The organism is Streptomyces lasalocidi, assembly GCF_005280215.1.
Taxonomy (GTDB): Bacteria; Actinomycetota; Actinomycetes; order Streptomycetales; family Streptomycetaceae; genus Streptomyces; species Streptomyces longwoodensis.
In genome coordinates this window covers 1-115343 of the sequence record NZ_SZNQ01000003.1, presented here as the reverse complement: position 1 = coordinate 115343, position 115343 = coordinate 1, and the positions used below count along the sequence as shown (strand labels likewise).

Sequence of the window (115343 nt, the reverse complement as noted above, 5' to 3'; positions counted from 1 at the left end):
TCGACGGTGACGCCGCGCGTGAACAGCGCCTCGTACCAAGGGCGGAGCAGAGCCGGCCAGCGCATCCGGCGGGAGGGGTGGTCCTCCCCCTCCAGGGACCACCAGCTCTCCCAGTCCAGGACCACCGCGGCCGGGCCGGCGAGTCTGGTCCCGCCCACCTCGGCCAGCCGGCGCAGTTCGGCTCCCATCCGCACGGTGTGTGCCCATCCCCGGGCCCTGGTCCCACGATGCGGCAGCATGGCGCTGTGGAACTTTTCCGGTCCTGCCGCCGAGGCCCGCCACTGGAAGTGCAGGATGCCGTCGGCTCCCCGGGCGAGCGCCTGCAGGGACCACAGCCGCCGCAGCCGCTCCGGCTTGGGCAGGTTCACCTCGCGCCAGCTGACTGCCGAGGGCGCTTGTTCCATGAGCAGCCACGGACGCCCACCGCCCAGTGAGCGCATCAGGTCGTAGTTCATGGCGGCGCCGATGTGGGCCTTAGGGTCCGCGGGGTCCGGGTAGGAGTCGTCGGACACGATGTCCTCGTGGGCGGCCCAGGCCCAGTAGTCCAACTCCTTGAGCATGGACATGAAGTTCGTGGTGACGGGCACGTGGGGGCTCAGCTCGTCGAGGACCTCCTTCTCCGCCCGGTAGCACGCCAGGAGGACATCGGAGGAGTATCGCCGCCAGTCCAACCGGTGTGTGGGGTTGACCGGTCCTGGGGCGGTGCGCGGCGGCTCGATCTGGGAGAACGAGCTGTATGCCTGCGACCAGACGGCGGTCCCCCATGCCGTGTTGAGCGTTTCCACTGTGCGGTAGCGTCTCTCGAGCCATCTGCGGAAGCCTGCAGCCGACTCGGGGCAGAAACACTCGGTGACGTGGTCGCCGTACTCGTTGTTGACGTGCCACAGGGCGAGCGCCGGATGGCCGCGGTACCGCTCGGCCAGCGCTCGGACCAGATCGGTCGCGGCCGCACGGTAGATAGGCGAGGACGGGCAGTAATGCTGCCTTGAGCCGAACTCCAGCCGCACGCCGTCGGCGGTGACGGGCAGCATCTCGGGATGAGCCCTGACCAGCCACGCCGGCGGCGCCGCGGTCGCGGTCGCGAGATCAACGGCGACGCCCTGTCCGTGGAGCAGATCCATCACACGGTCCAGCCACGCGAAGTCCCATCGGTCCGGGGCCGGTTGCAGGCGGGCCCAGGCAAATACGCCGACGGTGACCATGGTCACGCCGGCGTCTCCCATCAGCCGGGCGTCCTCGGCCCAGACCTCCTCGGGCCACTGTTCGGGGTTGTAGTCCCCGCCGTACAGCAGGCCCGGCGGTCCGGGCAGCCGGGAGGCGGGTGGATGGGTGTGCGGCACGGCGGTCATCCCTTCAGAGCTCCGCCGAGCAGGCCGGCGACGAACTGGCGCTGAAACACCAGGAAGAGGGCCAGCAGCGGCAGTGTGGCGAGCAGCGAGCCGAGCATCAGGCCTGCGTAGTCGACGTGGGTGAGGCCGGTGAGGGTGTTCAGCGCCACCGGCACGGTGTACTTGTCCTGTGTGTTGAGCATCAGCAGCGGCCAGATGAAGCTGTTCCACTGCGCCATGAACGTGTAGACCATGAGTGCCGCCAGCTGAGGGCGTGCGGTGGGGATGACGACCATGTAGAAGGTGCGCAGTTCGCCGGCGCCGTCGATGCGCGCCGACTCCAGGATTTCGTCGGGGAAGTCGAGGAAGCTCTGCCGCATGAGCAGGATGCCGAAGGAGTTGGCGAGGAACGGCAGGACGACTGCCTGGTAGGTGTCGATCCATCCGAGGCTGGACATCATCTGGAACAGCGGGACGAGCAGGACCTGCAGGGGGATCATCATGGTGGCCAGGACGACGCCGAGCAGGAGTCCGCGGCCCCGGAAGCGGTATTTGGCCAGGCCGTAGCCGCACATCGCCGACAGCAGCGAGCTGAGGACGGTGTAGATGAGGGCGATGCCCAGACTGTTGAGCAGCACCCGCCCGAAGCCGATGGACCGCTGCAGACCCGTCAGGTTGTGCAGTAGGGCTCCGCCGGGCAGGAACGGCGGCGGTGAGTGGAAGAGTTCGTCGCTGGTATGGGTGCCGGCCACAGCCATCCAGTAGAAGGGGATCAGGCTGAGGAGTGCTCCGGCGGCGAGCACGGCGTACACGGCGGTGCGGCGGAGCGCGGTCACCGGGCTGGTCCTGTGGTTCACCTGTCACGCTCCCGGCCGTAGAGGGCGAACTGGACCAGGGAGACGGCTGCGATCACGGCCACGACGACCCAGGCGATGGCGGCGGCGTAGCCGAAGTCCAGCTGCTGGAACCCGATTTTGTAGAGGTAGACGACGGGGGTCAGGGTGGCGTCGCCGGGGCCGCCTCTGGTGAGAACGTAGTTCTCGTCGAAGAGTTGCAGCGTGCCGATGGTGGACGTGATGACGCAGAAGAGCACGACCGGGCGCAGCTGCGGGAGAACCACGCTGGTGTACACCCGGAGCACGCCGGCGCCGTCCAGCGCCGCTGCCTCGTACTGCTCTCTGCCGATGGCCTGGAGCCCTGCGAGCAGGATGACCGCGTTGTATCCGGTCCAGCGCCATGTGATCGAGCCGATGACGGATACGCGTGCCCAGCCCGGGGAGTTCAACCAGTCCGCCTGGCCGAGACCGAGGGCGTGCAGAGCCTGGTTGGCCAGGCCTCCGTCGGTCTTGAGCAGTACCTGGAAGACGACAGAGTAGGCGACGAGGGTGGTCACTGCGGGCAGGAAGTACACGGCCCGCCATGTGCCCCGCACGCGGAGCCAGGACTGGTTGAGGAGAACGGCCAGGACGAGGGCGAGGACGATCATCACCGGTACCTGGACGGTCAGGATGAGGCCCGCGTTCAGCATCGAGTGGGCGAATGCGGGATCGTGCGTCAGGCGGCGGTACTGGGCGAGGCCGACCCACACGTCGACGCCGCCGCGCCGTTCGGTGAAGCTTTGGAAGAGGCTTGCACCGAGCGGATAGGCGAAGAAGATCGCGAACAGGAGTGCGGCGGGGCCGGCGAAGAGCCAGGCGACGAGTCCCGTGCGCCGTCGGCGTGGGCGGGATCCGCGAGCCGGTCGTGACGTGGGCGCGGCCCGCCGCCGGGTGGGCGTGATTGTCATGTCGGGTCCTAGCTCGCCAGCTTGCGGCCGGTGGCTGCCGCTATCTGGCGTGCTGCGGAGTGCAGGACACCAGCCGGGTCCGCGCCGTTGTGCAGGACCTTGTTGACTGCGGTGTTCATGATGTCGCTCGCCTTGGCGTCGTCACCCGTGTACCGGACGGGCGGGATGTCGCGCACCAGGCCGGCGAACAGCGCCATCGTCTTCTGGCTACCGGCGTAGTAGGGGTCGGGGTCGTTGAGCGACGGGTCTTTAAGCGCCGGCAGGTACGCGGGGAAGAGGCCCTCGTGGTGCAGCATCGACGCCTGGTTCGCAGGGTCGGCCAGCAGGAACTCCATGAAGGTCCAGGCCAGTTCGGGGTTCTTGCTCTGGCTGGTGACTGCCAGGGTGGAACCACCGGAGTTGGAGGTCCGCACGCCGCCGTCGGTGAAGGCGGGCAGCGGCACGACACCGAAGCGTCCCTTGAGGTCCGGCATCTCGGTGGTCAGGGTGCCGTCCCACCACGCCGCGGTGGGCGTGGTCGCCGTCTTGCCGTCGTGGGTGGCCGACACCAGGCCGTCCCAGCCGTTCTCGAAGTCGACCAGGCCGCGGTCGACGAGCTGCTTCATCACGGTCAGGGCACGCACGGCGGCCGGGGTGTCCACCGCGACCCTGCCGTCCTTGAACCACCCCTGCCCCTGTTGCTGGAGCAGCATGGACAGCGTGGTGTCCTCACGGCTGTCCATGACCAGCAGCTTGTGGCCGGTCCGGGCCTTAATGGTGACGCCGGCCTGGATGAACCGGTCCCAGGTGGCCAGCTCCCCCGGGTCGACACCCGCCCGGCGGAAATAGTCGGTGCGGTAGAACAGGCCGCAGGGGCCACTGTCCCATGGCAGGGCGAAGGCGTGACCCCTAGCGTCGGTGACCGTTGCCCATGCGGCCTGGCTGAACGAGGTCCGGTACCGGGCCGCTCTGTCGGTGATGTCGACCAGGCCGTCGGGGTAGGCCGCGATGTACGAGGGCAGTTTGTAGCCCTCGACGGTGATCACGTCCGGCAGCCCGCTGCCGGCGCCGAGTCCTACGGTGATCTTGTCGTAGGCGTTGTCGTAGCCGATGTCCACCACCTTGACCGTGGTGCCGGGGTGGGACTGTTCGAAGGACTTCCCGAGGCGGGTCATCGCCTTAGCCGCCACGTCCCAGGACCAGATCGTGATCTTCCCCTTGGGTGCGGCGCCGGACGCCGCCGTCGTGAGGGGCTTCGCTTTCGGGTGCACCCCGCCGCCCGTGGCGCATCCGGTGGCCCCGGCCGCCAGGAGCGCGCCCCCTGAGAGGGCTGCGGCCAGCACTTGCCGACGTGACGTGCTTCCCACATCTCGGTCTCTCATACTTGCCTCCTGCACTCTGAATGAATAATGCTGTATACAGAACTCAGAGTGCACAGTGTTCGTCAAGGCATCGGACCGAAATCCCGGAAGGCGCCGCATGGACGTGCCCCCTCGTGCCACCCACCCCTACATTCCCAACGCGTCACCTCCGGCGCGGGCGGCGATGCTCGCCGAGATAGGCGCCGGCTCTGTGGAAGACTTCCTCGTCTCCATCCCTCAGCACCTGCGCATGAACGGCTCTCTGGCGCTGCCGGCCCCACTCCGTTCAGAGGCCGAACTCAGTGCGCACATGGAGGAGTTGCTGGCCCGCAATACTGCTGTCCGGCCGGGCCGCAGCTTCTTGGGCCATGGCTGCTACCGCCATCACGTGCCGGCCGTGGTCGACGAGGTCGTCAACCGCAGCGAGTTCCTCACCGCGTACGCCGGCGAGCCGTACGAGGACCACGGCCGCTTCCAGGCGCTGTGGGAGTACCAGTCGCTGATGGCCGAGCTGCTGGACACCGAAGTGGTCAACGTCCCCACATATGACGGATTCCAGGCCGCTGCGACCGCGTTGCGTATGGCAGGCCGGTACACGGGGCGCCGCCGGCTGGTGCTGGCCGGCGACATCCCGGCCGACCGGCTGTCGCGGATCCACGACTATGTCCAGGACGCGTACGAACTGGTGCGCGTGCCGGCCTCGCCGGACGCCGTCCGCGCCGAACTCGCCGCGGGTGACGTGGCGGCGGTGTACACGGCGGTGCCCGACGGCTCCGGCCGCATCGAGCCGTGCGCACCCGAACTCGTCGCGCTCGCCCACGAGTGCGGAGCGCTCGCGGTGGTCGACGTCAACCCGCTGAGCCTCGGTGTGCTTGCGCCGCCCGCCTCCTACGGCGCCGACCTGACGTGCGGCGACCTGCAACCGCTGGGCCTGCACCCGAGTTTCGGCGGCAACAACGCCGGATTCATCGGTAGCCTCGACGACGAACGTCTCGTGGCGGAGTACCCGAGCAGGCTGTTCGGCATGGTCCCGACCTGCGTGGACGGCGAGTACGGCTTCGGCGACGTCGCCTACGAACGGACGTCCTTCGCGCGGCGGGAAGAAGGCAATGAGTGGGTCGGGACGGCCGCGGCACTGCACGGCATAGCCGCCGGGGTGTACCTGGCGCTCATGGGCCCGCACGGCATGCGGGAGATCGGCCAGACCATCCTGGCCAACACCGCCTACGCCCAGCAGCGGATCGCCGAGGTACCCGGCATCGCCCTGCCCGACCCGGAGGCCGTGCACTTCGCCGACTTCACGGTGGTGTACCAGGGTGAGCGCACCGCTGCGCAGATCGCCGCGTCCCTGCTGGAGCGCGGAATCCACGGCGGAACGCCCGTGAACGAACGAGCAGCGCGCTACTGCGTCACCGAAGTCCACACCAAGGCCGACATCGACGACCTGGCCACCGCCCTCGAGGAGCTCGTGAAGTGACGCGCACAGTGAACGGGGACGCCACCGGCGTCGGCACACCGGACGTGGAGCAGGCGCGTGTCGCCCCCAAGCCGGCGACACGCCGCTTCCACCAGGCCCGCTGGGACGAGAAACTCATTTTCGAACTCGACGCGCCCGGCGAGCGCGGCGTGCTGGTGCCGGCCCCGGATCCCGACGTCGCCGCTGCGGCGGGCGATCTTGCCGAACGCCTGCCCGCGGTTCTGCTGCGCCGCACTCCGCCGGGACTCCCGGAGATCGGCCAGCAGCGGGTGCTGCGCCATTACCTGCGTCTGTCCCAGGAAAACCTCGGCGCCGACCTCAACGTCGATGTCGGGCAGGGCACGTGCACGATGAAGTACAGCCCGAAGGTCAACGACACCTTTGTCCGCGACCCCCGGATCGCGCAGTTGCACCCCGCCCAGGACGAGAGCACGACCCAGGGCGTCCTCGAGATCATCTACCGGCTGGAACGCCTACTGGCGGAGATCTCCGGGATGGACCGGGTCAGCCTGCAGCCGGCCGCGGGCTCGGCGGCCATCTGGGCCAACGTGTCGATGATCCGCGCGTGTCTGGCGGCACGCGGCGAGTCGGGAACGCGCGACGAGGTCATCACCACGTCCTTCTCGCACCCGTCCAACGCGGCGTGCGCCAAGACGGCGGGCTTCCGGGTGATCACACTGCCACCGGATGCCGACGGCTACCCCGACATCGAGGCACTGCGGGCGGCGGTCGGCCCGCGGACGGCGGCTCTGCTGATCACCAATCCGGAGGACACCGGGATCTACAACCCGCGGATCGACGAGTTCGTCCGCCTGGTGCACGACGCCGGCGGACTCTGCTCCTACGACCAGGCGAACGCCAACGGTCTGCTCGGCATCACCAGAGCCCGCGACGCCGGTTTCGACCTGTGCCACTTCAACCTGCACAAGACGTTCTCCACACCGCACATGTGCGGCGGACCCGCCGCCGGCGCGTCCGCCGTGACGGCGGAGCTGGCTCCGTACCTGCCCCGGCCCACCGTGGAGTTCGACGGCACTCGCTACCGGCTCGACGACGACCGGCCCGAGTCCATCGGCAAGACACGGCCCTTCTACGGCGTCGCGCCGAACCTCGTCCGGGCGTACGCGTGGATCATGGCGCTCGGGGCCGACGGGCTGCGCGAGGTCGCCGAGACGGCGGTGCTGAACAACAACTACCTGGTGCACAAGGTGCTCGGCATCCACGGGGTGTCCCTGCCGTACGCCGAGGGACAGCCGCGGCTGGAGCAGGCGCGCTACAGCTGGCGGCAGCTCAACGAGGAGACCGGTGTGCACACCGGGGACCTCGGGCTGCGCATGGCCGACTTCGGCACGCACTACTGGACCAGCCACCATCCCTACGTCGTCCCCGAACCGATGACACTCGAACCCACCGAGTCCTACTCCCGCGCCGATCTCGACGAGTACGCCGCGATCCTGGCGGAGGTCGCGCGCGAGGCGTACGACGATCCGGACACCGTCCGCACTTCCCCGCACCGCGCCCCGGTCCACCGCAACCGTGAGGGCTCGCTCGACGACCCGCACGCCTGGGCGGTCACCTGGCGCGGCTACCGGCGCAAGGTGCTGGGCGAGACGTCCCAGGACGGCACATGATGATCTCCCTTCCGGGGACCGGGGGCCATGCCTCGGAGGGGGTGGCCGCTGAGGGGGCGGCCACCGGGCCGGCGATCGGGTTGGTTGTCAACCCGATCGCCGGACTCGGCGCGCGGGTCGCACTGAAGGGGAGCGACGGCACAGATGTCCAGGCGCGTGCGCGGGAGCTGGGCGCTGCGCCGGCCGCGACCGGGCGGGCGGCGCTGGCCCTCATGGAACTAATGGCCCGGCTGCCGCCGGGCACCGCCGCGCCGCGGTTGCTGACCGCGGCCGGGGCGATGGGCGAGGACGCAGTGCACGCGGCCGGACTGTCCCCGCAGTGCGTCTACGATCCCGGGCCTGGTCCGACCAGCGCCGCCGACACCGCACGCGCCGTGGCCGCCCTGCTCTGCGCCGGTGTGGGTCTTCTCCTCTTCGCCGGCGGCGACGGTACAGCCCGCGACATCCTGGACGCGATGCCCGGCGGGCTGCGTGCCGCGGCCCGGGCGTCCGCCACTATGACCGGCTCACCACGAACCGGAGCACCGGACGGCATCCTGCACCGGCCCCGTGACAGCTGTGGTCCCCGCGGGGTTCCCGTCGTCGGGATTCCCGCGGGCGTCAAGATGCACTCCGCGGTCTTCGGTGTGCATCCGCGGGCCGCGGGTCAGGCGGCCGCCGCCTGGACCGGCGGACGGAGCGGGGTGAAGGCCGCGGAGGTTATGGACCGGAACGAGGAGGCACTGCGGGCGGGCCGCGTGGTGACCCGGCTCTACGGATGGCTGACCGTACCGGACGAGCCGGTGCGCATCCAGCAGCGCAAGATGGGAAGTTCCGCGCCCGACGCCGACGCCGTGGCGGGCATCGCCGCCGGACTCGCCGAGCGCGTCGGGGCCGGCGCACTGGTCGTCCTCGGCCCCGGGACGACCACCCGTGCCGTCGCCGCCGCGCTCGGCGCACACGATGCCACGCTGGCCGGCGTGGACGTCCTGCGCGTGGAGTCCGCGGGCCCGTGCCCCGCCGCCCGCGTCATACTGGCCGACGCCCGGGCCGACCAGCTGCTCGCCCAGCCCGACCCGTGGATCGCCCTGTCCCCCATCGGCGGCCAGGGCTTCCTGCTCGGCCGCGGCAACCAGCAGGTTAGTCCGGACCTGCTGCGCACAGCCGGCCGAGAACGCCTCGCCGTCCTCGCCACCGAGGCCAAGCTGGCCGCACTCGGCGGACGCCCGCTGCTGGTCGACACTGGCGACCCCGTACTCGATGAGGAGCTGTCCGGGTACGTTCGCGTGATCACCGGCCGCCGCAGCAGCGCCATGCACCTTTTGTCACCCTGATCTGCCGGAGACCGCCGAGATCCCCGGTCCTCGGCGGTCCGGCCCGCGCACCTCTCACCCCGAGAACCCGACGACACCCCAGGGAGCCCACTGTGATCGATCTCCAAGGCAAGCGCGCCCTCGTCACGGGAGCCGCCTCCGGCATCGGCCGCGCCACCGCGGCCCTGTTCGCCGAACTGGGCGCACAGGTACTGCTCGCCGACGTCGACTCCGAGCGCGGCGAGCAGGCCGCCAAGGACGTCGGCGGCGTGTTCGTACGCTGCGACGTCTCCCGCCGCGCCGACTGCGAGGAGGCGGTGCATACGGCAGTGTCCCAGTTCGGCGGCGTCGACGTGCTGTTCAACAACGCCGGGATCATCCGCCGCTCGACGGTGTGCGAGATCACCGACGACGACTGGGACCTGGTGATGGCCGTCAACGTCCGGGCCATCATGGTGCTCAGCGGTCTGGTGGTCCCGCTGATGGCAGCGAACGGCGGCGGCGTCATCGTCAACACCGGCTCCGGGTGGGGCGTCAAGGGCGGCGCCCGCGCTATCTCCTACTGCGCCTCGAAGGGCGCGGTGGTCAACATGACCCGGGCGATGGCGATCGACCACGGGCCGGACAACATCCGTGTGGTGTGCGTGTGCCCCGGGGACACCAATACGGGCATGCTGGCGGAGGAGGCCCGGCAGCTCGGCGAGAGCGCCGACGCCTTCTATGCGGACGCGGCGGACCGGCCGCTGGGACGAATCGGTACACCGCAGGACATTGCGCGGACGGTTGCCTTCCTCGCGAGTGACGCCGCGGCCTTCGTCAGCGGCGCGGTCGTCACCGTCGACGGAGCCGGCACGGCGTAGTCCCCTACTCTTTTGCCGGTACCGGTGGCCGCCCCACCAGGGGCAGGACCGCATGAGGAGAGGAGAGTGGCACGTGGCGATCGAGCGCCGTCCCATGCGAGAGCAGGTGATCGACGAACTCCTGGAACGGCTGGGCACGGGTCGCTTCACGCCCGGAGAGACGATCAACGAGGTACAGCTCGCCGAAGATCTGGGGGTCAGCCGCACACCACTGCGGGAGGCGCTGATCAGCCTGGAACGCGAGGGGATCATCGTCAGTGAGCGCGGCCGGGGATTTCGCTTCGTGCCCACCAGCGCGGCTCAGTTGCGGGATTTGACCGAGGTGATCATCGCGCTGGAGTGTCTGGCCCTGCGTTCTTCGGATGCCGAACACCTCACTCGCATCGCACCGGAGCTCCTGGAGCGCGCCCGGGAATTCTCCGCCCCAGAGGCCCAGCACGGTGCGATCGAACGCTACGACGTCCAGTGGCACGCGTTCCTGCTCTCTGGCTGCCGCAACACCCGGCTGATGGAGTTGATCGACTCCCTCAAACTGAGCTTGCACCGCTACGAGCGTGCCGTCGTCGGCGACCAGGACATCATGGCGCGCTCGGCCGAGGAGCACGAACGCATCGCTCAGTGCCTCCTCGATGGCGACGTGGAGGGCGCCGCCACCGCTTTGGAGACCAACTGGACCAGCGGCATGGAACGCATCATCGAGCGCCTGGTGTCCTGAACGTCGCCTCACGCATCCTGGGTTGCGGTGTGTCCGGTCCCGATCGGTCGCTTCCCCTCTGGAACCGTATGCGGTCTGATCCAGCGGGCGCCCCGACGCTCATCGCCGGAACGAGCACGAGCCGTCCGCACCTGCGCAGGTGCGGACGGCTGCGCGATGATCGCAGGGATGCCTCAGCGCTGCAGGAGGCTGCGGAGGGCGTGTGAGGAGTACGCACGGTCGGCCAGAACAGCCAGGATCCGGGTCAGGGGCCTGCCTGGACCGGTGGCGGAGCATGCGAGATACGGGGTAGCGCCGTCTCGAAGGCGGGCGCGTCACCTGCCTGGCCTGCGGGTGACGGTGAAGGCGAGGGGGTGGGGTGTGCGCGGCCGTCCGCAGGCAGGTGAACAGGGGGCGGAGTGTCAGCCGTGCAGCATCTGGGCGTTGTTACCACCAGCGGCTGCAGAAGGACACACCGCTTGCCCCGGGGCGGTGCAGACACACCCGGAGCAGCACTCGCTTGGTGTACTTGTAGGGCCTGCTGAATGTCCGTGTCCCGGATGCCTCACCGAGCCTGAAGATCCTGCCGTCGGTGCTCACCTCGACGAGTACGTTGCGGTTGCCCGGAGCGTGGTAGTGGTGGACGGTTCCCGAGACGGTGCCGCGGTATCGGCCCGGCCAGCCCGGCTGTGCTGTCCAGGTCTTCTTCACGTCGGCGAAGCCGTACCCTCGCTCGGTCCACAGCCGGGTGTGGGCGGAGGCGGCGGGCTGGGCGGCTGATGCTGTGCGGTGGCCGACCGCATCAGCGGGTGCGGCTGCGGTGACTGCCAGCCCGCCGACCAGAGCAGCGGCCGATGCCATTCCGATGCGCGAACGCATGTTCATCCTGTTCCCCTTTTCCGTTACAGCCGGTACGGCCGGCTGTGGCTGTCCGATCATCACAGGGGGATATCCGTAGCGCCTTAGCCAGGTGTGCCAGGTACTTGGCTTGGTGTGCCAGCCTGAGTGCCGTGGTGGAGTACTTGGTTCCGGTAGCCGCTGGGGGTGATGCCATGCACAGCCCGGAAGGCGCGGGTGAAGTCTGCGGGGCGGGGAAATCCCCAGCGTGCACCGATGGCCTGGATCGGAGTGTGGCGCTTCAAAGGGTCAGCCAGGTCTCTGCGGCAGCGTTCCAGGCGCTGGCTGCGCATCCAGGAACGGACAGTCACGCCGTGCTGCTGGAAAAGCCGGTGCAGTGAGCGAACCGACATGTGGTGGGCTGCCGCTACCTCACCCGCAGTAAGGGAACTGTCGCACAGGTGACGCTCGATAAACGAGAGGATCTGCGTGTACAGAACACGCTGGCGGGATTCGGGGGGAATGTCACTCTCGCGCTCCAGGAAGTGCGCCATTGCAGCGGTGACCAGGTCCAGACTCACGTTGCCGAGTCGTGCGGCGTCCTGCGGCGTTTGGCTCGGGCCGTCCTCTGTCAGATGGGTGAGGAAGGCTGTCAGCAGGCGCCCCATGCCCTGATCGCCGGGAAGAGCTCGGCAGATGAGCTGACTGATGTGGCGGGCCGGCAGGGGAAGCAGCGCGCGGGGGAAGTGGATGAGGATGTTCCCGCCGTCAGCGTAAGACTCGAAGGGGTGGGAGCTTTCGAGGAACACGAGTTCACCCGGCCGGGGCGTCGCGCGTTTGCGATTCTGCTCGACCATATGTGAGCCGCAGTTCGTAACGCAGCAGACAATGATCTCCGGGTCTGAAACGCGGATCAGCTTCGGGGTCCTGCTTGTGAGGTAGGACGAATACGCCATCGCTGAAACCTGAGCCGCCCCCAGCGACATCGTGCTGACCCACCCACGAAAAACATTGTCACCGACCAACTTGAAGGACGTCGGCATCACCGCATCCGCGGTCGCTTTTCCCCACGCTGAAAGAGCATCCCGTGCAGGGAAGTCGTTGCTGTCGAAAACCTTTTCCACGGTTTTCTCCCACCGACCTCACGGACTGGCGCCGCACTCAGCTCTGCGTATCAGACTCCGGCGGGCCGTCCTTTCGTTCGTATCCATCTCAGATGGTCCTCCCGAACCATGGCAGACTGCTGGACATCCCGGTCACGTGACTCGAATAAGTGCGTCCGGTGGCGTTTCCTGGCGTACTGCTGTGGAGATCCTTCCGGTGCCGTCCACGGCGGTGCGTCTCCAGCCGCCTCTCCTGCACCAGGGCGCCACTGGCTTCATCAGTGCCCCTGCCGGCGCTCCTTTCGGCCCACCACCTCAGCGATCCAGACGGGGACGAACGGGGAGGTGCATTTCGGCGGCGTCGGGTAGTCCTTGAGGACCCCGAGCCGTTCACCGATGCCGATCGCCCGGCTGCGGTGCGCTGGGTGCTTGATCCCGATGTTCCCCAGGCACTCGTTCATCGCCCATTGCAGCGGCTCGGGCGCGCTCTTCATCTCTGCCTCTATGACATCGAGCAGGCCGTCGAGATCGACGCCCTCCGGGTTCTTCACAACGCGCGTCGTGGTCAGCATCCATCCGGCGCTCGCGACCACGGGATCGGGGTCCAAGAGCCATGCCGCGCGCAGCGCCTCGCAGTGCGGGTTCTTCTTCACGACGTAGTTCACGAGCCAGTCCCGGACCTTCGGCGCCTGCGCCGAGCGCAGCATGGCGTCCAGGTCGCCGAACGTGAGGGCCCTCGGGCAGCAGGTCAGGGTGGAGAGCAGTTTCGCCGCACTGTCACCCGTGGCCCAGAGGTCGAGCGCGAGCTCGTGCTGGGTCCCCAGCTGCTTGGCGAACGCCCTCAAACTGCTCAGATTCACCGCGTGGCCGTCGCCACGCTTCTCGTTGCCCGCGCGGATGCGGGGATCCTCGAGCTCTCGCAGCTCCCCCAGCACCTCACTCAGGCTCAAGCCGGTCATCATTCCTCCCACGCTCCGCGCGATCCTCGACATCGCCGCACCTGCAGCATATAGGTGTTGACTTATATAAGCAGGCTCCTATATTTGGGATGTGCACGCATTCGACGTCCTCGGTGACCCGGTCCGCCGTCGCATCCTGGAGCTGCTGGCCGACGGTGAGCAGACCTCCGGCTCTGTGACCGCGACGGTCCGCGCGGAGTTCGGCATCTCCCAGCCGGCGGTCTCCCAGCATCTGCGGGTACTGCGCGAGAGCGGCTTCGCGACGGTGCGGCCCGAGGGCACCCGAAGGCTGTACGCAGTCAATCCCGGCGCCCTGCAGGAACTCGATGCGTGGCTTAACCGCTTCCGCGGGATGTGGGACCAGCGCCTCGACGCACTGGCCACCGAGCTCGCCCGCGGCAAACGTGAGCGCCGCATCGCCCAAGCCAGGGCATCAGAGACCGGCAGCGCCGCGAACACCGATCGAGAGGAAACGGATACCCCGTGAACATCGATATCGCGAAGCAGATCGCGGCCATCGCACGCGCAGTTGAACGTCTCCCGGGAGGAGCGGAGGACGCCGGCGAATGCGTCGGCGTATCGCTGCGTCGCACCTACGACTCAGCAGTTGAGGACGTCTGGGACGCCGTGACCGACCCCGATCGGATCAAGCGCTGGTTCATGCCCATCAACGGCGACCTGCGCGTCGGCGGGACCTTCCAACTCGAGGGCAACGCCGGTGGAGAGATCCTCGCCTGCGAACCGCCACGGCTGGTGCGGCTGACCTGGGGAGGACCGAGGAGTATCGTCGAATTGCGCCTCGCAGAGGACGGCGACGGCACAGCGCTCGAACTCGACCACATCGTGCCCATCGAGATGGCGCAGAGCGGAGCGGGCGCGCTGTGGGTCGGCCCCGGATGGGACGGGGCGTTGATGGGGCTCAGCCTGTTCCTCAGCGGCGAATCCATCGGGGACCCGACCGTAATGGCGGCCTCCGGTGAGGTGCAGGCTTTCTCCAAGGAGTCGGTCGGTGCGTGGGCTGCGGCCGTGGACCGCTCGGGCACTGCGACCGCGGATCAGCTGGCACAGGCCACCACGATCTCCCTCGCGCAGTTCGCACCAGACCTCCCGGCCCCGGACACTGACAGAAGGTCAGACCCTGCCGGTTCCTGATGTTGGGCATGAGATTGAAGCCCTCACATCGGTCCGGTAATCCGCCTTTCCACGCCACTGCCCACACGCGTGGAGTCTGTTGTTCGAACAGGCCCGCCCCGGCAGGATGCCCACGCATGCGAACGAGATCGCTCGGTGTTCATCAGCCACGACAGATCGGGGCACGGGCAGACCGTCCAGGCTCGCCGCGGGGGCCGACGGGCCCCTGGCAAGCCGTAGACACGGTGTATCGATCGTCGGCTGCTGCCGGCAGGCAATCGCCGCCCTTTTCTCCGCAACGGCCCCGGCACGGAACCTGAGCCAGCAGCGCCAGGTGCCACTACCCGCTACCGCGAAAGGGCACCGCCGTGGTCTCCGCAGTCCTCGGCCGTGATCAGTGATCCCCGGAGCGCTTCAGCACCAGATCGCTTCGGGTTCGAGTGATCTTGTCGATGAGACGGCGGGCTTCCTCGGTCGGCGCGTCAATGCCTGTCTCACCATGTGCGGCGGCTTCCCTGCCAGAGGAGAACAGTGGCACTGGCGATGTGTAGTCGGTTACGGCCTCAAACGTGGCCTCATCAATACGCCCCTCAAGAAGAGCCAGCCGCAGGGCAAGCAGTCCACGGCCTTCGTGGCATCCAGCCCAGCCGGCACAGACACGACGGACAGTGCTGTCAGCATCGGCCTGATGGCACTGGAAGAGCCCTGTGGGTTGATCGGGAGTGTCAGCGTCATAGCGGCGGAGCTTGGCATACTCCTCACTGGCCCAGATTCCCGCAGGTACATCGCGTCGGTAAGGACAGCTCTCGCAGGGCCGCTGTGCAGGAGGGCGAAGTGATGAGGACATGCAGCCAGTATGGTCCGAAGACCGTGATCGGAGTCGCCCCTTCGTCGTCATGATGGGCGCTGTATCGGAGACAACTCCCCCGCTGTGATTGGCCGAGCTGTCAGGCTGGGCGGCAGCGACATGTGCTGCCGTAAGCCGCGCTGCACTCCGCACTGGTCCTCAATGGTCAGGCGTGACCGACAGCGCTCTCGCTGCGGGGCAAGTCGCGGACAGACCTTGCCGTGGAACGAGTGGCGGAACCGGGGAAGTTACTGGCTGGCTTCGTCGGAACGGGCCGGGGCGCGGCGCACCAGCATGACCTCATGCGGCCGGGGCTGATTTCTGTCGAGGACTCCCAGGATGACGGGCTCGAGCCCGAGTCTCAGTGTGGCGTTCTGCAGGGTTTCGCGGAGGTAGGGGTGTGCCGTGAAGTAGGTGTTGTGCTCCACGTACGCGCTGACGACGTCCTCGGGCAGGTCAGGTCCTTCATCGAGGGCATAGTCGATGATCAGGACTATTTCGACTTCGGCGAGTGTCTGCTCGTCGAGGTCGCGCAGTGTCACGGTCTGGTTGACCCGGGCAGCGAAACGGGGCGGCTCAAGCAGGACTTCGCACGGACCGCTGTGGATCTGGATGCTGTTGACGTCGAACGGCGGGTCTCCCAGGCTTTCCGCTCGTAGCCGTTGTACACGGACGTCCGTGAGGTGAAGCCGGCCGTGGAGGTGGGCGACTTGCTCCCGCAGATCGTCCTGCGGCGTCTCCACGGCCTGATCGGTGTTGACGGAGTTCACCGCTTGCCGCCGGTGCATGTGAAGCGCCGGGCTGTCGGAGTGGGTGAGGCGTCCTCTTCCAGCACAGTGCTCATCACTGCCAAGGTGCGGGCGACTCCGGCTGTAGCGGGCTGCCATCGGGGCTGAGGACGGCTTTGCAGCGCGGCGTTCAGGCGCGTTACCTGCTCGGGGGTGAGGTAGGCGGTGTCTGGTTCGAGATCCAGGCAGTAGTGGGTCTTGAGCCATGTGAGGACCTCGGGCCATGTCCAGATCTTGGTGGCTGTGCGGCCCTGGCCTACTTCTGCCCGAGGGGCTGGGAACGGCTCGCTTGCGGCGCGTCGTTTTCTTGCCGCCCACAGGCGGACAGCTTCGTGGGTCAGGCCGGCCCGGGCCGCGATGTCGGCGAGCGAGACGAACTGTTCGTCGACGCGTTCCACACGGGCTTGCGGCAGAGCTCGCTTGATGCTGAGCGCTGCTGCTGCCGCTGCAGCGACTGGGTCTGCACCGGACGTGTAGAACGTCGCGATGACCTGTCCGCCGGTCTCGTGCCATCCGAAGTCGGACAGGCTGAGCGCAAGCTGCTCGATGGTCGCGTCGTCGTTCAAGCTGATGTTGCGGACGATCAGCGGAATGTGCGTCTCCACGGAGTACCCCCTCCTCCTAGAATCACCATACCCGCTCGTTGGACTTCTCCAACAGATTAAGCAGCAGGTGACCGGTTCGCATTCCAGCGCGGCTAGAAGTGACCGGAGAGGTCCGTCACACGTGTCCTGACCTGTGTGATCCTCTCCTGGAGAGGGACGCTGTGATCACCGGCAGGAAGACGCCCGGCGAGCTGCTCAGCCTCGTCAGCGTGTGTTGACGCATCAGAGATCAAAGCGCCTACCTCCTCTGATGCGGGCGGGTATCCCAGTTGCCGGTCTTCCGGCAGCATCTCGTAGGCCTCGACCGTGAGCCTGTCGCCGTCCGCCTCCCGCTGCAGGGCCTGGGTCAGCTTTTCAGCTTCATCGGCCGCCGTAGCGGCTCCTTGCAGAAGCTCTTCGGCTTCAGCTTGCTTGTCCGCGGCTTGCAGCAGACGGCTTGCAGCATCCAGGAGCGCCTCGGCCCGGTCGAGCAGTACACCGGCCCTGACCAGGATCTGCCCGGCTTCCGCGGCCGCAAGGTGGTCACACCGTTCAACGGTTCTGCGTGCAGTGCGGGCTGCGGATTCCCCGCTCGTTCCCGTGCTGAAGATCGGGACTGTGCAGGGGTTGTCTTCGCTTGGATCGCACACGATGCGGCCCCAGGCGTGTCCATCGAGGTACTGCAGGTGCCACCCGGCGGACCGCGCCAGGTCGATGGTTTCCCTCCACCATGGTTTTTGGTGTCTGGGCCATTGCTCCTGCGGCTGATACCAACGGCTCACCGCATTCCTCCGTCCCCCCGCCGCTCCCCCTCGCGCGACTGCGTCCCACGGCAGCCGGTAACCAGTGTCTCACTGTGAGCGCAGACAGATGTACAGCAGTCGACTGTCCGTCTGAGAGGAGATCATCCGGCCTGTCAGGCGCAGCATCTCGGCAAGCAGTTCGTACAACGTGGCCGCCGTGACGCTGGCCGCCCGTGAGGGCCGGTGGTGGTGTGGTACGACCTTCTGGGGGCGACCGGCCTCAGTCGATGCGCTGCAGATCGTGAGAGGTGAGCGAAATCGCTGCTCCAGACTATGACTTCGCGAGCTTGTCGCCCGATGACTTCGAAGTGTTCGTCCGTGACTTGCTCTCCGCTCAGGACCGGTTGGTGTACTCCACTTTTCGGGTGGGGGCGGACGGGGGCATTGACCTGAAGTCGGTCTCGGACGAGGGCTGGGTGGTGGCGCAGTGCAAGCACACGCCCTCTGCGGACAGGGGCTCAGTGCTCCGGGCAGCCAGGAAGGAGGCGGGCAGAGCAGCAGGCATGGGCTTCGTGCCGGTCCGATACGTCTTCGTCACGTCTGCCGACCTGACCCCTGCCAGCGAGAGGGAAACGCAGGAAGCACTGTCGGGAGTTGCCGGAACAGTGGAGGTGCACGGGCGGGGGTGGCTCAACGCTGCGCTCGCTTTGCATCCCGAGGTCGAGCGGCGTCATTTCAAGCTGTGGATCTCCTCGACGCAGGCCGTGCGCGCCATGATGCAGGACGGGGTCTTCCTTCGCGGCGAGTCCAGGATCCAGCGTATTGAGCGCAACTACCTGCGTTTCGTGCATCACGAGGCCTGCGAGGTCGCTAGGTTCACGCTCGAGCAGCACGGCTGTGTGCTGCTGAGCGGGGCGCCCGGAGCAGGCAAGACAACGATCGCCGAGTATCTGTTGCTGCTGTGGTGGCACCGCGGCTTTCGGGTGATCGTTGACCCGCGGACCGTCGATCAATGGTGGACGTGGCTCGAGGACGACACTCCCACGGTGTTCTTCTTCGACGATGCCTGGGGCCAGACACACCGTCAGGACTAAGGTTCACGTCACCATGACGCAGACATGTCCGAATTTATCGAGTCGATAGCGCAGCGGCAGACCGGTGGCACGACGGCCAAGGTCCTGATCATGACGAGTCGGGTGCAGGTCCTGCAGGAAACGGTGCGGGTCAGTGACGCGTCCCGACGGGCGATGGACCGGCTTGCACACTGCCATGTCACGGTCGAACGCCTCCCCTACGACATACGCGGCCGGATGCTCTTCAACCATGTCCACCTCGCCATAACTGATCCGCAGACTCGCCGTGATCTTGCCGCTTGGTCCTGGTGGCAGCAGGTGGTCGGCCACCGGAACTATTCCCCTCGTCTCGTGGAACTCGTCGTACAGCGCAACAGAGCACGAAGTGCTCAGGAGCTGATCGATGACCTGGACGAGGCTCTGGAAAACCCTTATGAGATCTGGGGTGCGAGCTTTCGGGCGCTTCCGCTGGTCGACCAGCAGTTGCTGCTGACGCTGTCAGTGATGGACTCGCAACTGGTGCCATGGCAGGAGGTTATCCAGCGGCTGGGAGGCATCCCCTCGTCAGGGTCTCACGTCGATGCCACGCTCGAGCGGCTCGACGGTTCGTGGATCACCAAGGGTCTCCACGCGGGCAGCCGGGTACTGGCTCTGGCTGATCCCAGTCAACGGGACTTCCTCATCCGGTACCTGTCCGTGAGTCCCGGCGCGATGACCACCATCATCAAGAACACTGTGTCGGTCGCTGCACCGCAACTGGGCCAACTATGACGCTGCCGCAGCTGAAACGGCGCGCAAGAACCTCAACGCCAAGAACACAGCCTGCAGGGGCTTGACCCGCCCCAGCGACAGCTACCAGTGCGACGAATACCCCTTCGCCTCTACCCAGGAGGGCGCCGGCAAGGGTGACGGCAACTTCTCCGTCCGCTACGTTCCCGGCACGGAGAACGAACAGGCGGGCCGCGAGCTGGGCAGCTGGTACGGCGCCGACCGGATCCTCCATAACGACCTGTACGGCATGTACGTGGAGTAGCCGTCAGATCCGTCCCTCCCGGGGGCCCTCAACAAGCTGCCCCGCCGGGTGCTTCTCGCACGGTCACCGCATGTTGAGCGGCAGCTTGCCACGGGTGCGAGCCAGGCGCTCTCGCCGGCTCTCGTGAGCGGCAGGAGCCGGTGCTTCCTGCGTTCCGGACGGAGAGAACACGACCACATACGCCGTAGGGTCAGAGGCCTCGGCTTCTGGCCCGACGGCATTGAACCGCTCCGGGGCGTACCACCCGCCACGCGCCCACACCTGGACGTCGTAGACATGAGATGGTTCAAGGCTGATGGCGGCTTCACCCGGGGGCACTAGGCATCCGAAGGCTTCGAGGACCTTATCAGCGCTTCCCGCCGGGCCGTTGGTCGTGTCGAACGCAGCCATGCGGCCTTTGTAGACAGGCCGGTACGTTACCGAGGCGATGAGTGCCCACTCGGGCCCGGGAGCCTGATCACGACGGTCACTGAGGGCCAGGGCGACGGACGCGAAGTCCTCCTGCAAGCGTGATCTCACGATGATGCGGCCAGGTACCACGATGACTGCCTCATCCGTCTGGAAGTTCGGCCTGTCATCCTTGCGTTCAAATCCCGGCTCCCACAGCTCCCCTACGGGGAAGTGGTTGTACTCGACGTGGACGGCTCCGGCGTGACTGATAGACGGCATATCCAGAGGTTGGCAGGAAGAGGGGGGCTGCGCACGGCATTCTGCGGCCCGGACGCAGGTTGGACCGATACACGGCCTTCGACCCCGACGCTGGTGGCGTCCCCGGGGCCTGTGATGATGCTCGAGGGGCTGTGACGCCCTGCAGTCAAGGCTTTGGCCCGGATCGTGCTGGCGGTTCAAGCATCCGGCCCGCCCGCGTGGCATGCTCACAGTTGCCGGCACCGGCCGCAGCCGTTGACCGATATGCGTCAGCGGTGCGGGCCGACTGCTTTTGTGCTTTCGTCACGTCACTACCGCAAGAGCCGGGTCAGGCGGTCAGCGGTAAGGGGGAGAACTGAGCACGCCAGCCCGGCGGATCCCACAACGATGGCTGCGATGAATGCCGGTAGGTAGGTGGGCTCATGCAGTGGCCACGCCCAGCGTGCAGGTACTCCGTGGTCCACTCCGAACGCTGCGCACGCAATCGGGAAGATGGTGACGATTACGGCCGCGACACGAGGGCTGGTGAGGAGGCGCAGCAGTAGGGCGAGTCCGAGGTAGCCCAGGAAATTTCGGGCCATGCCTGCGGCGAGGATATGGCCGGACATCGAGGAGATGAGCCAGCCTCCGGCGAGCATCACGAGTGTGCAGGCCGTCATGAGTCCTGCGTCCCACAGTCCGACAGGGCGCACTGCGGTCGCTTCAATGGAGCTTCCTCCACGGGATTGTCCGTGCAGGATGAGGCATACCGGGGCCAGGGGCAGCAGGAAGGGCAGGGGGAATGAGAAGGAGACTCCGCCTGCGATGACCGGCACGGGCACTTGGATGGAGTCGGCGACGGCACCGAGTACCAGGCAGGCCACGAGGCCGGCACAGACGGCGGGTACTCGACGGACCTGGAACCACCAGTCCATAGGTGTTTCTTTCTGTCGGTTGGCTCGTTGTGGCGGACTTGAAGGTTCCCTGTGTCAGAGGACGGGTTGCAGGTCACAGCGGGTGAGCGTCTTGGCGTTCTGCTGGAACCAGGCTCGCTGGTCCTGCTGGGATTGTTCGAGGACACGTTTGGCGGCCTCGACTTCGGGGGGCGCATAGCGGGACGCCACAACTTGCGCGTCCGCGCCTGCGGTGATGGTGAGCCAGACACTCAGGGGTCCGTATGCCGTGCTTCCTGGCCACTCACCGGTATGAGCGCAGGCCGGGATGTCCTTGGGCAGGACGCTCAGCGCGAGAAGGGCTCGGACGTCGTCGGAGGTCGGTGTCGACGATCGGGACACCAGCTGAGCAGTTGGCGTGACGCCGGCGGCAGTCAGACGCTTGTAGGCGTCCGTTGCCCATGCGGTGACGTCCTTTGCCGCGTCGCGCTGTTCGGGCCAGAGGCAGACCTGCGGGTGGGTACCTGAGCACGTTCGCGAGGCGGTGGGGCGGGATTCGGCGGCTCTGTACCCGAGGGGGTGGACGATCCAAGCCGAGACGGCTACGACAGTGGTCAGGACAACGGGAGCAAGGAGTCGCGGTCCCCATCTCCGCGCCGTCACCAGCCAGACCGCTACAAGCAGTCCGATGGAGACGAGAGCCGGGGCGAAGATGCTGCGGGGAGCGGCCACTTGGTCCAGCTCGCAGCACTCGGCCAGGTTCGTACCGTTCAGTTGACGCACCCAGAAGACGTTCATCGCCGCCGGGTAGGCCATCCACACGAAGCTCCCCACCAGGGCCACCGGTACGGCCAGCAACCGGGGCAGACTCAGCCCGAGGACGTATCCGACGACGGTGTGCGTCGCCACGACCAGCAGCTCCAGGACAAGGATCGCCGCTGTGATGCGATCAGGGGTGCCCTCGGCCTGCGGAAGGAGCAGGCCCAGGGACAGCATGACCGCGAGCACTCCCAGAACGAGAGTAGGCGAAAGCACCGCGAGCGACACCGTCGTGCAGCTCCGCGCCGGTGCTCCTTGCAGAGTCCGTGCCTGCCGGACGCGCATTCCCTCCCAGGCGCCGCAGGCAGCCACGGCTGGTGCTGTCCAGACCAGCAGGGATGAGCTTTGGCCGGCGACTGAATCCCAGTACCCGCTGGTCACCAGTTCCGTGACGCTGTCGCGATAGGCCAGCAGCCAGACGATCAGCAGAAGGCCGATACGAGGGGCGACGGACACACGCAGTACGGTGCTCCAGGGCATGTCTACGCCTCCCCCTTGACCAGGCCGGCATAGGCGGCTTCAGCCCGGCGTCCTGATGCCACCTGGTGAGGGGCGAGGTCAAGGAAGGACACGGTCGGTCCCTGGAAGAGGACGTTTCCTCGGTCAAGGAGAATGACCGAGTCGTAGCTGTCTTCCAGGTCGTCGGTCTGGTGTGTGGAAACGACGAAGCTCGCCTGATTCTTGAGGTCTTCCAGAAGGCCGCGAAAGACCCTGCGCTGCGTGGGATCGAGGCCAGCGGTTGGTTCATCCATCAGGACCACTCGGGCGGAGTGCACCATTGTCTGAGCAATGCCCAGGCGGCGCAGCTGGCCACCCGACAACTGCGCGGCAGAGCGTTCGGCCAGCTCATGCAGTCCGACTTGTTTGATCGCGTCCAGCGATCTGTCCCATGCTTCACGCCGTGACAGGCCCTTCAGCCATCCGGCATACGCCGCCTGCTCTCTGACACGCAATCCGGGTACCGGAGCCACCTGTTGAGGCAGCCAGCCGACTTGCTGCCGATACGGTCTCAAGTCGCCGCGCCTGCGCGTGTCCAGGTCACCGAGCGTCACGCTGCCTGCGCTTGGAATGAGGCCGGATGCGAGGAGTCCCAGCAACGTCGACTTACCGGCGCCGTTGGGCCCCAGGAGCACAAGGCACCCTGACGGCAGGTCAAGGGTCAGGTCTTGCAGGATGGGTTCCCGGCGCCGGTAGGCGAAGTAACAGCGCGAGACGTGGATGGTCATTCTGGCCTTCTGTCAACTTTTTCTGAGAGGCGTGGCCCCTCGCAGATCCGAGGGGCCACATAGGTCCGAACGCTGTCAGTAGCGGGTGATGACGCTGTTGACGTCGAGCCTAGTGGAGCCGATGTAGATGAAGTAGAACTGCGCCTTCCCCACCTCGCCCCAGGACGAGGTGTTGCAGGAGTTGCTCCGCTGGCCGTAGCTCACGTCCGGAAGGATGTCTCGGACGTGGTCGAGTTCGAGAGTCACGCTGCTAGTCTCCTGAGTCAGGAATCCTGCGTAAATAGCTGGCGAGGCGTTCGAGGATCTCGTCCGCGGTTCTGGTCCAGATGTAGGGCTTGGGGTCGGTGTTCCATGTGGCGATCCAGGTGCGGATGTCCTTCTCGAGAGCGTGGACGCTCTTGTGGACGCCGCGTCGTATCTGCTTGTTGGTCAGCTCAGCGAACCACCGCTCCACAAGGTTGAGCCAGGACGAACCGGTGGGCGTGAAGTGCATCTGGAAGCGGGGGTGGGCGATCAGCCAGCTTTTGATGGCCGGCGTCTTGTGGGTGGCGTAGTTGTCGAGGATCAGGTGCACCTGCAGATCTGCCGGGATCTCCTGGTCAAGCTTGATCAGGAACTTCTTGAACTCCTCGGCCCGGTGCCGGCGGTGCAGGGATCCGATCACTTTGCCGGTGGCGACCTCGAGTGCCGCGAACAAGGTGGTGGTGCCGGCGCGGACGTAGTCGTGGGTGACCCGCTGAGGAACGCCGGGCATCATCGGCAGTACCGGCTGGGAGCGGACCAGGGCCTGGATCTGCGTCTTCTCGTCCACGCAGAACACCAGCGCCCGCTCGGGCGGGTCCATATACAGGCCCACGACATCGTGCACCTTGTCGACGAAGTACGGGTCCGTCGACAGCTTGAAGGTCTGCGAGCGGTGCGGCTGCAGACCGAAGGCACGCCAGATCCGAGAAACGGTCGACTGGGACAGGCCGAGTTCTTTGGCCATCGCTCTCGTCGACCAGTGCGTGGCATTCCTCGGGGTCGACTCCAACGTCCGCTTCACCAGTGCGGCGACCTGCTCGTCGCTCACCGAACGAGGGCCGCCGGATCTGGGCAGGTCACCCAGACCGGCGATCCGATGCTCGACGAACCTCGAGCGCCAGCGGCCCACCGACTGCCCCGTCATGCCCACCAGGGCACCGACATCCTTGTTCGACATGCCGTCCGCGCAGGCCAGGATGATCCGGCACCGCACCGCCCACGACTGAGGAGTCGAACGACGCCGCACCCACCCCTCAAGCGCAGCCCGCTCCTCCACCGACAACACCAACTCGGCCTTAGTACTGCAACGGTGTTTGCCGTGACTGCTGGCCAGCTCGGTCGTTGGTGTGGTCATGGGTGGGGACCTTGCTGATGTCAGGCTGTGGGCCGGTGAACTGGGCGCTCTGCATGACCGGTTCGTGCACCGGTTCAACCGGGAAGAGCCACGCCAGTCGGCGCTCGCTTACATGCGGGGGGCTGATTGCTCCGCTGGAGCGCAAGAACGGCTGGACGCTGGCGGAGGAGGCCGGGCATGCAGGCCCGGACCGTCTCCACCGGTTGCTGAACCGGATCGAGTGGGACGCGGATGAGGTCCTGGACGATGTACGCGACTACGTGGTGGAACACCTCGGCGACCGGGACGCCGTGCTGATCGTGGATGACACCGGCTTCCTGAAGAAGGGCCTGCGCTCGGCCGGCGTTCAGCGGCAGTACTCCGGAACCGCCGGCCGCACCGAGAACTGCCAGATCGGAGTGTTCCTCGCCTACGCCACCGGCCGCGGCCGCACCCTGATCGACCGGCGGCTCTATCTGCCCACCTCCTGGACGGAGGACCGAGAACGCTGTCGCCGGGCCGGCATCGGCGATGAGGTCGCCTTCGCCACGAAGATGGCCATAGCCAAGGCGATGGTCCGCAAAGCCATTGCGGATCGGATCCCGTTCGCCTGGGTGACGGCGGATGCCGCCTACGGCTACAGCAAGGGCTGGCGCTACGAGCTCGAGCAGGCCGATGTCTTCCACGTCATGGCCACCACCCGGCACGACACCGTCGTCACCCGCTTTGCCCTCGACCACCCCGTGCACGACCTGTTTCCCGGCCTGCCGCGGCAGAAGTGGAAACGCCGTTCCTGCGGCGAAGGGGCACACGGCCGGCGGATCTACGACTGGGCCCGCGTCGAAGTGCGGCCGTGGCACCGTGAAGACCGCCGGCACTGGGTCCTCGCCCGCCGCAGCGTCAGCCGACCCGAGGAGATCTCCTACTACATCGCCTACTGCCCCACCGACACCACACTGGACGAACTCATACGCATAGCGGGCAGCCGCTGGGCCGTCGAGGAATGCTTCCAGAGCGCCAAGCAGGAATGCGGCCTGGACGACTACCAGGTCCGCCGCTATCCCGGCTGGCACCGCCACATGACCCTTGCCATGGCAGTCCACGCCTGCCTCACCGTCCTGCGATCCCGCCAGCTGGATGCAGAGAAAGCAGAAACGGATCCTCCCAGCTCATCCACCTCAGCCTCGCCGAGATCCGACGACTGATCACCCGCCTCACCGACCGCCGACCGGTGCCGGTCGACCACATCCTGCACTGGTCGACATGGCGCCGACGACGCCAACACCAGGCACGCATCAGTCACTACAGACGACGCGGCCACAGCCCCTGAGAACTGCCCAGCACTCAGGACAAGCACCGTTGCAGTACTAAGGCAGGGCACCGACATGACCGCCTCGTTCCCCGAAATCCGCGCCGCTGCTCTCGCGCAGCTGCCGGCGGACACCGGCCTGGACGGCGAGCTGGTGGTGTGGGAGCACGGCCGGCTCGCGTTCGAGCGGCTCCGGCAGCGCCTGGCCCAGCGCGGACGCGGCGCCGCCGAAGGGGCTGCGCAGTGGCCGGCGCACTACGTGGTCTTCGACCTGGTCCACAGGGACGGAAGGGACCTGGCCGGCTGGTCGTACGAGCGGCGGCGCGCGGCTTTGGTGGCCCTGTTCGCCGACCACCGTTTGGGGGCGCCGTTCACGTTGTGCTCGTCGACCACCGATCCGGCCGTGGCGCAGGGATGGCTGGAGTGGACGGCGGCCGGGCTGGAAGGCCTGTGCTTCAAGCGGCTGGAGGATCCCTACACCGCGGGCGCCTGGGCGTGGCGCAAGTACAAGGTGCGCACCACCACCGAGGCCGTCATCGGCGCCGTCACCGGCCGTCTCGCCTTGCCCAGGAGCGTGCTGCTGGGACGCTACGACCCTGCGGGCCGCTTGCAGTACGTCGGGCGGAGCACCGCGCTGCCCGAGCGTCTCGGGCGGCTCCTGGGCGATATTCTGATCCGGCCGGCAGGCGCGCACCCGTGGCAGGGATGGACGTTCTCGGCCGGCTGGGGAACCCAGCACACGCTCAACACTGTCCTGGTGGAGCCCGCAGTGGTCCTGGAAGTGGCCGTCGACGTCGCCCGCGACGCTGGAAGGTTCCGCCATCCGGCCCGGCCCCACGCCTCCGCACCGACATGGACGTCGGGCAGGTACCGCTGTTCGGCGCCGGCCCGCATGACTAGCCGCATGACCGGGCGATTCACCTGCGCCGGGTGATGCCCGCAGCCGCGAACACCCGAATTCTGAGTCTGAAAGGACCCAGTCGTCGACGGTCAGCCGGAGCAGCCATGCGCTATGAGATCCGTGTCGAGGGCCGGGCGTCGCAGACCTTGACCGAGGCCTTCCCTGAACTCGATCACGTGATCATCTCCGGCCAGACGCTGCTGTACGGCCCGGTGATAGACGACGCGCACCTGTACGGCCTTCTCGCCCGTTTCCAGTCCTTGGGCCTGCGCGTGGTGGAGATGCGGCAGATTGCCGACTGAACACGCCCGCACTGGCCCTCATCCCGTGCCCGGCGACGTCTCCCGCAGGCCTCGGCGGCGGGCCGCAGCCAACTCGGGGGTGGCAGCATCGAGGTGGGGGCGGCGGAGCCGGGCGATCGAGCGGAACTCCGGTTCCTGGCCGGCGGCCAGGAACCGGAACGCGACGTCGTCGGACAGGCGGCGCTCGATCGCCTAGGAGGAACGGACGCCGGTGGTGTAACCGTAGATCAGCAGCCGCACCATGAGCCGCGGATCATAGGGCGGGTAGCCGCGCCTTTCGGTGTAGTCCGCCAGGACCGGCCCGAAATCGAGCACCTCGTCGACCAGGTCGGCGACGAACCGGGCCAGGTGGCCTCGGGCAGCCAGTCGTCCACCGACGGCGGCAGCAGCAGGACCTGATGCGGGTCGAACGCCCGAAACGTCTTGCCGACCGCCGCCGCACGGCCCTGCGGCCGCTTCCTGCCGACCGGCTCGACCTCGAACAGCCCATCCCCATCACGCATACCGAGATCATCCCGCATGAATGATCACGAGCCACAAGCTGTCGGCGTTCGCGTAAAGGTGCCCAGCTCGGTACAGGCGAACGTGCACAGCACGCCGCCTTACATATCAGGCCAGCAGTGCAGCGGCGTGGTGACGTGCCTGCTGCAACCAGGAGGCACGGGTTTCATCGGAAGAGTCGGTGACCGTTCGGAAGACGACCCGGCGAACGTCGGCAACTCCTACGTACGGCAGGACGCATGCCGCCCAGATCCTTTGCAGCGGATCCCCGAACTCGGCCTCTTCGCGGTCGGCGGGGGTATCAGAGGTGTTCAGGACGAGGGCCCGGCCGGCTCTGAGCAGCCCTTCTGGCTCCCCCTCCGGGGTTCCCAGTTTGTAGGCAACGCCGGGCGCGAGTACACGCTGCACCCAACCCGCAAGGACAGCGGGTGGCATGCCCCACCAGTTCGGGTGCACGAAGACCATGGCATCAAGTGTGGCCACCTCCGCCTGATGGAGCGCCACCTGCGCATCGTGAGTGCCCGTGGCAGACCGGACTGTCTCCGTCTCGTCAGCGGACAGCCCGGGTGCGAATTCCTCAACACAGAGGTCATGCGCGAGAACCTCGCATCCAAGGTCGCGCAGGTGTTGCACAACGGTGTCGAACACGGCGTGGTTGAAGCTGCCAGGCCGTGGGTGCGCGAGGTAGACCCCTATACGCGGCATTTCTCCCCAAAGAGCATCAGTAGTATTCACCCGTGGTGGCCTGCAGCCGGCCCCAGGGATGCTCATCATCATGGCCGGTGAGGACTGCCCAAGGTACCGGTTAACAAAGTCCGCCGTCTCTCCGCCTGGCGGCAGATCATCTGAGCACTTTCGTCCGTACCTACCTGTGCACATTCAGGTGTACGCCGGCACAAGCAGGTTGCCGGCCACTGAAACACGCTCTGTCTTGTCGATCACGTCTGGAGTCAGATCAGTGTGATGGCCAAGGTGATGGCGGCGAGGTAACGGTCGGGCTGTTTGTCGCAGCGGGTGGCGCTGCCGCGCCATTGCTTGAGGCGGTGGAAGCAGCGTTCGACGACATTGCGGCGGCGGTAGACGGCCCTGTCGCAGGCGCGGGGCCGCTCGCGGCGCCGGCGTCGGCCCGCGAGCTGGTCGACACGCTCGGGAATGGTGGCCTTGATTCCGCGTCTGCGCAGGTAGGTTCAGAAGGTCAGGGCCGAGTAGCCCTTGTCGGCCACCACCCACTCGGGCCGGGTGGGCCGGTCTATTGCGCTACTCCACTCGGCGCGGATCGCCCAGCGCGGTCTAGGGTCGGCCACGCTGGCGCTCTCGAGGAACACGACCAGGTCGTGGTCGCTGTAGGCAGTCCCGAGGATCACATCCCGGCCGTACGGCGCTAGGTCACTCGCGGACCGCCCGAGGACGAGGGCCGGTGCACGGTGATCGGCTCGCTGCTCACGGCTCCAGGATGCTCGGCAGCCGGTCGGCGGGCGACTCCTTTGGATCACGGCTCTGCGTGATCCTGACAACGTCGTCAAGAGCGATGCGGGCCGTGATGCGTTTGCCGGCCGGCTCCTGCTCGACGAACAGCTTCTCGGCCACGGCCTGGACGATCTCCAGGCCGTGCTGGCCGATCCTGCCGGGATCGGCTATCCGGGCTTTGGGGACCGTGGGCTCGCTGTCCCACACCACGATGTCTACCGCGCGCACACTCACCCGTAGCTCCACCAGCACCGGGCCGGGAGCGTACTTGCGGGCATTGGTGACCAGCTCGCTCACCACCAGCTGGGTGAGGTCCCGTGCACGGGCGGAGAGCGGCACCAGGTGGTCGGTGTGTGCCTGGTCGAGGAAGGCAGCGGCGTGGTGGCGGGCCTCAGCGATGCTCCCGCCGTCCTCGCCCAGGGTGAACCCCGTCCGCATCAGGCAGACGTCCGGGACCGTACAGCTATCCTCACCGGCACTGTTCACTGGGCCCCGTCCTCACTTTGCATCCCCGCCCCCGCGCGAAAGTACCGGCTGCTGCACCGTGTATGCCGCACGGATCTCGCTTTGAATCTGCTTGAGTGCATCCCGCCCAGGCAGTCGGGCAGAATCATCCGCACAGGCCCCCACCTGGGGCAAGTCCGAGCTGAGTCGAGGAGACAGTGACCCACACCGACAACGCCGATCAGACCGTCCGGCTGTGCGCCGAGCCGCGCACCGTGGACGGCACGTGCGTCGTGTCTCTGCGCGGTCAGATCGACTACGACGCCAAAGAACAGCTCCGCCAAGCCCTGCGCACCGAAGACGCAGCCGGGCAGCCCCGGATCGTGGCGGACCTCAGCGAGGTCACCTTCATGGACTCCAGCGGCATCAACGTCTTCGTCGCCACCCACCAGCAGGTCAGCCAGGCAGGCGGCTGGGTGCGCATCGCCGCCGCCCAGGAACCCGTCCTGCGCGTCCTGCAACTGGTCGGCATCGACACCCTCATCCCCTGTCACCCCACCCTCGAACAAGCCCTGGCCGACTGACCGGCGCCGCGACTCGGGCGTTGGTTCACGACGTGTCCGTGTCTGTCTCCTGCGGCTCTCGTCACCGGGACGCTGGTGACGGAGGGAAAAGGAATCGTTCCAGCGGTCGGTCACGACTGACGGCACCTAGTTAGAGCTCTGCTATGGACGCGGATCGCGACCCTAGTTAGAGTTAAGTCATGGCTATGCGGATGACACTGCAGACCCAGCTGGTTCTGCAAGCGCTGCTACGTGATCCATCCCGCGAACTCTACGGGCGAGAGTTGTCGGAGCTGACCGGGCTCATGCCAGGCACCACCCATCCGATCCTGCTGCGGCTGGAGACCGAGGGGTGGGTTACCTCCCGCATGGAGGACATCGACCCTCATGTGGAAAAGCGCCCGGCCCGCCGCTACTACCGGTTCACCGCCACAGGGGCCGGGCTGGCCAGCGACGCCCTGCGAGCCGCCCGCCGCCCCAGCAGCACTGCCCTGCGAGGCCTCGCCGAGGGGACCGGCCGATGAAGGTTCGTACCGGACTGCGACTGTCCCGAACAACTACCTTACGCTCCCTCGCTGTTGTGGTCGCGATCACCGTATTCGGCATTGTCGTCGGCGCTTTGATCGGCGTCGGATCAGGAGTACTCCACGGCAACATCAGCACCACCGGAGTCAGGTTCTACGGCATCGGCGGCAGCGGCATGGCCGGCGGTGCGGCAGGCGGTGCCGCCGGCAGCTGTCTTTTGGCCCTCGGCTCGTACGCACGAGGCTTCGGCCGGACACTGACCAAGGCCACCCATCACGCAGGCCGATTCGTCTACCTGCTCGCGGCCCTGGGCGGCGGATGCTGCGCCCTCACCGTCATGTGCCTGCAGATGTCACGCTTCAATTCCTGGTACGACCATCACGAGAGTTTGATCGTCAACATCACGCTGATGGTCGTCTTCGGAGTTGCCGCTGGTGTCGCTGCGGGAACACTGCTCGGTTCCCTTATCGGTTCGGTCACAGCGCTCAGCCTGCTTGCCGTGGTTCTACTCCGGATCACCGCCGGATTGCTGTCCCCGTCGGTCCGCAAGAAGCCGGAAGCGGCCAAGATGGACCCGACCGGCGATGCGGATGATCCCCTTCTCGTGCGGGCGGCCGCAGCACTCATGCCGTCCCATGCCAGACGGCGGTGGCAAGACGACTTCCGCGAGGCCAGCTACGACTACGAAGAAAGCCGCCACGCCGACATACTGCGCAACTTCCTCCTGCACGCCCCGGCAGTCGTCTTTTGGGCCTGGGTCGCGCTCCTGCAGCACCGCGTACTCGGTGTCGGCGCCTCGCCGGGCAACCGGCAGTAACGCTCGTAGGCCCGCCGGTAAGACCCACTCACGCCAACAAGGGTCCATGCATGAACGCGCCCAAGGCCACCGGTCCTTCAGCAACCAACCATCACGCAGGAGCGCACGGAGCATCCCACAGGAGGTATGCGGGCATGAGCACACACCCCTCCCCCTCGCTCGGCACGGCGGTCAAAATCATGACCATTGTCATCGCCGTGTTGCTCGGGATCATCGCAGGCCTCACCGCCGGCATCCTGGCGGTCACCGTCGGACAGGGCATCGCAGGGGCACTGAGCTGGGGGGCCGCAGCCTTCATGGCCGTCACGACTCTCGCACTCTTCATCGCCCAGTCCATGGGCACACTGCGTCCCTGACGCCGAAGACAATGCTCGCCCTGCTCCGTTCTCTTCGCGCCGCCGGCTGCGTCGCAGGTCGGACAAGCCGCCTCCGACCCAGTCCCCGCCATGGACCACTCCCGCATCGGCGGGGAGAACGGGCCAGAGGGCGAGCAGCAGCACTGCTGCGGAATGCCTCCGCACCGGCGGAGCACCTCATCACCACAGGCGTCTATCCGACTGAGGGGCACCGCATCACTCCCGCTGAGGCCCCACATCTCGGGTGCGAGGTGCTCCGGCGCCCGGCACATACGTCGACTGGCTGGGAAAGTTGGAGGCCGGGGCCGCGACGCGACTCTCGGAACGCCCAACCTGCACCGGATCGCCCACTACCTGCTGCACGGCACTTCCGAGCATCCGCCTGGGCTGCATCGCACACCCGCGCAGACCTTCTTCCTGGTGCCCTGACTGACGGCGCCGCTGCTCGTCCTCTTGCTCAGGCGGCGCGGACCCGGCGCGGGGCGGGGACCCGCGCTCGGCCTCAGGGCTGTTACTCACTTTCGGGTGATGGCCAGGCAGGTCTCCCGGGTGGCGTGGCCTGGCGATCGCAGAGGGCGCGCCTTGGCCGGACTGAACGGACGGACCTGCCGGACCGTCAACATCGCGCATACAGGACATAAATGGTGGATGCATCTGAGAGTTGCTGAAAAGTGAGCAGCAAGTAACAGGGCTCATGTTTTGCCCTCCGTGCCTGCCTGACGTGGACAAAGTGTGTGCGCGGCCAGCTGGCCGCCACCCGCACCGCACCAGCTCCGGGCGGCCGTTAGAGCCGTTGGCCGGGGGGTGCCCGCGCCCTTACTGGCTCTAACAAAAGCGCGTGATCATGTGACTGTCGGCTTGATCGTTCGTTGATGCGGGCATGGGGAAGCGTCAGTCGCGGCCGTGGATCGTGTCGGACGAACTGTGGTCGCTGATCGAGCCGTTGCTGCCCGAGCCGCCGCCGAAGCAGGTTGAGGGACGGCCGCGGGTGCCTGACCGGCAGGCCCTGTGCGGCATCCTGTTCGTCCTGCACACCGGCATTCAGTGGGAGTACTTGCCCCAGGAGCTGGGCTTCGGCTCGGGCATGACGTGCTGGCGGCGTCTGGCGGCCTGGAACGAGGCCGGCGTCTGGGACCAGCTGCACCAGCTGCTGCTGAACAAGCTGCGGTCGAAGAACCAGCTGGACTGGTCGCGGGCGGTGATCGACTCCTCGCATGTCAGAGCGGCTCGGCGAGGCCCAAAAGCGGACCCAGCCCGGTCGACCGCGCACGGCCGGGCAGCAAGCACCACATCCTCACCGACGGCCAGGGCATCCCGCTCGCGGTGTCGCTGACCGGCGGCAACCGCAACGACGTCACCCAGCTCCTTCCGCTGCTTGACAAGATCCCAGCGGTCGCGGGAGTCGTCGGCCGGCCCCGACGCCGCCCGGACATGCTCTTCGCCGACCGCGGCTACGACCACGACAAGTACCGCTGGCTCCTTCGCAAGCGGGGCATCCGGCCAGTGATCGCCGAACGAGGCCAGCCTCACGGCACCGGCCTTGGGACCTTCCGGTGGGTCGTCGAGCGGACCATCTCCTGGCTGCACGGCTTCCGCCGCCTGCGCATCCGCTGGGAACGACGCGACGACATCCACGAGGCCTTCCTCGGCCTTGCCGTCTGCCTGATCACCCACCGACACGTCCAAAGGCTTTGTTAGGGCCACTTAGGGGGACTTCTTGTCCGCTTCCGCTTTCATGGGTCGTCGTCTCGCCGCTGCCGTGCTCGCAGCAGGCGCTCTCGTCTCGGTGGCCGCGCTGCCGGCGTCCGCCGACGACCACTCCCGCGCCCCGCGCCACCTGGTGGAGATCTCGGCCGTCCAGTACAACTCCCCCGGCCCGGACGACCGCTCCAACCGCTCGCTGAACAGGGAGTGGGTGGAGGTCACCAACACTGCCCGTCACGCGGTCAACCTCGAGGGCTGGACCCTTGAGGACGAGGACGGCCACACCTACACCTTCGACGACTACCGCCTCGCCGGCCGCGCCACGGTCCGCATCCACACCGGCGTCGGCCGCGACAGCCGCACCGACCTCTACCAGGACCGCCGCAACTACGTGTGGGACAACCGCTCCGACACCGCCACCCTGCGCAACGACCGCGGACGCTCCATCGACGAAGTCTCCTGGGGCTACGACCGCCACCACGGCGACCGCGGCGACAACCGCCGCTGAAACCACAACCGGGTGCGGGCGGGACGGTACGCCCCGCCCGCACCCGGCCCGACACGGCGCGCCCGCCCCTAGAGCCCGGCGCGCTCCAGGACTGTCTTATTCCGGGCTGTTCCGGGCGTCTGGGTGTGGAGAGGCTGGCCCGGCGCGCAGCAGCGCATCCCCGACCGACCGGAGGAAAGCGATGAGGCAGCCCTTACGCCGCGTGGTGGCGGCGTGCGCGACAGCTCTGACCGCGGCCGCCGTTGCCGTCGGCGCCCCTGCGCCGGCCGCGCAGGCCACGACCACCACCCACTGCCCGACATCGACGTCCATCGCCCTGCTGCCCTCCGGCAGCGGCTACCTCTTCCCCAACCTCTTTGTCTCGAAGTCCGCTTGCGGCTTCGTCGACGGCGGCCCTCTGTACTACTTCACCATCGACAAGGCCACGAGCAACGTGCACGGGCTCTCCGGACCGCCGACCCAGTACGTCTTCTACAATGTCTCCGTGGTCTGCTCCACCGTGACCGTCAACGGCGACAGCGTCTGGGCCAACGGATGCGGGCCGGCATAGACGCGCACCTCCCGAGAGCGGTCGGCGACCTCGGGCATCCGTAGCCGACCTTCGGCGCCACCGTCAGGGCGAAAGCCCGCGCGATCAGCCAGGTCCGGGGCTGCGCAGACCCGGGCGCCGCCAGCGCTTCAGTCTGGGCAGCAACGCGGTGTTCTCCTCCTGATCTATGCCGGAGCATCGCCGACAGCGCTTCACGGGCCCGGCCGCCGGCGCCTGCGGCCGCAAGTCGCCCGGGGTGGGTAGGCCCTCGCCCCGCAGCAGCGGATTCCAGCGCGACGAGCGCCGCGGCACCCCTGGGCAGTCCGGGCATACCCGCGTCCGCCGTCCGGGCGAGTCCATCCAGATAGCGGCGACGGGTTGCCGTCCACCGTCCATCTAGCGCACCCGGAGGGCCCGGAATTAGGCGGTGAGCACAACCGTCAGCGGGCGTTCGTTGCGCCGGGTGAGGCGGTCGATCTCCTCGGGAGCGTCGCCATCTCGACGCCCAGCGCGTCGCGGCAGGCCGCCACTTCGCACCTGGCGAAAAACTGCCCCGTGGAGTTCACCGTGATGCTCGCCGCGCGGCGAGTGCCGGCCTTCTGGCACCGGACGCCTGTCGTTGGCCTGACAAAGGCTGTTGATCAAGTGGCCATCATTCCTGCTCCGGTACAGGTTCGTTCGAAGAAGAGCTCTGGACCTAAATCCGACGGAGGCTTACGGCACTCGAGGATGACGGCAAGTCACTGTGCGTTCTCGCGGCCCGACGAGGCATCGGGAAGCTGGCCTCCGGACCACGCATCCACTTCGCATTGTCTGTCGGCATTGTTACCTGCGCTCACGACTGTGCCGTCACCACACAGGCCAATGGTGTGGGTTGAACCGGCCGCCACGGCGATAATGTCGCGCCAATCGCTGACTCCGCATTGTCCGTAGCTGTTGTCTCCCGTTGCGAGGACCCGTCCGGACGCAGTGACCCCGACGGTGTGGTAGCTGCCCGCGTCGAGTGTCACCACGTCTTCCCACTCATCGACCTCGCACGCCCCGTTTGTTCGGTCTCCGGTCGCTACTACCCGCCCGTCGGTCCTGAGGCCGACCGTATGGAGATACCCAGCCGAAATGGCGACCAGGTCACGCCACCCTTCAACGGCGCACTGACGTCGCTGGTTGTTCCCCGTGGCCAGCGCAAAACCGTCCGACCGGACACCGACCGAGTGCCAGTCACCACAGGAGAGGACAACCATCTCTCGCCAGGACTGCACGTCGCACTGCCCTTCTGAACTTCGGCCAGCTGCCAGCACGCGGCCATTCGCGCGTAGCCCAAGCGTGCGGCGCCAGCCTGCGGCCACAGCCGTGACGCCTTGCCATCCGGTGACATCACATTGCCCATAGCCGTTCCAGCCCGTTGCCAGCACCGTGCCGTCCGACCGGAGCCCCACCGTATGAGACCTGCCCGTGTTCGTCGCGGTATGGACGTTGCCGGCTGCCACCGCGACGATGTCTTCCCATCGCTCAACACAGCATTCAGCAGCGGCCGTGTTGCCGACGGCGACAACGGTTCCGTCCCAGCGCCGTCCGACCGAATGACGCCTTCCGGCTGCCAGCGCCGACAGGCTAGCGAGCACTCCGCCTCCTTGTACGACTTCGCGACATGGATATCCACCCTAGCTGGGGCCCCTCGTCGTTGTGGACATCCCAACGGATGCGTAGGTGACGGAACGAATGCTGCGATCCGATGGTCCACAACCCAGCGGGCACGACGGGCCCGCATCCGCCTTCGGTGCCGTGTCGAGCGATGCGCGAGGTGCCTCGAACCGTTGGACCTGGTCGCAGTAGCTCTCGTGCCCAACCATCGCAGGGCGCAGAGAACGCCCTTCTCCTTCGCCGGCACGAGCCTGCGTGCAACACACTTGCCCGCGGTCGAAGACCTGAAAGATCTTGCGAGACTGCAAGCTCAGGCACGACGGAGAACTTATCGGGCCATGCTCGGCACCGCCCGGCTGCACAACCTGGCCCCCACCGGAGGAGACCCATCCCATAAGGGACAACCTCCAGGATCGGCAGCCGGCTCGGATCAGTGGGATCAGCTGAGTCACGACGTTGCGATTACCGCCGGTCGAGCGCTCAAGTGTCAGCTCTTGACTGGCCGATCGTTCGACGCATAGCGTCCAGACGTGGACGCCACTGCTTCGCCCCGTGTTCTCGTCATCGGGCTTGACCCGTATCGGGTACCCGGGCCATGGGATCCTGAGCCGGTAGCCAAGGCGATCGAAGCAGGACTGGCCGAACTCACTGAACATGGCGTCGGCGTCGAGACCTGCCTAATCGGCCTTGACGGAAGTGACGACGTGGCAGCCGTCGTCGCAAATGCACTGCGAACCCAGACTTGGGAGTGCGTCATCGTCGGCGGTGGCCTGCGACACTCAGACGATCAAGTTGAACTCCTCGAACAAGTAATCAATCTGATCCGGCGGCACGCCCCCTATGCTGCCATCGCATTCAACGACACCCCAGCCACTACCTACAAGGCCGCTGCCCGATGGATCGAGTGAACAGCGAACCGCAACGGCATGCTGTTACGCAAGGGCACCTCTCGTCGTTGGGCCTATCGGCCGCACGCCGCGCAGTCCCGCGCCCTACCGGGACGTCAGGGTCATCGACGTCGCCCGGAAGGCCGGCGCTTCGCCCGCGACCTCGTGCAGCCATCGCATGCCAGTCCGTCGGTTGATCCCGACGATCCGGCAGGCTTCTGCATTGTTGAAGCCCTGGTCCATGAGCCGAAAGTATGCAGCTCGCTCACGGACCAGGGCTCTACGGCCCACGGCCTTCCGCCGGTTCTCCCGGATCTCGAAGTCCATCACACCCCTTGAGCTGGGGTGTTGCAACGACCACTAGAACGGAAAATCACCGGGTGTGACCGTGGCGGGACCAGGTGCGGATGGTCGGCGGCGTCATTGAGAATCCGGCTTCGTCTTCGAAGACGAGCCAGGCGTCGAGCGCCGCCACGGTCCTTCCAACGCTCGGCCAGGTCTCCTTCACCCAGCCGGCCACCGCGGTCTCGTCCCGCTCGATCGCCCGCCGGGCGGGAACCCGGCAGCTCCAGCCGTGCCGCTTGAGCAGGGCGGCCACCACTTGCACGGTGTAGTTCTTGTGGAAGCGGCCTCCGATCAGCGTCTTGATCCGCGAGTCAAGGGCTGGTCCGGCCAGCCGTGTGCCACCGGGCCCTTAGTCAACTCCCCCTCGAGCATGGCGAACTGCTCGTCACTGGGCAGCGGCAGCGATGCCGGAGCCCTTCGGTGCCAGGGCACCTGGCCGTACTGTGACCAGGCCCTGCGCCACCGCTGAACCGACCGGATGCTGACCCGCAGGTCGTGCGCGACGACCGTGTTCCCGTCGCCCCTGCTGAACCGCTCGACCGTCTCTATCCTCAACTGTTCGTGGAAGGCCCGCGGTTCGTCGGTCAGTCCGCCCCCTTGCGCATACCTCATGCCTCGGCAAACCGCAGGGACCATGAGGCGTCAGCCCCTACTACACCACGCTGCGAAGTATCTGTCGGCGCAATCTCGTCGAGCGGTGCTTCAACCGGCTCACGGGCTTCCGCGGCATCGCCATTAGATACAACAAGACCGCTACCTCACACGAGGCAGCGGTCAGTCTTGCGCCGTTCCTGCTCTGGGCAAGATTTGTTTACAGACGGACCTCGGTCCGCGCTCGAAATGTTCCTTTTGGGTAGCGCCTCAGTTGTCGTCTTCCCAGCAGAAAAGAAATTGTGATATTCCAGCATTTTCTATACAGACCGCCTAGATGGATCGAGTAACTCGTGGGCAATATGAGCAGAAGTAGCGGCCACGCGCCGGCACTGTCACAGTGATGCAGGCGCCCAGGGGCACGGGAAAGTCTCACCGCACCACCACCGGCGAGGCGTCCTTAACCCCCTAGGCCCAGTTAGGAGCTCCCGTCCACCCGGGAGCTCTGGGTTCCGCAGTTCCCCTGCTTGCGGACCCATAGCTGCTTATGCGGCCGTAGCGGGCGGCCCTAGGTGGCATAGGCCTCGTCGGCCTCCCCAGCCGGCGGGGCCTACCTCTTTCCCCAGACCCGTCGGCACCTCTATGAACAGTGCGCGAATCGACCTAGCCACTCAGGGCGCTAGTAGCGCCCGTCACTTAAAAGAGCAACGGAGTATCCAACCCAAGGAAATCCATGACATTTCACCTAGTGCAATTGAGCACCTAAAATACCCCGCGAACGGGAAATCAGGGTCAGGGATGGATGTGAACCTGCATCTAATACTAGGAAATAATGAGGAGGCGGCAGCCTGCGGGAATCATTTGATGCCCAAAGCGCCAGCCGTTTACCTACCGGGCGAACTCTTACGGCCGGAAGCATGCAAGTGTACAATGTGACATAGGGAGGCGATCTACGCGATAGCGTCGGATGCGATCGTGAACCTATGCATTTCCGCATCCCCCTGTGCAATGTGACATGATATGAGGTGCCGGCGAGGAAGAGACGAGGCGCTGAGCCGGAAGAAGTGCATTTGCGGGGCCGAAGCCTGTGAAGCGTCAGCTTCCGCAGGCTTCGGAAAATATGCCAACTTACGGAGAACCTGATGGTTGACGATACAGGCGTTCAGCCCCTGAAAACTTTACATGAGGCCACGGAAGCAATTCATCGGAGAATTAGTTTTGAGGTTATGTCGGCATCTAGAGCGCGGATCCCCATGCCAGCGGAGAAGGATCTAATAAATGCTGCCGCGTCACTGCAGTCCATGTTGGAGGGACTGAACAGCGGAATGCCGCATAATTGGCAAACGGAGCGCCTTCTGTATAGGGATATGATCCGTGTGGCAGCCGCAGGGGTACCTCTAGCCTGGGTTCCTCCGGCTGATGTTATCCGATGGTTACTCGCCGCTGGCAACGAATCCTCTCGCTTGAAGGTAATCGAAGACTGCAGTTCAGACATTCTTGCCTCGTGTCATGCAGCTCTGAAGGCCGCTTCAGGTGATCAGATTTCCACAAAGAGGGAGCTACTTGAAGAATGTGTATTTATGGCCGAGCAGGGTATGTGGCCTGGCGTCCAGGCACTGGCGGTCAATGCGTCTTACTCATTAGTTCACCAAATTTTTATAAGGGATCCTGAGTGGCTCACCGCTGGAAATGCATATGACTTCACGAATGTGGTCTCCGATGGATGCCATACAGAATTCGACGCCAGTATCTCTGACTGCTTCCGCAAGGCGGCTCTATTTCTTCCATTTGCCAGGGTGTTAGATAATTCTGGGGCTCATCGGACGGCCTCCATGGGATTGAACTGGCATTCTACTGTCATCGAGGTAAATCCTACCCAGTATTCGAAGTGCAATGCATTGATTGCGCTAATGCTTGCAGTTAGCGTACTGCGTGAAATACACAACTGCGGTTATTGAGGTTGAACTTGTGGAGTTGTAGGGGATGACGGCTCGTCGATGGTGCGGTATCACCGGGGTATGCGGTATCCATAAGAGGGCGGACTGACCGCCGAGTGGCAGCAGTTCCGCGGTAGGCGGTGAGGCGTCGAGAATTGCGGAACCCCTGCCTGCTCTACTTAGGCCGGCTGACCGCGGAGAAGGCCGTCGAGGACCTGATCCCGAGCGTGGCCCGCTCCAGGGCGTTGAGTTGTCGATCGCCGCACCCAGCGCCCGTCCCGCACGCTGGCCCCAGGGCTGCCGCGCGCCGGGGTGAGGGCCCGCTATCTCGGCTGGCTCCGCCGTCCCCATCTCTGCAGGACAGTCGCCGAGCATTACGTACTCGTCATGCCCTCCGTCACCACGTCTTCCCACTCATTGAGCTTATTCAGCGTTGCCGCTCCAGGGTGAGTACAGCTTTGGCGATTGACGTCATGCGGTTCGGGCTGCATCGGGCTCTGCGGAAGATCCGCCAAAACTTCAGGCTGGCGACACCGCGTTCGACCGGTGCCCGCGCTGCGGCCAGGGCCCGGTTGACGGTCTTCTCGGTGGGGGTGACTTCCTGCAGGGGCCTGCGTTTGATGCCCGTGGTAAGCCAGGGGCCACCGCCCTGGTAGGCGAGATTGGCCAGGATGGGGACGCCCCGGCGCTCGCAGATACGGATGATGCGGTGGGTGCGGGCAGCGGTCAGGTCGTAAGCTCGGCCCGGCAGCGCGGGTGAGAGCCACAGCAGCCGGCCCACCGGATCGGTGGCCACCTGCACGTTCACTCCGTGTCGGCGGTGCTTATAGGAGTAGTCCGCGCGCGAGTCACCGACCCGGCCGCACTCGGCGAGGGTGCCGTCCAGCAGGACGAAGTCGGGGCCGGCCTCGCGCAGCACCTTCAGCAGTCCCGGCGCGCTGGGCGAGCAGGTGGACGACCGCGCTGGTGTAGGCATGGGCGGCGCACTCGCTGATCCCAAACCCTGCAGCGATCTTCGCCAGGGTGGTGTGCTCGCGCAGGTACACCAGTGCCACCATCGCGCGCTGAGACGGGCGGAGCTTGCAGCGCCGGTCGCCCTCACGGGTGACGATGAGCATGGTGACCCACTCCACGAGTGCATGCGGCAGGTCGAGTGCGGCAGGATAGATGGCCAACGAGGCCCCTGAGTAACGTGGTTGAGACGTCAGACACCTCGATCGACTGCCCGGGGGCCTCGCTCATTGCGTTTGGTGGGCGTCACCTGATTGGGGCCCAACTCGTAGAAGCTCACTGCCGCAGCGGTATATTTGAGCCATATCGCGCTACATGACATATGGAGCGAGAACGCACCCAGCGCCCCAGATCCGCGCTCGTCACCACGGCGAGTCTCGGTGAGAGACCGTGCGCCGGGCGGGGTGACTCGCGCCGGCAACGGCGCGATAGCGCCCGGCTGTCTGGTCAGTTCCCAGCGCCTGCACAACCATTGCCGCGCAACGCAACGAGTCTCACGGATGACGGAGCAGTGATGACCATCAAGACTCTACGCAAAGCCGGCGTCTAGGGCGCCTGCGCCTTCCTGGCCACGTCCGCTGTCATCGCCGCGGCCCCCACGGCCAACGCAGCGACCACCACGCACTGCACAGCCGGAAACAGCAGCGCCCTCGCGAACGGCTACCCCCTCAACTACGTCCGCACCAGCCGAACATACTGTCCCGACTTCACGGACAGCGGGGCCCCCTACACCCTCGTCATGGACGCACTGGGCGTTCTGATCACGGGCCCCGGCCCCCTGGGGGGGTCCTCCAGCGTCTGGTACAACGTCACAGCCACCTGCGGCTCCGTCAGGGAGGACCCCGGCGGCATCCTGTACTTCAACTCCTGCACGTACCGCAACACCTGACCGCCAACGCCCCAGCGCCGACCCGAACGGCTCGGCCTGCGCCTGTGGCACGTCTGGGTCGGCGGACAAGTGCACCTCATCGCTGCCGACCATCCGGCCGTTACTGCGGCGGCATCCTGTCGTCGCCGGGGCGCTCTCGCTGCATGGGCTGGGCATGGTCGCGGCTTCGACTTCGGCGATCAGCATGCCCACCCTGATCACCACAGTTCCATGCCGTAGGCGACGCCTACGGCCTGGTCGTGGCCGTCACGGCGATGGAGGCTCTCGTGGGCAACCCCGCTACGGGCAACCTGCGCCTGAGCACGCGGATGATGAACGCGTACTGCGTTTCCTGGGGCGCTCAGGGCCTGGTGATGGTCGTGATGAGCGCGGCGCAGTCGTTGTGGATGCTACTGGCTGCGTGCTCGGGCCTGGCTGCGCCCTTGGCGGGGGTGTCGCTGAGTACGTTCCTTGCCGATCGTTCGATGAAGCCGAACGCCCGGCGGTTCTCGTGACCGACCAGATACTCATCCGTGGCGCGGGAACGTTGAGCATGCTGCTGGTTCCCCTGTATGTGCAGATCGCTCCCCGTACGCGCTCCAGGCGGAGGCGCCGGACTCCCAGGTTGCGGCGAGCGGGAGCAGGTGGTCGATGTCCACACCGCGCGGGCCTTCGATGTTGCAGTCGTCGTACGGCACCCACTGGCCCCGGACAGAACGCAACGCGGTCCCTGCTCGGGTGCGATAACGGCCTCGCCGGCAAGGAGCCGGCTCACTCGTCTGGATGAACCTCGGCGGGGAATGGAATGGCGAACCGTTCCGCCAGGACATGTGGATGCCATGAACCTTCCGCGTACACGCCGGCCCCGCGCTGGCAGGACTGCGTTGCTCGCCGCCGCCCTTCCGACGGTCCTTGCCGCATCGCTTACTGGCCTCGCGCCCGCCCACGCCACCACCACAGCGGGATCCCCCGCCACGGCCCGGGACCAGATCGCGTGCCCGCGCGGGTTCGTCTGCATCTATCCCGACATCAACTTCAACGGCCAGCCCTACGTCAAGCGAGCCGTCGACGGGTCGGTACGGCATCTGCCGGACTACATCCGCGGCGCGGGCAGCTCCGTCATCAACAACAGCAGCCGCACCGCACGCATCTACCAGAAGGACAACTACTTCGGCCGGCACGTCTGTGTCGGACGCGAGGGCGGCACCATCGGCGACCTGCGCTCCTACCAGCTCAACGACACCACCCATAGCCTCCGCAACAACGACACTCCCTGCGGCGGCTGACGCACCCTCACGCCGCCGCGACACCGCCATGCCGAAAGCCGCCGTCATCGTCGGTATCCTCGCCATTCCCGCCGAGGTGTTGGTCACGGGGGCGTCCCTCAGGGCGCCTTGACCAGGCGGTGGCTGGAGTGGACGACGGCCGGGCTGGAGGGTGTTTCGCTTGCGCAGTGGTCAGCGGCTGAGCTGGTACCCCGGGCTGCGATCGTGCTGGGATGGCCCATACCGTCCTGTTCTTCCTCGCTGACGACGACGAGACCGCGGCTGCGACGCGGCTGCGGGTGCCCGGTGCTGGATTCGAGTCCGTGAGCTGCCGGTTCATCGATCCGGACACGGCCATCGCCGAGTGGGACATGCACTTCGAGGAGCCGTCGGCCCAGGCCCCGTCATCCGAGCGGCTGTATGCGTGGCGTCCGTGGCTCAAGTGGGTCGCTCCTCCCATGAACGATGGCATTGAGGTACTCGCTCTGCCGAAGCGGCTGACCCGTGCGCTGGCCAACGCGAGCCGCGCCGGACTGGAAGAGCTCGCCGGGCGCTGGACCGCGCGGCTCCGGTCGGAAGATGGGGACGAGATGACGGACGGCGATCTCCCGGCAGTCTTTCAGCACGTCGCCCGGCTCGCGCAGACTGCGGTGCACAGCCGCGGCGGCCTCTACAGCTGGAGCTTCTGAGGCGGGCAACAGCAGTGACGGCTTCAGGAGCTCAGAGGGCACTGCTGCCTCGGGCGATGTCAGTGGTGGCGGGCAGGATGACGCGCATGACAACACCTGCAGCTGTGATCATGGATGCCGCCGCGTACGCGCAGGCGGTTGAGGACGCGGTGAAGGCGTCGGCCGCCTACTATGGGGCGTGGATACGGCGTTGGCTGCGGTGCGGTACGTGTTGCCGTCTGCTGGCTACTGGTGGCTACGGCGTGTGCACGGACTGCTTGCGCCGGGATGCCGCAGATGTTCGCCCGCTACGGACCTAAGATCCGGCCCATGAGTACCGAGACCGGCAATATCCAGGTTGACCCGCGAGAGTTGCCAGCTGGCAGCTTCACCGCGTCCGATATCGCAAGGATTGAGCTCGGGTCGGCGGCCGAGTCAGCCGCGATGTCCCTCGGGCGATACGCGCAGATGCTGGGCGAGGACTTGCTGTGGCCGGCGACTACGTGCGCCAAGCCGCACACCGCCGCCGCGACGTGGACTCCCTGGTATCAGCCGCGGTGCTTGCTGAGCGAGTCCGGGGCGCCAGCTGGGAGGTGATCGCCGACGCCCTCCGCATGAGCGCCGAAGAGGCAGAGAAGAAGTGGGGACGGGACGAAGTGTCCTGGCATGACCGCAGCGTGGTGGCCAGCCCGGTGCTGAAGGATCCCGGCAAGCGCGCCGCGAAGGTCGACCGCTACATCACGACCGACAAGCCCTATCAGTTCAGCACTGCTGTCCGTCGGCCGCTGTCCGCCTCGCTGGACGCTGCTGCTCATCTGACCGGCCGCGATGTTGCCGCCGCAGATCACGCGTTCGCCGGCACCGTCTGCACGGCCTGCGTCCACTAACCCAACTCGTGCCACCCGTGACAACGCCGTGTCCCCGGCATCGCAACTGCCGGGGACACGGCGTGTCACAGGTGGCTGTCCGAGCCAGGTGATGGTGAGGACGGACAGGCGGCGCAGGGGCCGGTTCGCCCAGTAGGTGAGGGAGCGCTGGCCGACGAAGGCGTGGCGGACGTCTTCGCCCTCGAGGTCGTCGGCGTTCCACTGCCCAAAGCCCCACGGGTCGCCGGCGGCGTCCAGGACGTCCCACACCACGTTTTCGATGTGTTCGGGCAGGGTGGTGAGGATTTTTGCGGCCGGGGCGGAGAAGCGGACCGCGTACGGCTGCTGTGCGGTCACCGGCGCTGCCCGCGGAGTTCCGCAATGTCGATGAAGTCGCTGTCGTCGTAGCCGGAGGCGATGAACGCATCGACGGCCGGGGCGTGCGCGATGCGGCCCTGCCAGTCCTGGATGACCTCGTAGAGCCCGGCAAGGGGGAACGTGCGCCGGGATTCCTCGAGGGCGGCGGCCCATTCTCGCTCGAACGCCGGCACCCACCTGTCCGCGCGCCGGTCGGCGCGCAGCTGGGCGAGGAGTTCGGCCGGCGCCCCGGGCGCGGGGGCGTAGGTGGTGACGGGTGCGTGGTCGGGCTGCGCGCTCATCCAAGTGCTCTTGGGCGAGGCCGGCGGCGGTGACCTGCTCGTGCCACGTCGGTTCCGCGCCGCGCCGCAGCGCGCGGGTGACGACCAGCCGGCCGCCGGAGGTCAGGATGCGGCCGAGCTGACGCAAAGCGGCTCCTCGGTCGGCGGCGCCGCCGAGGGCGTCCGCACACGATGCCATAGGCGCAGCCGTCGGGCAGGCCGGTGTTCTCCTCTCCGACTCGGAGACGTGGAAGACGGCGTGGTCGGCGGCAGGGCCGAGGGTGTCGGCCTGGGCGACGCCGTGCTGTTCAGTGCTCTGCATTCCAGGTGGTGAGCGGCAGGTGTCGTAGGGGTGGGGCAGCCAGTCATTGACCCGTCCCCTAAGGTCCGGGTCTAGTGTTTTGAATGACGAGGAGGTGCACATGCATGCAGGTGGGGCGGCTGCGGCTGCTGGCGTGACGATTAAGGCCTTGCGTTACTACGAGGACATAGGTCTGCTCAGTCCCGGCCGGGCGGCAAACGGCTACCGCGACTACACCGCGGAGGACATCCGACTGGCAGAGGAGATCCGCAGCCTCGGGGCGTTCGGCCTCACCCCCAAGGAAACCAGACCCTTCCTCGCATGCCTTCGAGCGGGACACGAGGAAGGCGATCACTGCGTGGAGTCGCTGGCCGCCTACCAGCGAAAGATCGATGCGCTCGACCTGCTCGTCTCCCGGTTGACGCAAAGCCGTAACCAGCTGATTCGCCGCAGGGACGGGGCGATCCGGCGCGGATTCCCCATCCCCACCACTGCCGCCGAGCCAACGAAGGAACCCGACGAGATGCTGCCCAAAGCCGACCCACTGCCCGCCGATCTGCCTGCCCCGGCGGACGACAATGCCGCCGCCCACCTTCCGGGCCGCCCGCTCCCCGCTCTGACGTTCACCGGTACGGATGGCAGCAATATCTGCCTGGATGCGGTGTCCGACGCCCGCTGGGTGCTATTTTTCTATCCTCTGACCGGAGACCCGGCCGCCGACATCCCGGATGGCTGGAACGAGATCCCCGGCGCCCGCGGATGCAGCCAGGAAGCCTGCAGTTTTCGTGACAACCTCGACGCCTTGAGGTCGGAAGGCGTGGACCGTGTCCTTGCCCTGTCCTCGGATCGAGCCGACTATCAGCAGGCACTCGTCGACCGGCTGCACCTGCCTTACCCGATGCTCTCCGACCCCAGGCTCACGCTCGCGGACAAGTTGAAGCTCCCGACGTTCGAGGCCAATGGCCAGAGACTTTACCGTCGTCTCACTCTCGTCCTGCGCGGCGCCACGATCGAGCACGTCTTCTACCCGGTCTTCCCGCCGGACACCCACGCCGACCAGGTAATACAGTGGTTCCGCGAACATCGCGACGTATGACCGACATCTGCCCGCTGCCTTATTTCTGCGTCCGTTCATAGAGCAGAACGAGCACCGGCCTCCGGCAGTGCGTGTCTTCGGCCTCGATGGCTGCCGACGGTACTCGGCCTGCGGCACGAACGTCCTCCGACGGTGACTGACACGATAGATTAAGCAACTCCCCTTGACCCATCAGCCTCGGTACGCGCCATGAAGAGCCGTATCGGCTGGCACGTTGCGATATTCTGAGAACGGCCCCGAGAACGGCCCTGTCGACGGACCGGCCGTGATGTTCGTCCACGGACTGCTCGTGAACGCAGACCTCTGGCGCCTGGCAGGCATGACCTGCTACAAGCCGGGCCAGTGGTCCCGGCTGATCTACGCGGTCCGCGAGTATCGCGGCCGCAAGGACAAACCGAAGGGCTTCGGCTGGCGCGACTTCCGCGACCTGATCGTCCGCGCCCGCATCCACTCGGCGGCCCGATTGCCCTGGTCTGGGACAACCTCCGCCTGCACCTGACCGCCGGCATGCGTGCGTTGATCGAGACGAACGCCGAGTGGCTCACCGTGTTCCACCTGCCCACCTACGCCCCGGACCTCAACCCGCAGGAGGGCATCTGGTCACTGGTCGAACGCGAGATCGGCAACCTCGCCGCCGGGGACCTCACTCAGATCACCCGAGCCGTGAGACGTCGGCTTAAGAGGATCCAGTACCGTCCAGAACTCGTCGACGGCTGCCTCGCAACCACTGGCATGCCCCTGCCTCGCAACCACTGGCATGCCCCTGGAGGACTGACGTGACTCATTTCTCCTCCCAGTTCGCGTAGTCGCCCATCGCCACGTCATCGCACAAGGTCTCCCACAACCCGTTGTCTGCGAGTGCGGTGGCATCGAGAGCAGCGAGGAGCCGACGAAGCTCGTCCGCCACCTCCTGGAATCTGTCCTTCTCGTCTTCCTCGTGGAACGGGAAGCGGGCGATGGTGCCCGCGGCGCACCGGTGGAACGCCTTGAGGTCCCTGTTCACATGCCAGGCGGTCGCGGATCCGATCTTGGGAATCTGCACGACACGTCGCGAAGCCACGCCGAGCCGACTGAACAGGCCGCTGGACCCAAAGACGACCACCCCGCTCTCACCGATTCCGTCCAGGAGCGTCGCCTCAGTCAGCGGTTGGTGCTCATAACCGATCAGCCCTGCTGGGACGCCGACTTCCCGCAGATTGGCGGCGATCTCGGCAGGCACCCCTGGTGAGCAGTCGATACGGACCACGGCGTACTGGGGCAACGCCAATGGCGGGAAGTCTCGGATCACGCAACTATCATCCTCGTGCTCCGGCCACACCGGAAAGGCGTGAGCTGGCCCCTGCCGTCCTGCGGCGGCCCTCGACATCACTCAATCACGTTCGGTAGCCACCCCGAGTGATCCATTGTCGGATCTCGTGGTGGTGCGGTGCCCATGCTTGCCAGACTTGGCGACCCCATTCCCATAGGAGACGCTCATGCTCACGCGGATCGGTGGCGGTAACGATGTCGGCGACTGTCATCAGACCGTGCAGCCGCGGGGGCTTCAACCAGGTGAAAACCGGATTCTGAGTCATGGCCTTGTGTAGACGCGGCCCTTCTCGTGGGTCGACCCCGTTCTCCAGGAAAAGGCACAACGTCATAAGGCATACACCCACGCCTTGGATCGTACGGTTGTCGGTGCCCTCTGGATGCTGGGTGTTGTAGGCATCGACGATCAGCTGGTGAACGTGCTGGTAGGCAGGGTCCTGGTAGGAACGCGCTAGCAGGTGAGTGTAGAGCGCAAAGCACTCGGCGGACGCCTTCGGATGGACCGGCAACGGAGCGTTTATGCTAGCTGCGGACAATCCGCAGCCGACACATTCTGTGCTTGAATTAACTTCGTTCACGCTGTTCCTTCCAGTACGGCCTCTGCCCAACGGCGGACCGTGGAGTGGTGAGGGGCCCACGCCTGCCAGCAGTCCCTGGGCCATGCCACACCGAGCCGTGTTTCGCCCGTTCGCCGGTCGTGGTACAGATCGGAGACGGTGATGGTGCCTGAAAAGTCTGGCTCTCGGAGATGAGGCCAATCGGGCAAACCAAGACGGGGCAGTACAGCCTGGCTGGTGCGTTTGCGGTAGTAGGGGATCCGGTCCGCCGCGATGCCATACTCATGAAAGAGGCAGAGAGCGGTCAGGTGGACAGCGACTGACTGGTTCTGGCGACGGTCATTTTCCGCGCCCGCAGGATGTTGTGCGGCGAAGCAGTCAACGTGCAGCATGCGCAGCTCGAGTGGCGCGGCCGGGGTCAGCCACTCCGACAGAAGCTCGCCATACCACTGCCAGCAGCCGGGAGAGGCGCGCATGTATGGGTGTACTGGCCCTTCGACGTCGGGTACCTGCCCTTGGCAGCCGAGGCACTGGCGCGTCGAGTGGGGATCGACGTTGGGGTTGTTCATTGATGGATACTCGCACTTCGGTGAGGCGCCAGACGCGGTTGTGACTTACCCAACGCCGCCAAGGGGGCGGGCGGCATGGAATCGGCAGTTCAGGCGAGTGGCGCCGTTGGTCCAGTCTAGAAATACATGGCCGCACTCGGCGCGCTGGCAACCTTTCAACCGGGCACCGCCATGCTTGACCAGGGCCATGATTGCGAGAACTGCGGCACTCTCCCGATAGGGCAGGGTGCCGCAAGCGACCAACGCCCACTGGGTGTCCTGTCGGTCCAAAGCCATGACGGCGGCGTCAGCAGCTAGAAGGGCGTTCAGCGCAGCCAGTACCGCGCTCTCATCGCCTGCGGAATCCCGCAGGCGATGCCATGCCCCGACCTTGTCTGTGTTTTTGTAACCGTTGAGATAAGCCTCGGCATCGAGTAGCGCGGAGCGCATCTGTTGGAATGGGCGCCGCGCGTTCAGCCAGGCGCCCAGCGGTACCGTGTTCTGCGCGGCTTCTTCCATTCCACGTCACCGATCGGGCGAAGCGCCAGCTTCGAAGTCCATCGTAAAGCCAGGCAGATCGTCGGCTTGCGGCCTGGACGCCGGTGGGGCAGTGAAGATCACGGTATGACCATCGGGGTCCGTGGTTCGCAGATCGGTAGTGCCCCATGCGGTCTGTTCGGGCCCCAGGACCTGCCCCAGCCCAATACGCCTGGCCTGCGCGGCCAACTCATCAAGCTCTCGGAGGTTGGCAGCCATGGACAGGGTAAGTCCGCTGCCGTATTCCACCAGGTCGGCAGCAGGGACGAGCAGTAGGTCCTGGTAGCGCCACCGGCGTAGGTGGACCAGGGCTGTTGTGCCATCCTCGCGGTTGCCCATGGTCGCCAGCAGGTGCATTCCCAGGCCCTCGGTGTACCAGCGGACTGCAATATCCAAGTCGCGAACCTGCAGCGTGCTGAAGGACGGCATTCCGTAGATCGACGTGTCGACGCCCTCGGCCGGTTCGGCTGGTGCCGCACTGGGCCGTGCAGCACCGCTGCCATTCATGTCAGTGTCTGTTTCATGCATGCCCACTACTGTTCTCGATGACGTTACGGCAGGTACAAGCCCCCTTGCAGGAATGATCAGTGCAAGGGCTGTCCCGTATGGGACTCGGCTCTGGCAAGATGCCGGGTGGTGAGTACACAGGACTGGGAGTCGACACGTCGCCGACTGCACTTCGGGCAATGTTTCCTTGGAACGGTGGTCCGCGTGCCGAGTCCCGGCGCGATCGGCATCTTCGTAACATCGGGCTGCCCATAAACGGCTTCGTTGACGTGCTGCTGCTACCAAGCGAGGCCGAGCGCTGGCCCATGCAGGGCACCGAGTCGGAGTTCGAGGTGTGGTGGGCTGATGAGCGACCCCAGATTCGGCTGAAGCCGGTGGACCCTCGGTTCGTGCGAGAGGACTTCGCCGAGTGGCTCACCAGGTGGCGGCCGGGATGGCCGCAGGAGCACGGCCTGCCGGTCACGGTCGCCGGCGTTCCACCTTCGACATCCGAGGCCGCCAGTAGAGATGCTCACGGATAGCCCAAGGGAAGGTTGTGCAGACGGGCGATGCCGCGCATGGCGTGGTGCACGCTGTCCCCCCTCAGCCGGCAGTCGCGCAGGATCTTCCGGGTCTTCATGCGGGCTAAGCAGTGCTCCACGCGGGCTCGGACCTGTTTGTGGGTCTTGTTGTGGGCCTTCTTCCAGTCGGGTAGTTCCTCGCCAGGGCTGCGGCGGTGCGGCATCACCAGCCCTGTGCCCGCGTAGCCGCCATCGGCGATCACCACCGTCTTGCCTATAGCGGCCTTCGCGCCGGACTCGGCCCAGGCCCGGCAGTCGTTGCGGTTGCCCGGCAGCGGCTTGCCGATCACCACGACACGGCGGGTGTCGGCGTCGATGACCACCTGGTGGTTGGTGGAGTAGGTGGAGTAGCGATAGTTCTTCGACTGCTCGGCGACGTTGTGGTCGCGAGTGGGCACCAGGGTGCCGTCCGCGATCAGCACAGCGTCCCTGGCGAACCGCTGGCTGAGCTGCAGGGCGAGCTTCGGCCCGGGGTAGTCGATGACCCGGTCGGCCGTGGACTTCGACACCCCGAACAGCGGGGCCAGTTGCCGCATTGTCAGGTTTGTCCGCCAGTACACGGCAACCAGCAGCAGCCGGTCCTCCAGGGGCAGCTTCCACGGCCGGCCCCGACCCGGTACGTCCATGTCCACGGCGCAGTTGCGTTACCAACTTGCCGATAGCACGCGGGCTCAGCCCGGTGAACGGGGCTATTCAGGACGGCTCCGAGGCCGCGATCACGCCAGGCACGAGCAAGATCATCCATCAGCAAGATCGCTTACGGGATAGCTCTTAGCGAGCTCGTGCACGGTAGGCGGTGAGGCGGTGAGGCGGCGAGTTCCTGATCGTTGATCATGGTGGTGTGGTGGGGAATGCGTCTCGTGCAGTGATCGTCAGCGACCGGAGGATCACGGGTCTGTCGGCCGATGTGATCGCTGACTCCTGTCCGAGCTGGGCCCGTTGTGGCATGAACCACCAGGCCAGGCTGGCGTCCAGGCAGCGGAAGCGGGCGGTGGGCGCCGGCGCGAAGCACCGGCTCGTCTTCGTCGACCGGCTCCTGGCCACTCTCGACCGTCTGATGGGGTCCGCTGTCGCAGCCGGGGCTGCAGGGCCCGGGGTCAGCGCGGGTGGAGCTGTCCGGTGGTGGGGACGTCGAGGACGAAGATGTGGCCGATGTCCGCGTCCGGGTAGCCGTAGTCGATGTTCTTCACCCGAAGCTGCTGCGGGGTGGCCTCGACGATCTGAACGGCGATGAGATCCGGGCGGCCGGGCAGAGACAGCAGCCAGTCCTGGGCCAGGTAGTCCAGTCCTGCGCGGTCCAGGCACTGGCGGGCGTGGTCCTCGCCGACCGGTCCGCTCAGCGGGAGGCCGAAGAGGGTGACCGGGATGAACTGGCCCGAGACGTGTTCAACAGGGGAGAGGTAGCCGAGGAGTGACGGCGGCCATGACAAGCTCCCCATAGGCGGCCACTTACCGCCCCACTGATGGCCACGGGATTCCCCACGTACGGCCAGATATCTCCCCGCTCGCATTGGACGCATCCCGCTCGGCGAGGCTCGGGCGGGTGAAGAACAGCAGGGAGATCATGGAGATCCTTGAGGCGTACGACCTCACGGGCAGTTACCGCGCCGCGGCCGAACTGACCGGCGTCGACCACCACACGGTGGCCCGCTATGTGAAGATGCGGGCCGCCGGCCAGCACCCGGACCAGCGTCGTCACCGGGCCCGCGCGATCGACGACTATCTGCCGAAGATCGAGGAACTGGTGGTCCGTTCACACGGCAAGATCCGAGCGGACGTGGTGCACAAGAGGATCGTCGCGATGGGCTTCACCGGCGGGGAACGCACCACCCGCCGCACCGTTGCCGAGGCGAAAGCCCAGTTCAGGGCCGGTCGGCGGCGGGTCTATAGGCCGTGGGTGACCGAGCCGGGGCTGTGGATCCAGTACGACTTCGGCGACGGACCGACCATCGCCGGACGCAAGACCATCCTGTGGTGCGCCTGGCTGGCCTGGTCCCGGTTCCGGATCGTGATCCCGATCTGGGACAAGACGCTGCCGACGGTCACCTCGTGTCTGGACGCGACGTTCCGCCGCATCGGCGGAGTGCCGGCCTACGTCCTGACGGACAACGAGAAGACGGTCACCACCGATCACGTCGCCGGGATCGCCGTCCGCAACCCGGAAATCGTCGAGGTCGCCCGGCACTACGCACGACCATACGCACCTGCCTGCCCGCGGACCCCGAGACGAAGGGCGGTTCCGAGGCGACGGTCCGCATCGCGAAGGCCGACCTGGTGCCCAAGGACGTCAACCTGCGCGAGCACTACAAGACCTTCGGTGAACTGGAGGCGGCCTGCCGGGCGTTCTGCGACGAGGTCAACTCCCGCACCCACCGGGCGACTCGGCGCAAGCCGGTCGAGCGGCTCGCTGAGGAACGACAGCGGCTGCACCCGCTGCCCAGGAGGCCGTTCACTGCCGCGTTCGGCACGACCCGGCGGGTGAACTGGGAGTCCACGATTTCGGTCGAAGGGGTCCGTTACTCCGTTCCGCACGAGCTGATCGACAACCGGGTCTGGGCCCGGTTCCACGGCGACGAGCTGATCGTCACCGCGGTCGGTGAGGACGGCTCGGCCCGCGAGGCCGCCCGCCACCGCCGCGGCCAGCCGGGCACCCCGGTCCTGGACGACGCCCACTACCCGCTGCGGGAGAACAAGGACAACGACCGCACCCCGAAGGCCACTTCGGCAGAGGAGGCTGCCTTCCTCCAGCTCGGTCCTGGGGCAGCGTCATGGCTGGTCGAAGCGGGGGCGGCCGGGGTTCGCCGCATCAAGGCGAAGATGGCCGAGGCCGTCGCCCTGTCCAAGCTCTACTCGGTGGCCGAGGTCGACCGGGCCCTGGGCACCGCCGCGGTCACCGCACGCTTCGCGGACAAGGACCTGCTGTCCATCGTCGACTACCAGGCCACCCGCGAACACACCGAACCCGTCCGCCGCAGCGAGGAACACTCCCTGCAGCCCGGCACCTCCGCCTGGTCCTCCTTCGGCCTGCCCACCCAGCCCGCCTCCGACGTCTCCGAGCACGACGAAAGCGATCCCGCCTGATGGCCACCCCACTTCGCACCGTTCCCGGCACCAACGGCGACCCGCTCGCCGAGGCCATCGAGCTGACCCGGCGGCTCAAACTCCCGCACCTGCGACGGGTGTTGGCCGACCTGATCCCCACCGCCAAGGCCCAACGCTGGGACCCGGCCGAGGTCGTCCGCGTCCTGCTGGCCGAGGAAGCCGCCGGCCGCGACCGGGCCAACCTCCACACCCGCCGCAAACGGGCCGGCTTCCCCACCGGCAAGACCTTCGGCGACTGGGACGAGACCAAGTCCGCCATCCCCCGACCCACCCAGGACGCCCTCAAGTCCCTGGAATGGATCGGCCGTCGGGAGAACTTCTGCATCTGCGGGCCCTCCGGCACGGGCAAAAGCCACTTCACCGAGGCCCTCGGCCAGACCGCCATCGAGGCCGGTCTGACCGTCTCCTGGTTCACCATCGAGGACCTCGGAGCCCTGGTCCGCCGGCACCGCGCGGACGACTCAATCGCCCGAGCCCTCGCGAAGATCATCCGCTCGGATCTGATCATCGTCGACGACATCGGCCTGCTGCCCGTCTCACCGGACGCCGCCGAGGGCTTCTACCGCCTGGTCGATGCCGCCTACGAACGACGCTCGGTCGCCGTCTCCAGCAACCTCCACCCCTCCGGTTTCGACGAGATCATGCCCAAGACCCTGGCCACCGCCACGGTCGACCGGCTCATGCACCACGCTCACATCGTCGTCACCCAGGGTGACAGCTACCGGCTCACCCAGGCCACCAGCGGACAAGGAGTGAAGCCCTTCAGCTGACCCGACCGACCCGAAGGCGGGGAATTATCTGGCCGCCACCGGGGACAACTCGATGGCCGCCAGCGGGGCGAACTCCTGGCCGCCTACGGGGAGAACGAAATGGCCGTTGACATTCCCGCGCCTGCAGGAATGGTCCCCTGTACATGCTGAGGGTCGAGTTCACGACGGCGTGCTCCCCGCGCCCGCGGGGATGGTCTCCACGAGGCCCTGTGCTCCGCGCTCGGCATTGAGTGCTCCCCGCGCCCGCGGGGATGGTCCCGTCAACCTCGGCAAGGCCAGCTCCGGCGACAAGTGCTCCCCGCGCCTGCGGGGATGGTCCCAAGCCCATCAACCGAGCACGCCAACATGGCAGGTGTTCCCCGCGTCCGCGGGGATGGTCCCCCCACGGTGCCGCCGGAGGCCGCCGGCTGGTAGTGCTCCCCGCGCCCGCGGGGATGGTCCCAATGTGGTCTAGTGGTGTCCGGAAGGCACCCCGTGCTCCCCGCGCCCGCGGGGATGGTCCCTCCGAATCGTCCGGACGAAACTCCGCCGCAGGGTGCTCCCCGCGCCCGCGGGGATGGTCCCGAGAAGTGGAACCTCAACACCACCGGGGACCTGTGCTCCCCGCGCCCGCGGGGATGGTCCCCTCCGCCCCTGGTGGACCGGCGGCCGCGAGATGTGCTCCCCGCGCCCGCGGTGATGGTCCCTTGACGAAGGCCTCGGCGTCGCCCAGGACGAAGTGCTCCCCGCGCCCGCGGGGATGGTCCCCCACACCGGAGGAACCCATGAGCGAGCAGATCGTGCTCCCCGAGCCCGCGGGGATTGTCCCCAGCGGTCCAGGACCGCTGGCGACAATGCTGCCCAGCAGATGCGCCGTCGTCTGCTGAGGCTGGCTGCGCTCCATTGATCCTGGACCCGGCTGATGGGCGCTGCTTCCGTCATGCGGTGAGGCGATGGCGGGCGTATTCGCGTAGTTCGACCAGGGGTTGTTCGGCGCGGTCGCCGGTCTGGCGGAGAAGTGCGCGGACCAGGTCGACGCAGCTGTGGCGTCTGTGTCCAGTGCCGTGTCGAGCGCGGCGCGGGCGTCAATGGCGGCGGCCGAGACGTCTTGGTGGCGCAGTGAGCTTTCAGCCCGGTACGTCAGGAACACCGATTTTGTGCGGGCGCGGTGCGGTTGCAGCTCGTCGAGGCCCGCGTCGATGGCGGCTGTGGCGCGTTGTGGGTCGCCGAGGCCGAGCCAGCACCGTCCGGCGTCGGCGTTGACATCGGCTATCGACATCCACGCAATCATGGGCGGAGTCTGTTGCGGCTGCATCCGCTCCAGTTCGGACTCGGCAGAGGCCAGGGCGCGCTGGGTTGCCTGTCGGTCTTGCAGGACGGCGCAGGCCCGGGCGCGGCGTACGTCCAGCAGGGAGCGGGTGGCCGGCGTGCGGGTCCGGGAGCGTGCGTGATCGAGGATCCGGACGGCATCGTCGGGCCTGGAGAGCCAGGTGGCCTGGTAGGCGAGGTCGGACAGGGCGACGGCGTGGAGATCGCGGTCTCCGGCCTCGTGGGTGGCGTGGACGGCGGCCTGCCAGTGCCGCTGGGCGTCGGCGTGGCGGCCGGCGTCGAAGCGCAGCCACGCGGCGCGGTGCGCGAGTTCGGCGGCTACCGCGTGAAGTCGGCGGCCCACAGTCGCCGTGTAGCGGTCCTGTGCGATGAGATCGATGACCGTGCTCAGGTGCGCGTCGATCAGGCCGGACACCTTCCGGTGCGGTCCGGACGTGAGCGCGCGCAGTTCACCGGATCGCTGCTCCAGCCACTCCAGCAGTTCCTCGTCGACCGCCTGGCCGTCGAGGGCCTGGCCGAGGTGGCGCGGCTCGATGCGCGCCCAGTCGGCGGCGATGTCGACCAGGGCGCTGCTGCTGAGTACCAGGAAGGATCGTCGGTCCATGCGGGTGACCTGCACCTCTCTCAGGGCGGCTCGGCTGCCCAACGGGGTGAACGGGGCGGGTTCTTCGAAGGCGGGCAACCAGGTGGGCCAGCCAAGAGAGCCGACCATGGCGGCGGGGACGTCGAGTACGGCGGCCAGCAGCAGCTGGCTTTCCTCGCTCGGAGTGGTGCCGCCCTGCTCCCACAGCCAGATCCGGTTGCGGTCGACGCCGCTGCGCAGGCTCCGCCGCTGGGCCTCCGCGCGTATCAGGCGGGCCAAATCGTTCATGGACCACCGGTGCTGGCGGCGCACGTGCGCGAGTGGATGCTGGTCGAGGTCCATACCGCCCCCGCGATATCGCCTTCCGTCATGTCACCACCACCATGCCCCAGGAGACGGGGAGTTGAGCTTGTTTCGGGACGGCGGGCACACACCGGCCACACAGCCATCCCCTGGAGCGCGGCGGGCGGCTGGTGGTGTCCTCGACATCCTCCGCCAGGCAACCCCGCGTGGCGGTGTCGAGAAGGGAGGCCCTCGCCGTGAACGCAACTGATCGCCTTGCGGTCCTGTCCGGCGCGACCGTGGTGGTGACCGGCGGCTTCGGACTGGTCGGCAGCCGGATCGTGCACAAGCTCCGCGCGCTGGGCGCCACGCCGCTGGCCGTGGGGCGCCTGGACGCCTACGGCTCACCGCTGTGCCCGTCCGTGTTCGACGTCTCGCCGGCCGACCCGGACGTCCTCGCCGGCGACATCACCGACGCGGCGCTGATGAACTACGTCGTGGGCCGTGCGGACTACGTGATCCATGCCGCGGCCCTGGCCGACGTCGCCGAGTGCACCCGCAACCCGGCGGCGGCGCTGCAGGCCAACGTCCAGGGCACCCAGACCGTGCTGGACGCCGCCGCCCGGCACAGCGGCACGCTGAAACGCCTGGTGTTCGTGTCCTCGGCGAGCGTCTACGGCGTCGGCGCCGGCTCGACCACCGAAGGTGCGCGCTTCAGCGAGGACGACCCTCTGCGGCCCGCGTCGGTGTACGCCAACACCAAACTGTGGGGTGAACACCAGACCGCCCTGACGCTGGGCGGCACCGACAACTCGCACACCGTCGTGCGCTACCTCTCCGTCTACGGCGAACTGCAGGTGGTTAAGGAAAACTCCCACAGCTGGGTCGTGGCGAGGTTCGCGATGCGGGCCCCGCTCGGGCTGCCGCTGCACCTCAACGGCGGCGGCCGGGAGGTTCGCGACTTCGTGCACGTCGACGACATCGCCGACGCCACACTGCTGGCCGCCGTCACCGACCGCGCCGACCGGGCCACCGTCAACGTCGGCATGGCTCGCCGCACGGGGAGCCGAGACGGTGCGTTGGGACCATCCCCGCAGAAGCGGGGAGCAGTGGGTGGCCGGGTCCACCTTGGGCGCGAAGTCGGGACCATCCCCGCGGGCGCGGGGAGCAGGCGGCTTGGATCTGGCGGTCGAACGGGCGGGTGGGACCATCCCCGTGGACGCGGGGAACAGCGCTGGCCGTGCCGAGGGCGGAAACCGCGTTCGGGACCATCCCCGCTGGCGCGAGGAGCAGCCGACCGACAACAGGTTCCAGGACGTGCCGTCGGGACCATCCCCGCGGGCGCGGGGAGCAGCTAACCCACACCGCCGGGCTCGCCACCGACACGGGACCATCCCCGCGGGCGCGAGGAAAAGTTTGTGACCCCGGCCTTCCAAGTCCCGCCCGTCGGACCATACTCGCGGGCGCGGGGCTACAGACCTCGATCGGCGGTGACCCGCTCAAGACCCGGGGACCATTCCCAGGCGCTGGAGCAGTTGGCTCGGGCCATGAACGCCACGAACGACGCGGGACCGTCCCCGCAGCGGCGGGGAGCAGCGGGCCTCGGTCCCCCCGGCCGGGGGCCGGGGGGACCGAGGCCCGCTGGCGCTGGGAGCCCACGACCTCGCCGTATACCTCCTTGCCCCCAGAGGGCCATCCCCGCGGGTGCGGGGAGCAGGAGGCCGGGATCGACGAGCTGCACCGGCATCAGGGACCACCCCCGCGGGCGCGGGGAGCAGACCCGGACCTACGTCGAGCACCAGGAACTGCTAGGACCATCCCCACGGGAGCGGGGAGCAGTTCGAGCAGGACGGGAAGGCTAAGGACACTCAGGGACCATCCCCGCGGGCGCGGGGAGCAGGCACTTTCCCGAAGGGCCCGTTTGGCGACATGGGGACCATGCCCGCGGGCGCGGGGAGCAGCACCCCGAGACCGCCGCGCCGGCGGGGATGACGGGACCATCCCCGCCGGCGCGGGGAGCAGAACGCGGCCTCGACCCGGTCGATCACGAGATTGGGACCATCCCCGCGGGCGCGGGGGAGCAGGCCGCAACGCCCCGCTTCCACGCGGTGTAGACGGGACCATCCCCGCGGGCGCGGGGAGCAGCAGCTCACGGTGCCGAACATGACGTCGTCGGTGGGGCCATCCCCGCGGGTGCGGGGGAGCAGCGGTGTTGCTCGTTCCACCGGTCGCGGAGCTCGGGACCATCCCCGCGGGCGCGGGGAGCAGACCCTCATCCTGCACACCGAGTGGTACGAGCGGGGACCATCCCCGCGGGCGTGGGGAGCAGCCTCAAGACGGCGACGGCGGCAACCTGACGCCGGGACCCTGTCCGCGGGTGCGGGGAGCAGCGGAGCTGAATCGTGCGCTCGCTCGTGTCCACGGGGCCATCCCCGCGGGTGCGGGGAGCAGGTCAAGAGCTCCAGGCACTCTGACCTCGGGCAGGGACCATCCCCGCGGGCGCGGGGAGCAGATTCGAGAGGCGGGCCAAGCCATGGGTGTCGAGGGACCATCCCCGCGGGCGCGGGGAGCAGGAGGGCCTGCCCGGCACCTACCGGGCGGTGCGGGGACCATCCCCGCGGGCACGGGGAGCAGGTTGCCCCGCCCGTCCGCGATCCGGTGAGGCTGGGACCATCCCCGCGGGCGCGGGGAGGCAGAGCACACCAGATAGTGGTAAGACCCCCTTCGCGGGACCATCCCCGCGGGCGCGGGGAGCAGACGACGGGGATCTGCGCCTGAATCATCCCGGCGGGACTATCCCCGCGGGCGCGGGGAGCAGCACCGTCGTCTCGGCGGGCGAGCGCCCGGAACGGGACCATCCCCGGCGCGGGGAGCAGAAGCTTCCCATCGGCGACCTCAGCGGCCACACGGGACCATCCCCGCGGGCGCGGGGAGCAGCGGCAGCAGGGCGACGCCGACTTCCCCGACCCGGGACCATCCCTGCGGGCGCGGGGAGCAGCTGACCGCGACGAACACCAAGCCGGACGGGGTGGGACCATCCCCGCGGTTGCGGGAGTAGACTCCGTGACCTGCGGTTCTATGGCGCCCGTGCAGCGTTTCCATGAGCTTCGGAGAGTCCGGCAAGAGGTGCTTACCGTCCCTTCGGTGTCTCTGACGCGCGACCGGGTAAAGATCCAACTCTAGCCCTTGTTCCGTGTTGGCGGCTGCGGTTTGGACCGTGTCGGCAGCAGGCCCTCTCTGTTTCCTTCATTTTGGCGTCACGGTCCGGTTGCGTGCTGTAGGTGTCAGGCATGACAGGCGAGGGGGGCGCTGTGGGGCTGCATGCCCGGCTGGGCAGGCCGGCGTTGAGTGCTTCCCGCGTCCGCGGGGATGGTCCCGCCTTCGAGAAGGTCGGCGCGGACCCGGAAGTGTGCTCCCCGCGCCTGCGGGGATGGTCCCCAGCGGATCAGGACCGTCGGCGCCGTGCCGAGGGTTAGGTCCGCGGACTGCTGGTGCGACAGCAGGCCGACGACGGCTTGCCGGGCGGGCAGCTTCCGGGTTCGCACACGGCCGCTACTGGCCCAACCTGCGCGTCACAGCCCCACGCGGTCATCCCGGGAGACGACGGCGTCCCCTCCTCGACGCCTCACCGCCTACCGTGCGCGAGATCGTTAGGTGATGTAGTTGCGGTCGCCGTCGGTCAGCGACACCAGACGCGAACTGCCCTGCGCAGCGACGAAGCAGCTCGCGAGGCCTCAGTCATGCCGGCATCTACTTGAGGATCAATACCTCTTGGTCGTCAGCCTGGGTGGCCCACAAAACCGTCTTCCCGTCGGATTCGCCTGCCCAGAGTGTCGCGGAGCAACCGTCGCTGAAGTTGACGAGTACAGAGGTGGAGTCACTGTCCTCGAGGGAGGTCCAGGTGCCGTCGCCGGACTTCTTGCGGACGCCTCCCAAGGCACACTCGAAGTATTCCAGCTTCAGGCCGGACGCTGAGAAAGAGCCTCCATCCCGCAGCACGAGGCTCGCTCCGTCACCGGTCCACTCCCGCGTCAGAGTCGCTCTCCCGATGACCTTCTTCTCCGGGAATCGGTCGTTATCCGTTGATACGTAACACCCCGACAGCAGAAGGCCTGCGGCGAGCAAAAGCATCGCCCGCCGCCGAGCCACCCATCGATCGTTCACTTGCCTATCGGTCCCATGCGTTGGGGATCATCACCCGGAAGGTGATCGTCATGAAGTGAGATCGCATTGCACACCGCCGTGACACGGACCAGCTGACACTCTGCATCAAACGACCGGACCCTCCGCGCGTCTCAGAACTCGTAACACGATCATGCAGCCCAGCCCCAGTAGTCCCGTCATGGTGGAGCGTGGCCCGGGATCGCGGGCGACGGCTTGTGTGAGGAGGAGTGGCTGGATGAGCGTGATGTGGGCGGCGACGTCGCCGGAATATGGGCTGTTCGATCCGTTGAGAGACGTTCAGAGGTGAAGGACCTGTCAGATCGCCTTCAACAACCTGCGGTCCTGCGGCCAGGTATATGTGGAGGTTCGGTCGCCGGACAAGGAGTTCCCGGTGCTGATCCTGGCCTTCCGAGGTGATCACGCGGTCGTCCATCTGATGAGTGACGCCGAGCGGATGTCTCTACTCGCAGGAGACGGCATCGTGCCCTCAGGTGGCGAGGTCGAAGTCCCAATTATGGACGGCCTCGCCACCTTCACGGGCGACTTTGTCCTGGACACCGATCGGGCGTGGGGCCTGGTGTACGACTTCACCCAGACTCAGGCGGCCGGCTCTCTGGGTGAGAGTGGTGTGCGTTGTAGCTGAAGGCTTGTGATGCGATCAGAACCGGCGCCTGTTGAGTCGCCTCCAGCAAATGAGAGCGCAGGCCAATGAGACAAAGGCGTCGTGGAGTTCGGTGCGGCGTTCCCAGCGGACGGCCAGGCGCTTGGGCGTTGCCGGTGGAACCGGGTGCGGCCGGTTCCACCGGCAGACCGTGAGGGCGGGCTTGAAGGTCAGGTGGTGGTGGGCCAGGTGCGCAGCAGGGCGGCGATCTTCCCGGCGGTGCAGGTGGCGTCCAGGAGAAGGTCCTTGAGGGCGATGGCGTCCTCGCGAGCGGGTTTGACGGGGATGCCGGCGGCTTCGAGGTACATGACACCGGTGGCGGCGGCGACGGCCATGTTGGATCGCTCCAGCCAGCGGCAGCGGCCCAGGGTGTGGACGAGCGCGGCGGCTTTGGCGTAGGGGCCGTCGTAGAGGGGCTGATCGAACAGGTCGGCGCGGTGGCGGGCGACTGCGCAGACGGGCACGCCGTAGTCGTCGGGGGCCGGGTCATCCGCTCCGGCTGCCTCGGCGACCTGCAGGATCCAGGGGACGTCGATGTGCACGTTCATCAGGCCGCGTGTGCTCCCCGGGGGGCCTGTTGGGCGTTCTCGGCGTCGTCGAAGACGCTCTGGTGCTCGGCCAGGAAGCGGGCGGCCGCGTCCACGGCGCGGGCGCGCAGGCCGCTTGTGTCGTCCTGCACCAGACGGGCGAGATAGTCGCCGATGCTCAGGCCCAGGTCGGCGGCTCGCTTGCGCGCGAGTTCCGCCACGTCCTCATCCACGCGTGCGCCCAGCTGTGTCTTCGCCATAGCTGAATGGTAACAGCCGTTACCATACCGTAGAGGGGTGCGGAAGGGATAGTCCCCTTTGCCGCTGAGAGCAACGACGTCCGCAGCGCTCGCCTAGGAGGTCGCCCGGCGCTGCCCCCGTAGGGAGCGCCCTGGTATGCGGGCTGGCCCCAGGGGTGAAACCGGTGGGCGTGCCAGGTGGCTGTGGCAGCCGGATAGTCCTGGTCCCCGCCGGGTCAGACCGGCGCCGTGCGCGTCCCGTACGGGACGCGCACGGCGCGTACGCGCTGGCCGCACAGCCACAGCGCGGCCCAGGCCTCTGTACTCCGGCAGCAGGCTGTTGAGCCCCCGCCGCCGTCGCCGGTGCTTGAGGCGCTGGCACCGCGCCGCCCCTCGGAGTGGGTGCAGAAGGCCGGCGGCGGCGGACCCGGCGGCGCCGTGCACTGCACCGAGGCCCCGCAGAACGCGCCGCTGCTGCCCCTGGAGCGGGCTCTGGACCTCGCGGAAACAGCCCGGCACCCGCCTCTGCTCCCTGTGCGGCGCAGCACAGGGAGCTGGACCCCGCACTGCGCGGCTTCGACCGCACCGACAGCGGCTGATCTCGCCCTTGCGGGTGGCGGTAACGGCGTGAGGTGAGGACGGCCTGCTCGATCTGGTCCGGGACGCGGCCGCTCTGGAGCCGGAAACGTTCGTGGACACCTTGATCAGTGGGGCCCAGCATCTGGCCGAGGGACACGTAGGGCTGCTCGACGATGAATGCCTGGCCCGCGCGCTCACCGCACTGCTCCAAACCCTGCCGTTTCGGTGGTCAAAGCAGGCGCCCGGGCCACCGAAACTCGACCCCGACAGGCGTTACTTGCGCCCATCCCGGCGCGCCAGCATCGTGAAGACGAACACCGCGCCCACCGCTGCCAGCGCCAGCCAGGCCCACTTGAACCACGGCGGGCCGTCCCACCGCTCGGCCAGTGTCATCGCGTGGAGCATCATGTGATCGGGTCCTCCGTGAGTGCGTAATGTTCCGCTCAGCCGACCGCGCCGATGGCGTAAAGAATGCCGACCAGGGCCAGCCCGGTTGTCATGGAGTTGAGCGTGCCCCTGGGCTCCCGGTTGAAGCCCTGTCCACAACGGCAGTTGACGTCGCCGACAGGCCCAGCGGGCCGTTGTGGAAGTAGGTGTTGCCCAGACTGATGCCGTGGAGCAGCCGTCCTGGAGGCCCTGTGACACTCAGGACCGAAATCAGGAGTTCAAGTTCAGTAGCCGTGCACGCGGGGGCGGGTGCTGCTGCGCTTGAGGCAGGGCACCGACATGACCGCCTCGGTTTCCCGAGATCCGCGCCCGCGTCCGGTGCCCCTGATGCGCCCTGTCTCGAACGGTGCCGGGCGAGCCGGTAAGTGGGCCATCGACGGCACCTAGGAACGTGCCTTCACCGCGCTGCTCGCTCAAGCGGATGCCGACGGTGACCTGGACTGGGTCGTCGCGGTCGACTTCACGATCGTGTGCGTCCACCAGAACGGCGCCGGGGCCCGCAGAAAGGGGCTCCGGATGCTGAGCCCGCCGACCACGCGATCGGACGATCGCGTAGTGGGTTAACCACAAAAGGGCTGTCGTCCGTTGTTCTTCGTGCTCACGCCGAGCACGTGATGGCTGCCATCCGGGTCCCGCGTCGAGTTGGTAGGCCCAGGATCAGGCCCTTCGTAGTGCTGGCGGACAAGGCGTACTCATCGCGAGCCATCCGGGACCATCTGCGACGACGCGGAGTGCGGGCTACCGACCACCCCCAGGCTGCCCTTCCCCACTCTGCATCGCATCCCGTACGCGATATGTACGCTCCATGGTGGGCCAGGAGCTCTCTTACGGATCACTGACAGAGAGATCGCAGGACCTGCTTGATGGCGGCGACAGTGTTGCCTGCGACGATGCGCCTGTGAGCGACGACGACTTTGCTGTCTGGGACGGCGACCGTCACTCTTCGTCGCCTGCCGCGACGGCGGCCGCCCATCCTGGTCGTGCGCGGCCTGCGGCATCGTCAACGGGTGTGAGCTGTCGGGGTGCAGGAAATCCCGGTAAGAAAGGCCCGCAGGACAGCTCGGGATCCTGCGGGCCGGTCCCGACCGCGACGCGGGACCTCACTCCGTGCCGCGGTGACGGCCCTGTGACCGCTGAAGAGAGACCTGTCCGCGTCTTTCGTTTCAGGTCGCCTGCTGGCCGGCCTGTACAGGGCCCGCACGGCAGGTGATCCGGGGTCGGCCGTGATCAGGACGACTTCCTGGTCATCCTCGGGCACGAGCAGGACGTCGGCCCAGGAAGCGGCGCCGGGAGCCGAACGGCACGCGCTGGAAGTCATCGGCGGTCAGCAGTTCGGCCAGCGCTCACAGCAGCCCCCGGCGCCCCGGGGAGAACTCGGCGAATGCCCGTGCGGTGGCCGCGGGGGCGAACACGGCGTCCAGCAGGTCGTTGGCGAGGCCCGCCAGAGGGCGGGCCCACCCGTACACCATTCACTCCATACGCCAGATGTACGCGATCTGCACGTCTTTAGTACGCGAGAATGTCGTTTCAGAGGTAGAGTCACGACGGAGGTGTCTCATGTCGGAGTTGTTCGACGCGGTTGACGCGCTGGTCGCGTCCCGGTCTCCGTTGCCGCCGCCGGCGGAGCGCAGGCGGCTGCGTCAGGCGCATGCGCTCACCCTGGACGAAGTGGCGGCCGCCCTGGACGTGCGGCGGGCGACCGTCGGCGGCTGGGAGGCGGGCCGGACCGAGCCGCGGCCGCCCGAGCGGGAGGCGTATGCGCGTCTGCTCAAGCAGCTCGCCGAGCTCTACCCCGCCCCCGACGAGCACGCCGGCACCCCCGAGGAGGACGCGGGCGCCCCCAAGGAGGACACGGACACCGCTACAGCGACGCCCGCCGCTCCCGCGGCGCAGCCTCAGACGACGGCCGGGGTGCCGGACGCTGCCGCTGCCGCGCCTGGAACCGAGGAGGCCCTGGTCACTGTCCGGGCGAAGGTGTCGCTGCCGCGTGCCGACCGGGCCCCGGGCCTGCGGCGCCCCGAGGCGGGGAAGGCCGCACGGGCGGACGTCCCCGCGTCCGGCGGGGCGTACCCGCACGGCCCGCTGCTCGTCTTGGACGCCGACGCCGAGCGGAGGGTGACGGGCTACGGCGTCGGCGGTCTGGTCGTGGACGTGCCCGCCAGGTCCCTGCCCGCCCTTGTCGAGTGGACGCTGGCGGAGGCGCAGCTCGGGGCCGGGAGGCTGCACGGGTCGGGCAGGGACAGCGATCCGCTGCTGGTGCTCACCGCAGCAGCGTGCGAGCGGTACGGCCTGCCCGCCGTCCTGTCCGAGGCCGAGCGGCTTGCCGGGCGGCTGCCGGAGGGGCACAAGGTCGTCAGGCAGCTCGAGCGCGCCGACTGGCAGCTGACCCGGCGCGGGCTGGGGCCGTGGGCGCGTATCTACCGCCCTGCCCAGGGCAGCCGCCGCAGGTGCGTGCAGCTGTGCATCCCCTCCTGACGGCCGTGCCTGGGGGCATGCCGCGCAGCTGGAGCCTGCCGAACTCGCGCGCGTGCTGGGCGTGTACGCGGCCCGGGTGATGACGCCGGTCGGCTCCACCGCCGTGACGGGGCTGCAGCTGATGACGGCGCTCAGCCCGCCGACCCGCGCGAGCGAGCCGGACGCCGACGGCAAGCGGCACCGCGAGCACCGGCCCGGTTCGCTGGGGACCCAGCCGCTGGACCCGGCGCCGTGCGAGGCCACCGACGGCCACCCCGTCCTGGCCCATCTGCCCCGCTTCCACGAACGCGGCCCCGGCGAGCGGCTGTTCGAGGAGGCCTACGACTGGGCGCGGGACCTGACCGATGCCGAGTGCACGCAGCGCCACCTGGTCGGCCTGGACGTGAACCTGGCGTTCGGTGCTGCCGCCAACGGGGCGGTCGTCGGTCTGGCCTCGCCGCCCGTGCACGTCACCGACCCGGCCTTCGACGCTGCGGTGCCCGGCTCGTGGCTGGTCGACCTCTCCCACGTCGACCTGTCCCGGGTGAAGGTCGGCAAGCAGTGGCGTGACCTCGACGCCGCACTGCTGCCCAGCCCGTTCACGCCGACCGGCCGGCGCCCGACCGGTCCGGCCTGGTACGCCACCCCGACGGTCGCGTACGCCGTGGAGCTCGGCTACGACGTCGCGCCCGTGGAGGCGTGGGTGCGCCCGGAGAGCGGCCGGTTCCTGGACGGCTGGTACAAGCGGCTGCGCGACGCCTACGTCGCCACCATGGCGGACCTCGGCGTCCCGGAGAAGCTGTCTCCGGCCGAGTTCCTGGAGGCGATGGACGGCTACCGGAGCCGTGATCCGGAGCTGGGGATCGTGGTGGACGCGATCAAGATGACCGTCAAGGGCGGCATCGGCAAGCTCCAGGAGAAGGCGCGCGGCAGCGGCTGGAGACCGGGGGAGGCCTGGCCCGCCCTCGCCCGCCCGACATGGCGGCCGGACATCCGCGCGACCGTCATCTCGAGGGCCCGGATCAACATGCACCGCAAGATGCTCAACCTGGCGGCGGCCACCGGCCGTTACCCGGTCGCGGTCCTCTCGGACTGCGCCGTGTACGCGGCGGACGGGCCCGGCCCGCTGGACGTGCTGCCTTACGGCGCCGACGGCAAGACCGTGCCGGGCTCGTTCCGGCTGGGGGTCTCACCCGGGATGGTCAAGCACGAGGGCACCCAGAGCCTGCTGTGGGGTGCGGAGGTGCTCGAGCAGCTCAGCGCCGATGACCATGTCGCCAATCTCGCCCGCTACATCAAGACCGGCGAGGTCACCGCCCGGGACACCGGAGAGTAAGGAGCGTTGGGCGATGGTCACGGTCGGGGAGGAACTCGACAGGGCGGTGCAGGGCGCGTTCACTCGGCCCGTTCCCAAGTCCGCCGGGGCGCAGATGCGTTACCTCATCAAGAGGCACGGCGGCCGGACGATGCCGGTGGCCGAGCTGCTCGGCATCAGCCGGCGCACGGTGGAGCGGTACGTGAGGAACCAGATCAAAAGGCCCCGGCCGGAGCTCGCCGACCGGCTGGAGCGCGAGGTCCGCGCACGCTGGCAGCCACAGATCAGGGCCAAGGCGAAACAGGCCGCGGCCACCACGAGCGGCATCATGATCGATGTGCAGGCGAGGTTCGGCTACACCGCCGCCGCCGGCAGCACCGACCAGGCCCGCCTACGGCACCTCACCCTCGCCCTGCCGCCCCGGCACGCCGCCCGCCTCCTCCAGGCCCAGAAAGCCGGGACCGCCGAGGACGACCTCCGCGAGATCGCCGCCGAGGCGCTGGGCGAGGTGTACTTCCGCGACGGCGGCCGCCGCGCCCACGGCCTCGAAGTGGAGCTCAAGGACATCGTCGACCTGCAGTTCGAGCTGTAGGCGCTCAGCGCGCCGGACCGGATGCAGGAAAGGGCGTCACGGGTGCCGCGTCCGTCCCCGGGCGCTCGGCGGAGCCCTGGACGAAGGCGTGTGCTGCCGCCAGCTCGGTGGTGCCCGCGGCCTCGGCCGCCTCCAGGAAGGCGTAGGCGTCCGCGCCGATCGGTAGGCGCAGGGGGGCCGTGGGTGATGCCACCAGGCGCAGCACGTGGTGGGCGAAGACTTCGGGTCGGGTCAGGTCGGGGTTGGCGGCCATGCCCCGCAGGCCCGCCTCGAGGTCTCCGGTGCTCTGCGCGTAGGCCGGGATGCGGCCGGCGGCCTCGGCCAGCGAGGTGCCGTAGCGGGTGGCGAAGCCGCCGGGCTCGACGGCGTGCACCCGGATGCCGAAGGGCGCGACCTCCGCCGCGAGGGCCTGGCTCATACCCTCCAGCGCGTACTTGCCCGCCACGTAGGCGGACAGGCCCGGCAGTCCGATCCGTCCGGCGATCGAGGAGACGTTGATGATGTGGCCGAAGCCCTGACGGCGCATCAGGGGAAGCACCAGACGGGTGAGTCGCCACGGTGCGACCGTCAACACCTCCAGCTGCGCCCGTAGTTCGTCGTCGGACACTTCTTCTACCGCGCCGAACAGTCCCGATCCGGCGTTGTTCACCAGCACGTCGACGCCGCCGAAACGGTCGACCGCGTGGGCGACCGCCGCTTCGCACTGCCCGGTGTCGCACACGTCCAGGGCCAGCGCCGACAGCCGGCCGGGGTACCGGTCAGCCAGGTCGTCCATGGTGGCGGGTCTGCGGGCGGTGGCGACCACCAGGTCGCCGGCCTCCGCGGCGGCGCCCGCCAGCGCCCGTCCGAGCCCCGAGGAGCACCCCGTCACCAGCCATCGCCGCGTCATGCGTCCCCCCGTCGCCGTGGCCGTGAGCCGAGCAGGGTGATGGTGGCAGCTTCGCGCTCCGGCCAGGAGGGGCGCGCGGAAGCACGAACGGCGCGTATCGGGCCTGAGTGGAAGCCCCGTGTGCCGTGGTGTTCGCGCCGGGCGGGTGCGGGCGCGGTGCGTCTTCAACCCGGTGGCTGGTTCTCGCCGGTGTGTGCCGCGCGCCTGGTGCGCCACACTGACCGTTCCGTCCTGTTGTCGCACGGACCGAGGGCCCGGACATGGCGAGCAAGCGTTACCGGCCGCGTACGGCCAGGGCCGCGAGTGCCGTCGTGGTCGTCCCGGCGGCCCTGGTGTTCGCTCTGTCCGCGTGTTCCAGCGGTGAGTCGGACACCGAGTGCACCGGTGGTGCCTACGAGGTGGAGTGCCATCCGGTGCGGCCCCGGCCTTCGGACACGGCCAGTGGACCCGGGCCGCCGGCCCTCGCGGCGCCGGTGCCGTCCGTCTCGTGTCCGACGGACTGGGCACAGGTGTGGCAGCAGGTCCGCGCCCGGACGTGGGACTTCACCTGCCCTGAACCGAGTCCGCTGCCGACCGTCGTACCGGCTCCGAGCGGCTGATCACGCGGGCGTTGTCGGTGGCGGCCGGTACGTTGCGATCATGGGTATCTATCTGGTGGATGTCGCCGCGCAGGACTGGTCGCAGCCGGGTGAGGACGGGTACGGGGACGTCGCCGCCGCGCTCAACACCGAGCTGGAGCGGCGCGGACTGCCCCCGTACGAGCCGCCGCGAGCCGAGCGGAAGGCTCAGGGCGGGTTCGAGGAGAAGGTCAGCCCGTCCATGGACGGCTTCCTCGCGCTGTGCACGACGCACCTGGCCGACACGGAACTGTCGACCCTCCTCGACTGGAGCGTGCTGGTGCCCCTCGCACTGGAGGAGGAGATCGTCCTCCCCGTCTGCACCGCGTACTCCGGCGACGAGACGACGGTCGCCGGGGCCCCGCGGGTGCTCGCCCTGGCCGAGCGGCTGGCCGCTGCCATCGCACTGCCCGTGGACGCGATACCGGCCGGCGAGAACCTCGCCCTGAGCCTGTGGTTCCTCGAGGGCGAGGCCGAACGGACCGCCCAGGCGCGGCCGGGACCGTGGGCCGAGGACCTCGACGCGGCCTTCTACGTGGCGTTCTACCTGCGCGCCGCGCAGTACTGCCTGCGGTACGGCTGTCCGATGACCTACTCCTGAGCCGCCAGGGCCAAGGCCAGGGCCCGCGCCGCGGCCACGGCGGCGGGCCGGGACCGTCAGCGCGGGCGGGCGCGGGGAGCGCCACTGCCTTTCCTGCTCCGGCTACCTCCGGATGTCTCCGGATGCCTCCGGGTCAAGGGCCCTCCCCGCGGGCGGGGTTCAGCAGGCGCCCTCGTCCTGCCACGGGCCCCACTGCGAGGCGCCGGGGACCTCGTTCTGGGTCCACCACTTGGCCTTCCAGTTGTGCTTGCCGTAGGAGACCTCGTTGCCCGCCGTGTACACCGCCGTCGCACTCCAGGCCGTCCTGCAGGAGTTGGGGCTCGGCGTGGGCGTGGGTGTGGGCGTCGGCGTCGAGGTGGGCGGGGTGGTCGGCGGGGTGGCGCCCGCGAACTTCACGGAGTACGCGGCGAAGTCCCAGGAGTTCTGGGCCACGCTCGAGCAAGTGCCGGACGTACGACCGCCGTTGTCGGGCGGACTGCACTGCCGGTCGCGGTTGAGCGACCAGAACGTGAACCGGTCCATGTGGTGGCTGGTGGCGTAGTCCAGCACCGTCTGGAAGTCGGCCTGCGTGAAGATCTCCCCCGTGTCGCTGCGGCCGTTCATGCCGGAGAAGCCCTCGTGGGCGTAGGCGGTCGCCTGGTCCCAGCCGAACGTCGACTGCAGGATCGAGTTGAAGTTGGTCAGCGCGCCGGTCTGGCTCGCCGCGCCGTTGAAGCCGCCGTCGAACGGCATGATCGAGAAGTTGTTGGGGGTGAATCCCTGGGACTTGGCCTCCAGCAGCATCTGCTTGCCGAACCAGCCGGTGCCGTCCGCGGTGCCGGCCGTCGTCACGGAGACGTACAGGCCGGGGTTGTTCTGCTGGAGGATCTTGGCGGCGCCGATCTCGTTGTGGATGGCCGCGGTGTTCTCGTACTCCGGCTCCTCCAGGTCGAAGTCGATGGCGTGCAGCCCGTACTTGGTGATGACCTGCTGGTAGGCGGCCGCCGTGGATGCGGGGTCGGAGCAGGCCTGGCCGAGCTTGGTGCCGCCGTAGCCGCCGATGGAGACGGAAACGTCGCCGCCCTTGCTGCGGATCGTGTTGATCACCGACTGCACGGCGGTGTCCGAGGAGACGGGGGCCGTGCCGTCCCAGGTCGGCGTGCAGCCTCCGCCGTTGGGGGCCAGGACGAAGGCCAGCTGGAAGGCCTTCAGCCCGGTCGCGTCCATGATGGCGGCCGGGTCCGGCGGGTTGTTGTCCAGCGGCATCAGGTACGGGGCGGCGGCGTACCAGCGGTTGCCCAGCGCGGTGGTCGCGCCCGAGGCGCTGCCCGCGACGAAGGCGGTCGCGCCGGCGGCGGCGAGTGCGACGGCCGCCGCCGCGCCCAAACAGGCCCGAAGGGGTCTCATGACGTGCCTCCCGGAGGGGGTGGGGTGGAGGGAGCCGCCCCAGGCTCTGGGAGGTGTTGGGGTCACGTCAATGAGTTGGACTAGACCAACCGTCACTTTGGACTAGACCATACGATGCCTTTGCCTTCCGTCGACCCGGCAGGCATCCCATGCGGTCACGGCCCTAGCCGGGCGGCGCCGTGAGGGCCACGTTGTCGCCGCCCGTCACGGCGAAGGTGGCGGAAGCCCCCGCCGCCACCGTGGCGGAGTGGACGGGGACGCCCGCCGGGGTCTTCTCCGTCAGGGTGAGGGTCCTGTTCGTCAGGTTGGTGACCGCGAACTGCGTGGCCCCGGCCTGCACCCCGTCGGTCTGCTCGGTGATGCCCGGCAGGAACAGGAAGGTCTGCAGCGTCACCAGGTTGCCCGCGGCGTCCTTCTGCACGACCAGCACGTCACCGGTGGCCGCCACCGCGGGGGCCGCCGTGCCCGTCGCGGCGGCCGCGCCCGCCAGCAGTGCCACGGCGGCCATGGCCACGGCGCGGCGTCTTCCGGTTGTCCTTCTCATGGTTCTTCCCCTCCATGGGACCGTGCCCGCCCGAGCGGGCGGGAGTGCCGCCAGAGCCTCGCCGTGCGGCCCCCGCCGCCGGAAGAGGCACACAGGGGCGCACGAGCGCATGCCCCCCACCGCCCGCGTGTGTCGAGCGGTTGCGGATGCGGGCGTGGGGCGCCGGTGTCACCCGGCCCGCTGGGTCGTCTCCCCCGCCTGGGCGGGTACCGCGGGCAGGGCGACGGTGCAGGAGGCGCAGCGCCGGGCCTCGGCCGGGACGGGGCTCAGGCACTCGGGGCAGTCCCGCTTGGGGGCCTGGACGTCGTGGTGGGGAGCGAGGCGCTCGTGCAGCTTGTTGATCGGGAGGACGACGAGGAAGTACAGGGCGGCGGCGAGGAGGAGGAAGCTGATCGCCGCGTTGATGAAGGCCCCGTAGGGGAACTTGGTGGAGCCCACGGTGAAGGTCTTGCGGGCCATGTCGCCGGTGGCGCCGGTGGCCAGTCCCACCAGCGGGGTCAGGAAGGCGCTGACGAAGCCGTTGACGACGGCGGTGAACGCCGCTCCGATGACGATGCCGACCGCCAGGTCGACCACGTTGCCGCGCAGGATGAAGCTGCGGAAGCCCTTCACCTTTCACCCCTTCTACGCCCGTGACAACGACGGGCGGCATCCCGACCTGTCACCCCGGATGCCCTACCGCGTCGCACCCATGCCTGCCGGACGGCGCCACCAGGGCCGTCGGACCGGCGGGGCACTTCGTGCGCTGTGCCCGGGTAGAGGAGCACCGGACGGTGACGTCGCCGTGCGGGAGGCGAGGGGGATGTCGATGGACGCGGCCAGGTGGTCGGTCGACCGGGAGCGTTTGTCCCTGTGGGTTCCTGAGGGCGAGCGGATGACCGCCGGCTGTGCGGTGACGTACGGGCGCGCGCTGTGGGGGCTGGTCCCGCGGCGCGCCTCCCTGCTGCTGACCGATCGCCGGGTGCGGGTGCTGCGCCACCGGGGCAACGACCTCCGGTACGCCGTACGCGGGATCTGGTTCGAGATGGTGCGCGGCGAGGCCGAGGCGGTCTGCGGCAATCCGCGGGTGCGGGTGGAGTTCGACAAGGGGCAGGAAGTCGAACTGCGCCGCTACGACGGCGGGGTGGAACGCCTGCTGATCAGCCGGTGGGACGCGGTGCATGCCGAAGCCCTGTACGCGGCGTTCCCTCCCCGGGGCGACGACCCGCGGTGATACGACCAGCCGCTCCCCTTGGGGCAGTTGCCGGCCCTACGGCTCCTGCCGGGCGGGGCGGGACAGGCGGACCGCCGACACGAGGAAGAAGATCCCGCCGAGCGTGGCGTAGCCGGCGAGGGCGGTCAGCGCGGGGTCGTCCTGGGCGGCACCGCGCAGGAAGCTCGCGCCGGCGAGGACCGAGATGCCGCCGCTGAGGATCATGGCCCACTGGCCGCCCATCGGCCGGCGCGCCAGGCCCACCAGGAGCTGGACCAGGCCGGAGACGATCGCCCATGCGCCCCAGACCCGCAGCACGTCCGCGACGCCCGACGTACTCGCCACAGCGACCCCGACCACGGCGAGCGCGCTGACGGCCATGTTGGCGTACAGGGCCTTGAGCGGTCCGGCGGCGCGCGCCGACCTGGCGTCCACGACGGCCGCGGCCACGTCGAAGGCGGGATACAGGGCCAGCAACAGTTGGACCCCGAGGGTGAGTTCGGAGCCGCCGAGCAGCAGGAGCGCGGCCCATGCCACGGCGAAGACGAAGCGGACGACGTACAGCCGGCGCAGGACGGGCGGGGTGCCGACGGGCTCGGCGGGGGCCGGGACGGGAGCGGGGGCGGTGGATGCCATGGGGTCCTCCGATGAGAAGTGCTGAATGACGTGTGCCGACTGCGGGGCAATAGGTAGAGAGAACGGTCTCTCTACCTCGCTCGCCGTCAGCCTGGCACACCCGTCCCTCTGAAACAAGAGAGAGCGTTCTACCCGCTACGATGGGCGTATGACGAGGACGGAAGCCGGCGCAGGTGCCGGCAGGCGGGTCTCCGAGGCCCGTGAGCGGCTGCTGAGGACCGCCGGGCAGCTCTTCTACGCGGAGGGCATCCACACCGTGGGCGTCGACCGCCTGGTCGCCGAGGCGAAGGTCACCAACGCGACCTTCTACCGCCACTTCCGCAGCAAGGAAGACCTCGCGGTCGCCTACCTCGGCAGTGTCGACCAGGCGATCCGCGCCCAGATCGGGTCCCTGGCGGCCGCGGACGTGCCGACCGACGCCATCCTGCGGGGCATCGGGGAATCGTTGGTCGAGCAGATCCGCTCGCCGGGTTACCGCGGGTGCGCCTTCCTCAACGCGGCAGCGGAGTTCCCCGACCCGGGGCGCCCGGTGCACCGCGCCGTGGTGGAGCACCGCGAGTGGTTCCTGCAGACGGTCACGGGACTGTTCGCCGACATCACCCCCGCCCAGGCCGATCACGCCGGGCGGCACTTCGTCATGCTCCGCGACGGCGCGATGAGCGCCGGTTACCTCGGTGACCCGGTGGCGGCCGGCGAGACCCTGCTGCGCGGCATCGAAGGGCTGCTGCGGGTCCACCTCGCGCGCCGGGCCGACCAGGGCGCCGCTTCCCCGTCCGACCGTGCCCCCGTCGAGACCGCGCCCGTCTCCGGCATCGCCTGCTCGCCGCCCGGCGCCTGACCCGCAGAGACGGAGCCCGCAGGCGCGCCCATCGCCCGGGCGCGCCCTTCACCGCGTACGGGTGCCTAGATGCGGCCGTACACGTAGCCGTAGACGTACTCGCCCATGAGCTTGTGCGGGATGCGGGCTTCGAAGCGGGTCGCCCAGGTCCACACCGGCAGCACGTACCTGTCGCCCTCGGTGCGGATCGGGCCGGTGACGTCGACGATGTGCGTGCATTCCGGGCGGGCCCTTCCCCACACGTCGGGGCCGGGCGGGGCAGGGGTGGTGAAGTCGAACGCGGGGTCGGTGGCCGGCATGTGCGTGCGCGCCGCCCCTGCCGCCTCCATGAAACGCCGACTGCCGTTGATCATCGCGTAGACGAAGCTCCCGGGACCGGCGCCGAACGCGGTGTTGGCCTCGGTGACCGCTACGGCGCTCTCGCGGATGGAGGAGGAGACCGCGGACGCCCGGATCACCTGCCGCATGAGGAACTCCAGTCCGTCCCGGTCGAGGCCGAGGTCGCCCTCGGCGCGCAGCGGGCCGTCCGTGCGGTAGCGGACGAGCAGTTCCTCGCCGGGGGTGGTGCCGTCGCGAACCACCGTGACGGTGCGCTGCTTGCCGTCGGGCAGCGGGTGGCCGATCCGCCACTCGCCGCCCGCCGTGACGGTGGTGACCTTGCTGGTGGCCAGGTCCAGTTCGAAGCCGCAGGCGACGAGCATGGGCACGCTCTTGTAGGCGAGGTCGCGGCGCAGGGCGTCGTCGATCACTCCGGCATCGAGCGTCGCGGTGTGGGTGCCGGGCAGGCGGTACAGCTCGATCCACTCGCCCTTGACGTTGAACATCTTGGTGATGCGCTCGGAGAACGCGCACTGGCTGCGGTAGACGGTTGAGTCGGCGACCTTGATCAGCTTGCCGAGCGCGCGGGACAGGATGAAGTCCAGGTTGTACAGCTCCGTGTACGTCCGCCCGGTCGTCAGGTAGCGCTGTTGCTTGGCGTCGGCCTGGGCGAGCCGGCGGTCCAGGAGCGAGGCGGAGTCGACGGCGAGCCCGCGGAATCCTGGATTGCCGGGGTCGAACACCGCGCGGAGCAGCTCCACGAAACGGGCCCGGTCGTGCTGGAGGAGCGTGCGCACGGCGGCCGTCATGGCGCAGACGCCGTAGGCGCCCTGGTTCAGGCTGTCGGGGTTGTCGATGATCGATTCGGTGCGGGCGAGGTGCGGGGCGAAGGTGGCGCTGGTGCGCGCTAAGCCGCCTGCCGCGTCCTTGGCCTGGGTCTTGTCCATGGGTCCCCCTTGCTTCGGCGCCGCCGCTCCCGGCCCGGGCACACAGCCGTACCCGGCCACCGGTCCCCTTTCCGACGGCGAGTGGAGCGAGCATGCGCCCGCTACCGCATGTACGCCTCGTCTTGTGTCGAACTGTCGTCAAGTGACGGGAATTGCTCACTATGGGGCGATGGTGGACTGGTATGCCGTGGTAATCGCCTGCCGTGCGGCCGGGATTGTCGTTGCGCAGCCCGGGCGTGTTCCTTGGTCGGCCCGGCGCCGCGTCGCGCGACCGGGGCGCGGTGAGTGGCGGCCGGCCGGGGCCGGGGTGAAGCTGGAGGTGGCCGGTGGGTGGGGGGAGGAGTGGGTGACCGGTGCTTTCGTGTTCCGGGGCGGCTCCCCTTCTCGTGCCTCGGGTCCGGCCGGGGTGCCTGTGCGTCGGGTGACTCGAAAGCCGGGATCGGGGAACCGGAAGGGGTGCCCTGACCCATGAGGGAGGCCGGGTGCCCGGCTTTCCCCCCGGAAGAAGGACCAGGATGGCGCACGAAGAGGACGACGGGCGCACCGGCGGCGACGGCGTCGTACGCCGCCGTCCGCTGCGCGAGCGGCACGTCGAGGAGACGGTCGAGGTCGCGGTGCCGGTCCGCACGGCCTACAACCAGTGGACGCAGTTCAAGACGTTCCCGCGCTTCTCGGCCGTGGTGCACGAGGTCGAGCAGCTGCGGCCCACCGTCACCGCGTGGACCCTCGGCTACGGCCCCCTGCGCCACCGTTTCCCGGTCGAGATCGTGGAACAGGACCCCGACGCCTACCTGGCCTGGCGTGGCCTGGAGCAGCACCCCACCCACGAGGGGGAGGTCGAGTTCCGGCCGACGCAGTCCGGCGGCACCGCGATCACGGTCCGGATGCTGCTGCGGCCGCACGGGGTCGCGAAGGTCCTCACCCGCTCCTGCAGGGTCACGGAGCTGGCCGCGCGCCTGGTGCGCGGGGAACTGGTCCGCTTCCAGCAGTTCATCGAGGGGCTCGGCCAGGAGGGCGGCGCCTGGCGCGGCACCATCCGCAACGGCCGGGTCCAGCACGACACCCCGGAACCGCCCAGGAGCCGTGTCGCCCAGTGGCCCGTCGGCTGACCCGCGTACCGCACACGGCAAGAGAAAGGCCAAGCGATGCAGAACCCGCCCGGTGAGGAGCCGGAGACCTCCCTCTCCGTGACACCGCCGAAGAAGTGGGCGGCCGGGGTCCCCGCCGTCGTGCACGCGCTGGAGTACTCCCTGGAGCAGACCTCCCCGCGCAAGACCGGGGTCGACCTGCTCACCATGAACCAGGTGGGCGGGATCGACTGCCCCGGATGCGCGTGGGCGGACCCCGCCCCCGGGCAGCGCCACCGCAACGAGTACTGCGAGAACGGCGCCAAGCACATCAACGACGAGGCCACCACGCGCCGGATCACCGCCGACTTCTTCCGCGAGCACAGCGTGTCCGACCTGGCGGCCCGTTCCGACATGTGGCTCAACCAGCAGGGCCGGCTCACCGAGCCGATGATCAAGCGGCCCGGCTCGGACCACTACGAGCCCATCGGCTGGAGCGACGCCCTGGGTGTCCTCGCGCAGGAACTCAAAGGTCTGGACTCTCCCGACGAGGCGGTCTTCTACACCTCCGGCCGGGCCAGCAACGAAGCCGCCTTCGTCTTCCAGCTCTTCGCCCGCGCCCTGGGCACCAACAACCTGCCCGACTGCAGCAACATGTGCCACGAATCCAGCGGCTTCGCCCTGAACGAGACGCTCGGCGTCGGCAAGGGCACCGTGAGCCTGGACGACCTGCACCACGCGGAGCTGATCTTCCTGGTGGGGCAGAACCCGGGCAGCAACCACCCGCGCCAGCTCTCCGCCCTGGAGGAGGCCAAGCGCAACGGCGGCCGCATCGTGGCGGTCAACCCGCTGCCGGAGGCGGGCCTGCGGCGCTTCAAGAACCCGCAGAAGCCGCGCGGCGTCATCGGGCGCGGCACCCAGATCGCCGACCGCTTCCTGCACATCAAGCCGGGCGGGGACCTCGCCCTGTTCCAGGCCCTGAACCGGCTGCTGCTGGAGGCGGAGGACGCGCGTCCCGGCACCGTCCTGGACCACGACTTCATCGACGCCCACACCTCCGGCTTCGAGGAGTTCGCCCGGCACGCCCGCACCGTCGACTGGGACGACGTGCGCGCCGCGACGGGGCTGACCCGCGAGGAGATCGAGAAGGTCCGCGACGAGGTCCTCGCCAGCGAACGCGTCGTCGTGTGCTGGGCGATGGGCATCACCCAGCACAAGCACGGCGTACCCACCATCCGGGAGATCGTCAACTTCCTGCTGCTGCGCGGCAATCTGGGGCGCGCGGGCACGGGCGTCTGCCCGGTGCGCGGCCACAGCAACGTCCAGGGCGACCGCACCATGGGCATCTGGGAGCAGATGCCGGACAGCTTCCTGGACGCCCTGCGGGAGGAGTTCGGCTTCGACCCGCCGCGCCCGCACGGCCTGGACTCGGTGAAGTCGATCAAGGCGATGCTGGAAGGCCGCGTCAAGGTCTTCCTCGCCCTGGCCGGGAACTTCGTGCGCGCGGCGCCCGACAGCGACGTCACCGAGAAGGCGATGCGTTCGTGCCGGCTGACCGCGCACATCTCCACCAAGCTCAACCGCTCGCACACCGTCTGCGGCGACACCGCCCTGATCCTGCCGACGCTGGGCCGCACCGAGCGTGACGTGCAGGCCGACGGCGAGCAGTTCGTCACCGTCGAGAACTCCATGAGCGAGGTGCACACCTCCCGGGGACGGATCGAGCCGGCCTCGCGCATGCTGCTGAGCGAGGTCGCCATCCTGTGCCGGCTCGCCCGGCTGAGCGTCGACGGCGTGGGGAACATCCCCTGGGCGAAGTTCGAGGGCGACTACCACACCATCCGCGACAGCATCTCCCGGATCGTGCCGGGCTTCCACGACTTCAACGCCCGGGTGAGCCGTCCGGGAGGCTTCCAGCTGCCCAACCCGGTCAACGAGGGCGTGTTCCGCACCGAGACCGGCAAGGCCCGCTTCACCTGCAACGAGCCGGTGGTCCCCCGGGCCCCCGAGGGACACCTGCTGCTGCAGACCCTGCGCTCGCACGACCAGTGGAACACCGTCCCGTACACCAACAACGACCGCTACCGCGGCATCCACGGCAGCCGCCACGTCGTCCTGGTCAACCCGGCCGACCTGTCCGCACTCGGCCTCGAGCAGGGCGACCGGGTGGACCTGGTGAGCATCTGGGAGGACGGCACCGAGCGCCGGGCCGAGAACTTCGAGGTCGTGCCCTACCCGGCGGCCAAGGGTTCGGCCGCCGCCTACTACCCGGAGACGAACGTCCTGGTGCCGCTGGACAGCGTCGCCGACCTGAGCAACCAGCCCACGTCGAAGGGCATCGTCGTACGCCTGGAACCCGTCGGCGACCGGGTCAGGGACGCTCGTACAGCTGGAGCAGGCCGCCCGCGCTGAAGCACCCGGCGCCCAGCAGCGTGTCCCAGTCGGCGATGTCGGCGTTGACCAGGCTGCCGGTGGCCGGGCGGGTGTAGGCGGCGATCGCCGAGACCATGAACAGGACGGAGCCGAGCTGGTTCACGGCGGTGATCCACCAGCCGAGGCTGCGCGAGCGCAGGCAAGGCCGTGCGCGGTGGCAGATCTCGACGAAGGCCAGGTGGCCGGAGATCAGGAACAGCAGGCAGCCGATCACGTCCGGCGCCCAGACGAGCCGGTTGACCTGCTGGACGTCCAGCCCGCGCAGGAAGGAGTCCAGCAGGTCGACGGCGAACACCAGCGTCCCGGCGAACAGCACGAAGGTGCTCAGCCAGTCGACCCGCCCCGGCTCATAACTCCACCAGCGCCAGCCGCGGGTGACCAGGCGGCCCTCGCCGCCGGGTTCGTGGCGGGGCGCGTTGACGACCTGCAGCAGGCAGACGTAGCCGCCGGTGTTGAAGAACAGGCCGCCGGCGAAGTAGACCGAGGCGCAGGTAGTGGCGTCGCCGGAGCCGAACTGGGCGATGGCGGCACCGGCCGCGAACAGCGCACCACCGAGGACGAAGGCGGTCGCGGCGAGGGCGTTGAGCCGGCGCAGCCGGCCGAGGGTGAGGTCGTCGGCGCTGACGTCGCGGCCGGCCGACGCGCTGGGCGGGCGGACCGCGATGACGCCGCGGCGCCGGGCGGGCCGCGACTCCCACACGGCGGTGCCCCCGCCGGGCGGCTGCCAGGTGAGCCGGGTGGTGAAGGGCCCCGCGCCCTCGGCGCGCAGCCCGGCGGACGTCATACGGCCGACATGGCGACGGTGCCGCACATTTCCGCGGGGCTGATCAGAAAGCACGGCGCACTGTCCGAGGCACCTGGATCCGCATGGCGACCTGGGCCACCTCGTGCGTTAGTCATGACAAGTCCTGGTTCGTCCGGCCGATAGGGCGTGCCGGCTTCGCGCACCCTTCACACAGGCCTTGACTCTGCCAGAACAAACCTCGCATAGAGGCTTTGCATGAGCGTTAGTCTGCGGCGTTCACTACAATGCCGCGCCGTTAAGCACGGATTCCTATGTTCAACGAGTCGCTCGCGTGTCTCGACCAGTCGACCTCACTGCGGGCTCCCAGTTCGTCCGGGACCAGGCGGGGCACTTTGACCATGCCTGAGCTGCCGGCCACCCATCTTCCAACCACTGCGCGGCCAGCGCACTCGTACCGCCCCGTTCCGACGGCTGTCGACTTGCAATGGAAGGTGATGAAACGGCGGCGCGTCCGGCTGTTACGAGACGCCTGGCACGCCACCGACACAACCTCGACTACGCAGCGCTTTACCAGTGTTCTATCTGAAATTCGGGCAACTGGCGGATTTCCCGCCGAGGCTGGTAAGCGGAACGATCCCCGCCGATGCGGGGAGCACTTGCGGTCCACGACGGCGAACGTGACTCGCTGGGGACCATCCCCACGGGCGCGAGGAGTACAGGCCGTTCCAGAATACTGAGTTTTTCGTTAGTTCTGTGGGTGCAGGAGCTTCAGCGGTGTGAGCATGATGGTGTGTCTTACAAGCCGCAAGGTGCTGTTGCCGGTGTCTCCGTTCTGCCGTTGACGCGGCCCCAGTTGGCCGAGGCCCGGCGCATGCGCGCGGCCGAGTCGTTCGAGCAGGGACGTCCTTCATCCGAGGTTGCCCGGGCAGTGGGGATGCATCCCGAGAGTGTGCGCCTGTGGGAGCCGGGTGGGGTTCAGGCACTGCGGCGGCGTTCGGCTCCCGGTCGCCCGCCGAAGCTGGACGACGCTCAGGTCGAAGCGGTTCGTACTGCGCTGGAGCTGGGCGCCCAGGCGCACAGGTTCGAGGCGGACCTGTTGACGCTGGAACGGGTCGGCCTAGTGCTGCAACGGTGCTTGCCGTGACTGCTGGCCAAGTCGGGGACTGTGTCCGCGCCGTTTGTAGTGATTGGTTCGGGCTTGGTGTTGTCGTCGTCGGCGCCAGGTCGACCAGTGCAAGATGTGCTCGACAGGTGTGGGCCGGCGGTGGGTGAGGCGGGTGATCAGCCGTCGTATCTCGGCGAGGCTGAGGTAGATGAGCTAGATGAGCTGGGGGATCCGTTTCTGCTTTCCCGGCATCCAGTTCTTGAGCTCGCAGGACGGTCAGGCAGGCGTGAGCGACCACAGCCATGGTCATGTGGCGGTGCCAGCCGGGATAGCGGCGGACCTGGTAGTCGTCCAGGCCGCATTTCTGCTTGGCGCTCTGGAAGCACTTTTCGATGGCTCAACGGCTGCGGATGCGAATCAGGTCATCCAGGGTGGTCTGGGCGGGGCAGTAGGCGATGTAGTAGGAGATCTCCTGCGGGCGGGCGACGCTGCGGCGGGCGATCACCCAGTGGCGGCGGTCGTGTCGGTGCCAGGGCCGCACCTCGACGCGTGCCCAGTCGTCAATCCGCAGGCCGTGAGCTCCGTTGCCGCAGGAACGACGTTTCCATTTCTGCCGGGCAAGGCCGTTGAACAGGTCGTGGACGGGGTGGCCGATCGCCCAGCGGGTGACCACGGTGTCGTGAGGCCCGAACCTTGGGGGTGGCAACGACGTGGCCCGACGGTACCTTGCAGTAACCGCCGCCCGAGCCGCACTTGTACCAGTGCCGGTTCCTGTGACTGTCGAAGCCCATCACCTGCAGAGCCGCCCACTGGTTGCCGTAGACGTACCACCGGACGCCAAGCCGGAAGCCCGGATAACCGAAGACCGCGCGGTGCCCTTGGACGTGGTCCAGTTGTGAGGGTTGGCCGGCAGGTTGCCTCCGCACCGGGATGCGACGGTGACGGAATGGGGGCTGGTTACGGGTTCCTGCGTGTGACTGCCAGTGGCGCTGGCCGCCCGCGCGGCAGGCGGACGGCGGAGCGGGGCACCGATACACCATGACTGAGCGTTTTCAGTGTTGCCTCTCCAGGGTGAGGACGGCTTTGGCGATGACGGTCATGCGGTTCGGGCTGATGTGGGATCTGCGGAAGATCTGCCAAGTCTTCAGCCGTGCCATGCCGCGTTCGACCGGTGCCCGGGCTGTGGCCAGGGCCCGGTTGACGGTGCGCTGGGTGGGGGTGAGCTCGCCGCCCGGTGGGCGTTTGAGTCCAGTGGTGACCCAGGGGCCGGCGCCGGTGTAGGCACGGTCGGCGAGGACAGGGACGCCTTGGCGTTCGCAGGTGCGGATGATGCGATGGGTGCGGGCTGCGGTCAGATCGTGGGTGCGACCCGGCAGGGCGGGCGAGATCCAAAGCAGCTTGCCGGCCGGATCCGTGAGGACCTGGACGTTCACGCCGTGCCGGCGGTGCTTGGCCGAGTAGTCCGCCCGGCTGTCACCGACGCGGTCGCACTCGGCGAGAGTGCCGTCCAGGAGAACGACGTCCGGATCGCGCCTCGCGCAGCGTCTTGAGCAGGCCAGGGGCTCGTTCGGCGAGCAGGCCGGTCACGCTGGTGACGTACGCGTGGACGGTGCCGACGGATATCCCGAACTCGGCCGCGATCCGGGCGAGGGTGTCGTGGCGGCGCAGGTACACCAGAGCGACGAGCGCGCGCTGGTGCGGCGGGAGTTTGCACCGTCGGTCACCCTCGCGGGTGACGATGAGCATGGTGACCCACTCGACCAAGGCGTGAGGGAGGTCGAGTGCGGCAGGATAGGGAACCAACAGGGCTCCTGTGCCGGTGGGTTGAGACGTCGAACACCTCCCTCAACGGCATGGGGGCTTTGTGCGTTGCGGCCCTCACCTCGACCTGACCGGCGTCACCCGATCAGTGGCCACGCTGAAAACGCTCACTGGGCGCACTGGCCGATGAGAGCCCGGCCGGGCTGGCGCAGTGGGACGCTGACTTCATGGCAGGCACGGCGGCGCCGCGGGTATGACGGCCGAGGCGGGACGAGGGGCTGGCAGGGCACGCGGCTGCGACGGTCGAGTGGACGGCCGGGGCACCGCGGCGGTGGCGGACCAACCACCGGACCGCCGGCACCAGCTGAGATTGGAGTCCAGAATGTCACAAAGACGGAACATTTCGTGTGACGCGACGCTCATCCGACTCCGCGGAAAGAGTGCGCCGAGAGTGCCACCTATTCCGGATGGCATGAATTATCAGAGTCACGACAACAGTGCCCGCAACAAGTCGAATCACATTCCATGTAAAGCCAACGGCCGCGCGTTGCCCATCCGCCTCTGCAGCCAGCCGCATGGAGGTCTCGACAAGTGCTACGAGCGGACCAATCAGTCGGAACGGGAGACCGCCAACGCTTGGAATTCGCGCCAGGTTACCTAAGAGCCCGAGGGGTGCCCCAAGGATAAAGGCCGCTGTTCCCCATACGAGCATGCTAGAGTAATTTATTCCACCAGTGACGCCGGACTCCAGTCCCGTCGGGATGGTGGGACTCAAGTCTTTGAATACATAGTATGTGACTACACCGACAGCCAACCCCGAAGATGCAAGTAGCATTGCCTCAACTTTGGATCGGCCAAAAAAGCCCACCAAGAGTGCATAACAAACCCATGACCATCCATCGGAAAAAATGACACTCAAAGAGGCGCAAACAGGATTTTCCCATTTCTCGGCAAGGGGGCCCGCTAGTCCAAACAGGAAACCGACCCCGAGGGACCCTGCGAGTGGCGCAACGCGAGTAAGCGTAAAGTGGGGGATTTTTTCCTCCCTGTTCGTAATTAATTAAAAGCAGGAGATGGCGCCACTCGGAGACTGAGCGAGCGGCAGAAAAGTCTCGAGTGGCGCACCAACCTGCCCTACCTGTGCGAGGGTGTCTCCGCGTAATGCGGAGACCAGAACCTACTCATCAACACTGTAGTAGGTTTCGCAGGTGTAGGCAGCGCCCGCCGTCCGGTTGGCGTAGGAGGTTTGGCCAGCAAATGCGTAAGCGCTATTCGAACCCCCGCCGATCTTGACCGTGGAATGGTGCATCTTCGTGGCGTGATAGTAGTTCGAATAGCAGTACTTTCCGTCGGTGGTTGTGTTGTAGCCGTAGCACCAATTGCCGCCACTCGCACTGACGCAGCCCTGGGGGCTAACGGCCGAACCGTCCGTCTTGATCACCACCGCACCCCATTTTAACGGGTTCCCCAGCTCCGCGGGCGGCTTCGTCCCGTCCCCACGCTCGTGGAGGGTGACCTGGCCGAGCTCGGCACCATCCGCGGCGACCACAGTACCGTTCGCCATAACGGTGGCAGCCTGAGAGGTGTCTGCCGCGGCCGGCGTGGCGAAGCTCAATACTGCCAGCGCCAGGCTCGAAAGGCCGAGAACGATCGATCTACCGGATATCCTCACGGGTATTCCTTCCCCAACTCCCCCAGTGGGAGTTTATTTAATGATCTTGAGTGAAGGGGTGGGTGGCAGTCAATAGCCTCGATAAGGACTGTCCGAAAAGACGCCGTCCGTTAAAGGCTTGTAGCGCCATATTCGGCAGGGTTTGGCCGGTTCGCCGTCCGTGGCCCGGACTCTTGTCGAGCCGTCGGTACGGGTAGAGCCTCAGCACCCAGTACCGGATCCGCGTTTGCGAAGGTACTCGCGGATCGCGCGGGAGGAATACGCCTTGTCGGCCAGGACCACGTCTGGCCTGGTGCGGGGCCGTCCCCGCCGGGGACACGATCCGGCGCGGGCCGCGGCGGCTACGCAGTCCCTGGGTGCGGCGCTGAGCGAAGGCGAGCAGAAGCCAGTGGGTGGGAGGCATCCATGGCCAGTAGCGCAGTGCGAAGTAGGCGCCGATCGCGAGCAGCGCGCCTGACAGGCCCAGAGCCACCCAGGAGCGCGTCGCGGTGGCGCCCGTCAGCGACGGCCAGCGGCCGGTGAAGAAGTCCGACGCGTGACCGGGACCGCAGACCACGGCGATGATGCAGGCAAGGCTGAAAAGGACGAGGGGCACGGTGTGCACGAACAGGTGCGCTATCCGCACCCGCCACGTTCCCGCGACGGGTCTTCGCAATGGGCCGGGCCGCAGGCCCTTGGATCTGCGGTGTAAGACGTCCACCTGGGCGCCGAGCAGGGCCGCGGCGCTCAGCACGGCCTCGGCCGAGTCGGCGTGGCGCGCTGCACGGTCGGCGACCGCATAGGGCGCTTCTACCGCCGGCTGGGGTGTAACGGTGCGGGCCGTCAGCTGATCGTCGACGACACCGGCTTCCTGAAGAAGGGCCTGCGATCGGCCGGGTGCAATGGCAGTACTCCGGCACCGCCGGCCGGACCGAGAACTGTCAGATCGATGTGTTCCCCGCTTACGCCACCGGCCGCGGCCGCATGCTGAACGACCGGCGATTGTATCTGCCCACGTCGTGGACGGACGACCGGGAACGCTGCCGGCGGGCCAGCATCGGCGACGAGGTCGCCTCCGAGACGAAGGTGGCCATGGCCAAGGCCATGGTCCGCAAGGCCGTCACGGACCGGATCCCGATCGGCTGGGTGACGGCGGACGCCACCTACGGCTACAGCAGGGGCTGACGGTTCGAGCTGGAACAGGCCGACATCTTCCACACCCTTCTGCTCGCCAAGCTGCTGGCCGCCGGTGCGTCCAGCAAGGCCACCCTCCAACCCTGCCACGAAACTGGGTCTTTCACTGCCCCGTTTGGCACTGGCCCAGGGAAGACTTGGTACGTCCACCAGCCGGTTCTGGACCGGGCGCCTCGCGCGGGCGAAGGGTACGCCTACATCACTCTCAGCCGCGTGCAGCAGCCTTGATGGCAAGCCGGTCAACGGGGGGCGGACCCGCCCAATAGTTCAGCACCTCGGCATCCGTCCTGCCCAGGTACGGCCGTCCGGTGGACGGGGCCGAATGCTGGACCGAATCAGGGAAAGCAAGACGAGGCGTGCGCCGCAGAAGCCAGTGACAGGTCTGATTCCGGACAGCGTGGGCCCGCAACTCCAGCCACGCCACGCGCACTTGCTCCGACGGTGACATCCGGTGACCGAAGGCACCAGCGCCGACGGGGGCACAGCCCGCCGTCAGCTCAGCCGGAATGGCCACGACGTCCGTGCACTCGGCATCGCGTCGCTTCGGAGGCACGATGACGCGAATGTCCCTCGTTCAGGAACGGCTGAGGACCTCAGGGTGGTGCCGGGCTGATCGAGGAGGAGGGCATGGTGTCACGTCGGGAAGGCAACACTGGAGACTTATCACTAGCCGCAGTCATCCCTATGCCGTCCTGGCGGGCCAGGGCGGGCTGGTTGCTGAGAGCCCACCGGCAGTGCCATGGCGATGCCGTACTGCGGGGACTGCGGGGCTTCGCGCGCGCCCTCACTGCCGTGGGCGGTGACGCCAGCCCGAGTTCGGTGTCGCGCTGGGAGACCGGACGGACCGCTGTGGACCGCGGCGTCGTGCGGCGGTACGAGGACATCCTCGGGCTGCCGTCCCACCATCTGCTGTCTGTGATCGACGTGATGGCCCGCTACGACGGAGGACGGTCAGCTGTAGCCTTCCTGCGGCCTGCCCAGCCCACGAGCACCGGGGATCGCGCGACCGGACGGCGACTGGACGCCCTGCTGGACCGGGTACTGGACGGCGACATCTTGGCAGGCGGGGACTGGGACGACCTGACCACACTCGTGACCGCTCCCGGGGTTGTGGTGGGGCCGGGCCGCGTCCGGCAGTCCGTAGCACGGCGACTGCTGGAGGAGATGCTGGTCTCGGACGGCGTGGCCTGGCGGCGACGTTACGAAGCAGTCGGGCGGCTGATGGCCAACGAGATGTGGACGACGGACGCTGTCGAGGCGTGCGAAACCGTGCTGGCGTGCCCCGAACACGCGGGATTGATCGAGGTCGTCAGCATGCTCGAGGCCAGTGCCCACCCGCAGGCCGCCCGGCAGGTCCTGCGCCAGTTGACCGACCCGATCGCTTCGGAGACCTTCTACGGGGCACTGCTGGCCAGCCACCGCAAGAACCGCAGGCGTCACTTCTCCGGTCGGCAATCTGCCGTCGTTGCTGAGGTGGTGTCCGGCGTCCTGGGGAAGACCTCCGGCCGGCTCGAGGGTGAGGCCGCTGCCGTGCTGCTGCACCAGCTCCAGCTGTCATCAGCCCGCGCGGCACGTCTGGCCGAGATGGCGTGCGAGTGGCCCGTGACCTGCAACATCGTGCGGCACGGGTGCCTCGTCGAGCCCCATGCTGCTCAGGTCGTGCTGGCCCGCATGTCGGCCCGCGTCTCCGACGGCCCGGGGCCCGCCCCCGACGCGATGCTGCGCGGTTTCATCGACGACGTTCTGCACCACCCCGTGGCGGACGTCCGGCTTTACACAGCGATGCTCCTGGACGCCAGTCCCTACGGCAGCACGGTGGCCGAGGCGCTTTGCGAAGAGCTGCGTGTGCCCGGCATGGTTCAAGTGACCGAGCGCGCCGTGCCGGCCTTATACGCACTCCGGGTGTTGGGCGGGCCAGGCCAGCGACCGACTGTTGCGCGGCTTACTCTGGCCCGTGGACTGCCCCATGAGGTCGAACAGGCGGCGGTGCATGCGCTCGGGCACATCGGCGGCCACAGCCCTGCCGGCTACTGGCAGGCAGCCTTGCGACGCCTGGAGGAGCGCTGGCGGGAGCATCCCGGCCCCAGCGTCCGGTCGGCTCTGAAACGCTTCGTGTACAACGCCGCGATGAGTGGAGAACTGGATGTGCTCCGGCGCCTGGCCCACACCCACCCGCAGTCCGAGCCGTTGCGCAGTATGTCGGGCTGGTGGGTTGAGCTGGCCCGTGCCGTGCGGGAGAGCGCGTGCGTGTAGCTGCGCGGGGACGTTCTGGCCTGGGTGTTGCACAGCAGACAAGCGGGTGCAACACACACGTCCAGGCAGCCTGGGCGCGGCAAGTATGAGCACACCGATTCACCCGACCTCTGGAGAAGACATGAGGACGCGCTTGCGCACCACCACGGCTGCTATCGCTCTCGCCACGGCCACCGCGGCCCTGGCCCTCGGCACCGGCGGCGCAGCCGACGCCGTAGCCCTGAAGTCCGCCACCGGCTGCAACAACAACGTCTGCATCTACGTCGCCGGCAACGCGGGCGGCACGGTGCTGGTCCAGGCCTGGGCGCGAAACACCACCTTCACCGGCTACTTCCACGTTACCTGGCCCGGCGGGAGCCGCGACAGCGGCACCCAGACCTGGTTAGGCGGCAAGGGCAACTACTACTCCACGAGCTTCACGTCCGGCTCCGGCTCCGTATGCGCCACGGGCTACACCACAAGCGGAGCGGCCCAGGGCACCCCCTGCCTCAGGGTGTCCTGACCCGGCCTGCCCCAACCCGGCGCCGCTGCCCGCCTCCCACCCGGGTGGGCAGCGATGCCGGGCGAGCGTTCGCGACACAACTGATCGACGCGGTCATCACCGGACACAGCATTTGACCTCTACCTCCGAGTTTTACGAACCGCCACTAGACGCTGCCCCGGTGTGCTCGTATGTCTCCAGTGGGTTCGCTGCGCATGAAGGTTGACTCAGTGCGTTGGGGGGGCGAATGAAAACGCAGCAGGGACACGGGGGCCATGGGTGGTGCCGTGGGAAGGGCTGAGGTGCGAGCAGTGGCACCGGACGGTGCGAAGCAGCGCGACGCGTTCATCTCATACAGCCAGAGAAAGAACGCGCTGCTCGCGAAGAAGCTCCAGCGAGGGCTGGAGCGCCTGGCCGTCTCGCGCTTTCGACCCATGGGGATGAGCGTGTTCCGCGATGTCACCAGCCTGCCGGCAACCCACGACCTGTGGCAGTCGATCCAGCGCGAATTGGCACGCTCCCGCTATCTCATCCTGCTTGCCTCCCCCGAGGCCGCAGCCTCGCCCTGGGTGGCCAAGGAAGTCGACTACTGGCTACGGGAGCGCGACTCAGAGCACTTGATCATCGCCGTCGCAAGCGGTGAGATCGAGTGGGACGACAGGGCTGGCGACTTCGACTGGCAGAAGACCACCTCCTTACCACGGAATTTAGCCGGCCGCTTCACGTCCGTGCCGCTTTGGGTTGACCTCCGGGAGTTCGAGGAGGCCTACTACTCCCTGCGCTACCCGCCGTTTCGTGCCGCGGTCGCCACCATCGCTTCGCCGTTACGTGGCCGCCCCAAGGAGGAGTTGGAGCACGACGACTTCCGGCAGCTTCGGTTCGTCAAACGGCTGAGCTGGTCAGGGATCGCCCTGCTCGTGGCGCTGCTCGTCCTTGCGGTCTACGGCTTCTTCGACGCTAACATGCAGCGTCGAGAGGCCCAGGCTCAGGCCCGTGTCTCTGCCTCACAGGCGCTCGCGGCTCGCTCCGGGCAACTGCTCAGCGCCAGTCCCAATCAGGCTGCACAGTACGCTCTTTACGCCGAGGAGACCCGGTCAACCCCGGATTCCCGACGTGCCCTGGCCCAGGCCGTGGCTGCCGCGCCGTACGCCAGGCGGCGGCTGCAGGCGGACGCTGACTCCGTGACGGACAAGGAGAGTGCGACCCGCCCGGCCGAAACGGACGTCGTCCTCAGCGCGGACGGTATGACCGCCGCGTACCGCTCGGCGTTTGACCAGGTCCAGGGCGTACGCCTCTACAATGTGCGCTCCGCCCAGCAGTCGCGTGTGGTGCGCGCCGAGGGCACGCCCAGGGCGTTGAGCCGCGACGGCCGCGTCCTGGCCACGGAGGTCTACCTCAACCGGGTCCAGCTGTGGGACACCCGGACCGGAAAGCTCTTGCGCACGATGGCTACGGGGCACACAGAAGACCTCCCCCGCGTAGGGCAGGGGCTCTATGCCCTCGTCCTCTCGCCCGACGGTCGATGGGTGGGGGCCTCGCACTACACCCCCGAGGGCGAAGCGTTCGTGGTCGTGTGGAGCGCGTCCGACGGGAGTGAGATCACTCGGCTTCCGGTGAGCGACGCACGGGTGGGGATCGGCTTCTCCGCGGACGGCTCCCGGATGACCCTGGTCGACAAGGGCCGTCGGGAGGTCCGGGAGTTCCTGACGGACTCGGCGAGCTGGGAGGCGGCCCGGTCCCTGCCCGGGATGTCCGGCGGCACTGCGGAAGCCTTGAGATACAGCGAGGTCCTGCTGTTCGACGGGGCGCGCAAAGCCCTGACTCGGACGTCCAGGCGTGCTGAGGTGTGGGACCTGGAGCGGCGCCGCCGCATGGCCGTCCGGCTTTTGGGACCGTACGAGGACATGACGGTCGCCGAGGGCAAGGGGACCTTCCTGGTGGGCGGTAAGGACGGCACGGTCCGGCTCTACGACACCGCGCTGCGGCCCGGCACGACACTCGGGAGGCTGGTCCGCCCTGCCAGCACCATTGCCATGTCGGCCGACGGCACTCAGATAACCGTCGCCTCCTACGGCGGCGAGCTCAATCTCTTCACCACTGGAGTCCGACGGGGTCAGCATGTCACCTTGGGCTACAAGGATTTCACCTTTGGGGATCTGACCCCTGACGGACGGATGGCGGTGCGCCGAACCGAGGGGCGCACCGAGTTCTGGGATCCGGGCACTAGCCGCAGGCTCGGCCGGATTCCGTACGCCAACCTGTCGGTGAACCTGGAGGACACGGCTTACACGCTCAGCGGGAACAAGCGGTACGTCGGTATGCAGAGCATGGAAGGCGGCGAGGACCAAGGGCGGTTCGACATCTGGGACCTGCGCACCGGAAAGCGCACGAACTGCGGCGGGGCCACCGACGGAGTCTCCAGCGGGCTCATCCGCCCCGGCGTGTTCTTCCTCCCGGGCGACCGATACGTGGTCGGCTACTGGAACGGCGCCGTGGAAGTACTCGACACTCGGACCTGCACCCGCGGCAAAGTAACAGAGGGCTCCGACAACCTCGCCCTGAGCGGGGACCGCAGGACCCTGGTCATACTGAACGGCGATGGTGTCGATACCTGGCGCTGGGACGGCGACCAGGCCTTCGAGCATGTGGCCCACACCACTCTGCCCACCGAGACCCAGCCCATGAGCATAAGCGTCGACCATGAGGGAAAGCAGGCAGCCTTCTCCGACTGGGAAAGCCATGTGTACGTCGTACGGCTGGCCTCCGGCCGCCGCGTGCGTGCCACTGGGTATCTGCCGCACGACACCTCTGACGTGGCGTTCAGCCGGGACGGCAAGCTGCTGTTCCAGGGCTTCATGACCGAGAACACCCGGGGTGTACGTGTCCTGGACGCGGGTAGCGGCGATCAGCTCGACGTCTGGACCACGGACCCCCCGGCCGGCTCTGTGCAGCCTAACGAGGGCATGCAGGTCGTGCCCGGCCCAGCCAACGACATCCTCACCCTCGGCCCCGACCACAAGATCGTCCGCCGCACGGCCGGCGTGGAGGCTTGGCACGACCTCCTGTGCGGCCTGGTGAGCCAGCCCCTGCCCGCCCGGGAACGAGACCGTTACCTGGAGGGCTTGGACGTGAAGGCGCCCTGCCGCTGAGGGAAACGCCATCGGGTCACAGACGGGGACGGACCTGACATGCCGCTTTCCTGATGGCGTATCGACAGACGTGGTGATGCGCGGGCGGCGGAGGAGTCCCTCCGCCGCAGGGCGGAGGGACTGCGGCGTGAAGTCAGCAGGGCGGATGCCGGAAGGGAGGCTGAGGTAGGCGCCCCCGGCCGTGTCCGGTCGGCGGCCGTGACGCAGTCGCCGGTACTCGTGGGCTACTGGCGGGAGGACGCGGCCCGGTCGGAAGTACCGGGCTCGCGTTGGCGCATGCCCCCTCAGGACGCCGGACAGAGTGCGCGCGGGACGGGGCCGGCGGCACGCCATCGGTTGGCGGTGAAGGCCCCCTGGCCCATCTGCACAGTGATCGCACCGGGTCCACCGTTGCCTCGACATTCCGCACCCGTGCCGTGTTGCCGCTGCCCCAGCTGACCATCGTGCTGCCGCCGGGGCTAAGAGGGCATCTGATCTAGGTAGTTGGTGTTCTGGGATGTTTGTGTGACTGCCGTCGTTGGTGGTCGTTGGATCAGGCGTGAGTGTTCGTCGCCCGTACCGCAGTGACGTGTCCGACGCCCGCTGGGCCTTGATCGAGCCGGTCTTCACCGCTTGGCGGGCGAGACGGACTGGCCCCGGTACGGCGGCCCGGGTGCACGACCTGCGAGAGATCGTCAACGCGATCCTCTATGTCAACCGCACCGGGATTCCGTGGGAGTACCTGCCGCACGACTTCCCTCCGTACAAGACCGTCTACGACTACTACGCGAAGTGGGAAACCGACGGCACCACCCAGCAGGTCCACGACCTGTTACGCGACAAGACCCGTCGCGCGCACGGCCGCAGTGGGGAACCCACCGCGGCCGTGGTCGACGCGCAGAGCGTGAAGACCTCGGCAAACGTCGCCGAGACGAGCCAAGGCATCGACGCCGGCAAGAAGATCAAGGGACGCAAGCGGCACCTGATCACGGACACGCTCGGTCTGGTGCTGGCAGCCCTCGTCACTGCCGCGAATGTGCACGACACCACCGGCGGCAAGCGCCTGCTCGACGACCTGGCCGCGGCACATCCCAGTGTGACCAAGGTATGGGCCGACGGCGGTTACCAGAACAGCATCTTCACCAACGGCGCACAGTTGGGCATCGACGTCGAGGTGGTACAGAGGCCACGGAGGAAGAGGTTCGAGCCGCTGCCGAAACGGTGGGTGATCGAGCGGACCTTCGGCTGGCTGATGCAGCACCGCCGCCTTGCACGGGACTACGAAGCCCTCCCTCAGAGATCGAGGGCAATGATCCACTGGGCCACGGCTAACAAAATGTCCCGCGAACTGACCCGAGAATCCGTACCAACCTGGCGAACTGAAACGGACAACCCACCTACAACGGCGTGAACCTTGATCAGATGCCCTCTTAGAGCCAGTGCAGGGCACGCCGGTGACGTCGGCGCTGTGTCCGTCGAGCGGATCGCCGATCTTGCGGGAATGTTCGCCGATGGATGACGAAGACCGGTGCAATGGGCGCCCACACCAGGCGGAGGTGGCCGTATGCGGGCGGGGAAAGCCACTTCCGTCGCTTCCCTCACCACCGACGGGCTTACGAGTAAAGGCAGTTGGACCGCGCGGGTGCGGGTAGGGTCCGTCATCGGGCCAGGGCTGGACCGTGGCTGGTAGGAGCGGGCACACACAATCGTGGGGACGCGCATGAGCCGACTCGGCAGGCAGGCCGGTCGCACGGCACGCATCGGACTGTCCGTAATCGCGGGGGTGGTAGTCGGGCTCGGCGTCCACGCCATCGGCCACACCAGCGGCTCCCTCCTCTTCGCGATCACCGGCGCCCTGGCGGGCGCCCTGGTTGCCGGCGGCCTCGACGCCTACCGGCGCTCCGCCCGCCTCGCGGAGGTGAAGGTGACCGTACCGCAGCTCAGTGAACTCACCTTCGTGGTGAACAACGACTCCCGACAGGTCGCCTGGCAGCTGTTCGTCGAGTCGGTGACGCGCGTGTCGGTGCAACGACTCGACGAAGAGGACGGCCTGCTGCGGGAGGCTCTGACATCCCTGTACGGTCTGTTCGCGACCACCCGAGAAACCCTGAAGATCAGTCGCCCCTCCACACACGTGAGCGTCGGGATGACCGTGGAATGCCTGGCCGTGAACTTCCTCAACCTCGAACTGCGCCCGTTCCTGTCCCGGTGGCACCCGCGCCTGCGGGCCTTCGAGGAGACATCACCGGGACGTCCCGAGATGGAGTGGCCCCTCGCCGCGGACTGCCGCGCCGAACTGCGGCTGCTCCAGGGCAACGCCCGCAGCTACCTGCTGGCGTTCGCGCGACTTGCCGGCGTTCGGGACGCCGAAGCGATGATCGACGCACACTCGGTCCATCGACCCCGCACCGTGGCGCCGCCCCGTGGACCCGTGGGCAGCTGACAAGTGGGCGGTCCACCGGATTCGACCTGGCCATCCCGGCCCGCAGGCCGGACCGGTACGGTGCTTTCCGTGGAACAGCGAGGATCATGGACCCGGCACGGCGGCAAGACGCCATACCGCACCCCCCGTTTCCGGGTGCACCGTGACAAGATCACCAGGCCCGACGGACGACGTGGCAACTACGACTGGATCCAGGCACCCGACCAGGTGCGGGTGGCGGCCCTCGTTGACGGGCAGCTCGTCCTGATCGAGCAGTACCACTACCTCGCCGGTATCCTGTGGCAGCTGCCCGGCGGATCCGTCGATCCGGACGACAACGACGCGTTGACCGCGGCACGCCGCGAACTGACCGAGGAGACGGGCTACCACGACGGCACCTGGACCGGGCACGGCTTCCTCCACCCCCTGCCAGGCCTCACCGACTGCCGGGTGCACCTATGGCGCGTCGACCAGCCAAGCTCCGGTCCGACCGCTGCGGAACCGTCCGAGGCAGATCTGAAAGTCCTCCGCGTTCCCCTACCGGAAGCCGTCGCCTCCATACACGAAGGCCGACTTCGCTGCGCTCCCAGCGCCGCACTGATTCTGTCCCTGACGAGCTGAGCCAACCCCTCCACCGGCACATGCCCGGCTCCGGCCGGTCCGAGCCCGATGACCACGCGCTCGGACATTACTGCGGTGGTTTGAGTACGAAGGGTCCACCTGGCCAGTGATAGCCGGGCACGGCCTCTGTCTATCCACGTCACCGCGGGCCAGGCCGGTGACGCCCCGGCCATTGAGGCGGTCACGGCCAGAATCCGGATCCCGCGAAGAGGACTCGGCAGGCCGAGAACTGGCCCATCTGGGCACGGCGGCAGAGCGCCTCGTAAATGCGTGGCGCAAGAACGACGACGCCGTCGCGCGGGAGCTCGTGCACTTGGCGTCAGGTGACGACGTCCTCGCTGACCGGGCCCTGTCGGTTCTTATTGCTGCGGACGTTCCCGAGGGGATGTTCCCTTCTCGCGCGGCACCTCTCGGACCCGGCCGCGGGCGCTGGCGGCCACTGTCGTGTCCGAGGCCGGGGGTCGGATTCGTTATGTCCGGCCGCTCGCCTGCGATGCCGCACTGCTTGAGGCGGTCCGGGCGCGTCTGGCGTCGGACGGCGTGGGGGAGGAGGAATCGGTGTACCTATTGGGGCTTCTCGCACACTGGGGGCCGAAGGCCAGCTCGGCGATTCCCGAACTGCTGGCCGTTCTCCCGCGTTTCCCCCGGCGGGTGTCCGAGGTCCTGGCCAGCGTGGTCGCCGGGGTGGAAGAGTATCGTGAGGCGGTCGTTGACGCCCTGGAGGCCGCGGTCGGCCGTCCGGCCGCGGTCGGCCGTCCCGAGGGCGGCGAGGCCGCCGCGGCCGCCCTGCGGCGCCTGGCCTGACCGAGGCGAGTCGCACCGGTCTCCGCCTGGCCCGTCCTCCCGGCCCAACCGGGCAGCCGGTCTGCTCGGGATGGTCGGCCGGTGGTGGCCTTGCGCTTCGGTGAAGAGCGGGGCGCTCGCGCCCTGCGGGACAGCTTGATGGCCGAGGACGCCGTACCGGCCGCCTTCAAATAGGACTCGTCCCGCCTGAGGCTGGAAGATAGGTACGAGCCGGTCATCGTGGTGTAGCTACGCGTCAGACGGTTGTCGCTGCAGTGCGTCGGGCGGCGGCGGCGCGGGTGCGGGCGATGGTGGTGGGGTGGATGCCGTAGTCGGCTGGGTCGAGGCTGATCAGGTGGCGGTGCAGGCGGCGTATCTGCAGGGCCAGGTCGAGGTGGAGGCGGGGGCGTTTGTCGCGGACTTCGGCGATGGTGCGGGCGTTGACGTTCAGGTTCTGGGCGAGTGTGGTGGCCGGCCATCCGGCCCGTGCCAGGTCAGCCAGCAGCCGGGATGCTTCAGCGGAGTCGGTCAGGCCGGGGGCGCCGGGGGTGCGGCGGGCAGGGAGCGGGATGCCGAGGATGGCGTCGGCCGAGGTGCGAGCAATGTCCCGGGCCATGGGGTCTTGCGTGTGGGTGCGGAGTACTCGGCGGACCAGGGTCACGGACAGGCCGGCCCGGTCGGCGATGTCCTGGGCGGACATGCCCCGTTCGCGCAGCCGGGCCGCCCACCGGGCGGCGGCATGGGGTGGGACGCGGGCGGATCGGCCGCGCGCGCGGTCCTGGTTGCGTCGGCGGCGGGCGCGCAGTGCTGCCTGGCGGCACTCGGCGCGGGTGCAGCCGTAGTCGGCGCACGACGCCTGCCCGTGACGGACCGACGACCGTCGCGGCCGACGCTGCCGCGCGGCCGGCACGGCGACGGAAACGGACTGCTCCGCGGTGAGTGACATGGCGATTCCTACGGCGAGTTCGGTGTGCCGGCCCACGGTACGCGCCCCCACCGACAAAACAATCGTGCTGCGCAGCGCCTATCGGCGGGAAAGCGAGAGGGATACTCCCGACTGAACGAGCGACGAGGCGCAGGTATGGCGCATGGAGCGCGGCAGATGGTGTGAGGCGGGCTGCGGCTCGCCGTCGCTGCCGAAGTAGCAGGCGCCGTCGAGGGCCAGTCACCAGCCAGTCTTTCAGCGCCAGGTGCCGTCGTTGAGGCGGCGGCCAGTCCGGCCCTTGGTCATGGCGGTGAAGATCAGCGCATCACCGTCGAGCCGGTGGAAGTGGCGTTCGAACGCCCTTGGTCGTGGGCTCGTGGTCTCGACGCATTCCAGATGATGCGTCATCGGAAGCACATCGAATGCGGGGGCAGTCGATCAGACTGCCAGCTCGGTGACCTCCGCCTACGCCTCCCCGCCGTACTCCACCCGAGAGCTCAGCTCGTCGGGACCTGCCCCTGCCGTCCTTGATGCATCCAGGCAATGACGTCGAACACACGCAGGACGCCGATATCCGCACCGATCCCCGCCTTGTCGCGGAGACGGGCCAACTGATCGTAGAAGGCGCCGTTGTCCGCCCGCAGGGCCGCAGCCAGCGCTGCCCAGAAGGAGTGGTCTGTCTTCGGTCGTTCAAAGAGCTGCTTGACGCGGATGTCGTAGATCGGTATGAGGTGCGGACGCTTGCGGGCCAGCAATTTGCCTGCGACAACCGGACCGCTGCCGTCGGGCTTGCCGGGGTGCTGCTTGGTGCCGGCCAGGCGTTCCCACAACTCCCAGGCCGGTCCGCCTTGCACTATGAGCGCATCACTTCGATGGGTCTCCAAACCTGCGTCATGAGGGATGAGCGACAGCAGGCGCGCCCAGTGCCCGTCGGGGTCGGTCAGCAAGTTGATCGCGCCATGCGGCTCCAGGGACACACTGAGCATGGTGATGGCCACCAGGTCGTTGCTGTCGAAGCAGTACGCGACGTACTCGGCGTCCCCGCCCCCGCCCAGGCGCTCGAAGCACGCGCCGGAATAAAACAGATCACCGCATGAGCGTCGTCGGGTGAAGTACTCACCCAGCAGGCTCACAGCCTTCTCGTCGTCCCAGTAGATTTCCGGGATCTTCAACTCGATCACCCGAAGCCCCCCAACTCCCATGCCACTAGTGATGTGTCGGTGGACGGTACACCAGCTGAGACCCTGCGGTGGCTCGAGCGGAAGCCGGGGCCAACACTCGCGCCTGTGCTCCACCGTATACAGGGTGGCTTCTGGCACCTGCTCCAGGCATGGGCCTTGGTCCTGTTGGCGTCTGAGAGCTGGCAGGAAATGCCGTTTGCTGATGTTTCTATCATCAGGCCCTTCTGACTTTCTGTGACCATCTCCCGCGTCTCAGGGGAACCTCAGTCCCTTCAGGTCGGGCCCCGAGGCCCGACCTGAGGCGATAGATTTGGGGTGCTTGTTCGACGCCGTGCCACGGTCGCCGGCGACGCTGACGAAGAGTGAAGGGAACGTGGGCCGAGTGCACCAGGTGGCTGTCGAGGAAGCCCTGGCGGAGCTGGCCGCCGCTTCCGCGAACTTCGGCTTTCTGCTGCCGCTGGAGCCCCTCCTGCTGCTGTACGGCGCGGGTGCCGAGGCCGACGCGCACGCCCGCCCGGACCGATCTCTCGCTCAGTCCCGGCAGTTCGCGGAGGTGTTGACCGCGGAGTCCGCCCGGCTGCTCGGACCGGAGTCCGTTGACAGCGCGGCCGAGGGCCCGGTACACCGCGCGCTGACCGAACTGCGCCGCTCCAGCGACCCCGCACCCGGCAGCGAGGGCGGACGGGACGACCGGTCCCGTGCTCGACGTCTCGTACGCCAGTGCTTCGACCTGGGCGTCTGGTACTTCCGACTGCGGACCGGAGTGCGTGACGCGCTCTCCTTCGTCCCGTCTGCCGTATGGGACGACGCCCCGGCGAGCTCACCGCGCCGGCAGGTGGCCGTACGGGAGCCGGTGACCGACCTGGCCACCTGGGTGGCCCTACTCGACGAGTACGTCCCCGTGCTGCGGCGGACCTTCGACCGGCGTACGCCCGCCGAGACGGCCACCAGCGCATCCCTGAAGGCGCGTTCGACCCTCCTGGAGGCGGAGTGGCGCGTCGCGGATCTGCTGACCGAGGCGGGATGGGCCGTACGGGATGATTCGGACGCGCCGGACGAGCTACCGGTGCGGGGGGTCGCGATGCGGGGCCCGGCGCAACCGGACTGGGCGGTGGGATCGGGCTACGTGCTCCGCGTCGACGGTCAGCCGGTGGGCACGGTCGCGGTGCGGTCCCCCCGCGAGGACCTGCGCGCGGCGATGGTCCGGACCCGTGAGGCCGGCACCCCGTCGACGTCGTCCGCGGAGCGGCGGATGCCCTACATATACGCCAGTGACGGCGTCCGGGTGCTGTTCCGGAATGGGGATGACCCCGAGCCGCGCCCCCGGGAGGTCTTCACCTTCCACCAGCCGGATACCGTCGCCCGCTGGCTACGCGAAGCCGCGACCGACCCCCAGGCGCCAACGTTTCAGGGTCGCGTGCGCCACCGTCTTCCGGACCTCGGTGGTGACGGCTACCCTCGGGACTCCCTCTGGTCCGTGCAGTACGAGGCGGTGCGGGCGTTCGAGAGCTCGCTGCGCCGGGGCGAGCGCCGGGCCATGGCCCAGATCGCTGTTGGGGGCGGCCGGATGGTCACGGCCGTCACTGCGGCCCACCGTCTGCTGCGGTACGCCCGGGCCCGCCGGATCCTCTTCCTGGTCGACCGGGTGGAGCTCGAAAACCAGGCATTGGCGACCTTCGCGGCGTACTCCGGCCCTGGCGACGATGGCCGGAAGTTCACCGAGTCGTACCGGGTGGAGCGGTTGGGCCTGGACGCCGTGCCGTCCCAGGGAGTGGTCGTGAGCACCGTGCCGCGGCTCCACAAGGCCCTGTCCAGGGGCAATCCGGCGTCCGGAGTCCGCTATCGGCCAAATCTGCCCCCGAGTCCTTCGAGCTCGTCATCGCCGACGACTGCCATCGGTCCGTCTCCCCCCGATGGCGTGCGCTGTTCGACTACTTCGACGCCCCGGTGCTCGGCCTGACGGCCACCCCGACGGACCGGGCGCTGGAAGTCTTCCAGGGCAATCTGGTCAGCTCCTACACCTTCGAGCAAGCCGTCGCCGACGGCCGAGCTGTGGACGTCACCATCTACCGTATTGGCGACCTCCCCACGCGATCGGAGCGGGCGGCCGACACTCTGCAGGAGGAGTTCGACCTCGACGTGGGGGAACCCCTCGGACACCGTCGCTCCGTGGTGAGTGGCAAGGCGCTTCACGCCGCGCTGACGGCGTTCAAGGAGGGGCTGCCGTCGATGTTCCCCGAGCGGGCGAGGCTCGGTTCCGGGGACGTGGCGCTGCCCAAGACCGTCGTCTACGCGGCCAACGACCAGCATGCGGACGAGGTAGTCGACGCGGTGCGCGCGGTCTTCGGGCAGGGGCCTGGCTTTTGCCAGAAGGTGACACTCAAAGGCGGATCACCGTACCGGCTGCTTCGCAGTTCCGTAACACCGTCGAACTGCGAATCATCGTCGTCGTGGATCTACTTACCGGGACGGACATCGCCCCCGTCGAATGCCTGCTGTTCCTGCGGGACGTCAAGTCCTCATATCACTTCTTCCAGATGCTCGCGGTCGGGACGCGCCCTATCGCGTCGGCGGAACTGAGGGCGGTCACCCCCGGCGCGTCGGCCAAGACCCAGTGCGTGGTCGTGGATCCGGTCGACGTCGCACGACACCATGCCAGTCAACCTTCCACGACGCGGAAGCAGAGGCGAGGGACGGACGCGGACGAGGCCCCGGCCCCGACCGCCGCCGCAACCGTCGACGACGCCGAAGTCATGGAGCGCTGGCGGTCCTTCCTCCGGGCTGGCAACGACCCGACGCAGGAGCTGATTATCGGCACAGGGGGCCTGGCTGAGGGTGACGTCCGGAGGCTTCGCTCGTGGGTCGAGTCTCTGGCGCAGCCGCCCCACAGCCTGACGGCGGAGCGGATTTGGAGCGTGTACGAACGCGCCGGTGTCACTGTGTCGGATCCCCGTCGGCCGCGGACACCGAAGGGGCCCGTGGACCTCCTTGCCCTCGTCCGGTACGAAGCGGGCTCAGAGCCGCGCCCGCGCCCCTACCGCGACCAGGTCTTCGACCGGCTCGACGCGTGGATCGACCACCAGGAACGCCAGGGACGGTCCTTCGACTCCGACCAGGTCTGGTGGATGGAGCACATCGCGGACGGCATGGCGGCCGACGGACATTTCGCCGCCGCATCTCTCGACGCCGTTCCCTTCACCCTCAGGGGCGGCACGTCGGGCTTCCTGCGCGCCTTCAGGGAGCAGGGTGCGGTCCGCCTGCTGGACGAGCTGCGGAGCGTGCTGGCGTGAGGACGGGACTGCCGCCCGACTGGACCGAGGTTCCGCTGGGTGAGCTGTTGCGCGAGCCGCTGGCGGCGGGGCGGTCAGGTCAAGCCGTCCCGGGAGGGGTACCGGTCCTCCGCCTGCCCGCGCTGCGGTCGGCGATGGCCGACCTCGGCGAGTCCCGGGAGGGACCGTGGGCCTCGGCAGCGGAAGCGGAAGCGGCCGACCATCTGATCCGGCCGGGAGACATTCTGATGAGCCGCAGCGGCGGGCCGGGGGCGCGGATCGGGCGGGCCGCCTTGGTCCGCCAGACCACCGGGCCCATGACGTACCCCGGCACCATGGTGCGGGTGAGGGTCGACGAGCGGCTGATCGACCCCGAGTACCTGGTGTTGGCGTGGGAGTCCCGGGCCGTACGCGGCCAGATCGAGTCGTCCGTACGTCAGGGCGCTGGCATGCATCACATCGCGGCACGGGACCTGGAACGAGTTCGGCTGCCCCTGCCCCCACGATGCAAGCAGGAGCGGATCAAGACCTCTCTCGCCTTCTGGCTCTCCCGGGTCGACGAAGAGGAAGCCGCCGTCCGCGACACGCTGCGGCGGGTAGAAGACCTCCGCACCCTCGTGATCGATCACGGCGTCCTCGGCCGCACCACGATCGGGCTGTACGCGGAGCCGGAGGATTCCACGGCCGCGCACCGCGCCCCCCTGCCCGCCGTCCCCGTGGGATGGCGCTGGGTCGCCCTCGGCGAGCTGGCCGAAGTCGTACGCGGGCCCATGGCGGACAGCCGGCGGGCCGACGATCCGCACGAGGTCGAGGTGGGGTCCCTGCGCCCGGCCGATTTCCGGGGCGAGCAATGGCCACACGAGCGGATGCCGACGGTGCGGCTGGACGCCCGTAAGGCGGAGGTAAATCGGCTGCGCCCCGGGGATGTCCTTTTTGTGCTGAGCGGACAGCCCGACAGCCTCGGCTTCGCCCGGGTGTGGGAACAGGACTCCTCCCATCGCACGTACGTACCGAACCACCACGTGGCACGGGTCCGCATGGCCGGGGACGCCCTGCACCCCCGGCTGCTCGCCCTGTACGCGAACGGGCCCGGCCGGCGCCAGCTGCAGGGCGCCGCACGGAGCACAGCTGGCCTAGCCTCCCTGGGCCTCGACCAGCTGCGGCAGACCCCCGTCCCCGTGCCTCCACTCGCCGAACAGGGCACGCTCCTCGCCAGCTTGGAGGCGTGGAGCAGCGAACTCACTTCCGTCACGGCCTCAGCCGAGGAAGCCTTGGCGATGGCGGACCTGCTGCGGGACAGCTGTCGGGAGCAGGCCCTCGCGGGGAGGCTGCCCCACGGCGCTGCGACGAGCAGCGAGAACGACGCACGACTCAAGGGAGCACTGACCGTGCCGCCGACGACGCCCGCCCGACGGTCTGTCAACCGACCTTCCGAGGTGGAGCGCCGGGCCGAGCGCCTCTGGTCCTCCTTCCCGCTACTGAGCGACGACGGCCTAACAGCCTTGGAGTACGGCGAGCAGGTGACATACCTGCTCTTCCTCAAGGTGGCGCAGGAGTTGCGGCACCGGCCCCTCAACCGCGTTGACGTCCTGGGGCGCGACGCCTGGGACGAGCTCGCGCTGCACGAGGGCACGGAACTGGTCCAATACTACGGCGCCCTCCTGGCGGAGCTTGGCGAGCGCGGCGGCGTGGTCGGCCGCATCTTCCACAAGGCGCAGAACCGCCTGCGCCGCCCGCTGCACCTCCAGAACCTGATCCGACAGGTCGGGGAGGGGTTCTCGTGGTGGGACGAACGGCCGGAGTGGCGTGCCCCGGTCTTCGACGCATTTCTCGCCCGGTGCGCTCAAGATCACCGGACCGCCGCAGGCCAGTACTTCACCCACCGGGAGCTGATCGACGCCATCGTCGCGTGCTGCCGTCCAACCGTCGAGGACACGATCGTGGACCCGGCCGCAGGCACCGGGGGATTTCTGGTACGGTCCTTCGAGCACATTGCCCGACATCTCCTGCCGGGCGTCCCGCCCGTCCAGCGGGAACGGCTATCACACGGCGCGATCCGTGGGACGGAACTGGTGGAGGCGACGGCGCGCCTCGCCACCATGAACCTGTTCTTGCACGGCGTTGAGCGCCTCGACGGCAATCGGGCGGCCATCGAGGTGCGGGACTCCCTTACCGTGGGCCCCCGCCGCCAGGCCACCCTCGTCCTCGCCGATCCGCCACTGGGGCAGCGACGCTGGGTACCCCCGTCCACCGGCACGCCCGACCTCCATGGCGCTGAGGAGCTTGCCCTCGCCCGGCCGGACTTCTGGGCGGCCACCAGCCACCAGCAGCTGAACTTCATTCAGCACGTCTACACCCTGCTGGAGATCGGCGGCCGGGCCGCCGTCGTCGTACCGGACGGCGTCCTCTTCATGAAGGGCGCAGGCGAACGGGTACGGAAACAGTTGCTGAAGCAGTGCGACGTACACACTCTGCTTCGCCTCCCCATCGGGTTCTCCGGAGGCTCCTTGGGGGTGAAGCTCAACGTCCTGTTCTTCGAGAAGGCCGCGGCACGCCCCGACGGATCGCCGGCGACCCGCCACCTCTGGGTCTACGACGCGCGGGCCGGACACACGGCCGTCGCTGATTCCCCGGAAAGCTCCGGTCTCGACGCGTTCGTCGCTGCCTATCGGCCCAGGCACCCGCGCGACTCCCGGGTCGCGTCGCGGGTCTTCAAGCCCTACTCCGTCGACGCGCTCCTCGCCAGGCCCGACGTCAACCTCGACCTCGGCGCCGACCTGGGCGAGGAGGAGCCGGGAGACGCTCCAGAGCCGCATCTGATCGCCCAGCAGATCTCCCAGCGGCTGGAGGACGTCTGGCGACGGTTCGCCAGGCTTGCGAAGGAACTCGCGCCGCCGCGCGATGCCCGCACGTTCCGGTCCGGCTAAAGGGGGGAATCCGATGCAGTTGCTGCAGCTGAGGCTGCCCGCCTACCGCGGCCTGTGGGACTTCACCCTCGACCTGGAGAGCGCCGTCGACAAGGGGCAGGCCATCGCCGTACTGATTGGCCCCAATGGAGGCGGGAAGTCCCGGATCCTGCACGCGCTTGCGGAGCTTTTCGGGGCTCTCTACCGCTGCGCCCTCGGCCATTCGGGCCGTACGGACTTCGGATACGAGGTGCGCTACCGGCTCCGTGACACGACCGTCGAGATCGTGCAGCCGTCCGCCGAGGCGGATCCGGTCATGTGGGTGACGGACGCCGCCGGGTCGCGGGACGAGACACCGCGACACGACTGGTTCCGCCACCTTCCCGACCACGTCTTCGGGTATCAGGTGCACGGGCGGGTCCCTTGGGGCTCCGAGTTCGAGCGCCACGTGCACTTCGCCGAAGCGGAGCTGGCGACGTGGCGCGAGCAGTGGACGGAGTCCTGGTTTGCCTGGCAGGACCGGCCGGAGAGCGAGGAGGGGGTGTGGTCGGAACAGCTGGAGCTGCCGATCACGTGCCCGCTCTACGCCCGGGGGTTCCTGTGCACGCCCGACTGGCTCCCCCTGGTCCTGCTCTCCCTGGCTGGCCAGTGGGCGGACGTCTTCGGCGACTACCTCAGGGAGCAGGCCAGGGTAGACGGGGTGGTATCCGCGACGCTGCACCTGCGCGCCCCTGCGTCGGTAGGGGAGGATCTGTCGGCCCTGCCGTACTGGGGGCTGGGCGGGCCGCCGCGCGCCCTGTTCGCCGAGGCGGCAGCATCCGGCCGCTTCGGACCGGTGCCGGAATCGGACCCGCTATATAGCGCAGGCACCCCCGACGACGGGTTCGCCCTCACCATGAGCGGCCCCGAGGACGTGCTCGCCTTCCGTAACCTCTTCGACAGCGACCTGTCGATGTTCGGGCTCCTTTCCACTCTTCAGATGGCCAGCTACCTGACGGTCGATGTGCGCGTCCGCAAGGCGGATGGCGCCGTCCTCCGGGCGGACCAACTGAGTTCCGGCGAACAGCAGATCCTTACCGTCCTCGGTCTTCTGCGACTCCAGCGAGGCCAGGAGTCACTCTTCCTCCTCGACGAACCCGACGCGCACTTCCACCCCGAGTGGAGCCGACGCTGGTATTCGTCAGTCCAGAGCATGCTCGGCGATGGACAGCGTTCACAGTTCATCGCCGCCACCCACGAGCCCCTCCTCGTCTCGAACATGCTGCGGCAGCAGATCCGGGTACTCGACACGGACGCCGACGGACGGACCATGGCGCTCGTCCCGGGCACCAACCCACGAGGCCAAGGAGCTGGCGGGCTGCTCACCTCGGACCTGTTCCGCCTTCGGAGCCAACTCGACGAACACACCCAGGACCTGATCGACACCCAGTATCGTCTCACTCCTGTAGCCAAGGACGACCCCCGAGCACGCCGAGAACTCCAAGAGGTGACCGACCGGCTCGACGGACTAGGGTTCGCCACTGGGCGCCGCGATAAGGTGCTCTCCTCCTTCCTGGCGGAACTGCACCGGCGACGCGCGGAGCTCATCGAACGAGCCAGAAATGGATCTGTGACGGGTGAGGAGCTCGAAGCGACCGCACGCGTCCTCTTCGACGAGCGCTTCTCCCGGGGGGTCTGATCCCGGTGCGCCACGTAGACAACACTGGACTTACCGCGCCACAGCAGTGGGCCGACAGAGCCGCCAAGGAACTCGAGAAGCTCCACGAGGACGCGAAGGATGCAGACAAGGAGCTCTCCTTCCGCGAGATGTGGCGGGAGGATGCGATTCGCGACCGGCTGATCGCCCTCATGGACAAATGCTGGTACTGCGAGACCCTGGTCGATCGCTCGCCTTACCACGTCGACCACTACCGGCCGAAGTCCGCCGTCACCGGCGAGGCCAAGCACCGCGGGTACTGGTGGCTCGCCTATGATCCCGCCAACTACCGCCTCGCCTGCCACCATTGCAACAGCGGCGGTGCTCGCTACGGCAACCAAAGCGCCGGGCCGGGCAAGGGAGCCCGCTTCCCTCTACTCGGACAACGCGCGTCAGTAGGCGAACGCCTGGAGTGCGAACTGCCGGTGCTCCTTGATCCCGTGGTGGCCGAGGACGCCGATCTCGTCGGATTCGACAGCCGGGGCTACGCCCGGCGCAGGCCCGAACGGCCCTACTCCGACGAAGAGGTGGCCCGGGATCTCTGCCGGGTGGAGGAGACCATACGCATACTCGCACTCAATGCCGACCGGCTCACTGAGAGAAGGTCCACCTTGATCGACAAGGTGATGGGACTCGTCGAGCTATACCTCGTCCGCAGAGACGACGCCGTTGTGGCGCGGTACGCCCGAAAGGAGATCGACGACCTGACCCGGACGACCGCGGAGTGGAGCGCAGCGGCAGCGGCAGCGGAACGCTTGGCGCTCCTCGCCTACGGCCGCTCGGAAGACGAGCTGTCCCCTGAGGGAGGGGCGGGGGACGATGTCGCCGAACGCGCGGGTGACGGAACCGAGCCCCCGGCGGCCACGGCGGCGGCCCATTGCGTCGACCTGCGAACCCTGGTGGCCGCCCTGCCCCCCGAGGCGTTCTCGGCAGGTGGGATCGCGCTGACAGGCCGGGGGAAGCGGGGCCCGGCCAGGGCGACCCTGTTGGCGGACGGCATCATCGAGTGCTTCCAGCAGCCCTTGGCCACGCCCACGTCCGCAGCGCGGATGGCTACCGGCGACGAGAAGGTGGATGGGTGGACCTTCTGGTCGTTGACAGTGGACGGCACGACCCGGACGCTCTCCGAACTGCGCGACTTCCTGCTTGCCCAGGACAACTGACGGGCACCGCCCGCCCCCACGCTCTTCTACACGGTTTGACCAGCCCAACACCGTCAGAACGAACGTCACTCAGTGAAAACAGATCGACCATCATGGGCGTCCCACTCCCCTCAAACTGACTTAACGGCCCCCAAGCCGCTGTCTGGCAGCGTCGCGTCGATCGCATCGCCTCGTCCCTCAGTCGTTGTCAGAGGTATGGGACAAGATCAGCTCACCAGACAACGCCGCACGACGACAAGGAAGCGCCTTGGACGACGATGTCATCCTGCGAGGACCGCTCGGGGAGATGGCCACAGCCGAAGCCGCCCCGGCAGGGTTAAACCCGACAGACCTCTATGCGGGCGCGATCAGTTGGTGGTCCGCAGCCGTCTCCCCCGCGGTCTCGATCGTCTCCTGGCCCAGCGCCCCGCTGACGGTCTGGATGGCGCACGTACATGACGATGCGTCCGACGGATCCCGGCTCGTCGATACCCTTCGCCGTCTCCTGGGAGGCTCTGCTCCGCTGGCGACCCACCATGATGTGACGAACGGACGGATGTATAGCGGAGCAGTGCATTCCACCCGCCGGGCAGAGCACGCCGGTACGGGCACCTCAGCGCTTCTCCTGACCGGTTCTCCGTTCACGGCTGGCCCCGGCAGTTCTTGGAGAAGTCCTCTCCTGGAGAGCCATACGCGCATGGCGTGGGACGGTCGGCACAACATTCCCACGCGGGGCTTCAGACGCCACAGATCCGCTCCACCACACGTCGGCGCCCTGTGGACTCCCTCCCTCAAGGCGTGGCGCGGCTTTCTGTCCACGGATGCAGCCACCTGGTCGCGTGTCCTGCACCTTGCCCAGCGCAGCGCACCTGCCCCTCTGGCGAGAGCGTCGTCGGACCGTTGGCAGCACGACCTGGCAGATGCATACCGGTGGGCCTTCCACACCCGGCCGTGCCTGACCTACACCCCTCACGCAGGAGAACTGCTGGACGCGGTCTGTGAGGCGGAGGCCGGGTGGGACACGGCTCTACCCGAAAAGCACGGCGGTTTCTTCCTCCGGGTCGGCGATCACGTCTCCCGCATGGCCGGCACACTCGCTGCGGCCGAACGCACCGCCATCCACGGCACCCACATCAGGGCCGCATGGTCACTCGCCCGCCGCGCCGTGAAGGACACCTGCCGTCTTGTCTCCATGGAACGCGACATGGTGCATCAGATCGTCGAGTACGTGGATGACGCCATGCGCCACGTATCGACGTCAGAAGGCCAAGCCTCTCCCGTCCTCTCGAACACCCCTGAGGGGCAAACTTACGGCGAATACGCCCACGGAAATCGTTCGCCAAGCGGCATCAATGCCGTCCGCAAGCTCAAGCAGTGGTACCAGGACTCCTGCCAGATATGCGCCACCACCCTGGTCCTGCGCTCACTCCGCCACCGCTACAGCGAAGCGGCTCACATCCGGGCCAAAGAGGACGGCGGACCCGACCTCACCGAGAACTTGCTGTGCCTCTGCCCGAACTGCCACGTCCGCTTTGACGGCGGAGCATTCGTCCTGACCGACGACCTCACGGTCGTCGACACAGTCAATGACCGCCTCGGAGCCAAACTCAAGCGCCATCAGTGGCACTACATCAACCTCGACCACGTTCGCCACCACCGGCACCACTGGATCAGCCGCAATCCCGCACCCCTCACAGCTCTGCCCTCGGAACAGCACGAAACGGTACGGGGTGTTCTGCAGCCGTGGCTGGACAATCTCCGTCAGCAGCCGCCCTGATTGCTTCCGCGTTCTGAGTCCAGGCTGGTGAAGAGGGCGGCGAGCTGGCCGATCACGCCCCACAGCGGTGGGTTCGACGGGTGTGCTGTCAACGGGCGCTCCTTGAGGGTTGGCGAAGGGGGTGGGTGTCGGCGTTGTCGGACGACGAAGGGAGTCAGGGCGTCAGATCCCGTTGCGGCCCGGGCGCGGGGGTGGTGTCCAGACGCGTGAACCACTCGGTGGCGAGAATCTGGTGCCGGGCGTCGGGAGCGAGGCTGGACAGGAGGGCCGGCAGGGGGCGCTGGCTCTCGACCTGGCTGCGGTGGGCGAGGATCGCGGCCCACTTGGTCTCCGCCCAGGGGCTCACGTCGACGGTCGCGGTCACCTGTTCATCGGGGGCGCTGTGGACCCTCTTGCCGACATGCTGGAGAAGGCTGCCGAGTTCGTCGATGCCCGATTCCGGGTGCGTGGCCACGTACAGCGCGCTGGGCTGCCAGGGGGCGCCGGCGTGCGGGTAGAGGTGGCGGAGCCCGGCAGCGTGGACGGCGAGCAGGGTCACGCGGTGGGTGTGGATGTGGTCGGGGTGCCCGGTGAGCTGCCCGTATGCATCGTGCGTGACCACGATGTCCGGCCGTAGCTCGCGGATGTGTCCGACGAGTACCTCGACCACGTCATCGAGGGGGGCGTCGCACAGGCGGGGCACGCCGGGAGCGGACTGGGGGATCCGGGCGTCGGCGTAGCCGAGCATCCGGGGCTTTCCGGCCCCCAGGACCGTGAGCGCGTCCGCGAGTTCGGCGGCCCGGTGGGTGCCGGGGGCCCAGGTGGCTGTAACCACGGCGGTCGCGGCGCCCGCGGCAGCGTGCTGCGCGAGGACGCCGCCGGCCAGGAGCGATTCGTCGTCCGGGTGGGCGAAGACACCTAGAAGGGACGGGCGGGATACATCTGTAGGGGGCGGGATCACGATGGTGCCTTCCTGTCGAACGCGTTGGGGCGTGGGCGTCGGGCTAGGCACGGTCGGGTGAGCGGTAGGCCTGGAAGTGGGCGGGCGGGTGATCGAGTGGCAGGTTGGGGTTCCAGGCGGTCAAGCACTGGGCGCTCGGTACGAACAGCGGGCCGGGCAGCGCGTCCAGGGGCCAGAACCGCCAGGATCCGATGGCCTCCTCGTGCTGCTCCGGGACGCCGGACCACTGCGTGACGACGACAGGCACTGTCACCCGGACGACGTCGCCCACCCGGTCCAGGAGCGTGCCCAGCACCCGTACGTCGCCGGGATCCGCCACAAGGCCGGCTTCTTCGCGGAGTTCGCGGACGGCGGCCTGAGCGAGGGTTTCTCCCGGTTCGACGGTTCCACCGGCGAGCTCCCACGTGCGGCGCCGGTGCCTCCCGAGCAGGACACCGTCCGGGCCGTGCACGATGACGCCGACGCCCAGCGCGGTATTCGGCGGGGGCGGTGCGCTTGTGCGGGGGCGGCTCGGCACGCGGTGAGGGCGGCGCGCGGCGTACAGCCGGTAGGAGACGCGGTTGTCCGGCTTGTCGGAGTCGATCGCGGTGACCGCCTCCATGGTGAGACCGTGCCGGACCAGGAGGTTCTCCCACAGCTGCGGGGTGAGGACTCACATGTCGACGGAGTGGTCGTCGGTGGTGCCGGGAAGCCGCAGGACTTCGGGCCGCGGTGCGACCTCAGTAGACGGCCCGGTACCGGCCGAGTTGGTGTGCAGCGCGGAGAAGAGGAGGCGGCCGCCCGGCTTGAGGCCGTTGGCCAGGACGGGCAGCAACCGGGCCGGGTCCAGGTAGGGGACGGAGCAGACGGAGTAGATGACGTCGTACGGGTCGGCGTCGCGCAGGTGCTCGGCGGCGTCGGCACACACCAGGCGCAGGCCCGGAGTGTCGGGGTAGCGGGTTGCGGCGCGCTGATGCTGTGCGGGTGAGGCGTCGACGGCGGTGACGTCGGCGCCCCGGGCGGCGAGGTGGGCGGCGTGCCGGCCAAGGCCACTGCCGAGGTCGAGGATACGGAGGCCGGCCACGTCGCCGAAGACCTCGATGCCGGGGCCGGTGTCGGGGATGCCCCAGTGCCACCGGTCCAGCTCGGGCAGCTCCAGCCGCCTGGCGAGTTGGTGGTTGCCGTAGGTGTTCCAGGTCTCCACGGTGCCTTGCTCGGTGGTCACCGGTCCTCCATCAGATCGCAGGGGGGGCAGGGGCGCAGGGCGTAGCAGCGCAGGACGTCGAGGTCGGCGGTGCGGACGGCGGACCAGCCCGTGGTCAGGAGTTCGGCCTGGGCCGGGGTGATGCCGAGGTTTTGCAGGGGGTCGGTGGCGGGGCGGCGGCCAGTGATTTCGGTGACGACCCAGAAGGTGCCGCCCGGGGCGAGGAGGCGGCGGACGCGGTCGAGGAAGGCGGCCTTGTCGTCGATCCACCGGTAGACGAGTCGGCAGGTGATGACCGGGTACGCCGGCTCCGGCAGGGTGGCGAGGTCGTCGGTGGTGAAGTCCATGCACTGCCAGACCGGCACGCGGCCGGGCCCGGGGTCCTGTGCTGCGGCGAGCGCCACGGCACTGGGGGAGCAGTCGATGCCGGTCGGGCGGAAGCCGATCTCGTTGAGGCGCCGGGTGAGCGAGCCGTCGCCGCAGCCAATGTCGAGGGCGAGGCGGCCGCGGCCGGCGCCGAGATGCTGCTCGAGCAGTTGGTTCTCGCTGTCGTCAAGCTGCCGGTAGCGGCGGCCCTGGGACCAGAGCGGCTCCCAGTAGGCCGTTGCCGTGGTAGACGCGGTGGTCATGAGGAGGCTCCTTCGCGGGGGTGTGGCACGGCCGTACGGGCGGGGATCGTTCGCAGCGCGCGGATAGGGGAGGCCAGCAGCACGACGACGGGGACGACTTGGAGCAGCGCGCCGATGGCGAGGGTGGCCCGGACGTCGAGAAGGAGGACCAGGCCGCCGGCGGTGGCGGCGGCGAGCGGGCGGGCCCCAGCGGTGAGCGTGGTGCTCGCGGACTGCATCCGGCCCTGGAAGACGGGGTCGCACAAGGCCTGACGCAGGGACCGCTGGCTGGTCCCCGCAGCCGTCGCCCAGAACAGCTGCACCGCCAGCGCGGCGGTCAGGACGATCTGCCACCGCAGGCCGGGCCCGGCGCACAGCAGGGGCACCTGGGCGAGGGGGCTAACCGCGAAGCCCACGATGATCGTGGGCCCGATGCCGATCCGGGCAGTGATCCTCGGCGCGAGCAAGGCACCGGCCACGCCGCCGGAGCCTCCGACGCCCATGATCACCCCGTATGCGGGCGGGGAGGCTCCCAGCCTGTCGAGCAGGTAGTACGCCCAGTAGGTGTTCATGACTGCCAGGCCGAAGGAGAGTGTCGACAGAGCGGCGATCACCGTGCGGATCGTGGGCTGCCGGGCTACGTAGCGCACCCCGTCTGCGATGTCCCGGGCCAGGCTCGTACGAGCGCGCGGCACGGTGTCGGTCTCGGGGCCGGGCATGCGCCAGAGGAGCACTGCGGAGGCGAGGAAGGACAGGGCATCGGCGAGGACCGAGCGGGCGGGGCCGACGGCACCGACCAGGGCGGCCCCGGCGTTGGTGCCGGCGCTGTCGGCCACCGAGGACGCGGCGCCGATCTTCGAGTTCGCGTCGTGGAGCTGGTCCGGATCGACGAGGGCCGGCAGCAGGCTGATCGCCGCGGCGCCGTGTACCACCTTGGCCGCACCGAGCACGATCGCGACCGCGTACAGATGCCCGACAGTGAGCGCCCCGGCGACGGCTGCGGCCGGAATGCTCACCAGCGCGCTGGCCGACGCCAGATCCGACGCGATCAGCTGAGGGCGCTTGGGGTGCCGGTCGGACAGGGCCCCGGCCCACAGCGCGAATGCGTTCGGGAGCTGGCCGAGGAACGCGAGCACGGCGACCTCGGTGGTGGAGGCGCGCAACTCCAGCACGGCCAGCGCGGGTAGGGCGACGGCGCTTACCGCCGACCCCGACAGGCTCACGGCATCGGCTCCGAGCAGGAGCCGAAAGGCCGGAGCGCTCCAAGCGGTCGCTGGCCGCGGGGCCTTGATGGTATCCGTCACCGGACTTCGCCCCCGGCCGCCGGGCCCGGGAGGACGGCTGCCCGATGAATCCGATGCCCGACGAGGCGTGCGGCTTCGGAGAGCGGATACCAGCCTGCGCCCGTGACTTCGGACCCCTGAACCTGGCCGACGTCCGCGTTCCGCGTCGTGAACGCGTATCCCAAGTCGAGGTGGTGGTACTCACCGGCCTGAATCCGGGAGGTGTCCCGGTAGAGGAACTCCTCCTGCGGCGTGCTCACAGCGCCTTGTGCAGGACTCGCCTCCGGCATGCTCTCGCCCTGCTGCGCGGATGTACTGCCCGTGCTCACATTGTCCCCCGATCTGTCGGTCACGGCTGATCCGTGATGCTCAACGAGCAGGCCGAGATATCGAACTGGTGTGTTTCAGTCGCTCCAAAACTCCCGGGATAGAGCGGGTGGCGCCGCGTGGAAGGTGCATGGACCCGTCCGGCACAACGGGTCTGTCGAGCCGCATGGTTGGCCGAATCGCCGAGGTCCGCACCGGCGGGCAGGTGTAGCCCGGCGGGCTGGCCGCATGAGGGGCGAGGTGGGCCGAAGCGCCGATGTCTGTTGCGGCGGCCGGCTGTCAGCCAGCCTCCGTCGCTGGGGCTTCGCCCGGTTCGCTCGGGGTGGACGGCAGACCCAGGCGCAGTGTCATGACCGCGTGGTCGGTCAGTCCCGCTTGGCGGGCTTTTTGGTGGTAGTCGCAGGCCAGGACGCGTTCGGCGTGGGGTGTGGAGACGAAGATGTGGTCGAAGCGGAAGCCGTTGCCGCTGCGCCCGAACCAGGAGTGGGCGACCTCGTCGGGGTGGAGGTGGCGGAAGGTGTCGGTGAGGCCGGCGGTCTGGAAGGAGTCGTAGAAGGTGTACTCCCAGTTGCCGAACACCTTGTGCGGGGGCTGGTGGCCGCGCTCGATGACGTTGAGGTCCCCGGCGATGATGACGGGCATGTCCGGGAAGGCGGCGAGCAGCCGTGGCATGCTCTCGGTGACCGACTCCTGGAAGGCGCGCTTGGCGACGTTGCGCTGGTCTTTCGGGCCGCGGGAGGGCACGTACAGGCCCAGCACTGCGGTGTCGTGGCCGCCGACGGTGACGCGGGCCGCCGGGGCGCGGTGGGGTGTGAGGGTGACCAGGCTGGGGACGGTCTGGACGGTGCTGGTGCGGCAGGCGATGACCGTGCGGTAGTCAGGCGCGGACGGGCGGGGCGCGATCACGGTGGCGTACCCGCGCTCGGTGAGCGCGGCGACGAGGGCGTCGCCGCCCTGGGCGCAGGACACCTCGGTGAGGACGGCGATATCGGCGCCGTCCTGGCCGGCGATCCAGTGGGCCTGCCGGCGGGAGCGGTCCGGGGAGGCGTGCTGGGCGTTGAACAGCAGCAGCCGCACGGCGTCGGTGGCCGGCTGGCGGGCGGGCTCGCCGGTGGCCAGCAGGGAAAGCTGCGCAGGGGCGGGGTTCATCGGCCGGCGTCCTTCTCGTCGAGGAAGACCTCGCTGTGTGCGTCCAGGTTCTGCTGGAGGCGGCTGAGGGTGTCGCGGACGAAGGCGAGCTCGTCGTCGGTCAGCGGGGTGCCGACGGCGGTCAGGTTCGCTTTGACCTGCTCGGGACTGGTGAAGCCGACGAGGACGGCGGCGTTCTCGGCTCGCTGCAGGCATACCTGGAGCGCGACGCGGGTCAGCGCGGCCGGGCTGTCGCCGAAGCGCTCGCGGAGCGGCCTCAGGCCGTCGGAGATGATCCGCAGGGCCTCCGGGGTGAACCACGCCACTTTCGCCAGGCAGTCGCTTTCTCCCCGCCTCGGCGGTGAGATGGCGATTCCGGCGGCAGCCATTGTGGCGTGTGTGGTGACGCAGACCGAGCCCAGGCCCTCAGGGGGCAAGATCTATTCATCGAGTTCGTCCGCGTCGGTGCCAAGCCGGCGCTCAAGATCATCGATCCAGTGCTGGGCCCACCGTCTGAGAGCGTGGATGTCATCCGCAGACAGCCCATACGCCTCGAACTCCATGTCATCCATCCACTCGGCGGCGCCGAGGCGGTCGCGCAGGTCCTCCAGGCGGAAATCTCCTCGTCCGTGGCGCTCCCCCAGCGTCTCCAGGTCTCGGAACGTGTGGTCGCCAGCGGCGGCATGAACGTCGATGAAGTCGCGGGTCGCCGCGCGATCGGCCAGGGCGCGGACCTTGGTGCCGATCACGTCATCGAGTGCCAGCACCGGCCCGTGGGGAGTGGTAATAGGACCTGACCACAGGTTTTCCTTGAGTACGTCCACCTCGCACTCCTCGCCGGTGTCGCTGCTGGTCACGAGCAGGCGCGCTGAGAGCGGGTCCACACCGATCACTCCGACCCGCCAGCCTCGCTCGGCCAAGCCGCGGGCCAGGTCTCTGACGATGTCGATCATGGGAGCCGGGTTCTCGGTAGCTACGTCAATGTCCTGACTCAGGCGATCGACGAGCCCATGGGCTTGCACGGCATAGCCACCAGTGAGCACCAATGGGTACGGCGTACCGATCGCCAGGACATCTGCCAACAGGCGGCGATGAAGGTTGCTGAGGTTCACGCGGCGGCGGACGCCTGACGCTGAAGCTCGGGGAAGGCGGTCTCCCACACCTCGCGCACGTGCCTGCTGATCATGGTCCGCATAAGGGGCCACTGGTCGCGCAGAAGGTCGCTGTTCAAGAACGACGTGATGTCGTCGCGCTGGCCTTCGGCGAGCACTGTCCGGTAGAGACTCATGCGTTGCCGGGGCCGGGAGAGGTCGTAGCTACGCAGTCCTGACCAGGCGATATGGAGCGGCAGGTCGACCTGACCGTGCCGCGGGCCAACGAGATCTTCAAGGGCGCTAGGAAGACGTTCGGCATACCGCGCGCGCAGCACATCAGCGGCGGACTGCGTGGCACCAAGAGAAGACTGCTGAACCATGACCCCAGTATTCCGTGCCTGCTGCAGGAATGGCAGCGCGAACGCGCTTCTGCCTATCCGATTCCGGTCGGCCGGGCCTCGCGGAGCTAATACGGCTCATCGGCTGCTCGAAGCTCATCGCCGATCGCCAGCGGCACCTCGCCCAGACCGAATCGGCCAAGCGTCGCCGAGGTGCGGGGCGACATGCTGCTCACGGGCTTCCCGGTGGCCGGTGATGCGAACAACGTCTTCCCGCCGCTGCGCCCCGACCAGGTCGCGATCGGCATGCCGGCCTCCACGAACGCGGGCAACGGCTACGTCTCCCCGGCCGAGGTCACCAAGACCCTGGACTGCCTGACGAAGAAGGCCAACTGCGGCTCGTACGCCACCCACGGGACCTGGCCG

At 68.1% G+C, this 115343-nt stretch carries 103 protein-coding genes, 18 pseudogenes and 1 CRISPR repeat array (1 of these 122 running past the window's edge); of the genes and pseudogenes, 58 read left to right on the top strand and 63 right to left on the bottom strand.

Features of this window, described 5'->3' with window-relative positions:
* The 4 genes in view from E4U91_RS36040 to E4U91_RS36025 are tightly spaced (at most 8 nt apart) and all read right to left on the bottom strand, a layout consistent with a single transcriptional unit that may run on beyond the window.
* Positions 1–1349: the 5' portion of a beta-galactosidase gene (locus E4U91_RS36040; protein ID WP_137311272.1), read on the bottom strand. It extends 709 nt beyond the left edge of the window; 1349 of the gene's 2058 nt are visible here — the first part of the coding sequence; its start codon is at positions 1347–1349; its stop codon lies off the left edge, out of view.
* Entirely contained in the window at positions 1346–2185 is an 840-nt protein-coding gene (locus E4U91_RS36035) for a carbohydrate ABC transporter permease (RefSeq protein WP_241678951.1), read from the bottom strand. Before E4U91_RS36035 ends, E4U91_RS36040 begins: the two co-directional genes overlap by 4 nt.
* Positions 2182–3114 carry a carbohydrate ABC transporter permease gene (locus E4U91_RS36030; protein ID WP_137311271.1) on the bottom strand — a complete coding sequence of 311 codons (933 nt, stop codon included), beginning with the start codon at positions 3112–3114 and terminating at the stop codon, positions 2182–2184. Before E4U91_RS36030 ends, E4U91_RS36035 begins: the two co-directional genes overlap by 4 nt.
* Before the next feature lie 8 nt (positions 3115–3122).
* Complete coding sequence (locus tag E4U91_RS36025) at positions 3123–4364, bottom strand: ABC transporter substrate-binding protein (RefSeq protein ID WP_206666942.1); 1242 nt, start codon at positions 4362–4364, stop codon at positions 3123–3125.
* A 208-nt stretch (positions 4365–4572) separates the two neighbouring features.
* On the opposite strand from E4U91_RS36025, the gene gcvPA reads away from it, so the two are divergent.
* The 5 genes from gcvPA to E4U91_RS36000 all read left to right on the top strand — a co-directional run bounded on the left by gcvPA (position 4573) and on the right by E4U91_RS36000 (position 10429).
* Positions 4573–5931 (top strand): aminomethyl-transferring glycine dehydrogenase subunit GcvPA, encoded by a 1359-nt coding sequence (gene gcvPA, locus E4U91_RS36020; RefSeq protein WP_137311269.1) that lies wholly within the window; start codon positions 4573–4575, stop codon positions 5929–5931.
* Entirely contained in the window at positions 5928–7562 is a 1635-nt protein-coding gene (gene gcvPB / locus E4U91_RS36015; RefSeq protein WP_241678950.1) for an aminomethyl-transferring glycine dehydrogenase subunit GcvPB, read from the top strand. The genes gcvPA and gcvPB overlap by 4 nt, the downstream gene beginning before the upstream one ends.
* The gene (locus E4U91_RS36010) at positions 7559–8875 is read left to right on the top strand and encodes an ATP-NAD kinase family protein (RefSeq protein ID WP_241678949.1); all 1317 of its coding nucleotides are present in this window, start codon (positions 7559–7561) and stop codon (positions 8873–8875) included. Before gcvPB ends, E4U91_RS36010 begins: the two co-directional genes overlap by 4 nt.
* 92 nt (positions 8876–8967) lie before the next feature.
* Positions 8968–9714: an SDR family NAD(P)-dependent oxidoreductase gene (locus E4U91_RS36005; protein WP_137311268.1), complete on the top strand. Its 747-nt coding sequence runs from the start codon at positions 8968–8970 to the stop codon at positions 9712–9714.
* A 73-nt stretch (positions 9715–9787) separates the two neighbouring features.
* On the top strand, positions 9788–10429 hold the full coding sequence (locus tag E4U91_RS36000) for a GntR family transcriptional regulator (RefSeq protein ID WP_079084248.1): 642 nt from the start codon (positions 9788–9790) through the stop codon (positions 10427–10429).
* 426 nt (positions 10430–10855) lie between these two features.
* On the opposite strand, the gene E4U91_RS35995 is transcribed toward E4U91_RS36000, so the two are convergent.
* The 3 genes from E4U91_RS35995 to E4U91_RS35985 all read right to left on the bottom strand — a co-directional run bounded on the left by E4U91_RS35995 (position 10856) and on the right by E4U91_RS35985 (position 13307).
* Complete coding sequence (locus E4U91_RS35995) at positions 10856–11293, bottom strand: hypothetical protein (protein ID WP_137311267.1); 438 nt, start codon at positions 11291–11293, stop codon at positions 10856–10858.
* Between the two features lie 77 nt (positions 11294–11370).
* Positions 11371–12369: a helix-turn-helix domain-containing protein gene (locus tag E4U91_RS35990; RefSeq protein WP_137311266.1), complete on the bottom strand. Its 999-nt coding sequence runs from the start codon at positions 12367–12369 to the stop codon at positions 11371–11373.
* A 257-nt stretch (positions 12370–12626) separates the two neighbouring features.
* Positions 12627–13307, bottom strand: a complete 681-nt coding sequence (locus tag E4U91_RS35985) for a DNA alkylation repair protein (protein WP_137311523.1) — start codon at positions 13305–13307, stop codon at positions 12627–12629.
* An 82-nt stretch (positions 13308–13389) separates the two neighbouring features.
* Between E4U91_RS35985 and E4U91_RS35980 the strand changes: the two genes are divergently transcribed.
* Both E4U91_RS35980 and E4U91_RS35975 read left to right on the top strand, forming a co-directional pair.
* Positions 13390–13794: an ArsR/SmtB family transcription factor gene (locus E4U91_RS35980; RefSeq protein ID WP_206666949.1), complete on the top strand. Its 405-nt coding sequence runs from the start codon at positions 13390–13392 to the stop codon at positions 13792–13794.
* Entirely contained in the window at positions 13791–14459 is a 669-nt protein-coding gene (locus E4U91_RS35975; protein WP_241678948.1) for an SRPBCC family protein, read from the top strand. Before E4U91_RS35980 ends, E4U91_RS35975 begins: the two co-directional genes overlap by 4 nt.
* Before the next feature lie 373 nt (positions 14460–14832).
* On the opposite strand, the gene E4U91_RS35970 is transcribed toward E4U91_RS35975, so the two are convergent.
* The 4 genes from E4U91_RS35970 to E4U91_RS35955 form a co-directional block, all read right to left on the bottom strand.
* On the bottom strand, positions 14833–15285 hold the full coding sequence (locus tag E4U91_RS35970) for a DUF6283 family protein (RefSeq protein ID WP_137311264.1): 453 nt from the start codon (positions 15283–15285) through the stop codon (positions 14833–14835).
* A gap of 248 nt (positions 15286–15533) precedes the next feature.
* Positions 15534–16055 (bottom strand): hypothetical protein, encoded by a 522-nt coding sequence (locus E4U91_RS35965; RefSeq protein WP_137311263.1) that lies wholly within the window; start codon positions 16053–16055, stop codon positions 15534–15536.
* Complete coding sequence (locus tag E4U91_RS35960; RefSeq protein WP_137311262.1) at positions 16052–16678, bottom strand: hypothetical protein; 627 nt, start codon at positions 16676–16678, stop codon at positions 16052–16054. Before E4U91_RS35960 ends, E4U91_RS35965 begins: the two co-directional genes overlap by 4 nt.
* 92 nt (positions 16679–16770) lie before the next feature.
* Positions 16771–17439 (bottom strand): hypothetical protein, encoded by a 669-nt coding sequence (locus E4U91_RS35955; RefSeq protein WP_137311261.1) that lies wholly within the window; start codon positions 17437–17439, stop codon positions 16771–16773.
* A 269-nt stretch (positions 17440–17708) separates the two neighbouring features.
* Here E4U91_RS35955 and E4U91_RS39845 point away from each other — a divergent pair.
* Positions 17709–19244 (top strand): annotated as a pseudogene (locus tag E4U91_RS39845) (nSTAND3 domain-containing NTPase).
* Complete coding sequence (locus E4U91_RS35940) at positions 19207–19506, top strand: NucA/NucB deoxyribonuclease domain-containing protein (protein WP_137311258.1); 300 nt, start codon at positions 19207–19209, stop codon at positions 19504–19506. The pseudogene E4U91_RS39845 and the gene E4U91_RS35940 overlap by 38 nt, the downstream one beginning before the upstream one ends.
* Before the next feature lie 63 nt (positions 19507–19569).
* Here the strand turns inward: E4U91_RS35940 and E4U91_RS35935 are convergent, their stop codons facing one another.
* The 5 genes from E4U91_RS35935 to E4U91_RS35920 all read right to left on the bottom strand — a co-directional run bounded on the left by E4U91_RS35935 (position 19570) and on the right by E4U91_RS35920 (position 24449).
* A complete protein-coding gene (locus E4U91_RS35935; protein WP_137311257.1) occupies positions 19570–20175 on the bottom strand; it encodes a hypothetical protein in 606 nt (201 codons plus the stop codon).
* Between the two features lie 947 nt (positions 20176–21122).
* Complete coding sequence (locus tag E4U91_RS35930; protein WP_137311256.1) at positions 21123–22325, bottom strand: DUF7224 domain-containing protein; 1203 nt, start codon at positions 22323–22325, stop codon at positions 21123–21125.
* A gap of 2 nt (positions 22326–22327) precedes the next feature.
* Positions 22328–23071, bottom strand: coding sequence for an ATP-binding cassette domain-containing protein (locus E4U91_RS35925; RefSeq protein ID WP_137311255.1), 744 nt, complete (start codon positions 23069–23071; stop codon positions 22328–22330).
* 75 nt (positions 23072–23146) lie between these two features.
* Positions 23147–23317, bottom strand: a complete 171-nt coding sequence (locus E4U91_RS38335; RefSeq protein ID WP_168218307.1) for a hypothetical protein — start codon at positions 23315–23317, stop codon at positions 23147–23149.
* Between the two features lie 4 nt (positions 23318–23321).
* Positions 23322–24449, bottom strand: coding sequence for an IS630 family transposase (locus E4U91_RS35920; protein ID WP_137311254.1), 1128 nt, complete (start codon positions 24447–24449; stop codon positions 23322–23324).
* Between E4U91_RS35920 and E4U91_RS35915 the strand changes: the two are divergent.
* The 3 genes and pseudogenes from E4U91_RS35915 (at position 24448) to E4U91_RS35900 (ending at position 26940) form a co-directional block, all read left to right on the top strand.
* Positions 24448–25633 (top strand): annotated as a pseudogene (locus tag E4U91_RS35915) (IS701 family transposase). The gene E4U91_RS35920 and the pseudogene E4U91_RS35915 overlap by 2 nt on opposite strands.
* Positions 25634–25813: 180 nt before the next feature.
* Positions 25814–26671, top strand: coding sequence for an ATP-dependent DNA ligase (locus E4U91_RS35905; RefSeq protein WP_241678947.1), 858 nt, complete (start codon positions 25814–25816; stop codon positions 26669–26671).
* Positions 26672–26742: 71 nt separating this feature from the next.
* Positions 26743–26940, top strand: coding sequence for a hypothetical protein (locus E4U91_RS35900; RefSeq protein WP_137311253.1), 198 nt, complete (start codon positions 26743–26745; stop codon positions 26938–26940).
* Positions 26941–27024: 84 nt separating this feature from the next.
* On the opposite strand, the pseudogene E4U91_RS35895 reads toward E4U91_RS35900, so the two are convergent.
* Positions 27025–27332 (bottom strand): annotated as a pseudogene (locus E4U91_RS35895) (transposase); the annotation flags it as partial.
* Positions 27333–27338: 6 nt separating this feature from the next.
* Here E4U91_RS35895 and E4U91_RS39705 point away from each other — a divergent pair.
* Positions 27339–27467, top strand: a complete 129-nt coding sequence (locus E4U91_RS39705) for a hypothetical protein (RefSeq protein WP_277755386.1) — start codon at positions 27339–27341, stop codon at positions 27465–27467.
* 82 nt (positions 27468–27549) lie between these two features.
* Here the strand turns inward: E4U91_RS39705 and E4U91_RS35890 are convergent, their stop codons facing one another.
* The 3 genes and pseudogenes from E4U91_RS35890 to E4U91_RS35880 all read right to left on the bottom strand — a co-directional run bounded on the left by E4U91_RS35890 (position 27550) and on the right by E4U91_RS35880 (position 29346).
* The gene (locus tag E4U91_RS35890) at positions 27550–28146 is read right to left on the bottom strand and encodes an NAD(P)H-dependent oxidoreductase (RefSeq protein WP_137311252.1); all 597 of its coding nucleotides are present in this window, start codon (positions 28144–28146) and stop codon (positions 27550–27552) included.
* Between the two features lie 245 nt (positions 28147–28391).
* Positions 28392–28682 (bottom strand): annotated as a pseudogene (locus tag E4U91_RS35885) (transposase); the annotation flags it as partial.
* 199 nt (positions 28683–28881) lie between these two features.
* On the bottom strand, positions 28882–29346 hold the full coding sequence (locus E4U91_RS35880; protein ID WP_137311251.1) for an ATP-binding protein: 465 nt from the start codon (positions 29344–29346) through the stop codon (positions 28882–28884).
* A gap of 224 nt (positions 29347–29570) precedes the next feature.
* Here E4U91_RS35880 and E4U91_RS35875 point away from each other — a divergent pair, with 224 nt between their 5' ends.
* The 7 genes and pseudogenes from E4U91_RS35875 (at position 29571) to E4U91_RS35845 (ending at position 34375) form a co-directional block, all read left to right on the top strand.
* Positions 29571–29936, top strand: a complete 366-nt coding sequence (locus E4U91_RS35875) for an STAS domain-containing protein (RefSeq protein WP_137311250.1) — start codon at positions 29571–29573, stop codon at positions 29934–29936.
* Positions 29937–30115: 179 nt separating this feature from the next.
* Complete coding sequence (locus tag E4U91_RS35870) at positions 30116–30439, top strand: PadR family transcriptional regulator (RefSeq protein ID WP_241678945.1); 324 nt, start codon at positions 30116–30118, stop codon at positions 30437–30439.
* 56 nt (positions 30440–30495) lie between these two features.
* Complete coding sequence (locus E4U91_RS35865; protein ID WP_137311249.1) at positions 30496–31257, top strand: hypothetical protein; 762 nt, start codon at positions 30496–30498, stop codon at positions 31255–31257.
* 134 nt (positions 31258–31391) lie between these two features.
* Positions 31392–31613: a hypothetical protein gene (locus E4U91_RS35860; protein ID WP_137311248.1), complete on the top strand. Its 222-nt coding sequence runs from the start codon at positions 31392–31394 to the stop codon at positions 31611–31613.
* Between the two features lie 880 nt (positions 31614–32493).
* A pseudogene (locus tag E4U91_RS35855) lies at positions 32494–33311 on the top strand (IS5 family transposase).
* A 19-nt stretch (positions 33312–33330) separates the two neighbouring features.
* Positions 33331–33825, top strand: a complete 495-nt coding sequence (locus E4U91_RS35850; protein WP_137311247.1) for a lamin tail domain-containing protein — start codon at positions 33331–33333, stop codon at positions 33823–33825.
* A gap of 181 nt (positions 33826–34006) precedes the next feature.
* Entirely contained in the window at positions 34007–34375 is a 369-nt protein-coding gene (locus E4U91_RS35845; protein ID WP_137311246.1) for a hypothetical protein, read from the top strand.
* Between the two features lie 719 nt (positions 34376–35094).
* Here the strand turns inward: E4U91_RS35845 and E4U91_RS35840 are convergent.
* Positions 35095–35976: an RCC1 domain-containing protein gene (locus E4U91_RS35840; RefSeq protein ID WP_206666941.1), complete on the bottom strand. Its 882-nt coding sequence runs from the start codon at positions 35974–35976 to the stop codon at positions 35095–35097.
* A 549-nt stretch (positions 35977–36525) separates the two neighbouring features.
* Here E4U91_RS35840 and E4U91_RS35835 point away from each other — a divergent pair.
* Positions 36526–36903, top strand: coding sequence for a hypothetical protein (locus E4U91_RS35835; RefSeq protein WP_137311245.1), 378 nt, complete (start codon positions 36526–36528; stop codon positions 36901–36903).
* Between the two features lie 150 nt (positions 36904–37053).
* On the opposite strand, the pseudogene E4U91_RS39700 reads toward E4U91_RS35835, so the two are convergent.
* The 3 genes and pseudogenes from E4U91_RS39700 to E4U91_RS40135 form a co-directional block, all read right to left on the bottom strand.
* Positions 37054–37209, bottom strand: a pseudogene (locus E4U91_RS39700) (helix-turn-helix domain-containing protein); the annotation flags it as partial.
* 46 nt (positions 37210–37255) lie between these two features.
* Positions 37256–37480: a winged helix-turn-helix domain-containing protein gene (locus tag E4U91_RS39990; RefSeq protein ID WP_422070950.1), complete on the bottom strand. Its 225-nt coding sequence runs from the start codon at positions 37478–37480 to the stop codon at positions 37256–37258.
* 38 nt (positions 37481–37518) lie between these two features.
* On the bottom strand, positions 37519–37839 hold the full coding sequence (locus E4U91_RS40135) for a helix-turn-helix domain-containing protein (protein ID WP_479681761.1): 321 nt from the start codon (positions 37837–37839) through the stop codon (positions 37519–37521).
* Positions 37840–38960: 1121 nt separating this feature from the next.
* On the opposite strand from E4U91_RS40135, the gene E4U91_RS35815 reads away from it, so the two are divergent.
* Positions 38961–39776 (top strand): hypothetical protein, encoded by an 816-nt coding sequence (locus E4U91_RS35815; RefSeq protein ID WP_137311244.1) that lies wholly within the window; start codon positions 38961–38963, stop codon positions 39774–39776.
* A 406-nt stretch (positions 39777–40182) separates the two neighbouring features.
* On the opposite strand, the pseudogene E4U91_RS35805 reads toward E4U91_RS35815, so the two are convergent.
* Positions 40183–40930 (bottom strand): annotated as a pseudogene (locus tag E4U91_RS35805) (transposase).
* A gap of 575 nt (positions 40931–41505) precedes the next feature.
* Between E4U91_RS35805 and E4U91_RS38330 the strand changes: the two are divergent.
* The 5 genes from E4U91_RS38330 to E4U91_RS35780 all read left to right on the top strand — a co-directional run bounded on the left by E4U91_RS38330 (position 41506) and on the right by E4U91_RS35780 (position 44454).
* Positions 41506–41655 carry a hypothetical protein gene (locus E4U91_RS38330; protein WP_168218306.1) on the top strand — a complete coding sequence of 50 codons (150 nt, stop codon included), beginning with the start codon at positions 41506–41508 and terminating at the stop codon, positions 41653–41655.
* A 239-nt stretch (positions 41656–41894) separates the two neighbouring features.
* Positions 41895–42149: a hypothetical protein gene (locus E4U91_RS35800; protein ID WP_137311243.1), complete on the top strand. Its 255-nt coding sequence runs from the start codon at positions 41895–41897 to the stop codon at positions 42147–42149.
* Between the two features lie 369 nt (positions 42150–42518).
* Entirely contained in the window at positions 42519–42920 is a 402-nt protein-coding gene (locus tag E4U91_RS35795; protein WP_241678942.1) for a peptidase inhibitor family I36 protein, read from the top strand.
* A 212-nt stretch (positions 42921–43132) separates the two neighbouring features.
* A complete protein-coding gene (locus E4U91_RS35790; RefSeq protein WP_137311241.1) occupies positions 43133–43588 on the top strand; it encodes a hypothetical protein in 456 nt (151 codons plus the stop codon).
* A 467-nt stretch (positions 43589–44055) separates the two neighbouring features.
* The gene (locus tag E4U91_RS35780; RefSeq protein WP_137311239.1) at positions 44056–44454 is read left to right on the top strand and encodes a hypothetical protein; all 399 of its coding nucleotides are present in this window, start codon (positions 44056–44058) and stop codon (positions 44452–44454) included.
* 332 nt (positions 44455–44786) lie between these two features.
* On the opposite strand, the gene E4U91_RS35770 is transcribed toward E4U91_RS35780, so the two are convergent.
* A complete protein-coding gene (locus E4U91_RS35770; protein WP_137311238.1) occupies positions 44787–45092 on the bottom strand; it encodes a DUF6247 family protein in 306 nt (101 codons plus the stop codon).
* 401 nt (positions 45093–45493) lie between these two features.
* Here E4U91_RS35770 and E4U91_RS35760 point away from each other — a divergent pair, with 401 nt between their 5' ends.
* Positions 45494–46468 carry a redoxin family protein gene (locus tag E4U91_RS35760; RefSeq protein WP_137311237.1) on the top strand — a complete coding sequence of 325 codons (975 nt, stop codon included), beginning with the start codon at positions 45494–45496 and terminating at the stop codon, positions 46466–46468.
* 310 nt (positions 46469–46778) lie between these two features.
* Positions 46779–47248 (top strand): annotated as a pseudogene (locus tag E4U91_RS39985) (transposase); the annotation flags it as partial.
* Between the two features lies 1 nt (position 47249).
* Here E4U91_RS39985 and E4U91_RS35750 read toward each other — a convergent pair.
* The 7 genes and pseudogenes from E4U91_RS35750 to E4U91_RS35710 form a co-directional block, all read right to left on the bottom strand.
* A complete protein-coding gene (locus E4U91_RS35750) occupies positions 47250–47756 on the bottom strand; it encodes an SUKH-4 family immunity protein (protein ID WP_241678938.1) in 507 nt (168 codons plus the stop codon).
* A gap of 85 nt (positions 47757–47841) precedes the next feature.
* A complete protein-coding gene (locus E4U91_RS39980; protein ID WP_422070949.1) occupies positions 47842–48438 on the bottom strand; it encodes a DUF5946 family protein in 597 nt (198 codons plus the stop codon).
* Positions 48351–48902 carry a DUF5946 family protein gene (locus E4U91_RS35740; RefSeq protein ID WP_137311234.1) on the bottom strand — a complete coding sequence of 184 codons (552 nt, stop codon included), beginning with the start codon at positions 48900–48902 and terminating at the stop codon, positions 48351–48353. The genes E4U91_RS39980 and E4U91_RS35740 overlap by 88 nt, the downstream gene beginning before the upstream one ends.
* Positions 48903–48947: 45 nt before the next feature.
* Complete coding sequence (locus E4U91_RS35735) at positions 48948–49400, bottom strand: hypothetical protein (RefSeq protein ID WP_137311233.1); 453 nt, start codon at positions 49398–49400, stop codon at positions 48948–48950.
* A gap of 6 nt (positions 49401–49406) precedes the next feature.
* Entirely contained in the window at positions 49407–49946 is a 540-nt protein-coding gene (locus E4U91_RS35730) for a VOC family protein (RefSeq protein ID WP_137311232.1), read from the bottom strand.
* A 490-nt stretch (positions 49947–50436) separates the two neighbouring features.
* Positions 50437–51178, bottom strand: a pseudogene (locus E4U91_RS35720) (transposase family protein).
* A gap of 404 nt (positions 51179–51582) precedes the next feature.
* On the bottom strand, positions 51583–51924 hold the full coding sequence (locus E4U91_RS35710) for a hypothetical protein (RefSeq protein ID WP_137311231.1): 342 nt from the start codon (positions 51922–51924) through the stop codon (positions 51583–51585).
* Positions 51925–52028: 104 nt separating this feature from the next.
* Here E4U91_RS35710 and istA point away from each other — a divergent pair.
* From istA to E4U91_RS35695, 3 genes and pseudogenes are all read left to right on the top strand, one after another.
* A pseudogene (gene istA / locus E4U91_RS35705) lies at positions 52029–53566 on the top strand (IS21 family transposase).
* Positions 53566–54357 (top strand): IS21-like element helper ATPase IstB, encoded by a 792-nt coding sequence (istB, locus tag E4U91_RS35700; protein WP_137311230.1) that lies wholly within the window; start codon positions 53566–53568, stop codon positions 54355–54357. The pseudogene istA and the gene istB overlap by 1 nt, the downstream one beginning before the upstream one ends.
* Before the next feature lie 169 nt (positions 54358–54526).
* Positions 54527–55165: a CRISPR direct-repeat array (repeat unit 29 nt; unit sequence GTGCTCCCCGCGCCCGCGGGGATGGTCCC).
* A 345-nt stretch (positions 55166–55510) separates the two neighbouring features.
* On the top strand, positions 55511–56791 hold the full coding sequence (locus E4U91_RS35695; protein ID WP_137311229.1) for a hypothetical protein: 1281 nt from the start codon (positions 55511–55513) through the stop codon (positions 56789–56791).
* 3489 nt (positions 56792–60280) lie between these two features.
* Here E4U91_RS35695 and E4U91_RS35670 read toward each other — a convergent pair.
* Positions 60281–60694 (bottom strand): hypothetical protein, encoded by a 414-nt coding sequence (locus E4U91_RS35670; RefSeq protein ID WP_137311226.1) that lies wholly within the window; start codon positions 60692–60694, stop codon positions 60281–60283.
* Between the two features lie 391 nt (positions 60695–61085).
* On the opposite strand from E4U91_RS35670, the gene E4U91_RS39365 reads away from it, so the two are divergent.
* Positions 61086–61337, top strand: coding sequence for a hypothetical protein (locus E4U91_RS39365; protein ID WP_241678937.1), 252 nt, complete (start codon positions 61086–61088; stop codon positions 61335–61337).
* Positions 61338–61525: 188 nt separating this feature from the next.
* Here E4U91_RS39365 and E4U91_RS35655 read toward each other — a convergent pair whose 3' ends face one another.
* The 3 genes from E4U91_RS35655 to E4U91_RS39695 all read right to left on the bottom strand — a co-directional run bounded on the left by E4U91_RS35655 (position 61526) and on the right by E4U91_RS39695 (position 63108).
* The gene (locus E4U91_RS35655; protein WP_137311225.1) at positions 61526–61903 is read right to left on the bottom strand and encodes a fic family toxin-antitoxin system, toxin component; all 378 of its coding nucleotides are present in this window, start codon (positions 61901–61903) and stop codon (positions 61526–61528) included.
* The gene (locus E4U91_RS35650; protein WP_137311224.1) at positions 61903–62142 is read right to left on the bottom strand and encodes a hypothetical protein; all 240 of its coding nucleotides are present in this window, start codon (positions 62140–62142) and stop codon (positions 61903–61905) included. Before E4U91_RS35650 ends, E4U91_RS35655 begins: the two co-directional genes overlap by 1 nt.
* An 831-nt stretch (positions 62143–62973) precedes the next feature.
* Entirely contained in the window at positions 62974–63108 is a 135-nt protein-coding gene (locus tag E4U91_RS39695) for a hypothetical protein (RefSeq protein WP_277755376.1), read from the bottom strand.
* Between the two features lie 635 nt (positions 63109–63743).
* Here E4U91_RS39695 and E4U91_RS39975 point away from each other — a divergent pair.
* Positions 63744–63887 (top strand): annotated as a pseudogene (locus E4U91_RS39975) (IS5/IS1182 family transposase); the annotation flags it as partial.
* Positions 63888–64318: 431 nt separating this feature from the next.
* Here E4U91_RS39975 and E4U91_RS39350 read toward each other — a convergent pair.
* Both E4U91_RS39350 and E4U91_RS39690 read right to left on the bottom strand, forming a co-directional pair.
* Positions 64319–64417: pseudogene (locus tag E4U91_RS39350) on the bottom strand (transcriptional regulator); the annotation flags it as partial.
* A gap of 73 nt (positions 64418–64490) precedes the next feature.
* Positions 64491–64616, bottom strand: a complete 126-nt coding sequence (locus E4U91_RS39690) for a hypothetical protein (protein WP_277755375.1) — start codon at positions 64614–64616, stop codon at positions 64491–64493.
* An 88-nt stretch (positions 64617–64704) separates the two neighbouring features.
* Here E4U91_RS39690 and tap point away from each other — a divergent pair.
* Together tap and tpg are read left to right on the top strand one after the other, a co-directional pair.
* Positions 64705–66937, top strand: a pseudogene (gene tap, locus E4U91_RS35635) (telomere-associated protein Tap).
* Positions 66938–66950: 13 nt separating this feature from the next.
* Positions 66951–67508 carry a telomere-protecting terminal protein Tpg gene (gene tpg / locus E4U91_RS35630; protein WP_137311223.1) on the top strand — a complete coding sequence of 186 codons (558 nt, stop codon included), beginning with the start codon at positions 66951–66953 and terminating at the stop codon, positions 67506–67508.
* 4 nt (positions 67509–67512) lie between these two features.
* Here the strand turns inward: tpg and E4U91_RS35625 are convergent, their stop codons facing one another.
* Positions 67513–68397 (bottom strand): SDR family oxidoreductase, encoded by an 885-nt coding sequence (locus E4U91_RS35625; protein ID WP_137311222.1) that lies wholly within the window; start codon positions 68395–68397, stop codon positions 67513–67515.
* 639 nt (positions 68398–69036) lie between these two features.
* On the opposite strand from E4U91_RS35625, the gene E4U91_RS35620 reads away from it, so the two are divergent.
* Positions 69037–69615: a hypothetical protein gene (locus tag E4U91_RS35620; protein WP_137311221.1), complete on the top strand. Its 579-nt coding sequence runs from the start codon at positions 69037–69039 to the stop codon at positions 69613–69615.
* Positions 69616–69774: 159 nt separating this feature from the next.
* On the opposite strand, the gene E4U91_RS35615 is transcribed toward E4U91_RS35620, so the two are convergent.
* The 3 genes from E4U91_RS35615 to mscL form a co-directional block, all read right to left on the bottom strand.
* Positions 69775–71001, bottom strand: coding sequence for a chitinase (locus tag E4U91_RS35615; protein ID WP_137311220.1), 1227 nt, complete (start codon positions 70999–71001; stop codon positions 69775–69777).
* Positions 71002–71164: 163 nt separating this feature from the next.
* Positions 71165–71545 (bottom strand): hypothetical protein, encoded by a 381-nt coding sequence (locus E4U91_RS35610; RefSeq protein ID WP_137311219.1) that lies wholly within the window; start codon positions 71543–71545, stop codon positions 71165–71167.
* 168 nt (positions 71546–71713) lie between these two features.
* On the bottom strand, positions 71714–72157 hold the full coding sequence (mscL, locus tag E4U91_RS35605; protein ID WP_137311218.1) for a large conductance mechanosensitive channel protein MscL: 444 nt from the start codon (positions 72155–72157) through the stop codon (positions 71714–71716).
* 196 nt (positions 72158–72353) lie between these two features.
* Here mscL and E4U91_RS35600 point away from each other — a divergent pair, with 196 nt between their 5' ends.
* The gene (locus E4U91_RS35600; RefSeq protein ID WP_137311217.1) at positions 72354–72758 is read left to right on the top strand and encodes a hypothetical protein; all 405 of its coding nucleotides are present in this window, start codon (positions 72354–72356) and stop codon (positions 72756–72758) included.
* A 36-nt stretch (positions 72759–72794) separates the two neighbouring features.
* Here E4U91_RS35600 and E4U91_RS35595 read toward each other — a convergent pair whose 3' ends face one another.
* The gene (locus E4U91_RS35595) at positions 72795–73373 is read right to left on the bottom strand and encodes a hypothetical protein (RefSeq protein WP_137311216.1); all 579 of its coding nucleotides are present in this window, start codon (positions 73371–73373) and stop codon (positions 72795–72797) included.
* 148 nt (positions 73374–73521) lie between these two features.
* On the opposite strand from E4U91_RS35595, the gene E4U91_RS35590 reads away from it, so the two are divergent.
* Positions 73522–74211: a TetR/AcrR family transcriptional regulator gene (locus E4U91_RS35590; protein WP_137311215.1), complete on the top strand. Its 690-nt coding sequence runs from the start codon at positions 73522–73524 to the stop codon at positions 74209–74211.
* 65 nt (positions 74212–74276) lie between these two features.
* Here the strand turns inward: E4U91_RS35590 and E4U91_RS35585 are convergent, their stop codons facing one another.
* Positions 74277–75476, bottom strand: coding sequence for a hypothetical protein (locus E4U91_RS35585; RefSeq protein WP_137311214.1), 1200 nt, complete (start codon positions 75474–75476; stop codon positions 74277–74279).
* 515 nt (positions 75477–75991) lie between these two features.
* Here E4U91_RS35585 and E4U91_RS35580 point away from each other — a divergent pair.
* Together E4U91_RS35580 and E4U91_RS35575 are read left to right on the top strand one after the other, a co-directional pair.
* Positions 75992–76585, top strand: coding sequence for an SRPBCC family protein (locus E4U91_RS35580; RefSeq protein ID WP_137311213.1), 594 nt, complete (start codon positions 75992–75994; stop codon positions 76583–76585).
* A 36-nt stretch (positions 76586–76621) separates the two neighbouring features.
* A complete protein-coding gene (locus E4U91_RS35575; RefSeq protein WP_137311212.1) occupies positions 76622–78955 on the top strand; it encodes an FdhF/YdeP family oxidoreductase in 2334 nt (777 codons plus the stop codon).
* Here the strand turns inward: E4U91_RS35575 and E4U91_RS35570 are convergent.
* Positions 78915–79760 (bottom strand): hypothetical protein, encoded by an 846-nt coding sequence (locus tag E4U91_RS35570; protein ID WP_137311211.1) that lies wholly within the window; start codon positions 79758–79760, stop codon positions 78915–78917. The genes E4U91_RS35575 and E4U91_RS35570 overlap by 41 nt on opposite strands.
* A 751-nt stretch (positions 79761–80511) precedes the next feature.
* Between E4U91_RS35570 and E4U91_RS38325 the strand changes: the two genes are divergently transcribed.
* Positions 80512–80865, top strand: a complete 354-nt coding sequence (locus tag E4U91_RS38325) for a helix-turn-helix domain-containing protein (protein ID WP_168218301.1) — start codon at positions 80512–80514, stop codon at positions 80863–80865.
* 137 nt (positions 80866–81002) lie between these two features.
* On the opposite strand, the pseudogene E4U91_RS35560 reads toward E4U91_RS38325, so the two are convergent.
* The 4 genes and pseudogenes from E4U91_RS35560 to E4U91_RS35540 all read right to left on the bottom strand — a co-directional run.
* A pseudogene (locus tag E4U91_RS35560) lies at positions 81003–81508 on the bottom strand (IS701 family transposase); the annotation flags it as partial.
* A 370-nt stretch (positions 81509–81878) separates the two neighbouring features.
* Positions 81879–82629, bottom strand: a pseudogene (locus E4U91_RS35555) (transposase).
* A gap of 1135 nt (positions 82630–83764) precedes the next feature.
* Positions 83765–84259 (bottom strand): lactococcin 972 family bacteriocin, encoded by a 495-nt coding sequence (locus tag E4U91_RS35545; protein ID WP_137311210.1) that lies wholly within the window; start codon positions 84257–84259, stop codon positions 83765–83767.
* 219 nt (positions 84260–84478) lie between these two features.
* Positions 84479–84565: pseudogene (locus tag E4U91_RS35540) on the bottom strand (IS5 family transposase); the annotation flags it as partial.
* Between the two features lie 520 nt (positions 84566–85085).
* Between E4U91_RS35540 and E4U91_RS35535 the strand changes: the two are divergent.
* The 8 genes and pseudogenes from E4U91_RS35535 to E4U91_RS35495 all read left to right on the top strand — a co-directional run.
* Positions 85086–85408, top strand: a pseudogene (locus tag E4U91_RS35535) (transposase); the annotation flags it as partial.
* An 816-nt stretch (positions 85409–86224) separates the two neighbouring features.
* Entirely contained in the window at positions 86225–87685 is a 1461-nt protein-coding gene (locus E4U91_RS35530) for a hypothetical protein (RefSeq protein WP_137311209.1), read from the top strand.
* Positions 87686–87806: 121 nt separating this feature from the next.
* Entirely contained in the window at positions 87807–88187 is a 381-nt protein-coding gene (locus E4U91_RS35525; protein WP_137311208.1) for a hypothetical protein, read from the top strand.
* Between the two features lie 290 nt (positions 88188–88477).
* Entirely contained in the window at positions 88478–91315 is a 2838-nt protein-coding gene (locus tag E4U91_RS35520) for a TIR domain-containing protein (RefSeq protein ID WP_241678936.1), read from the top strand.
* A 538-nt stretch (positions 91316–91853) separates the two neighbouring features.
* Complete coding sequence (locus E4U91_RS35515; RefSeq protein WP_137311206.1) at positions 91854–92705, top strand: IS5 family transposase; 852 nt, start codon at positions 91854–91856, stop codon at positions 92703–92705.
* A 309-nt stretch (positions 92706–93014) separates the two neighbouring features.
* Positions 93015–93737 (top strand): hypothetical protein, encoded by a 723-nt coding sequence (locus E4U91_RS35510; RefSeq protein ID WP_137311205.1) that lies wholly within the window; start codon positions 93015–93017, stop codon positions 93735–93737.
* 69 nt (positions 93738–93806) lie between these two features.
* Entirely contained in the window at positions 93807–94337 is a 531-nt protein-coding gene (locus tag E4U91_RS35505; RefSeq protein WP_168218305.1) for an NUDIX domain-containing protein, read from the top strand.
* Positions 94338–94781: 444 nt separating this feature from the next.
* Positions 94782–95141, top strand: a complete 360-nt coding sequence (locus tag E4U91_RS35495) for a hypothetical protein (RefSeq protein WP_137311203.1) — start codon at positions 94782–94784, stop codon at positions 95139–95141.
* Positions 95142–95376: 235 nt separating this feature from the next.
* Here the strand turns inward: E4U91_RS35495 and E4U91_RS35490 are convergent, their stop codons facing one another.
* The 3 genes from E4U91_RS35490 to E4U91_RS35485 form a co-directional block, all read right to left on the bottom strand.
* Positions 95377–96066 (bottom strand): DUF3261 domain-containing protein, encoded by a 690-nt coding sequence (locus tag E4U91_RS35490; protein ID WP_137311202.1) that lies wholly within the window; start codon positions 96064–96066, stop codon positions 95377–95379.
* A gap of 234 nt (positions 96067–96300) precedes the next feature.
* Complete coding sequence (locus E4U91_RS38320) at positions 96301–96453, bottom strand: hypothetical protein (RefSeq protein ID WP_168218304.1); 153 nt, start codon at positions 96451–96453, stop codon at positions 96301–96303.
* An 89-nt stretch (positions 96454–96542) separates the two neighbouring features.
* Positions 96543–97226, bottom strand: a complete 684-nt coding sequence (locus tag E4U91_RS35485; protein ID WP_137311201.1) for a DUF6308 family protein — start codon at positions 97224–97226, stop codon at positions 96543–96545.
* A 382-nt stretch (positions 97227–97608) separates the two neighbouring features.
* On the opposite strand from E4U91_RS35485, the gene E4U91_RS35480 reads away from it, so the two are divergent.
* From E4U91_RS35480 to E4U91_RS35455, 7 genes are all read left to right on the top strand, one after another.
* Positions 97609–99186 carry a DEAD/DEAH box helicase family protein gene (locus E4U91_RS35480; RefSeq protein WP_137311200.1) on the top strand — a complete coding sequence of 526 codons (1578 nt, stop codon included), beginning with the start codon at positions 97609–97611 and terminating at the stop codon, positions 99184–99186.
* Positions 99105–99806, top strand: a complete 702-nt coding sequence (locus E4U91_RS38315) for a hypothetical protein (RefSeq protein ID WP_168218329.1) — start codon at positions 99105–99107, stop codon at positions 99804–99806. Before E4U91_RS35480 ends, E4U91_RS38315 begins: the two co-directional genes overlap by 82 nt.
* On the top strand, positions 99764–100516 hold the full coding sequence (locus E4U91_RS39345; RefSeq protein ID WP_338326718.1) for a type I restriction-modification enzyme R subunit C-terminal domain-containing protein: 753 nt from the start codon (positions 99764–99766) through the stop codon (positions 100514–100516). Before E4U91_RS38315 ends, E4U91_RS39345 begins: the two co-directional genes overlap by 43 nt.
* A 134-nt stretch (positions 100517–100650) precedes the next feature.
* Complete coding sequence (locus E4U91_RS35470) at positions 100651–103422, top strand: N-6 DNA methylase (RefSeq protein ID WP_137311198.1); 2772 nt, start codon at positions 100651–100653, stop codon at positions 103420–103422.
* 13 nt (positions 103423–103435) lie between these two features.
* Complete coding sequence (locus E4U91_RS35465) at positions 103436–105079, top strand: ATP-binding protein (RefSeq protein WP_168218303.1); 1644 nt, start codon at positions 103436–103438, stop codon at positions 105077–105079.
* Between the two features lie 5 nt (positions 105080–105084).
* Positions 105085–106260, top strand: a complete 1176-nt coding sequence (locus tag E4U91_RS35460) for an HNH endonuclease (RefSeq protein WP_137311196.1) — start codon at positions 105085–105087, stop codon at positions 106258–106260.
* 247 nt (positions 106261–106507) lie between these two features.
* Entirely contained in the window at positions 106508–108016 is a 1509-nt protein-coding gene (locus E4U91_RS35455; protein ID WP_137311195.1) for an HNH endonuclease, read from the top strand.
* Positions 108017–108170: 154 nt separating this feature from the next.
* On the opposite strand, the gene E4U91_RS35450 is transcribed toward E4U91_RS35455, so the two are convergent.
* The 10 genes from E4U91_RS35450 to E4U91_RS35405 all read right to left on the bottom strand — a co-directional run bounded on the left by E4U91_RS35450 (position 108171) and on the right by E4U91_RS35405 (position 114959).
* A complete protein-coding gene (locus E4U91_RS35450) occupies positions 108171–108956 on the bottom strand; it encodes a PIG-L deacetylase family protein (protein WP_422070948.1) in 786 nt (261 codons plus the stop codon).
* A gap of 43 nt (positions 108957–108999) precedes the next feature.
* Complete coding sequence (locus E4U91_RS35445) at positions 109000–109557, bottom strand: NUDIX domain-containing protein (RefSeq protein WP_137311194.1); 558 nt, start codon at positions 109555–109557, stop codon at positions 109000–109002.
* 51 nt (positions 109558–109608) lie between these two features.
* Positions 109609–110160: a class I SAM-dependent methyltransferase gene (locus E4U91_RS35440; RefSeq protein ID WP_137311193.1), complete on the bottom strand. Its 552-nt coding sequence runs from the start codon at positions 110158–110160 to the stop codon at positions 109609–109611.
* Positions 110157–110768 carry a class I SAM-dependent methyltransferase gene (locus E4U91_RS35435; RefSeq protein WP_137311192.1) on the bottom strand — a complete coding sequence of 204 codons (612 nt, stop codon included), beginning with the start codon at positions 110766–110768 and terminating at the stop codon, positions 110157–110159. The genes E4U91_RS35440 and E4U91_RS35435 overlap by 4 nt, the downstream gene beginning before the upstream one ends.
* Positions 110765–112051: an MFS transporter gene (locus tag E4U91_RS35430; protein ID WP_277755374.1), complete on the bottom strand. Its 1287-nt coding sequence runs from the start codon at positions 112049–112051 to the stop codon at positions 110765–110767. The genes E4U91_RS35435 and E4U91_RS35430 overlap by 4 nt, the downstream gene beginning before the upstream one ends.
* Positions 112048–112290 carry a hypothetical protein gene (locus E4U91_RS35425; protein WP_206666940.1) on the bottom strand — a complete coding sequence of 81 codons (243 nt, stop codon included), beginning with the start codon at positions 112288–112290 and terminating at the stop codon, positions 112048–112050. The genes E4U91_RS35430 and E4U91_RS35425 overlap by 4 nt, the downstream gene beginning before the upstream one ends.
* A gap of 346 nt (positions 112291–112636) precedes the next feature.
* A complete protein-coding gene (locus E4U91_RS35420; protein WP_137311191.1) occupies positions 112637–113506 on the bottom strand; it encodes an endonuclease/exonuclease/phosphatase family protein in 870 nt (289 codons plus the stop codon).
* Positions 113503–113874: an aldo/keto reductase gene (locus E4U91_RS35415; protein WP_137311190.1), complete on the bottom strand. Its 372-nt coding sequence runs from the start codon at positions 113872–113874 to the stop codon at positions 113503–113505. Before E4U91_RS35415 ends, E4U91_RS35420 begins: the two co-directional genes overlap by 4 nt.
* 51 nt (positions 113875–113925) lie before the next feature.
* The gene (locus tag E4U91_RS35410; protein WP_137311189.1) at positions 113926–114597 is read right to left on the bottom strand and encodes a nucleotidyl transferase AbiEii/AbiGii toxin family protein; all 672 of its coding nucleotides are present in this window, start codon (positions 114595–114597) and stop codon (positions 113926–113928) included.
* On the bottom strand, positions 114594–114959 hold the full coding sequence (locus E4U91_RS35405) for a hypothetical protein (RefSeq protein ID WP_137311188.1): 366 nt from the start codon (positions 114957–114959) through the stop codon (positions 114594–114596). The genes E4U91_RS35410 and E4U91_RS35405 overlap by 4 nt, the downstream gene beginning before the upstream one ends.
* A 180-nt stretch (positions 114960–115139) precedes the next feature.
* On the opposite strand from E4U91_RS35405, the pseudogene E4U91_RS35400 reads away from it, so the two are divergent.
* A pseudogene (locus tag E4U91_RS35400) lies at positions 115140–115343 on the top strand (chitinase); the annotation flags it as partial.

Bases quoted from the DNA above. Each gene is read 5' to 3' on its own strand.
- E4U91_RS36030 (WP_137311271.1), bottom strand. From the start codon at position 3,114: ATGACAATCACGCCCACCCGGCGGCGGGCCGCGCCCACGTCACGACCG.
- gcvPA (WP_137311269.1), top strand. From the start codon at position 4,573: ATGGACGTGCCCCCTCGTGCCACCCACCCCTACATTCCCAACGCGTCA.
- E4U91_RS36010 (WP_241678949.1), top strand. From the start codon at position 7,559: ATGATGATCTCCCTTCCGGGGACCGGGGGCCATGCCTCGGAGGGGGTG.
- E4U91_RS35995 (WP_137311267.1), bottom strand. From the start codon at position 11,293: ATGAACATGCGTTCGCGCATCGGAATGGCATCGGCCGCTGCTCTGGTC.
- E4U91_RS35985 (WP_137311523.1), bottom strand. From the start codon at position 13,307: ATGACCGGCTTGAGCCTGAGTGAGGTGCTGGGGGAGCTGCGAGAGCTC.
- E4U91_RS35970 (WP_137311264.1), bottom strand. From the start codon at position 15,285: ATGTCCTCATCACTTCGCCCTCCTGCACAGCGGCCCTGCGAGAGCTGT.
- E4U91_RS35935 (WP_137311257.1), bottom strand. From the start codon at position 20,175: ATGCCGTCTATCAGTCACGCCGGAGCCGTCCACGTCGAGTACAACCAC.
- E4U91_RS35930 (WP_137311256.1), bottom strand. From the start codon at position 22,325: ATGCCCTGGAGCACCGTACTGCGTGTGTCCGTCGCCCCTCGTATCGGC.
- E4U91_RS35925 (WP_137311255.1), bottom strand. From the start codon at position 23,071: ATGACCATCCACGTCTCGCGCTGTTACTTCGCCTACCGGCGCCGGGAA.
- E4U91_RS35920 (WP_137311254.1), bottom strand. From the start codon at position 24,449: ATGACCACACCAACGACCGAGCTGGCCAGCAGTCACGGCAAACACCGT.
- E4U91_RS35905 (WP_241678947.1), top strand. From the start codon at position 25,814: ATGACCGCCTCGTTCCCCGAAATCCGCGCCGCTGCTCTCGCGCAGCTG.
- E4U91_RS35900 (WP_137311253.1), top strand. From the start codon at position 26,743: ATGCGCTATGAGATCCGTGTCGAGGGCCGGGCGTCGCAGACCTTGACC.
- E4U91_RS39705 (WP_277755386.1), top strand. From the start codon at position 27,339: ATGCGGGTCGAACGCCCGAAACGTCTTGCCGACCGCCGCCGCACGGCC.
- E4U91_RS35890 (WP_137311252.1), bottom strand. From the start codon at position 28,146: ATGCCGCGTATAGGGGTCTACCTCGCGCACCCACGGCCTGGCAGCTTC.
- E4U91_RS35880 (WP_137311251.1), bottom strand. From the start codon at position 29,346: ATGCGGACGGGGTTCACCCTGGGCGAGGACGGCGGGAGCATCGCTGAG.
- E4U91_RS35870 (WP_241678945.1), top strand. From the start codon at position 30,116: ATGGCTATGCGGATGACACTGCAGACCCAGCTGGTTCTGCAAGCGCTG.
- E4U91_RS35860 (WP_137311248.1), top strand. From the start codon at position 31,392: ATGAGCACACACCCCTCCCCCTCGCTCGGCACGGCGGTCAAAATCATG.
- E4U91_RS35845 (WP_137311246.1), top strand. From the start codon at position 34,007: ATGAGGCAGCCCTTACGCCGCGTGGTGGCGGCGTGCGCGACAGCTCTG.
- E4U91_RS40135 (WP_479681761.1), bottom strand. From the start codon at position 37,839: ATGAGGTATGCGCAAGGGGGCGGACTGACCGACGAACCGCGGGCCTTC.
- E4U91_RS35815 (WP_137311244.1), top strand. From the start codon at position 38,961: ATGGTTGACGATACAGGCGTTCAGCCCCTGAAAACTTTACATGAGGCC.
- E4U91_RS38330 (WP_168218306.1), top strand. From the start codon at position 41,506: ATGGACGCACTGGGCGTTCTGATCACGGGCCCCGGCCCCCTGGGGGGG.
- E4U91_RS35790 (WP_137311241.1), top strand. From the start codon at position 43,133: ATGGCCCATACCGTCCTGTTCTTCCTCGCTGACGACGACGAGACCGCG.
- E4U91_RS35770 (WP_137311238.1), bottom strand. From the start codon at position 45,092: ATGAGCGCGCAGCCCGACCACGCACCCGTCACCACCTACGCCCCCGCG.
- E4U91_RS35760 (WP_137311237.1), top strand. From the start codon at position 45,494: ATGCATGCAGGTGGGGCGGCTGCGGCTGCTGGCGTGACGATTAAGGCC.
- E4U91_RS39980 (WP_422070949.1), bottom strand. From the start codon at position 48,438: ATGGCCCAGGGACTGCTGGCAGGCGTGGGCCCCTCACCACTCCACGGT.
- E4U91_RS35740 (WP_137311234.1), bottom strand. From the start codon at position 48,902: ATGAACAACCCCAACGTCGATCCCCACTCGACGCGCCAGTGCCTCGGC.
- E4U91_RS35735 (WP_137311233.1), bottom strand. From the start codon at position 49,400: ATGGAAGAAGCCGCGCAGAACACGGTACCGCTGGGCGCCTGGCTGAAC.
- E4U91_RS35730 (WP_137311232.1), bottom strand. From the start codon at position 49,946: ATGCATGAAACAGACACTGACATGAATGGCAGCGGTGCTGCACGGCCC.
- E4U91_RS35710 (WP_137311231.1), bottom strand. From the start codon at position 51,924: ATGGGGAGCTTGTCATGGCCGCCGTCACTCCTCGGCTACCTCTCCCCT.
- istB (WP_137311230.1), top strand. From the start codon at position 53,566: ATGGCCACCCCACTTCGCACCGTTCCCGGCACCAACGGCGACCCGCTC.
- E4U91_RS35655 (WP_137311225.1), bottom strand. From the start codon at position 61,903: ATGAACGTGCACATCGACGTCCCCTGGATCCTGCAGGTCGCCGAGGCA.
- E4U91_RS35650 (WP_137311224.1), bottom strand. From the start codon at position 62,142: ATGGCGAAGACACAGCTGGGCGCACGCGTGGATGAGGACGTGGCGGAA.
- E4U91_RS39695 (WP_277755376.1), bottom strand. From the start codon at position 63,108: ATGATGCTCCACGCGATGACACTGGCCGAGCGGTGGGACGGCCCGCCG.
- E4U91_RS39690 (WP_277755375.1), bottom strand. From the start codon at position 64,616: ATGGTGTACGGGTGGGCCCGCCCTCTGGCGGGCCTCGCCAACGACCTG.
- tpg (WP_137311223.1), top strand. From the start codon at position 66,951: ATGGTCACGGTCGGGGAGGAACTCGACAGGGCGGTGCAGGGCGCGTTC.
- E4U91_RS35625 (WP_137311222.1), bottom strand. From the start codon at position 68,397: ATGACGCGGCGATGGCTGGTGACGGGGTGCTCCTCGGGGCTCGGACGG.
- E4U91_RS35620 (WP_137311221.1), top strand. From the start codon at position 69,037: ATGGGTATCTATCTGGTGGATGTCGCCGCGCAGGACTGGTCGCAGCCG.
- E4U91_RS35615 (WP_137311220.1), bottom strand. From the start codon at position 71,001: ATGAGACCCCTTCGGGCCTGTTTGGGCGCGGCGGCGGCCGTCGCACTC.
- E4U91_RS35610 (WP_137311219.1), bottom strand. From the start codon at position 71,545: ATGAGAAGGACAACCGGAAGACGCCGCGCCGTGGCCATGGCCGCCGTG.
- E4U91_RS35600 (WP_137311217.1), top strand. From the start codon at position 72,354: ATGGACGCGGCCAGGTGGTCGGTCGACCGGGAGCGTTTGTCCCTGTGG.
- E4U91_RS35595 (WP_137311216.1), bottom strand. From the start codon at position 73,373: ATGGCATCCACCGCCCCCGCTCCCGTCCCGGCCCCCGCCGAGCCCGTC.
- E4U91_RS35590 (WP_137311215.1), top strand. From the start codon at position 73,522: ATGACGAGGACGGAAGCCGGCGCAGGTGCCGGCAGGCGGGTCTCCGAG.
- E4U91_RS35585 (WP_137311214.1), bottom strand. From the start codon at position 75,476: ATGGACAAGACCCAGGCCAAGGACGCGGCAGGCGGCTTAGCGCGCACC.
- E4U91_RS35580 (WP_137311213.1), top strand. From the start codon at position 75,992: ATGGCGCACGAAGAGGACGACGGGCGCACCGGCGGCGACGGCGTCGTA.
- E4U91_RS35575 (WP_137311212.1), top strand. From the start codon at position 76,622: ATGCAGAACCCGCCCGGTGAGGAGCCGGAGACCTCCCTCTCCGTGACA.
- E4U91_RS35570 (WP_137311211.1), bottom strand. From the start codon at position 79,760: ATGACGTCCGCCGGGCTGCGCGCCGAGGGCGCGGGGCCCTTCACCACC.
- E4U91_RS35525 (WP_137311208.1), top strand. From the start codon at position 87,807: ATGAGGACGCGCTTGCGCACCACCACGGCTGCTATCGCTCTCGCCACG.
- E4U91_RS35510 (WP_137311205.1), top strand. From the start codon at position 93,015: ATGAGCCGACTCGGCAGGCAGGCCGGTCGCACGGCACGCATCGGACTG.
- E4U91_RS35490 (WP_137311202.1), bottom strand. From the start codon at position 96,066: ATGTCACTCACCGCGGAGCAGTCCGTTTCCGTCGCCGTGCCGGCCGCG.
- E4U91_RS38320 (WP_168218304.1), bottom strand. From the start codon at position 96,453: ATGACGCATCATCTGGAATGCGTCGAGACCACGAGCCCACGACCAAGG.
- E4U91_RS39345 (WP_338326718.1), top strand. From the start codon at position 99,764: ATGCTCGCGGTCGGGACGCGCCCTATCGCGTCGGCGGAACTGAGGGCG.
- E4U91_RS35470 (WP_137311198.1), top strand. From the start codon at position 100,651: ATGGCCGACCTCGGCGAGTCCCGGGAGGGACCGTGGGCCTCGGCAGCG.
- E4U91_RS35465 (WP_168218303.1), top strand. From the start codon at position 103,436: ATGCAGTTGCTGCAGCTGAGGCTGCCCGCCTACCGCGGCCTGTGGGAC.
- E4U91_RS35445 (WP_137311194.1), bottom strand. From the start codon at position 109,557: ATGGAGGCGGTCACCGCGATCGACTCCGACAAGCCGGACAACCGCGTC.
- E4U91_RS35435 (WP_137311192.1), bottom strand. From the start codon at position 110,768: ATGACCACCGCGTCTACCACGGCAACGGCCTACTGGGAGCCGCTCTGG.
- E4U91_RS35420 (WP_137311191.1), bottom strand. From the start codon at position 113,506: ATGAACCCCGCCCCTGCGCAGCTTTCCCTGCTGGCCACCGGCGAGCCC.
- E4U91_RS35415 (WP_137311190.1), bottom strand. From the start codon at position 113,874: ATGGCTGCCGCCGGAATCGCCATCTCACCGCCGAGGCGGGGAGAAAGC.
- E4U91_RS35405 (WP_137311188.1), bottom strand. From the start codon at position 114,959: ATGGTTCAGCAGTCTTCTCTTGGTGCCACGCAGTCCGCCGCTGATGTG.